Origin of the sequence: Pseudomonas sp. DWP3-1-3b3, assembly GCF_049896305.1 — a bacterium.
Taxonomy (GTDB): domain Bacteria; phylum Pseudomonadota; class Gammaproteobacteria; order Pseudomonadales; family Pseudomonadaceae; genus Aquipseudomonas; species Aquipseudomonas azotoformans_A.
Genome location: NZ_JAFCUA010000002.1, coordinates 392569 through 505231, shown reverse-complemented (window position 1 = coordinate 505231; position 112663 = coordinate 392569). Strand labels below are relative to the sequence as shown.

Here is a 112663-nt window from a genome sequence, read left to right as displayed (position 1 = left end):
CATGCTCTGGATTCCTTGAGGTGGTGGCGTGATCGGCGTAATGCCGGGCCAGGATTAGGTCGTTGGCGTCATGCTCGGGCTTGCCGAGCCAGGTGTTGAAGCCCAGGCGGAACTGACCATTGAGCTGCAGCGCCGGCACTTCGGGTTGTTGCAGAACCAGGTTGAGGTCCCAGTCCAGTTCATGGCCCAGGTACTCGGCCACCCACGCCACCAACTCGTTGAACGGCGGGTGGCCAGGCAGCATGCCCATGTAGTCGTCCAGCTTGAGCGGGCCCAGGCGGATGCGGAATTTGTGCTGGCGGTCCCACACGAAACTGCCCAGGCAAAAGTCCACGCCCAGGCGGTTGGCGCTCACGCTGACGCGGCTGCGCTCGGGCAACTCCAGCCATTGGCCGATGTATTCTTCAATCTCCACCGGCAGGCCGAAGTATTCGCTGAGAATGGCTTTAAGGCCGTCTGGATAGCGGGTTTGCGCCGACAGGTGGCCGCTGTAATGCAGCTTCGCGGTGTCCGGGATGAGCCCCTGATTCAACAGGCTCGGCATGCCCCGTCCGCTCAAAGCAGCGAGGCGCGCGGACCAGTAATCATCGTCCGGGCGGTCGTGGCTGACCGTCGGCCGCGCCTCGGCCCAGGCCCGGTAAAACAGGCTGAGCAAGCGATGGTGGAACACATCCAGGAACTGTTTGCTGGTGCTGTCGGCGTTGTTGCGCTGGCGCTCGCGCACGTATTCGGTGATGTGCAGCGGCAGCGGGCCATTGGGGCCGCCAAGGCCAAAGAAGAATTGTTCCAGCCGCGCCGGCTTGCCGTCGCCACCGGGATCGACCGAGGCCAGGGTGGCCGGGGCGAAGGTGCAATCGGCCTGTTGCCCCAGGCGCAGCGGATCGTCCGCCAGGCGCAGGGAATGGCCCAGGCGCGGCAGCTCCGGCGATTCGCACTCGATACGCCGCAGCGCCTGGAAGAAATCGTATTCCCAGGGCTCCTGATGCATCGCATCCAGTGTGTTCACAGGGTCGGACGCCGTCCGGGCTTGGCTTTCCATCGCATGATCTCGCCGCGTTCGGTGGTACGGATCACCGTCTCGGTAAAACTGTTGATCGACACGTAGCGTGCCAGGAAGCGTTCCAGCACTGCACCGAGCAGGAACACGCCGGTGCCGCGAAACGCGTTTTCATCGAATTCCAAGGTGATTTCCAGGCCACGGCCAAACACGATCGGGCCGGGCATCGGCAAGCGTCGGGTTACCGCTTTGCTGCTGACCTCGCGCAGGCCTTCGATCTGCAATTGCAGGGCGGCGTCGTTGCTGTCGCCGTACAGGCGCAGCAGTTCGCGCAAGGCTGCCGCGCCTTGTCCCTGTTCGCTCAGGGACAGGTAGTTCAGCGACAACTGGCTGATCAAACGCCAGGCCTTGGCGTCATGGGCATGGCTGGCGCGCGGACGGCTCGGGCCAGCCACGCAACGCACGGACAGCACCGGGGCGCTGTCGGCCAGGGTGAAGTCGGTCTTGCCGTTGCCGATGCTCATGAACAGGGGCAAATCGCGGTTGGTGCACAGCGCCGTCACGCCGAGTTGGCGCAAGTCATGGCCGTAGGGCGCTTGGCGGCTGTCCACCAGGCTGACAAAGGTCTCGCTGCCCACATAGGTGGAGCGTGGGCCGTTGCGGCGCTGGTCGCTGGACAGCACGCGGGGCTCGCGGCGCACCGTGTAATAGGCCTGGTCGCGGCCGTAGCGCGACGGATCGCGCACCGCATAGAACGGCAAAAACGGTTGCTCCGGCCCTGTGCCGTGGCCGGTGATACCACTCAACGAGTGAATTTCGAAATCCATCGGCCGCGTGCGGTCGGCGATCACATGGTGTTCGTTGACCCGGTCGGACAAGTGGATACGGTCGACGCGCTTGGGGAACAGGTTGATTGCCGGCGTGCAGAACGGCAGGAACTGCGCCGCGCCGACGCTGCCTTCCAGGCTTGGCTCATGACGGTCGAACAACACGATCAGCTCCAGCTCCTGGCCGTCGCAGCGTTTGACCGCACGGCTCAGTTCAGCGAACTCGACGAACAGGTAACGGTGGGGCAGGGCGAAGTATTCCTGCAACAAGCGATAGCCCTGGAACGCGCGTGCGACCACCGGCATTGCGGCGTCGGCATCGTCAAAACCACGGGAGCGCAGTGCATCCTGCGGCAGGCGCTCGACCCAATCGCCACCCGGCTTGCGTGCAAACACCGCGCAGGCGTTGCCCAGCAGTTGCTCGTAGAGGCGGAACGGTTGCTCGTCGGCACCGCTGAGGTAGAGCGGCAGGTTATCCAGGTCGAGGCTGTTGAAGGGCAATTCGGCGCCGGTGCGCAGGGTCAGGCGCAGACCGGCCTTGGCCTTCGGCTCACTGGCGGCCAGGCGCCCCAACACGGCGGCAGGGTTGCCGAAGTATTCGGCGTTGCTCACCTGCAACGGCCACAGCGTCACCGGGTGCGCGGTGCGGTACTCGCAGCAGGTCTGGGTTTCGCGGCCCAGCGCAGCCCGCAAAACGGTGTCGCGGGGCAGCGGGAAACCACTGGCCAGCGAACCTTCATCCGCGTCGGTCTGCAATTGCACCACGGTCATCGACGGCGTGGGTGCCAGGTAATGCGGGTAGGCAATTTCCAGCAGGTTGTGGGTGAAGGTCGGGTACTCGGCGTCGAGCTTGAGCTGCACGCGGGCGGTGAGGTAGGCAAAGCCCTCAAGCAAACGTTCGACATACGGGTCGGCGCAGTCCATACCGGACAGGGTCAGCCGACTGGCGATCTTCGGGTATTCCTTGGCGAACTCGGCGGCGCTTTCACGCACGTGGTGCAGTTCCTGGTTGTACAGCTCCAGCAGGCGCGGATTCATGGGCGTCTCCGCTGGTCGGCATTCACTACACGCACGTGGCCGGATTCCAGGTCGAGGTCGGTTTGCAGCAGCAGGCGCAACGGCACCGGCTGTGCCCACAGGTCGCCTTCGATCTCGAAACTCAGCGCGTTATGGTTCATCTCGCCATGGCCGACGCGGGCTTTGACGCGCAGGGTGTGGCGCAGAATGCGCGGTTCAAAGGTGGCGATAGCCTGGTAGATCAAGGCTTCCAGGGCCTTGATATCCACACTGGAAACACTGTTGCCCGCCAGCGCCGGCAAGCCGTAGTTAACCACCGACGTACCGGCCGGGGTGTGCAACGTGGCATCGGCGTCGAGCAACGACGTGGTGTTGAGCAGCCACGCCAGGTCGCGCAGCACCGAGGCTTTCAATTGGGTCAGGGACAGCACGCGTTTGTCGGCGCTTTCCTTGGGATTGGTTGGATCGTCGTCGGTCAGCCGGTCCAGCAGGGACGGTTGCAGACGGTCGCGGGAAGCGATTTCAGTGACCACCAAAGCGGCTCCACGGACGGGGTGTGAGAGGGACAAGTGGGCTGTGGCCGTGGCGCGAAGCCACGGCCTCAAGGGCTATCAGCGCTTGGTGTTGGAACGGATGTTCCAGCCAAACTTGATCGCGCCGCCGTCTTTGGTGCCGTCGGCTTTCTGCGGCTGGTAGTCGACCATCACTTGGGCGAAGTTCAGGGTGACGTTCTCGGTCAGGCGGTCATCGGTGCCCGAACCGCCGGTGCTCAGGGAGGTCACCAGCACTTCTTCCAGGTTGATCACCATGTACTCGACCTGGCTTTCGCCACCGGCCTTGCGCACAGTCAGCTTGACCTTGTCGATGTGCTTGCCGCTGGCGCAGTGCATCATCAGGTTCGGCGACGCCTTGTCGACGTATTTGGTCAGCGACAGGTCCTGGATATTCACCTTGCCCGCGCCGCCGCCACCGCCCACGTGCATGTTGCCGGACTGGGCCATGCCCCAGCTCCAGTTCAGCACGTCGATTTCGTCCTTGTGGGCCTTGTCCATGGACTCGCCCTTGATGTCGCCGATCTTGATGAAAATATCAACAGCCATGTTTTCTCCCTGTGTGGCGTGGGCCACTGAATTTGATTAACGCCAAATGGGCAGCGCTTTTCTGTGGGAGCTGGCTTGCCTGCGATAGCATCACTGAGGTGTGACTGACACACCTCGGTGCCTGCATCGCGGGCAAGCCCGGCTCCCACAGAAGCGCTAGCTCATCCGTGGTTTAGGCGGATTTCGCCGAAGGCAGCTTCGATACCAGGCGCAGCGACACGGTCAGCCCTTCAAGCTGGTAGTGCGGGCGCAGGTAGAACTTGGAGTTGTAGTAACCCGGGTTGCCTTCGACTTCTTCCACGATCACTTCGGCAGCCGCCAATGGGTGCTGGGCTTTGGTGGTTTCAGTGGAGTGCGCAGGGTCACCGTCCACGTAGTTGAGGATCCAGTCCTGCAACCAGCGCTGCATCTCGTCCTTCTCTTTGAAGGAACCGATCTTGTCGCGCACGATGCACTTCAAGTAGTGGGCGAAACGGCAGGTGGCGAACAGGTATGGCAGGCGCGCGGCCAGGTTGGCGTTGGCGGTGGCGTCCGGGTCATCGTATTCGGCCGGTTTCTGCAGCGACTGGGCGCCAATGAACGCAGCGAAGTCAGTGTTTTTCTTGTGCAACAGCGGCATGAAACCGTTCTTCGCCAGCTCCGCTTCACGGCGGTCGCTGATGGCGATTTCGGTCGGGCACTTCATGTCCACGCCACCGTCATCGGTCGGGAAGGTGTGCGCCGGCAGGTTTTCCACTTCACCGCCAGACTCGATGCCACGGATGCGCGAGCACCAGCCGTAGTGTTTGAACGAACGGTTGATGTTCACTGCCATCGCGTACGCGGCGTTGGCCCAGGTGTACTTGGAGCTGTCGGCACCGTCGGTGTTTTCTTCGAAGGCGAAGGCTTCCACCGGGTCGGTCTTGGCACCGTACGGCAGGCGTGCCAGGAAACGCGGCATGGTCAGGCCGATGTAGCGCGAGTCTTCCGATTCACGCAGGGAACGCCAGCCGGCGTATTCCGGGGTGGTGAAGATCTTGGTCAGGTCGCGCGGGTTCGACAGTTCTTGCCACGAGCCCATGCCCATCACGGTCGGCGAGGCCGCAGCGATGAACGGGGAGTGCATGGCGGCGCAGACTTTCGACAGCTCGCCCAGCAATTCCACGTCCGGTGGCGACTGGTCGAAGTAGTAGTCGCCCACCAGGCAGCCGTAAGGTTCGCCGCCGAACTGGCCGTATTCTTCTTCGTACATCTTCTTGAAGATCGGGCTCTGGTCCCATGCCGTGCCCTTGAATTTCTTCAGGGTCTTGTGCAGGTCCGGCTTGGAGATGTTGAGCACGCGGATCTTCAGCTGCTCATCGCTCTCGGTGTTGTTGACCAGGTAGTGCAGGCCACGCCAGGCGCTTTCCAGCTGCTGGAAATCCTGGTGATGGATGATCTGGTTGACCTGGGCGGTCAGCTTGGCGTCGATGGCGGCGATGATCGATTCGATCGACTTGATCGCGTCATTGGACACCAGGTCGGTCTGCGCCAGAGCCTGTTCGGCCAAGGTGCGCACGGCGGTTTCCACGGCTTCGCGGGCACGTTCGGTCTTGGGCTTGAACTCTTGCAGCAGCAGGTTGGCGAACTCGCTGGCTTCTTCGGTGGCACCCAGGATCTGGCTGCCTTCGCGGGCGGTATTGTCGGTCATGATTACTGATCCCCTGCAGGCTTCGGCGCGCTGGCAAGTGCCTGGAGCAGTGCCGGGTCCTTGATCGCCTTCATGATGATTTCTTCAGCGCCGGTCTTGCCGTCCATGTAGGTCAGCAGGTTGGCCAGCTGGGTGCGGGCTTCGAGCAGTTGGTTCAGCGAGTCGACCTTGCGGGCCACGGCGGCCGGGCTGAAGTCGTCCATGCTTTCGAAGGTGATGTCCAGGCTCAGGTTGCCTTCGCCGGTCAGCTCGTTCGGTACGTGGAACGCCACGCGCGGCTGCATGGCCTTGAGGCGTGAGTCGAAATTGTCGACGTCCACTTCAAGGAACTTGCGGTCGGCCACCGGCGCCAGAGGCTCGGCGGGCTTGCCGGCGAGGTCGGCCATCACGCCCATCACGAAGGGCAGCTGGACCTTTTTCTCGGCGCCGTAAAGCTCGACGTCGTACTCGATCTGCACTCGAGGCGCGCGGTTGCGCGCGATGAATTTCTGAGAACTTTGCTTCGCCACGTTGCTGCTCCTGGTCGCTTGAGCGACGGTGTTGTTACTGCACTGTCGGGCGGCTTACTCGCCGTCCGGGCCGCGCAGGTTTTCAAATTGGGACATGCCGTCGGGAATCAGATTGCGCACGATGGCCGCGAAGTCGGCGTGCACCAGATGCTTGGCCCGGTTCAACAGCACCGGCAACGGGCTCGAAGGCTCGTACCGGGTGTAGTACGCAAGGATCTTGTCGAGGCTGCGCAGCACGTCGTCGCGGCTGGCGATATCGCCCACCGGGCGCGGTGCAGCGGGCGCAGCGGCGAAGTCGGCCGAGGGGGCATTGTCGTCACTGACGGCCTCGGGTTCGCTGCTGCTGTCGGTGCCGGGCACCGCTTGATTGAGTATTTGCAGCGCTTGCTTGAGCGGTTGCTTCAAGGCACTGAGGTCCACGCCTTGGGCGGAACCGACCTGATCATTGACCTGCCGTTCGATGGCTTCACACGCCCCACGCGCCGCCATCAGCGCGTCGCGGGTGGCTTGCAGGTGCTCGGGGTCGCTGTCGAGGAACGCGGCGTTGAGCTGCTGGGCGCCGAGTTGCTCGTCGGGGAAGCTCAACAGGCCACTGGCGTTGAGCGCCGCGCGCAGGCTCACAGGCCCGAAGGTGCGCGAGCGTGTGAGGATGCTTTCGCGCAGCAAGCGAATGTTGGTGTCGCAGGTCAGGCCGGTGAGGGCGTTGATGCGCACGGTGGGGTCGTTATCGTCGTCGGCATCCAGGCGCGGGTGCAGGTCGGCCCAGTAATCGCGCAGCAACGCGTCGATCAGCGTCAGTGCTTCGGCCAGGCCAGCGACGCCTTGGAGGGCGAGGGCGCTTTGCAGCAGGAAATGGGTGATGCGCAGGTCTTTGCTGCGCGCGAGCAAGTCGAGGCTTTGCTGCTGGATGCTGCGCCATTCCGGCGGTTCAGCGGGCAGGATGGAGTCACCCATGCTGCGCTCGGGTTGGCCCTTGGCATCACGCTCCAATTGCAGAAATTGCGCGTCATATTCCATGTCTTCGCCACACGGCGAAGTCGCGGAAACGGCGGTGAGCAGCAACGGCACATCCACTGAATTTGATCTCCCTATCAGCCCGTTAGATGGCGGGCAATTCATGCATTAGTTACGCGAGGAACTTTGCATGTTTTCTTGGTCATATAAGCAAGATGCCACTAATGTGCCATCACTGGTATTCAAGAAGTTGTGCATTTTTGGTGTAGTACTTACGCCTTGTCAAGGTAAGCTATTCGCCCTCTGTGACAGATGTGCGGTGCTTAACAACCTGCGCGACTGGTGGGTCGAACGACGCACCGGGACAGGATTTTTGTCATAGAGGCCAGTTAAGATCAGCGATCATGCTGGCATTGGCAGGTTTTAGACGGTCGATTGCTCGACCTGATGGCGATATCCCGGGAGGCGCTGTCCTGGGAATCGACCGCGCGCGAAGTATCAGCAAGGAGGCAAGATGTCGCTGTGTTTGACTATCACTAGTTATCACAAGATTACCCCTGGGCAGTGCTCCGAAAAGTCCATCAATCAGGGCTCGATGGCTATTGGCCGCAGTTCCGATAATGACTGGGTATTACCTGACCCAGAGCGCCTGGTCTCCTCGCAACATTGCGTTATTCAATACAAAGATGGCCGTTATTATCTAACGGATAACAGTACAAACGGAGTGGAGTTGGTTAACGCCGGTATTCGTTTGCGTAGAGGTAATAGCGAGCTGTTGCAAGATGGCGAGTTGATCCGCATCGGCGATTACGAGATCCAGGCGCGTATCGACTTCAACGTGCAGGCCGTCGACAGCCAGCCGTTTGCCGGCGACTCACCGAACAGCTTTGAAGCGCTGATGGGCGCCGTGGCGAACAAGCCCACGCCGGTGCCGGTGATCGCGCCGAAGTTCCAGGGCGCTTCGTCGATGGACACGCTGCCGGACCTGTTCGACTTCCTCAGCCCCACCGCTGTACCGCCGCCGACCGTGGCGGACCATGTACCTTCCGAGCAACACGACTTCCGGCCACCGACGCCGGTTGCGGTCGAGAAACCCGTGGTTTCAGGCTCGGTGATTCCCGAAGATTGGGACCTGTTTGGCGACACGCCCGCGCCCATCGCGCCACCGCCCGCGCCGGTCATTGCGCCGCCACCTGCGGTCGAGTCTGTGACAGACACTCAGCAACCCGACCTGCTGCAAGCCTTCCTGCGCGGCGCCGGCCTCGATCAACTGCGCCTGGACAAAGCCCAGGCCGAGGCCCAGATGGAAAACATCGGTCGCAGCTACCGCCTGATGGTCGAAGGCCTGATCGACGTGTTGCGTGCCCGCGCCAGCCTCAAGGGCGAGTTCCGCATGCAGCAGACCATGATCCAACCCGCCGAAAACAATCCGTTGAAATTCGCCCCGAATGCTGACGAAGCGTTACTGCTTTTGCTGCGCCACGGTAACCAGGCGTTTATGGCGCCGGATGCCGCCGTGCGTGACAGTTTCAACGATCTACGCGCCCACCAACTGGCGGTGATGGCCGGCGTGGAAGCGGCGATCAAACACTTGCTCACGCGCTTTGAACCGGCGCAACTGGAAGAGCGCATGGGCAAACCCGGCGGGCTCTCGAGTCTTTTCAACGGCTCACGCCAGGCCCAGTACTGGCAGCAGTTCACCGAGCTCTACAGCAATATTTCCCGCGAGGCCCAGGAAGATTTCCAGGACCTGTTCGGCCGTGAATTCAGCCGGGCCTACGAAGAACACAGCGCACGACAGCGTCGGTAAACCCGCGCCGCAATACATGGATTAACGGATAGCTAAGTACGTCATTGAGGACGCAGGATGATTCCCAGGTTTTTACTCGCAGCCGCCACCTTGCTGCTGCTGACGGCGTGTGCCAAAGACGCCGCCAAACCCGAAACCAGTGCTGAGGCCGAAGCGGAGACGGCCGCCGTCGAGCTGCACTTTCATGCGATCAACGGGCTCAACCCCGGCGCCAACGGCCAGGCCGCGCCGGTGCGGGTGCGCATCTTCGAGCTGAAAAACGCCGCCACCTTTGCCCGCTCCGATTACTTCGCCCTGGCCGACCGCGCCCAATCGACCCTTGGCCTGGACCTGCTGGACCAGGACGAAGTGATGGTGCAGCCCGGCGAGCAACTGAGCATCCAGCGCGACCTCGACCCGTCCACACGACAGATCGGCTTGCTGGTGGGCTATCGCGAGCTGGACCGCGCGCAATGGCGCGCGGTGATCAACGTGCCCGCGCGCCAATACACCGAATACCAGATCAGCCTCGATGTGCGTGCCGTGCGCGCCGACGTCGTGGTCACCCCATCCAGCCCTGCCCAATAAGAAGCAATCGGAGCCCCCATGTCCTGGAACAATCGCGTGGTCTGGTCGGAAGGCATGTTCATCGGAACGCAGCACTTCCAGCAGCATGACCGTTACCTGGAAAACCTGATCGATGCCCGCAGCCGCCCGTTGTCTGCCGGGGCCTGGGGCTTTTCCGAACTGCTGATCGACCAGGGCCTGCTGGCCCAGGGCAAGCTGGCGATTGTCTCGGCGCGTGGCCTGTTGCCCGACGGCACACCGTTCAATATCCCCCAGGACGACCTGGCGCCGAGCCCGCTGAACATCGATGACAACCTGCGCGACGGCCTGGTGTACCTGGCGCTGCCGCTCAAGCGTGCCGGCGCCCGCGATACCGTGGAGGAAGGCGAAGCCCTGGAAGCGGCGCGTTATGTAAGCCAGGTTCGCGAGGTGCGTGATGACAACGCACCCTTCGAAAACCGCGCCCCGGTTGCCGTCGGCGCCCGCGCCCTGCGCTTGCTGACCGCCCAGGACGGCATCAGCGATTACGCCGCCATCGGCCTGGTGCGCATCAAGGAAAAACGCGCCGACCGCGCGCTGGTCATCGACGACACCTACATCCCGCCCGTGCTGGACGTGGCGGCGAGCAAACCGCTGACGGCATTTCGCAGCGAGCTGCTTGGCCTGCTGCATCAGCGCGGCGAAGCCCTGGCGGGGCGCGTGGTCGCTTCGGGCGCCGGTGGCGCGTCGGAGATTGCCGATTTCATGCTGCTGCAACTGGTCAACCGCGCCCAACCGCTGATCCAGCATTTGAGCCAGCTGAGCCCGCTGCACCCGGAACGCTTCTTCAGCGAATTGGTCAGCCTGGCCGGTGAGTTCTCGACCTTCTCGACCTCGGGCCGGCGTCCCCAGGAATACCCGCAGTACCAGCACGACGACCTGGCGCTGAGCTTTGCGCCGGTGATGGCCGCCCTGCGTGAAGCGCTGTCGATGCTGATCGACAGCAAGGCCACGCCGATCCCGATTGTCGAGAAAGCCTACGGCGTCCACGTGGCGATGCTGGCCGACAAGACCCTGCTCGACAACGCCAGCTTCATCCTCGTGGTGCGTGCCGATGTTCCCGGCGAAACCCTGCGCGCGCGCTTCGGCCAGCAGAGCAAAGTCGGTTCGGTGGAACACATCCGCGACCTGGTCAACCTGCAACTGCCGGGCATCACCCTGTTGCCTCTGCCCGTGGCGCCGCGCCAATTGCCGTACCACGCAGGTTCCACCTACTACGAGCTGGATCGCGGCAGCGAGGCCTGGCAACAGCTGGGCAACTCCGGTGGTTTTGCCTTCCACATCGCCGGGCAGTTCCCGGGCTTGAACCTGGCCTTCTGGGCGATCCGAGGATAATCCGCGATGCATCCCAATGATGATGACCGCACCCAGTTCATGCCGCGTCCGGGGGGCCGGGCGCCGGAACCTGCGCGTGCCGAACCTTCGCCGTTGGCCATGCCAGCCGCGCCGATGCTCACCGGCAAGAGCCAGGGCCTCAACCCGCTGGAAAGCGCCGCCGGCCCGTTGTTGGCCCTGCTGACGCGCCTGCGTAACACCATTGCCCACCCAGCGCCGGCCAGCCTGCGCGCGCAGTTGCTGGCGTATCTGCGTCAGTTTGAAGAGCGCGCCGAAGCGGCCGGCATCGCCCGCAACGAAGTACTGCTGGCCCGTTACGCGCTGTGCACTGCGCTGGATGAAGCGGTGTTGAGCACGCCTTGGGGCAGCACCAGTGATTGGGGCAAGCAAAGCCTGTTGATCACCGTGCACAACGAAGCCTGGGGCGGCGAAAAAGTCTTTCAGTTGCTCGACCACTGCCTGCAAAGCCCACGGGAACGCCTGTACCTGCTGGAGCTGTTGTACCTGTGCATGTGCCTGGGTTTCGAAGGCCGCTATCGCGTGATGAATGACGGTCGCAGCCAGTTGGAAACCCTGCGCGAGCGCACGGCCGCCGCCATTCGCAGCGCCCGTGGCGAACACGAACGTGAACTGTCGCCACACTGGCGCGGCGTGACCGTGGCGCGGGATCGCCTGGCGCAATTCATGCCGCCGTGGATCGCCGTGGCCATCGGCCTGGCGTTGCTGCTGGCGCTGCTGTTTGGTTTGCGCATGAAGCTGGCGTCGGATGCCGAGCCGGTGTTCAAGAACATTCACGCGTTGGGCGAAATCCCGGTGCAGGCCATCGACCGCCCGGTGGCACAACCCAAAGTCATCGAGCGTCCACGCCTGGCCGGTTTCCTGGTGGAAGACATCAAGGCCGGGCGCGTTGCCGTGGAAGATGCGGTCGACCGTTCGGTGGTGACCATCCGTGGCGACGAGCTGTTTGCGTCCGCCAGCTCCAGCATTGTCGATGATTACCAACCGCTGATGCTGCGCATCGCCGACGCCATCCGCAAAGTCAAAGGCCAGGTGCGCGTGACCGGGCACAGCGACAACCGCCCGATTGCCACGCTGCGTTTCCCGTCCAACTGGGCGCTGTCCGAGGCGCGGGCCAAGTCGGTGCTGGACATCCTCGCGGCCAAGACCGGTCAGGCGGATCGCTTCAGCGCAGAAGGGCGCAGCGACACCGAGCCGGTGGCGACCAACGCCACCGCAGAAGGCCGCGCCCGCAATCGTCGGGTTGAAATCACCGTATTGGCGGAGGGCGTCGAGTGAAGGCGTTTTTCAGTTTCATGATTCGCTGGGTGATTCCCGTGCTGGGCCTGATCGCCCTGAGCCTGATCATCTGGTTTGTCGGGCCGTTGCTCGACGTGCTGGTGCCGGAAGGGCGCCGCTGGGCGCTGATTATCCTGGTGTTCGCGGTGTGGATGGCCTACCGCGTGTTCCGCATCATCCAGGCGCGGCGCCAGGCCGCCGAAGTGATGCGCAGCCTGGCCGCCGAAACCCCGGCAGACCCGAACAGCGTCGCCACCGCCGAAGAACTCACCACCCTGCGCCAGCGCATGGACGAGGCCCTGGCGCTGCTGAAAAAGGCCAAGCTGGGCGGTGACGAACGTCGCAACCTCTACGAGCTGCCGTGGTACGTGATCATCGGCCCGCCGGGCTCGGGCAAGACCACGGCGCTGGTCAACTCCGGCCTGCACTTCCCGCTGGCCGCGCAGTTGGGCGCCGGTGCCGTGCGGGGTGTTGGCGGCACGCGCAATTGCGACTGGTGGTTTACCGATCAGGCGGTGTTGCTCGACACCGCCGGCCGCTACACCACCCAGGACAGCAACTCCACGGTGGATAAAGCCGCCTGGCTGGGCTTCCTCGACCTGCTGAAAAAGCAGCGCTCGCGCCGCCCAATCGATGGCGCCTTCATCGCCATCAGCCTGTCGGACCTGTTGCTCGGCACCGACGCCGAGCGCGCCGCCCATGCCGCCGCCATCCGCCTGCGTATCCAGGAGCTGTACACCCAGTTGGGCGTGCGTTTCCCGATCTACCTGATGCTGACCAAGCTCGATTTGGTGCCGGGCTTCATGGAGTTTTTCGACAATCTGAGCAAGGAAGAACGCGCCCAGGTCTGGGGCATGACCTTTGCCCTGGACGACGGTAAAAACAGCGACAGCCCGTTGGCGCACCTGCAAAGCGAATTCGCCGGGCTGGAACAGCGCCTCAACGAACGTCTGGTCGAACGCCTGCAACAGGAACGCGACCCGGCACGCCGCGACCTGATCTACGGCTTCCCGCAGCAGTTCGGCGCATTGAAGGATTGCCTGCAAAGCTTCCTCGAAGGTGTGTTCAAGCCCAATGCCTTTGAAGAACGCGTGCTGTTGCGCGGTGTGTATTTCACCAGCGGCACCCAGGAAGGCAGCCCGATCGACCGCCTGATCGGTGCGATGGCCCAGAGCATGAATCTGGACCGCCAGCACCTGGCGCGCCAGAGCGGCACAGGGCGCAGTTACTTCATCGAAAAACTCTTCACCGCCGTGGCGTTTGCCGAGCGCGGCTTGGTTGGGGTGAACCCCAAGGTCGAGCGCCGACGCAAGTGGATTGCACGCGGCGTGCTGGCCGCCACCGTGGCGGCTGTCGTGGTGGTCAGCGGTTTGTGGTGGGTGAGTTACCGCGCCAACCAGGCGTATATCGCTCAGGTCGACCAGAAGGTTGCACCGCTGGGCCAGACCGTGCAGAACCTGAGCCCGGCGCAGCGTGACATCCTCGCGGTATTGCCATTGCTCAACGCGGTGAAGAACCTGGCCGGCGACTCGCCGAGCTGGTCCGAAGGCCTGGGGTTGTACCAGGGCGACATGCTTGAAGCCGAGTCCGCCAGTGTCTACCGCAAGCTGTTGATCGCCGTGTTCGCGCCACGCCTGGTGACGCGCATCGAAGAGCAACTGCACGGCGGCGGCAATTCCGACTTCCTCTACGAAGGCCTCAAGGCCTACCTGATGCTCGCCGATGCCGAGCATTACGACCCGGACTTCATCAAGGCCTGGATCGCCCTCGACTGGGACCGCAACCTGCCGCGCGACCTGCCGGCCGATCAACGCCAGGCACTGGCCGGGCACTTGCAGTCGTTGTTCGAACGTCATCCGCCCAATGCGCGCCTGGATCCACGACTGATCGACGACCTGCGTCGTCAGCTGCAACAGCTGCCGGTGGCCCAGCGCGTGTATGACCGGGTCAAGCGCCAGAAACTGCCTGAAGGCATCCCGGACTTCCGCCTCAACGAAGCCGCCGGCCGTGATGCGGCGCTGGTGTTCAGCCGCAAAAGTGGCAAGCCGCTGGGCGAGCCGTTGAGTGGGTTCTTCACCGCCAAGGGTTATCGCCAAGCGTTTTTGCTGAGCAGCCTGAACCAGACCGGCACCCTGGCCGAAGAGCAATGGGTGCTGGGCCATGAACAGGCCGACCAGCAGAATGTGGTGAGCCTGGCCGCCGACGTACGCCGCCTGTATTTCCAGGATTACCAGCGCCAGTGGGACGCCTTGCTGGCGGATATCGACTTTGTGCCGATCACCAGCGTGGCCCAGGCGGCCGACGTATTGCGGGTGATATCCGGCCCTGCTTCCCCGCTGAAAAAACTGCTGGTGGCGGTGGCCAAGGAAACCGATCTGCAAGCCGAAGAGCGCCAATTGGCCGCTAAAGGCGTGCCGGTGGAAGGTGGCGTCGACAAACTCAAGGAGCGCCTGGGCAGCCTGCTTGGCCAGGAGCAACCGAGCGCCAATGCACCTGCTGCGGCGGATGATCCGGCGACCGCGCACTTTGCCGAACTCAACCGCATCGTCAGCAAGAACGAAGGCGAACCGGCGGCCATCGATGGCCTGCTTACCGACATGAACGCGCTGTATGTGCAGGTCAGCGCCATGGTTGGCGCCAGCGGTGATGCCTTGCTCGGCGAGGCGAAGAACCAGGCGGCGGCTGCGGCCACGCGGGTCAGCCTGAATGCCGAACGCCAGCCGCCGCTGGTGCAGGGCATGGTCAAGTCGGTGGTCAATTCCACCACCAACAGCATGATGGGCGGGGTGCGCACTCAACTGAACGCGGCCTGGGCCAGTGAAGTGGTCAACGTGTATCGCCAGTCCCTGGCCGGCCGCTACCCGATGTCGCCAGGCAGTGCGCGGGACGCGACCCTGGATGACTTCGGCCAGTTCTTCGGCGTGGGCGGGGTGATGGACAACTACTTCCGCAAGTACCTGCAGCCTTACGTGGACACGTCCGCGCAGACCTGGCGCTGGCAGCCGGGCGCGGCGCAGAAGCTGGGGATTGCACCGGGCGTGCTGCAAACCTTCCAGCGCGCAGCGACGATCCGCGATGCGTTCTTCCGCTCGGGAGGCACTCAGCCCATCGTGCGTTTCGAACTCAAACCGGTGTCGATGGACCCGACCATCACCCAGTTCCTGCTGGACCTGGACGGTCAGCAACTGAGCTACGACCACGGCCCCAGTCGCCCGGTGGCGATGCAATGGCCAAACCCCGGCAGCATTGGCGTGGTGCGCATCTCCATCATGCCACCCGCCGCCAGTGGCCGTTCCGGCGTGACCCTGGACGGGCCGTGGGCCTGGTTCCGCTTGCTGGAGCAGTCGGACCTCACCGCCGGAAACTCGCCGGACCGCTTCAACCTGCGCCTGCGCGTGGACGGTGCGAGCATCGCCTACGAGTTGCGCGCCAACAGCGCGTTCAACCCGTTCAAGAGCCGCGTACTCAGTGGCTTCAGCCTGCCGGAGCGGCTATGACGACCTTGGGTTTCTACGGCAAGTTGGCCAGCCGTGGCGACTTCGTCAGCCGCGCGTTGCCCCAGAGTTTCATTGGCCCGTGGGACAGCTGGTTGGCGGCGGGTCTGCTCGCCAGTCAGAACAGCCTCGGCGGCGATTGGCTCAACACCTACCTGGTCAGCCCGTTGTGGCGCTTTGTGCTGGCGCCGGGGGTGTGCGGGCCGGACGCGGCGGCAGGAGTGGTGATGCCGAGCATCGACCGGGTCGGGCGTTACTTCCCTCTGGCGGTGGTGACCTTGCTCGACCACGACACCAATCCTGCGTCCCTGGTCGGTGGGCCGGACACCTGGTTCGAGCAGGCCGAAGCGTTGCTGCTCAGCACCCTGGATGCCGGTGCCACCTTCGAAAGTTTTAATGACGGCCTCGACAGCCTGGGCTTTCCGGCGAGCGAGCCGCGCGCGGTGGGTGGCCGTTTCGCCGGCCTGCAACGGGTGGCCGCCACCGTGCCTCACGGGCGCATCAACGCCCTGGCCGAACAGGCCTGCGAAGGCGCGAGCCTGTGGTGGGGCCGTGGCTCGCAGACGATTTCCCCTGGTTTGTTGCGGTGTCAGGGCCTGCCTGCCGCCGGCGATTTTGCGCAGTTTTTGCTCGGACAAGAAGGTGTGGTGTAGATGGGGTCGACGTACAAATCCGCGAGCAAAAGCCACGTGGGCATGGTTCGCCAGGTCAACGAAGACGCCTGCCTGGACCTGCCGGAAAACCGCCTGTGGGTGGTGGCCGACGGCATGGGCGGGCATGCGGCGGGGGACTATGTGAGCAGCCTGATCGTCGACAGCCTGCGCAGCGTGCCGGTGGGACGCTCGCTGGATGAATACACGGCGGCGCTGCGCAACGACCTGCTGCGCATCAACGCCGCCGTGCGCGAAGAAACCGCCCACCGTGGCGTGACCATGATGGGCAGCACCGTGGTGCTGTTGGCCGCCCGTGGCCTGCGCGGTGTTTGCCTGTGGGCTGGCGACAGCCGCTTGTACCGCCTGCGCGACGGTGTACTCGAAGGCATCTCCCGCGACCACAGCTACGTGCAAGACCTGCAAGACAGCGGCCTGCTCAGCGAAGCCGACGCCCGCACCCATCCACGCGCCAATATCGTCACCCGAGCGATTGGCGTGGAAGCGCACTTGGAACTGGCGGTGGTCGACCTGCTGATCGCCCCCGGCGATAGCTATTTGCTGTGCAGCGATGGCCTGAACAAGACCGTCGAAGACCATGAGATCCGCGAAGTCCTCGGCCACGACACGCCGGATGAAATCGTGCGCAGCCTGGTGCACCTGGGGCTCAACCGAGGTGCGCCGGACAACATCACCGCCATCGTTGTGAAGGTATCGGCATGAACATCGTCATTCCCGGTTATGACATCGAAGGCGAGATCGGCGAAGGCGCGATGGCCAGCGTGTACCTGGCGACCCAGCGCTCCCTGGAGCGCAAGGTGGCGTTGAAGGTGATGGCGGCGGCATTGGCGGCTGACCCGAGTTTTTGCGAGCGCTTCCTGCGTGAGGGCAAGACCCTGGCGCGCTTGTCGCACCCGCACACGGTGACCATCCATGACATCGGCAATGTCGGTGAGCTGTATTACATGGCCATGGAATACCTGCCCAACGGCACGCTCAAGGAGCGCATCGCCGCCGGCATGACGCCGGAGCAGGGCGTGACGCTGATCCGCCAGATCGCCTCGGCGCTGGGCTATGCCCATGCCCAGGGCCTGGTGCACCGCGATGTGAAACCGGCGAACATTCTGTTCCGCGCCGACGGCACGGCGGTGCTGTCGGACTTCGGTATCGCCAAGTCGCTGGATGATCGCACCCAGTTCACCCAGGCCGGGTTTGCCGTAGGCACACCGAGCTACATGAGCCCAGAGCAGGCGCGGGGCCAGGAGATTGATGGTCGCGCCGACCTGTATGCGCTGGGCGTGGTGCTGTACGAGATTCTCGTCGGCAAGCTGCCTTATACCGGCACCGATGCGCTCTCCACGGCGCTCGCACACCTGACTGAACCGCTGCCCGAATTGCCGGTGCACCACGGCCGGTATCAGGAGGTGCTGCGCAAGCTGTTGGCCAAGGATCCGGCGGAGCGCTTCGCGGATGCGGCGGCGTTGTTGCGGGCGTTGGATAACCTGCCGTCTGAGTCACCAGAGGCTACGTTGGTGCGGCCGTTGCCGATCCCGATGAATTTTGATCTGGCGGGTATCACTCCGGAATCCATCGAGATCCCCACCGAGAAACCCCAGCCGGTGCGCCAACCGGTGGTGCCGCCGACCCAGCACAGCGAGCAGCGCCGTGGGCCGGTGTTGGCACTCGCCGCGGTTGCGGTGGCGGTTGCGTTGGCGATTGGCGGTGCCAGTTATTGGTGGTTGAGCGGCAGCGATGAACCGGTGGCCAAACCCCCGGCTGCGGTGGTTGTGCCGCCAGTGGCGCCGCCTGTGGCAGAAGTGGATGGCGGCCAGCGTCCGTTGCTGATGGCGGGCAAGAAAACCCTGTTCCAGCGCGTCCTCAGCAAACCCGGCGCCAAGCTTTCAACCGACGCCGGCAGTGCGCCGGGCAAGGCCTTGCCGGCGTTTTCCGTGCTTTACGTCTACCAGCGCAAAGACGTTGACGGCAGCCCCTGGGTGCGCGTCGGCGCCGCCACCGATGGCCGCAGTGATGGTTGGTTGCCTGCGTCCCAGGTCAGCGACTGGAAGCAGAGCCTGGTCTTGAAGTTCACCGAGCGTTCGGGTCGGGCGCCGGTGATGTTCCTGCGCCAATCCGCTGAAGTGGAAAAACTGCTGGCTGACCCGGCCGCCGCCAAAGGCGTACTGGCCAAGGCGCAGAAAAACAGTGAGGACAACAGCCAGATCCTGGCCCTGGAACCGACCGCCAGTGCGGTGCCGCAAAACCAGTTCTACCTGCTGCCGATCTTCGACTCCAAAGAGACCTTCGACGAAAACGGCCAGCCGGTGCAGTTGCTCAATGTGGCCTCCATCGATCCCGGCAGCAGCGCGGCCGCCAAGCCCTCGACGCCGGTGATCAAGGCCAATGCCGACGCCTTTCGCACGGCGGTGGTGCTGGTGGTCGATACCACCGTTTCCATGCAGCCCTATATCGACCAGATCCGCGACGTGGTGCACGAACTGCAAACCCGCATCGGCGAGCGTGGCGAGTTGGACAGCGTGAGCTTCGGCATGGTCGGCTTTCGCAGCAGCATCAAGAAAACCCCTGGCTTGGAATACGTCGCCAAGACCCTGATCACCCTCGACCAAGGCCGCGACCCGCAACGTTTCCTCGACATGGCGCGGCAGGTCAAGGCGTCCACCGTGTCCAGCCATTCGTTCAACGAAGATGCGTTCGCCGGGGTGATGCAGGCGGTGGACGGCATGGATTGGTCGGGCTATGGCGGGCGCATCATCCTGCTGGTCACCGATGCCGGCGCGCTGCGCAAGAATGATCCGTTCGCCGCCACTCAGATGAACGAAGCCGAGGTGCGCCAGGCTGCGCTGGGCAAGCAGATCAAGATCTACGCCCTGCACCTGCGCACCGACGCCGGTAAGAAAACCCATGCCGGTGCCGAGAGCCAGTACCGCATCCTTACCGCCGACGCCAACCCGCAGATCGGTGACCTGTACACGGCGGTGCCCGGTGGCGATGTGCGCAAACTCGGTGAACGTGTGGATGAGATCGGTACGGTGTTCGCCAACCTCGTGCATCAAGTGCGCAGCAACACGCCACAGCCGGTGCCGTTGCTGAACAGCGCACCGAGTCTGGCGGATAAGTCCGCTGCCGTCGGTTATGCCATGCACATGGATTTCCTCGGGCGTAAAACCGCAAGCCAGGCGCCGCAACTGGTTAGCGCCTGGACCGCCGACCGTGACCTGACCAACCCGGCGCTGCCGGCGTTCCAGGTGTGCGTGATGCTGACCAAGTTGCAGCTCAATGACCTGCAGCAGTCGCTGAAACTGATCGTCGATGCAGCGCGCAAAACCCAGACTTCACCCAAGGATTTCTTCCAGGAAATCGCCAGCGCCTCCGCCTATATGAGCCGCGACCCACAGGCCCTGCGCAAGGGCGGCAACCTGGCCGACGGCGGCATCCTCGGCGAATACCTGGAAGGCCTACCGTACCGCAGCAAGTCGCTGAACATGACCCAGGACCTGTGGTTGTCGTTGAGCGTGGCCGAGCAGGAAGACTTCATCGACGAGCTGGACTCGAAGATCCGCCTCTACGAAACCTTCCACAATGACCTGGCCAACTGGGTCCGTTTCGGCGATGCCGAGCCGGGCGATGCGTTGTACCGCGTGCCGTTGTCGACCTTGCCGTAATGCTGAACCTGAACGCGGTGCACAAGAGCCGGGGCGTCGGCAGCCAGCGCTACAGTCTGGTGATTCCGGCGCTGACGCTGCGTGCGGGTGAGCAATTGGCGATTGTCGGGCCCAGCGGTAGCGGCAAGAGCACCTTGTTGGATCTGCTGGCGTTGGTATTGGCGCCGGATCAGGTCGGGCAGTTTGAATTTCATCAGCAGGACATTGCCGGGTTGTGGCGCACCGATCAGCAATCCACGCTGGCCGCGCTGCGTAGCCAGCATCTGGGCTATGTGCTGCAAACCGGCGGCTTGCTGGGGTTTCTTGATGTGCGCGGCAATATCGCCTTGTCCCGGCAACTGCTGGGCTTGAAGGACGATGGCAGCGTGGCGCGTCTGGCCGAGCAATTGGAGATCAGCGACCAGTTGGCCAAGAAGCCGGCGGCGCTCTCGGTGGGTCAACGCCAGCGCGTCAGCTGTGCCCGCGCCTTGGCCCATGCGCCGCAACTGGTGCTGGCGGACGAGCCGACGGCGTCCCTCGACCCCTTGAATGCCGAGCGCGTGATGCAGGCGCTGCTGGCCCAGGCGCGCGAACACCGTGCCGCCTGTGTGATCGCCACCCATGACGAGCCCCTGGCCCGCGCCAGCGGCTTGCAGGTGCGGCGCATCAGTTGCCGTCGCGACACCGACGGTGGCGTCACCGCGACCCTCGGGGAGGTGTGCTGATGCGCATGGGTCTGGTGGCGTCGCTGGCCTGGCAGGACTATCGCAACGATGCCTGGTTGTCGGCCTGTTCGGTGCTGGCGCTGGTCGCCGTCATTGCACCATTGCTGGTGTTATTCGGCCTGAAATTTGGACTGGTTAGCAGTTTGACCGAACGTTTGCAGACCGACCCCGCCACCCGTGAAATTATTCCGTTGGGTGGTGGTCGATTCAGCAGCGCCTTTATCGAGCAACTCGGCCAGCGCAGCGATGTGGCGTTTGCATTGCCGCGCACGCGACAAATTGCGGCGACCGCGCAGGTGGGCGCCTTGGCCCTGGAAATGCTGCCGAGCGCTTGGGGTGATCCCTTGCTGGCGGATCTGCCGGTGCCCAAGGGCCTGGACCAGATCGTGCTGAGCCACACCGCCGCCGAGAAGCTGGCGGCGCGGCCGGGGGATTGGCTGGAAGCCAGTTTTGCGCGGCAAGTAGCAGGGCGCTTCGAGGCCCAGCGCACGCGCTTGCAGGTGCTGGCGGTATTGCCGCTGGAAGCTTTTGCCCGTGACGGGCTGTTTGCCGATTTGAAATTGCTGGAGGCCGCAGAAGATTACCGTGATGGCCGTGCAGTACCGGCCTTGGGCTGGGAGGGTGACGCGGTCGGTGTGAGTGAACAACGCGTGTACCCGGCATTCCGCCTGTATGCGCGCAACCTCACTGATGTGGAGCCGCTGCGGGTGTTTTTCGCCGGGCAGAACCTGCTGGTGTCGACCCAGGCGCAGACCATCGCGCAGGTGCAGTCGTTGAGCCGCAACCTGTCGATCGTGTTCTGGGTGATCTGCGGGTTGGCGTTGGCGGGAGGGTTTGCAGCGATCTTTGCAGGGGCGTTGGCCGCCGTGGCGCGCAAGCGTCGGGAATTGTCGGTGTTGCGCCTGTTGGGGTTTTCCACCGGTGGGCTGTTGTTGTTTGTGGTGGTGCAGGCGCTGTACAGCGCAGGTTTCGCCGCCGTCCTCAGTGCCGGCCTGTATGGCGTGGCCGAGGCGGCATTGAACAGGTTATTTGTGCAGGTGCCGGGCGAACACGCCAGTCACCTGTTGGCGCGTCATTACGGCCTGGCCCTTGCCGCAGTCATGGGCGTCAGCGCCGTGGCGGCGGCCTGTGGCGGTTGGCGAGTGGCGCGGATCCAGGCTTCTGAAGGAATCAGAGATGTATAAGTTACTGGGCGCCTGTGTGGCGCTGACCTTGGCCTCCATGGCCTGGGCCGATGAAGCGAGTGACAAACTCGATAACCCCAAGCCACTGGAAGGCGACGTCAGCCTGCCGCTGCCGTGCGAAGGCAACATGGTGTTCCGCTACGCCTACGTGCTGGCCCAGGGCACCCTGGATGACCGCGAGATCAGCCTCGGCTACCCCTTTGCCGAAGGCGAGGCGGGCTATCAGCAGTCATTCATTTCCGGCTACCGCCGCGACTTCATCAATGGCCAGTTCACCCTCAAGGACCTGCCCAAAGACTGGAACAAAGTCATCGCGCCCTTGATGCCGAAGACCGACGCCAAGACCCCGCTCAAGCCCATGCTCTACTTCATCGGCAAGTACGAAGTGACCGCACGCCAGTACGCCCAGGTGATGTCCCAGGCGCAGTCCCTGGCCAGCGGCGAACCGGCACCGGCGTGCGATGCGCCCACTGGCATGGCCGGGCGCTTGCCCAAGGTAAAGCTGTCGCGCTTTGAGGCCGAGCGTTTCTCGGCGGTGTACAGCGCCTGGTTGATGAAATACCACCGTGAGTTGCTGCCGGTCAGTGGTCGCGGCTCTTCGGCGGACGACGGCGGCCTCGGTTTTGTGCGCCTGCCCACCGAAGTGGAGTGGGAGTTCGCCGCGCGCGGCGGTCATGCCGTCAGCCGCCAGGACCTGGAAGGGCGCCTGTTCCCGCGCCGCACTGAAGGCAGCGACAGCGACGGCCCGCTCGGCGATTACGCCGTGTTCAACCAAGTCGCCGGCGGCACCGGCCAGGCCGCGCGCCTGATGCCCATCGGCACCAAATTGCCTAACCCAATCGGTCTGTTCGACGTGATCGGCAACGCGGCGGAAATGGTCCAGGAATCCTTCCAACTGGTGCACGCCGGGCGTCGCCAGGGCACCTACGGCGGCTTTGTGGTCAAGGGTGGCAACTACCTGGAAGGCGAGGGCACGCTGTTCACCGGCATGCGCCGCGAGTACCCGCTGTTCGCCGCTGACGGCACCGAGCAAAGCAACGAGACCACCGGATTCCGCGTGGCGATTGGCGCATTGTCGGCGCCGCGCTCGCGCTACAAGGAGCTGTTCGCCCAGTGGCAGAAAGAAGGTCGCCTGGCCGCGCTCACCGATGCCATCGACGACGCCCAGGACCCGACCAAACGCCTGGACAGCATCATCGCCGCCAGCGCCGACCCCAAGCTGCAAGCCGAGCTGGGGCTGGTCAACGAAGAGCTCAAGCGCAACGTCTCGCTGATCGCCCAGCAACGCGAAGAGGCGGCGGGCAACCTGATCCAGTCGGCCGCGTTGGTGGCCGAGACCATCGCCAACTACAACATCCGCCTGGCCAACCTGCAGAAGAGCCGCCAACAGTCCCTGGATAACAAGGACGAGGCCAGCGCGCAGCTGTTCGACATGGCGATTGCCAATGGTCGCAGCGCCCTCGATGGCGCGGTGGCGATCTATATCGACAACCTGGCCACCGGCACGCGTTACACCGATGCGGTGATCCAGGCGCAGTTTCAACGGATCAAGGAAGAGTTGGATCGCAAGCCAGTGCTCGGCAAGAGCCTGGTGACGCGCGCAACACTGTTCGTTCGCCATGTCGGCAATTACCGCAAGCAACAGCGGGCCGACCCGGCAACGATCTTGAAGGAATTGCTCGCAGCGAGCGGTCAGCGATGAGCGCTGGCTGTATGGCGAGCTTGGAAGGGACTCAGGCGGCGGTGGGCCGTGCTGGGCAAGTCAAACTTAAACGAGAACACACCTATGCTTTTTTCCCGTAAGGCGGTTTCCAAGCGTCACTTGCTGCTGATCGCGGCCGGTTTCAGCACTGTGTTGACTGGTTGCGCCACGTCGCCGGCCTCCAAGGTCGCGTCGAGCACCAAGGTCGAGTACTACCCGAACTGCTACGAGCCGGTGCAGCACCTGCGCGCGACCGATTCGGACATGACCAAGTCGGTCGTGACCGGCGCGGCCATTGGCGCCGCTGGCGGTGCCCTGCTGGGCGCCCTGACCGGCGACTCCGACAAGCGTGGCCGTAACGCCGCCATCGGCGCAGCGGGTGGCGCATTGGCCGGCGGCGCGGCGGGTTACTACACTGAGCGTCAGAAGCAAATCAGTGATGACAACCAGCGCATCGCCTCTTACTCCACCGACTTCAACAAAAGCGCCTCCGACATCGACCGCAGCACCGCCTACGCCAAAGCGTCGCAGCAGTGCTACCAGAGCGCATTCACCAAGCTGGTGGCTGACCGCAAGGCCAAGACCGTCAACGACACCGAAGGCCGCAAGCGCCTGGCGGAAATCGTGTCCGGCCTGAAGGAATCCAATGACCTGATCGTCGCGGTCAACGGCAAAGCCAGCGAAGACCTGAACAACTACACCCAGGCCTACGAAAAAGACCTGCAACAAGTGGGTGTGCAGCGTAATGACGTGGTGATCGTCGCCCAGGCAGACGTAGCCCCTGCGGTCGTTCCGGCCAAGAAGGGTGGCAAGACTCCACCGAAAGTCGCGAAGAAGAAGGACCTGCCGGTTGTGCCGAAAGAAGCGGTGACCACCGAGAAGAGCATCCAGACCGTCCAGGCCAAGCAAGCTGAAAGCAAGCAGGTTGCCAGCGCCGGTAAGGCACAGATCGAAGGCACCTGCCGCGATCCTAACCTGGCCGACTGGGCGCCCGTGCCGTGCCCGAACGTTTAAGCAACATGCTGCTATAAGCGTCAAACGCCAGCCGATCTTCCGCTAATGCGCAAGATCGGTGGCGTTCTTTTTGCAAATCGTTAAACTGCTGCGGCCACTCAATAATTACACCGAGGCCGTGTGCATGAAATTTCGTCTTCTCCTGTGGGTGCTGGGCCTGATGATGGGCAAAGCCAGCCGCACCAATCCTGCCTTCCAGCAACAGTTGGGCGATAAAGACCTGGCGTTCCAGTTGCAGACCCTCGACGGCAAGGTTGCCCGTCACTTCATCGTCAAAGACCAACGCATCACCAGCCGCTCGGGTGTTCACCCGTCGCCGGCGTTCGCCATCGCCTTCAAAGATGCCGCCTACGGCTTCGCCACGATGCAGGCGAAGAACAAGCAACTGGCGTTCATGACGGGGATTCAGGACAAGTCGATCCAGATCAAGGGCAACCCGGCGCTGGTGATCTGGTTCCAGGGGTTGACCAAGTATTTGAAGCCGAAGAAAAAGAAGTAGTCTTACAGGTAGACCGAGGTGGACTCTTCGCGAGCAAGCCCGCTCCCACATTCGACCGCATTCTCATGTTGGAACTCGGTTAAATGTGGGGGCGGGCTTGCTCGCGAAAGCGGTTTAACAGGCTACAGAATCAGGCCTGACTGAACTGCGAGGCCAGCTCACGCAACAACACCTCGGCATCCAGCACTTTGCCCACCACTTCCTCAGCCTTGTCCCGCGTCAGCCCCAGACGCTCAAGCAGCGCATCCGGAATTGCTTCATCCGGCCCGGAGCCAATCCCACGGCTGCGCAACAAGCGCACCGCCAGGCACACCAGGTTCGGATACTCCGCGTACTGACCATCGTAGGTCGGGTCATGCTGGAAGCGCAGCGCTGTGGATAACTCATCCGGCATGTCCCAGTAGCGCATCAGCCAGGCGCCAATCTGCTCGCGGCTGATACCCAGCAAGTGTTGCTCGACATAGCTGTGGCACAGGTGCGGGTTGACCTCCAGGTGACGGCAGATCAGCGAGAAGTGCGGCGGGAACACGTGGGCCAGCAGCAGGTAACCGAAATTGTGCAGCAGGCCGGCGAGGTAGGTCAGGCCGGCTTCCGGGCGCTGGGCGCGCGGCATGGCGCGGGTCAGGCCTTCGATCACGGCGGCAGTGTAGATTGACTGGTGCCAGTACGGCGTGGACTGGTGCGGATGGTCCTTGGGCAGGCTCAAGGTCTTGCCCAGGGCCAGGCCCAGCGCCAGGTTGATCACCAGGTCGAAGCCCAGCACGCGCACGATGGCGTCTTCCACGGAGCGGATCTTGCCTGGCGATGCGTAGTAGGGCGACGCGGCCCAGCTCACGACTTGCGCAGCCAGGGCGGGGTCGGTTTCGACCACGCCGGTGATGTCATCAATGGTGGCATTCGGGTCGACACGCAGCTTGATGATCTTCTGTGCCGTGTCGGCCAGCGGTGGAATCTCGATGGTCGCTTCCAGGCGTTGCTGGATGCGGCGGGCGGTGAACGCCTGCATCGCCTGGGTGATTTCCTCACGGTCATCATTGGGACGGTCGAGGTTGGGGCGGATGTTGCTCAACGGCTCGCCGAAGTGGCCGGCGCTGGCCTTGGTGAGCATCGTCTTGAAGGCGTCGCTGGAGATCTCCAGCAACAGGCCTGCCTCACCCGAGTGCACCAGCAGGCTTGGCTCGTTGAGCAGGCTGCCTTCATACAGGCACGGGGAACTGGTGAGCGGCGGCAGGCCCGGCAGCAGGCTGAGTTCGTGCTTGCCCAGCATGCGTTCGACGCGGTCCGGTGACACCGCCGTGAGGCGTCGACCGGTGAGTTCGGCGAGGCGGTTGAGGTCGAGCAACTGGTTCTGCGGGAACAGCACCATCAGTGCGCCCACCGCGTCTTCCAACAGCACGGCCTGGACCTTTCGCGCAGGATTCAGGCCCGGTAGGTCGGTGACTTCCGTGTAGGGGATGGCGAGTTTTGCGAGCAGAGCCCGAATGACCGGCGGGGCGGTCAGTGGGGCTGTGGCGAGGGCAACTTCTGACATGGCCTGATCCAATTTCTTACAGTCCACGAAGTATAACCAGCTTGATACAACTGTTGGTCGACTAAGTGAGTCAGGCGTCACACTTGGCCGTATTGCTGCCCATGGCGTAGCCAGCGATCCAGCAACGGGCTGACATGATCCGGCCAACGTTCGAGCAACGCTTGCGCTGCATCGCGCACGGCCGGCAGCAGGTCAGCGTCGCGCATCAGGTCAGCGACCTTGAATTGCAGCAGGCCGGTCTGGCGAGTGCCGAGCATTTCACCGGGGCCACGCAGCTCCAGGTCTTTTTCGGCGATGACAAACCCGTCGTTGGTTTCGCGCATGATGCCCAGGCGCTGGCGGCCGATCTGCGACAGTGGCGGATGGTAGAGCAGCACGCAATGGCTGGCGGCACTGCCCCGGCCGACACGGCCGCGCAACTGGTGCAGTTGCGCCAGGCCCAGGCGCTCAGGGTTTTCGATGATCATCAGGCTGGCGTTGGGCACGTCCACGCCGACTTCGATCACCGTGGTTGCCACCAACAGTTGCAGGTTGCCGGCCTTGAATTCGGCCATCACGGCGGCTTTTTCAGCCGGCTTCATGCGGCCATGGATCAAGCCGACCTTGAGCTCGCCCAAGGCGCTGGTGAGGTCCTCAAAGGTGGTTTCGGCCGCTTGGCACGTCAGCTCTTCGGACTCTTCAATCAGCGTGCACACCCAGTACGCCTGGCGCCCTTCGGCGCAGGCGCCGCGCACGCGCTCGATCACTTCGACACGTCGGGTGTCGGTGACCAGCACGGTGTTGACCGGTGTCCGGCCGGGTGGCAGTTCGTCGAGGATCGAGGTGTCGAGGTCGGCGTAGGCGCTCATGGCCAGGGTGCGCGGGATCGGCGTGGCGGTCATGATCAGTTGGTGCGGGTTCATGCGCCCGCCCACGCCTTTCTGTCGCAGGGCGAGGCGTTGTTGCACGCCGAAACGGTGCTGTTCGTCAATGATCACCAGCGCAAGGTTCTTGAACCGCACTTCATCCTGAAACAGCGCGTGGGTGCCGACGACCATCGGCGCGCCGCCGGCAATCTGTTCGAGTGCCGCTGCGCGCACCTTGCCCTTGAGCTTGCCGGCCAGCCACGCCACCTCCAGGCCCAGCGGTTCAAGCCAGCGCTTGAAGGTGATGAAGTGCTGCTCGGCAAGAATCTCGGTGGGCGCCATCAACGCCACTTGGTAACCGGCTTCCAGCGCTTGCAGGGCGGCGAGGGCGGCGACCACGGTCTTGCCTGCGCCAACATCGCCCTGGATCAGGCGCAGCATGGGTTCCTGTTGGCTTAAGTCGTAGGCGATTTCGTTGCCGACGCGTTGCTGGGCACCGGTCGGCGCAAAGCCGAGGTTGGCCAGGTACTGCGCAGGCAACCGCGTGGCCTTGGGCATGGCCGGTGCACGCAGGGAGCGCATGCTTTCGCGCAGGCGCTGCTGGGACAGTTGGTGGGTCAGCAGTTCTTCAAAGGCCAAGCGATGCTGTGCCCAGTGGTGACCCAGCGCCAGCTCGTCGACATCAGCATCGGCAGGCGGGTGATGCAAGTAGCGAATCGCGTCGTCCAGCGACGCCAGCTGATAGTCGCGGGCCAGCTCCAGCGGCAGCCAGTCGGGCAGGCTTTTCGGTCCGAGCATCGTCAGTGTCTGCATGCACAACTGGCGCAGGCGTTGTTGGGTCAGGCCTTCGGTGAGCGGGTAGATTGGTGTGAGCGTGGTGTCGACTGGCGGCGGTTCATCGCCGGTGATGGCGCGGTATTCCGGGTGATAGATCTCAAGACCCGAGGCGCCGGGCCGTGCTTCGCCGTAGCAGCGCACGCGGGTGCCGCGCTTGAGCCCTTCCTTCTGCGCGTTGCTGAAATGGTAGAAGCGCAGGCTCAGGCCACCGGTGCCGTCCTGCAGGCGCACCACCAGGCTGCGGCGCTTGCCCATCACCACATCGGCACCGCTCACGGTGCCTTCGATCACCGCATCTTGCCCAGGGCGCAACTGGCCGATGGGCACGACGCGGGTGCGGTCCTGATAGCGCAGGGGCAGGTGGAACAACACGTCCTGGAGGTTTTCCAGGCCGACCTTGGCCAACTTCTCGGCCATGGCTTCACCGACACCCTTGAGTGCCGTCACCGACACCTGCGACAGCTCAGTCATACCGTTGCTTAGCTCGCAGCCGTCGGCTTGGCCACCGAGCACAGGCGGATCGAATCGGCGAGGATCTCAATCGCTTTCGGCCGTGGGAAGCTGGCGCGCCAGGCGATCGCCACGGTGCGGAATGGCACTGGCGGTGTCAGTGGGCGCACTTCGATCACGCCGGGGGCGTAGTGATGGCTGTCCACTGCCGACAGCGGCAGGATCGAAATACCCAGGCCGGACGCGACCATGTGGCGAATGGTTTCCAGGGAGCTGGATTCCACGGTGGTGTGCTTGGCGCCGTCGTTGCCCTTGGTCAGGGTCGGGCAGGCTTCCAGGACCTGGTCGCGGAAGCAGTGGCCTTCGCCGAGCAGCAGCAGGCTCTTGTCGTTGAGCAGGGCGGCGTCAATGGTGTCTTTTTTGGTCCACGGGTGGTCGGCCGGCATCAGCACCTGGAACGGCTCGTCGTAGAGCGGCAGTGTCAGCACGTCCGCCTCGTTGAACGGCAGGGCGATGATGATCGCGTCCAGCTCGCCGTTGCGCAGTTTGTCGCGCAGTACGTGGGTGAAATTTTCTTCGATATACAGCGGCATCTGCGGCGCGACGCGGTGCAACTGCGGGATCAGGTGCGGGAAGAGGTACGGGCCTACGGTGTAGATGGCGCCGACTTTGAGCGGTGCAGTCAGCTGGTTCTTGCCGGCCTGGGCCAGTTCGCGAATGCTCTGCGCTTGCTCCAGTACCTTCTGGGCCTGGGCCACAATGCCTTCGCCCACAGGCGTCAGGCGCACGGCGCTCTTGCTGCGCTCGAAAATCAGCACACCGAGTTCGTCTTCAAGCTTTTTCACGCCCACCGACAGCGTCGGCTGGCTGACATGGCAACGCTCGGCCGCGTGGCCGAAGTGCTGCTCTTGGGCGAGGGTAACGATGTAGCGTAATTCTGTAAGAGTCATAGCGGGCGTCCATGAGGTTGCGGGCCAAGCATACCGGCTGCAATCGATAGACGCACGTTATCAGAACTTTGCTGGGGATTGAGTGGGGAGTTACGCAGATTTTGCTGAAGGTGGTGAGGATTGCCCCTCACCACCGTTATTTTCAGCGACGACGCTTCTCGATGTTGTACACGAACGGTGCAACGATCTCGATGCTGCCGCCTTTGAGCATGTCTGCCGGCGGCTTGGGCAGCGGCTGGGCACGACGGATCATGTCCAGTGTGGCGCGGTCCAGGTCGGCGTTGCCGGAGCGGCCCACCAACTCGTAGGACAGCACGTTGCCTTCGGCATCCACCACGAACTTCAGGCGGTTCAAGCCTTCCTTGCCACGGGCCTGGGCGCCTGGCGGGTACTTCTTGTACTTCTGCAAGTGCGCCAGCAGGGTGCCTTCCCAGGAAGCCTTCGCTGCGATCTGCTGCGGAGAAGGGCCTGGTACAGGTTGGGCCGATTTCTCAGCCGGTGCCTGGGTCGGCGGAGCGTCGCTCGGCGGATCCTCGGAGGGTTTCTCCTTGGGCGGCTCGATCTTCTTCTCCACAGGCTTGGGCGGCTGCGGTTTAGGCTTGGGCTTGACCGGCTTGGGCACCTGGATCGTTGGCTTGGGCGCCTCGGCCAGTTTCGGCAGGGGCAGCTCTTCCACCGGTGCAGGCGGTTGCGGCGGCGTTACCACCTTGGGCGGCGCTGGCGGTGGCGGGGCTGGCATCGGTGCCAGGTCGATGACCATGGCAGCCGGTGGCAACTGCACCGTGCGCGGCGCGGACCAATGTAGCGCGATAGCGATCGCGACGGCATGCACGCCCAGTACGACGGCGAGGCTGGTGCCATAACGCGTCAGTTTGTGGCGCGTCGTGATCATTTCTTGGCTGCCGTCTCAAGTCCGACCAGGCCGACCTTGAGGTAGCCGGCTGCCCGCAGGGCATCCATCACGCTCATCAGGTCGCCGTAGTCCACGCCCTTGTCAGCCTGGAAGAAGATCGTCGTGTCTTTCTTGCCTTGGGTCTTGGCGTCGAGCACCGGCCCCAGGGTTTCAGCTTTGACTTCTTCTTCGCCCAGGAACAGGCGTTGGTCCGCCTTGACGCTGAGGAAGATCGGTTTCTCTGGCCGTGGCGCAGGTTTTGCGCTGGACGCGGGCAGGTCAACCTTGATGTCCACGGTCGCCAACGGTGCCGCCACCATGAAGATGATCAGCAGCACCAGCATCACGTCGATAAACGGCGTGACGTTGATTTCGTGGTTCTCGACGAGTTCGTCGTCGCCTTGATTCAAATGCAGGCCCATGGCCGATTACCCCACTTTCACCATGTGCGGTTGCGAGCTGCGCTCGGTAGGCAGGTGATCGAGGTCGCGGCTGACCAGCAGCAGGACTTCTGCCGACGCGTCCGATACCTGGGCCTTGTAGCCGGCAATCGAACGGGCGAAGACGTTGTAGATCACCACCGCAGGAATCGCGGCAACCAGGCCCAGGGCCGTTGCCAGCAGGGCTTCGGCGATGCCAGGGGCAACGACGGCAAGGTTGGTGGTCTGGGTTTTGGCGATGCCGATGAAGCTGTTCATGATGCCCCACACGGTACCGAACAAGCCGACGAACGGCGCGGTGGAACCGATGGTTGCCAGCACGCCGGTACCGCTGCTCATGTTACGGCCGCAGGCCGCCACCAGGCGCTCCAGGCGGAAGGCAACACGTTCCTTGATGCCTTCTTTTTCGCGGGTGTTGGCGGATAGGCGCATTTCTTCCAGCGCGTCGTGCACCAGGGTATTGGCCAGGGTGCCCTTCTTGGTCGCGCTTTCGCTGGCTTCCTTGAGGGTGGTGGCCTTTTTCAGGTGGACGATTTCAGTGCGCAGACGACGTTTGGCGCCCAGCAGCTCGAAGCCCTTGGCGATCCAGATGGTCCAGGTGATGATCGAGGCGATGGCCAGGCCGATCATCACGGCTTTCACCACCACGTCAGCATTCTGGTACATGCCCCACGGCGACAGGTCATGGGCCATGCCCAGGGTGTTGTCTTCTTCCAGCACCACACCGGTGTCGTCGGCGGCGGCTGGGTCAGCTGCCAGGGCCGGGTCGGTGGCGGCGGGCGCTGCGGCCGGTGCCGCGGCGTTTTGCTCGGCGGCAGCCGGGGTAGCGGGTGCGGTGGCATCAGCGAATGCGGCGGTCGGTGCCAGCAGTACGCTGAACAGCAGCGCAGCAATCGCGCGCCAGGCGCGGGATGGGCTGTGAAGCTTGGTTGGCGAAGCGGGGGTTGTATTACGTGTCATGCTGGCCGGACCTGAGAGAAAAAATGAGTGATCGTCCTTCCAGACCCAGAGGGTCGAGGACAAATGGGCGGTTATTATTGCAAGTAATTCTTGTTAACAGAAGTAATACAGTAACTTTATTTGTGCTTTTTCTGGCCGTCTGTCATCTGCGAAGGCTAACCTAGACCTTTCAGTACGGAGTTTTGTGATGTCTGCGCCTTCTGTTGTGATTGCCGGATGTGGCGATGTGGGGAGCCGGCTGGCCAGCCAGTTGCTCGCCTCGGAATGGGAGGTCCATGGCCTGCGTCGCGATATTTCGCGGCTGCCCGACGGGGTGATCGGCATCGCCGGTGACCTGTTCAACAAGGACTGCCCCGACACCTGGCCGATCGGCGGGGTGGATTACCTGGTGTACTGCGCGGCTGCGACGGACCATGACGAAGCCGGCTATCGCGCTGCTTATGTAGAAGGGCTGAAACATGTGCTGGAGTGGCTGGGCGATTACGGCCAGGAGCCGAAACACCTGCTGTTTGTGTCCAGCAGCAGCGTCTACGGGCAGCAGAATGGCGAATGGGTCGACGAAACGTCGGAGACGCAGGCGAAGGGTTATTCTGGGCAGGTGATGCTGGAAGCCGAGCAAGTCGCACTCGACAGCGGTATTCCGGCGAGCATTGTGCGTCTTACGGGTATCTATGGCCCGGGTCGCGAATGGCTGCTGACTCAGGTTCGCCAAGGCTACCGCGTGGCCATCGACCCACCTTTATATGGCAACCGCATTCACGCGGAAGACGCGGCGGGTTTGCTGGCGTTTTTGTTGCGGCATGTGGAAAAGGGCGGTTTGCTGGACAAGGTCTACATCGGCGTCGACGATGCGCCGGCGCCGTTGGCCGAGGTGGTGGATTGGTTGCGTGAGTACTTGGGCGTGACCGAATGGGCTGATGACGCGAGTGTGCGGCGTGCTGGCAGCAAGCAATGCAGCAATGCCCGAGCCAAGGCGTTAGGCTGGACGCCGACGTATCCGAGTTATCGGGAAGGCTATGCAGCGATCCTCGAAGGCCAGCGTTAAATGAAAAAGGAGCCCAAGGGCTCCTTTTTTATCACTGTTTTTCCAGCAGCCACTGGCGAGGCCCTGGCGTAAACGAAGGCACCTCATCCGCCTGCGCGGTATTGATCGCCTGGAAGATCTCCAGTTGCTTACCCTTGCGCACAAAAATCCAAGGGTTGCCCTGGCCGTTCAATTGCAGCCAGATACTGTCATAGCCACCGCTCATGGACGCGCAATCGCCCGCCAGGCATAGCGAGTACTGATCGACATTCGGCAGGCCGGCGACCTTGCCGTTGGCCTGGAATTGCACGATGGCGCCGCTGCCGAAGCCGTCGAGGATCTTCCAGTCGCCCCCCATATAAGCGGCGTACAGTGCGCGCTCGAAGTTTGCGCCCAGTGGCGCGCCTTCCGGTGCGGGCTCTTTGGGGCGGGTAAACAGCTGCTCAGGCTCGTTGTCGTTGGCCACTTGCAGCAGTTGTTTGCCTTTGCGCTTGAGTTCGGTGGCGGAGCTGCCGTAGAAGTCCACACTCCAGGCGCCAGATTTTTCACCCAGCAACTTGCCTTCCGCTACTTCAAAACCGTTGTAGTAGCGTGCCTGCGAGGCCTTGGTATTGACCTCCCATTCGAGGTTCGGGCCAAAGCTCTGCAAGGCTTCACGCAAAGGGCCGCCCTTGGCTGCCGCATCGATGGCGACCTGGTTGATCCAGGTGCCGCTCACATCCCGGTCGGCAGGGTTGCTGGCGCAGCCGCCGAGCAACAGGGCGAGCAGTGATGAGGCTACAAGCGCTTTGCGCATCATGAAATCCTTTTAAAACGAAGTCGGCGCAGCCTATGGGGGCTGCGCCGGGTGTTTTACTCGATGACCAGAATCGCGTCCATCTCAACCTGCGCACCCTTTGGCAGGGCCGCAACGCCGATGGCGGCGCGGGCTGGGTACGGCTGTTCGAAGTACTTGCCCATGATCTCGTTGACCTTGGCGAAGTGGCTCAGGTCGGTGAGGAAGATGTTCAGCTTGACGATGTCTTTGAACGAACCGCCGGCAGCCTCGGCCACCGACTTGAGGTTTTCGAAGACCTGCACGGTCTGTGCTTCGAAGCCTTCAACCAGTTCCATGGTCTTTGGGTCCAGTGGAATCTGGCCGGACATGTAGACGGTGTTGCCAGCCTTGATCGCCTGGGAGTAGGTGCCGATGGCGGCCGGGGCTTTATCGCTGGTGATAACAGTCTTGGTCATGAATGACTCCTTGTAATGTGGCTTAGGCGCGCATGCGAGTGATACGGATCACACCCGTCAAGGCACGCAGTTTCTTGATCACGCGGGCCAAGTGCACGCGGTCGTGAACGCTGACCACCAACTGGACCACGCTGATGCGGCCATCGCGCTCGTCCATGCTGATTTTCTCGATATTGCCGTCGGCCGCGTTGACGCTGCTGGCGAGCAGGGCGATCAGGCCGCGCTGGTGTTCCAGCTCCACCCGCAGCTCGACGTTGAATTCGCCGGTGACATCCTTGGCCCACGAGAGCTGGATGCATTTTTCCGGGTTGTGGCGGATCTCGGTGATGTTGCGGCAGTTGTCCAGGTGCACCACCATGCCTTTGCCTGCCGACAAGTGGCCGACAATCGGGTCGCCCGGGATCGGCGTGCAGCACTTGGCGTAGCTGAGCACCAGGCCCTCGGTGCCACGAATCGCCAGCGGACCTTCCGGGCTTGGCAACTGTTCGCCTTCGCCGAGCAGGCGGCGGGCGACGACGTAGGCCATGCGGTTGCCCAAGCCGATGTCTTCCAGCAGGTCTTCGATGGTTTCCTGGCGATATTCGTGGAGCATCGCCTGCACGCGCTCTGTAGGAATCTTGTCCAAGGCGCTGTCGAAACCGTTGAGCACCTTGTTCAGCAGGCGTTCACCCAGGCTGATGGATTCGGAGCGGCGCTGCAGTTTCAGCGCGTGACGGATGTGCGTGCGCGCCTTGCCGGTGACCACAAAGTTCAGCCATGCCGGATTCGGGCGTGCGCCCGGTGCGCTGACGATCTCGACCGTGGAGCCACTTTGCAGCGGCTCTGACAGCGGTGCGAGACGGCGATTGATCCGACAGGCGATGCAGCTGTTGCCCACGTCGGTGTGCACGGCGTAGGCAAAGTCGACCGCTGTGGAGCCTTTGGGCAGCTCCATGATCCGGCCTTTGGGCGTGAACACATAGACCTCGTCCGGGAACAGGTCGATCTTCACGCTTTCGATAAATTCGAGGGAGTTGCCGGCACGTTGCTGCATTTCCAGCACGCCTTTGACCCACTGGCGGGCGCGGGCATGGGTGCCTTTTGGCTGTTCGTCGCCACTGGATTTGTACAGCCAATGGGCGGCGATGCCGTTGTTGGCCATCTCTTCCATTTCGCGGGTACGGATCTGGATCTCGATCGGCACCCCGTGCATACCAAACAACGTGGTATGCAACGACTGATAGCCGTTGGCCTTGGGAATCGCGATGTAATCCTTGAAGCGCCCCGGCAGCGGTTTGTACAAATTATGTACAGCGCCCAGCACGCGGTAGCAGGTGTCGACCTTGTCGACGATGATCCGGAACGCATACACGTCCATGATCTCGTTGAAGGCCCGACGCTTGCCGCGCATCTTCTTGTAGATGCCGTAGATGTGCTTCTGCCGGCCGCTGACCTCGCCTTCGATCTCGTCGATCGCCAGGCAATGGCTCAGCGACTCTTCGATCTTGTTGACGATTTCCTTGCGATTGCCCCGGGCGCGCTTGACCGCCTGGTAGATGCGCGCCGAACGCATCGGGTGCATGGCCTTGAAGCCGAGGTCTTCGAATTCGATACGAATGGCGTGCATGCCCAGCCGGTTGGCGATGGGCGCGTAGATTTCCAGGGTTTCCTTGGCGATGCGCCGGCGTTTTTCGCCGGACAGCACTTCCAGCGTGCGCATGTTGTGCAGCCGGTCGGCCAGCTTGACCAGGATCACGCGGATATCGCGGGCCATGGCCATGGCCATCTTCTGGAAGTTTTCCGCCTGGGCTTCGGCCTTGGTCTCGAAGTTCATCTGGGTCAGTTTGCTGACCCCGTCGACCAGTTCGGCCACGGTTTCGCCAAATTGCGCGCTGAGCGCTTCCTTGGCGATGCCGGTGTCTTCGATCACGTCATGCAGCATCGCGGCCATCAGGCTCTGATGGTCCATGTGCATGTCGGCAAGAATGTTAGCCACCGCAAGAGGATGGGTGACATACGCCTCGCCACTGCGGCGGCGTTGGCCGTCGTGGGCTTGTTCGGCGTAGAAGTACGCTCGGCGGACCAGGTTGACCTGGTCTGGGCCGAGGTAGGCCGATAAGCGATCGGCGAGGGCGTCTATGCTCGGCAAAGTGTGAACTCCTGCCGTTGGCTGTGACCCCGCGCCGTGCTACGTCGACCAGGCATAGGCTTAGACGGCCTCGTTGGACTCGTCCTCGAACGCTGCAAACAGCGGTTCGTCTTCAACGATTTCGGCGTTGGCGATGAACTCGTAGCTCATCAGGCCTTCAGCGATTTCACGCAGGGCTACAACGGTAGGCTTGTCGTTTTCCCACTGGACCAGGGGCTCTTTGCCGCCAGTGGCCAATTGACGGGCACGCTTGGTAGAGAGCATGACCAGCTCAAAGCGGTTATCCACGTGTTCTAGGCAGTCTTCAACGGTTACGCGGGCCATGGTATTCCTCGGAGCGAATGCAAGATGCGCGCTGCCCGGTTGGGCGAGCGGACTAAACAGTTTAAAAAATCACCAGCGTTTAGGGAAGCGCTGATTTTTCGCAGACCCTCGCAAAACCGCTACAAGTGCCAATGTAAAGCCCTTGCAGCGGTTTTGGGAAGAGCCAATCAACCGAGCAGTTCGGCCAGTAATTTGCCGAAACGCTGCTGTTGACGCTTTTGCTGGAGCTGATTGGTGCGGAAAATCGCCTTCAAATCGTCCAGTGCGTGGGCAAAATCGTCGTTGATGATCAGGTAGTCGTAGTCGACGTAGTGGCTCATTTCGCTGACGGCTTCACGCATGCGGCCTTCGATGATCTCGTCACTGTCCTGGCCACGGTTGGTCAGGCGCTGGTGCAAAGCTTCCAGCGAAGGCGGCAGGATGAAGATCGAGCGCGCCTGCGGCATCAGCTTGCGGACTTGCTCGGCGCCCTGCCAGTCGATTTCCAGGATCAGGTCGTGGCCTTCATCCAGGGTCTGCTGCAAGTGGCTTTGCGAGGTGCCGTAGAGGTTGCCGAACACTTCGGCACGCTCCAGGAAGTCGCCGTGTTCGATCATCTTGACGAACTCGGTGCGCTCGACGAAGTGATAGTGCTCGCCGTTCACCTCACCCGGACGCATGGCGCGGGTGGTGTGGGAGACCGAAATGCGGATCTGCTCGTCAGCGTCGGTCAGGGCCTTGACCAAGCTGCTTTTGCCCGCGCCCGAAGGGGCGGAAATGATGTACAGGGTGCCGGTGCTGTGGGTCATGGAGGTTGCCTTACTCAATATTCTGTACTTGTTCGCGCATCTGCTCGATCAACACTTTGAGGTTGACCGCAGCCGTGGTGCTGCGCGGGTCGAACGCCTTGGAGCCGAGTGTATTGGCTTCGCGGTTGAGTTCCTGCATCAGGAAGTCCAAACGCCGACCGGCGGCACCGCCGGACTTGAGCACGCGGCGTACTTCGAGGATGTGGGTGCTCAGGCGATCGAGTTCTTCGGCAACGTCGCTCTTCTGCGCGAGCAGGACCATTTCCTGTTCCAGGCGCGTCGGGTCGAGGTCGGCCTTCATGTCGGCGAAGCGGTCGAGCACCTTCTGGCGCTGGGTGGCGAGCATCTGCGGCACCAGTTCACGCAGGGTGACCACGTCTTCTTCGATGGCGGTCAGGCGCTCGCTGATCAAGCGCGCCAGCTCGGCGCCCTCGCGCTCGCGGCCGGCTTTCAGCTCTTTGAGGCCTTGGTTGAACAGGGCGAGGGCTTCGGCGTTGAGGGCTTGCGGGTCGGTAGCATCGGCCACCAGCACGCCGGGCCAGGCCAGCACTTCCAGCGGGTTGAGCGCGGCCGGCTGCTTGATCAGCCCGGCGATGGTTTCGGCGGCGGCGACCAGTTGCGCGGCGCGATCGCGGTCAATCTGCAAGGCTTTGCCGGTGGTTTCTTCGGTAAACCGCAGGGTGCATTCCAGCTTGCCGCGGGAAATGCCCTGGCGCAGCGCTTCACGCACGGCGCCTTCGAGGTCGCGAAACGATTCCGGCAGGCGCAGGTGCGGCTCCAGGTAACGGCTGTTGACCGAGCGCAATTCCCAGCTCAGGGTGCCTTGGACGCCGGCTTTTTCGACGCGGGCGAAGGCGGTCATGCTGTGCACCATGGAGGTACCTCGCGTTGCAGCCCGCAAACACGGGCTGATGATTAAGAAGGCGCAGGATTGTAGCGCAGTGGGGCGGACACGCCCAAACCCGAGCATTCGTAACCGGATTTTTTAGCAGTGCCCCGAATCGGCTCGCGGCTCTATAATGCTCGGCAGTTTTTCGTCCTCAGTACAGGTGTCTCCCTATGAAACGTCCAAGTGGTCGCGCTGCCGATCAGCTCCGCTCGATCCGCATCACCCGCAACTACACCAAACACGCCGAGGGTTCTGTACTGGTCGAGTTTGGCGATACCAAGGTCATCTGCACCGTCAGCGTCGAAAACGGCGTGCCGCGTTTCCTCAAAGGCCAGGGCCAGGGTTGGTTGACCGCCGAGTACGGCATGCTGCCGCGCGCCACCGGCGAGCGTAACCAGCGTGAAGCCAGCCGTGGCAAGCAGGGCGGCCGTACCCTGGAAATCCAGCGCCTGATCGGTCGCTCCCTGCGTGCAGCCCTGGACATGTCCAAGCTGGGCGACGTGACCCTGTACGTCGACTGCGACGTGATCCAGGCCGACGGCGGCACCCGCACCGCGTCCATCACCGGCGCCATGGTGGCCCTGGTTGATGCACTCAAAGTGATCAAGAAACGTGGCGGCCTGAAAGGCGGTGACCCGCTCAAGCAAATGATCGCTGCCGTATCGGTAGGCATGTACCAGGGCGAACCTGTGCTGGACCTGGACTACCTGGAAGACTCGGCTGCCGAGACCGACCTGAACGTGGTCATGACCAGCACCGGTGGTTTCATCGAAGTACAGGGCACCGCCGAGGGCGCGCCATTCCAGCCGGCCGACTTGAACGCCATGCTGACCCTGGCCCAGAAAGGCATGACTGAAATCTTCGAGCTGCAGAACGCCGCCCTGGCTGACTGAGCCCGCCTCAAGGAGAAGCGCCATGAATGACAACCAGGAACTTGTGCCGATGCCTTCCTATGAAGTGCGGCAGGGGGCGATGTTGTGCCATCTCGCGGCGTTTCTCGGGTTTGTGTTCCCTTTTGGCAGTGTCGTGGGGCCGCTGATCCTGTGGCAGATGAAGAAAGAAAAGGACGCGTTCATTGATGATCAGGGCAAGGAAGCCTTGAACTTCCAGATCACCGTGGCCATCGCCTGGATAGCCTGCATCGTACTGGCGTTCACGATAGTTGGGTTTTTCCTGATGTTTGCCCTGGCGATCGCCACGATCGTGCTGACCATCATCGGCAGCATCAAGGCCAACAAAGGGATCGCCTATCGCTACCCGTTGACCTGGCGTGTGATCAAATAATGAGCGCCCACAAAAAAACCGACAGCGATGTCGGTTTTTTTGTGCCTGGAAAAAGACCTCAGATGGTCAATGTCCAGTCGTAGTCCACGATCAGCGGCGCGTGCTGCGAGAAGCGTGGCTGACGCGGCAGGCGTGCACTGCGCACGAACCGGCGCAGACCTGGAGTCAGCAACTGGTAGTCGAAACGCCAGCCCAGGTTGAGCATCTCAGCCTGTTCGTTGTCCGGCCACCAGCTGTACTGGTCGCCTTCGCGGCTGACTTCGCGCAGGGCATCCACATAGCCCATATTGCCGACAATCTCGTCCATCCAGGCGCGTTCCGGCGCCAGGAAACCCGGGGATTGCTGGCTGTCGCGCCAGTTCTTGATATCCAGCTTCTGTTGCGCCACGTACAGCGAGCCACAATAAATGTACTCGCGACGTTTGCGTCGCTGTTTATCCAGGTAACGGGCGAAATCGTCCATTAGCTTGAACTTCTGGTTCAAGTCTTCATCGCCGTTCTGCCCCGAAGGAAGCAGCAAGGTCGCGATGCTGACCTTATCGAAATCGGCTTGCAGGTAGCGCCCGTAGCGGTCGGCTGTCTCGAAGCCGAGGCCGCTGATGACCGCCTTGGGTTGCAACCGCGAATACAAAGCCACGCCACCTTGGGTGGGCACTTCGGCATCGCAGGCATAAAGGAAGTAGCCATCCAGTTGGAAGGCTGGGTCGTCCAGTTCAAAGGCGGAGGCGCGGGTATCCTGCAGGCAGATGACGTCGGCATTCTGGGCTTGCAGCCAACTGAGCAAACCACGCTCGACTGCAGCCTGAATACCATTAACGTTCACACTGATGATCCGCATAAATGGCCCCAAAAATCGCGTGCGTGTATGATACACGCCGTCTACCTATTTAGCTAAATCCGTGGTATCTGAGGCTTTTTTCATGCAGGCGTATCAACGCGATTTCATTCGTTTTGCCATCGATCGCGGCGTTTTGCGCTTCGGTGAGTTCACTTTGAAGTCCGGGCGAACCAGCCCGTACTTCTTCAATGCAGGCTTGTTCAACTCGGGTTCGGCCCTGGCTCAGCTGGGTCGTTTCTATGCGGCGGCCATCGTTGAAAGCGGTATTTCCTTCGATGTGCTGTTCGGCCCAGCCTACAAGGGTATCCCCCTGGCGGCCGCGACGGCCGTGGCTCTGGCTGAACATCATGGCCAGGACCTGCCATGGTGCTTCAACCGCAAGGAAGCCAAGGCCCATGGCGAAGGCGGCAGCCTGGTCGGGGCTCCGCTCAAGGGCGACGTGCTGATCATCGATGACGTGATCACCGCCGGTACTGCGATTCGCGAAGTGATGCAGATCATCGCCTCCCAGGACGGTGCCAAGGCTGCCGGCGTGCTGATTGCGCTGAACCGCCAGGAACGTGGCAATGGTGAATTGTCGGCCATCCAGGAAGTGGAGCGCGATTTCGGCATTCCCGTGGTGAGCATCGTGTCGCTAAACCAGGTCCTGCAGTTCCTGGAAGATGATCCGCAGCTCAAGCAACACCTGCCGGCGGTGAAGGCGTATCGCGAGCAGTTCGGCGTCTGACACCGATCCCCTGTGGGAGCGGGCTTGCCCGCGATAGCGGTGTATCAGGCGATAGAATTGTTGAATGTGCCGCCGTCATCGCAGGCAAGCCAGCTCCCACATTTGGACCGAGTACAAACAAAAAGGCCCCGCTCAATCAGGTTGAGCGGGGCCTTTTGTGTTCTGACGCTTAAGGACGCTTGCGGTTACTGATCAGCGTGCCCATGCCGGTATCCGTGAAGATCTCCAGCAATACCGCATTCGGTACCCGGCCATCAATGATCAACGAGCTGCCCACGCCGCCTTGCACCGCTTCCAGCGCGCAACGGATCTTCGGCAACATGCCGCCGTAGATGGTGCCGTCGGCGATCAGCTCGTCCACTTGTTGCGTGGTCAAGCCGGTCAACACCTTGCCTTCCTTGTCCATCAGGCCGGCGATGTTGGTGAGCAGCATCAGCTTTTCAGCTTTCAGCGCTTCGGCCACTTTACCGGCCACCAGGTCGGCGTTGATGTTGTAGGACTCGCCATTGGCGCCCACGCCGATCGGCGCGATCACCGGAATGAAGTCGCCTTTCACCAACAGGTTCAGCAGGTCGGTGTTGATGCCGATCACTTCACCCACCTGGCCAATGTCGATGATTTCCGGTTGGGTCATTTCCGGCGTCTGACGTGTCACGGTCAGTTTTTTCGCGCGGATCAGCTCCGCGTCCTTGCCGGTCAGGCCGATGGCGCTGCCGCCGTGGCGGTTGATCAGGTTGACGATGTCCTTGTTGACCTGGCCGCCAAGGACCATCTCCACCACGTCCATGGTCTGCGCGTCAGTAACGCGCATCCCATCGATGAAGTGACTCTCGATCGACAAGCGCTTGAGCAGGTCGCCGATTTGCGGGCCGCCGCCGTGCACCACCACCGGGTTGATCCCCACGGCTTTCATCAACACGATGTCGCGGGCAAAGCCGGTTTTCAGCTCGTCGCTTTCCATGGCATTGCCGCCGTACTTGATCACCAGCGTCTTGCCGACATAGCGTCGGATGTAAGGCAGCGCTTCGGACAGGACCTTGGCAGTGTTGGCAGCGGCTTCGCGTTCGAGGGTCATTCAGGGCTCCGGTAAAAAATCAGAACGGTAATTGGAGATCAGGGGCAACACGTTTCAACTGGGCGTGGAACACGTCCTTGATGCGCTGCAACTCAGCCTCGGTATCCGCCTCGAAACGCAGGACCAGCACCGGTGTGGTGTTGGACGCGCGAACCAGGCCCCAGCCTTTGGCGTAATCGACTCGCACACCATCAATGGTGGTCAGGTTGGCGCCTTCGCCCCATTGCGCATCGTGCAGTGCGTCAATGATGCTGAATTTGCTCTCCTCGGTCACATGGATATTGATCTCTGGCGTAGAAATATCGTTCGGGAAGGTCTGGAACAGCTCTTCAGCCGTGGATTTTTCCTTGCTGAGGATCTCCAGCAACCGCGCGGCGCTGTAAATACCGTCGTCAAAGCCGAACCAGCGCTCCTTGAAGAACACGTGGCCGCTCATTTCGCCGGCCAACAGCGCGCCGGTTTCCTTCATTTTCTTTTTGATCAACGAGTGACCGGTCTTCCACATTAGCGGGCGACCGCCATATTCCTTGATCAGTGGCGTGAGGCGGCGGGTGCACTTCACGTCGAAGATGATCTCGGCGTTGGCGTTGCGCGCCACCACGTCGCGGGCAAACAGCATCAGCAGGCGATCAGGGAACACGATCTCGCCGGTCTCAGTCACCACGCCGACGCGGTCGCCATCACCGTCAAAGGCCAAGCCGACGTCAGCCCCGGTTTCCTTGACCTTGGCGATCAGGTCCACCAGGTTTTCCGGCTTGCCTGGGTCCGGGTGGTGGTTGGGGAAGTGGCCGTCGACCTCGCAGAACAAAGGGATCACTTCACAGTTCAGGGCTTCGAGCAGCTGCGGGGCGATTACGCCGGCCGCGCCGTTACCGCAATCCACCACCACTTTGAGGCGGCGCGCGAGTTTGACGTCACGGGTGATTTCATCAGAGTAGCGTTGCAGGATGTCGACTTGGGTGATGGTGCCCTTGCCGCTGGTCAGATCGTTGTTTTTCAGGCGGTCGTGCAAGGCCTGGATCTGTTCATTGGCCAGGGTGTCGCCAGCGATGACGATCTTGAAGCCGTTGTAATCCGACGGGTTATGGCTGCCGGTCAGCATCACCCCGGACTTGCCGGCCAGGACGTTGGCGGCGTAATACAGCGCGGGCGTCGGCACCAGGCCCACATCGCTGACATGGCAACCGCTGTCAGCCAGGCCCTGGATCAGTTGCTCCACCAACTCCGGGCCGGACAGGCGACCGTCGCGGCCGACCGAAACGTTGGGCTCGCCCTGGGCCAGGCTCTGGGAGCCGATGGCACGGCCAATCCAATAGGCAGTTTCGGCAGTCAGGGTCTTGGGCACCACGCCACGGATGTCATAGGCGCGAAAGATGCTGTCGGGGAATGTCGGGGCTACGCGGGCTGCGGTACTCATCGCGGGGGGAAACTCCATCTGAAAGGGGCAAGGCTGGCCTTAATGTGGCTGACCGGCAGGCTCAAACTGAAGGGTATGACGGTGTTTTCGGCAGAGAGTTCGTGGTGCAAAAATGCCATCGGAGCGCTGGCTCCGTCTTGATGTCTGCGTAATGCTTTGATTTCTATGGAGAAATCTCGCTGATAAACTCCGCGCATTCTTCGTCCTGAAAAGCCCAGCGGTGGCGTCTGGCCAGGCAACGGCGCCCGGCCAGGTTCAGCTTAGTCAGTGACTGCCGGAATGCCCAAAACCGCCTGCGCCGCGTTGGGTTTCATCGAATTCTTCTACCAGTTCGAAGTGCGCCTGCACCACTGGCACCAGTACCAGTTGGGCAATACGCTCGCCGACGGCGATGTTGAAGGCGGTCTGGCCACGGTTCCAGCATGACACCATCAGTTCGCCCTGGTAGTCCGAGTCGATCAGGCCGACCAGGTTGCCCAGCACGATGCCGTGTTTGTGGCCCAGGCCGGAGCGCGGCAGGATCAGCGCCGCCAGGCCAGGGTCGCCCACGTAGATCGACAGGCCGGTCGGAATCAGGAGGGTCTGGCCCGGTTCAAGGACGGTGTCTTCCTTGAGCATGGCGCGCAGGTCCAGGCCGGCGGAGCCGGGCGTGGCGTAGGCCGGCAGTGGGAATTCGTTGCCGATGCGTGGGTCGAGGATCTTGGCTTGCAAAGCGTGCATGGAAATTAAACCTGGTTCAGCCGTTGGGCGATAAAAGAGATCAGTTGGCGGGCAATCTTGCCCTTGCTGGTCTGGGCGAAAAGGGTGGCGTGCAGCTCGCGGTCGATCACGCTGCAGGCGTTTTCCTCGCTGTTGAAGCCGATGCTCGGGTTGGCGACATCGTTGGCAACGATCAGGTCGAGGTTTTTGTCTTTCAATTTGCGTGCGGCGTAGTCCAGCAAATGCTCGGTCTCGGCGGCGAAGCCGACACTGAACGGACGGTCCGGGCGCGTGGCGATGGTGGCCAGGATGTCTGGGTTGCGCACCATTTGCAGGAGCAGGCCGTCGCCGCTTGTAGGGTCTTTCTTAAGCTTTTGCGGGGCAACCACTTCCGGGCGGTAGTCCGCAACCGCTGCCGAGGCGATGAACAGGTCGCACGGAATGGCCGCCTCACAGGCCGCCAGCATGTCGCGGGCGCTGACTACGTCGATTCGCGTGACCCGATCCGGGGTCGGCAAATGCACCGGGCCGGTGATCAGGGTGACGCGCGCGCCTGCCTCGACCGCCGCTTCAGCCAGGGCAAAGCCCATTTTTCCTGAGCTATGGTTGGTGATGTAGCGCACCGGGTCGATGTTTTCCTGGGTCGGGCCAGCGGTGATCAACACGTGCTTGCCGGTCAGGGCCAAGTGTTGGAAGCAGTCCGCCGCACAGAGTGCGAGGTCGGTGGCTTCAAGCATGCGGCCCATGCCGACGTCGCCGCAGGCCTGGCTGCCGGACGCCGGGCCGAACACCTTGAGGCCACGGCTTTGCAGGAGCTGGGTGTTGGCCTGGGTGGCCGGGTCGCGCCACATGGCCTGGTTCATGGCCGGGGCGATGGCGACGGTGGCGTCGGTGGCCAGTACCAGGGTGGTCAGCAGGTCATCGGCGATGCCTTGGGCCAAGCGGGCGATCAGGTCGGCGGTGGCCGGGGCGATCAGTACCAGGTCGGCCCATTTGGCCAGCTCGATATGGCCCATGGCGGCTTCGGCTGCCGGGTCCAGCAGGTCCAGGCGAACCGGGTGGCCGGAGAGCGCTTGCATGGTCAGTGGGGTGATGAACTCACTGCCACCGCGGGTCATGACCACGCGCACTTCGGCGCCTTGGTCCAGGAGCCTGCGAACCAGTTCTGCGCTCTTGTAGGCGGCAATGCCGCCGCCAACGCCGAGAACGATGCGTTTCCGATACAGACGCTGCATTGGTTTGCCTTTCCAGTTCAGTGATGCCAGTTCAGTGACGCCTGCGATGCCCCCTCCCCAGGGGAAATCACACGCAAAAAAGAGGGCCTACGATAACACAGCGTCTGCGAGGCAACAGCGGCGTACATGCCACGGCGCGTATGGAGAGGGAGGTGGGATGAGTATTCGCGATTGGCCGGTGGCAGAGCGGCCCCGGGAAAAGCTTTTGGAATGGGGCGCAGCGAGCCTGTCGGATGCCGAGTTGCTGGCGATCTTCCTGCGTACGGGGGTTTCCGGTCGCAGCGCGGTGGACTTGGCGCGCCATCTGTTGGCGCAATTTGGCGGTTTGCGCCCGTTGCTGGAGGCCAGTCAGGCGCTGTTCAGCCAGCAATTGGGGCTGGGGCCGGCAAAGTTCGCCCAGTTGCAGGCGGTGCTGGAAATGGCCCGGCGCCACATGGCCGAACGCCTGCGCCAGGATTCGGTGCTGGAAAGCCCGGTGGCCGTGCGGGATTACCTCAAGGCACTGTTGCGCCATGAGCCGCATGAGACCTTCGGCTGCCTGTTTCTCGACTCAAAACACCGGGTGCTGGGTTTCGAGGCGTTGTCCCAGGGCACCATCGATACGGCGATGGTCTATCCCCGGCAAGTGGTCAAGCGTGCCCTGGCGTACAACGCAGCGGCTTTGATCCTGTGTCACAACCATCCTTCCGGCAGCCTTGAGCCGAGTGCGGCTGATCGAAAATTGACCAAGCTGCTGCAAAAAGCCTTGGAGGTGGTGGATGTGCGGGTGCTGGATCACATCATCGTGGGGGATGGCGATCCACTGTCGATGGCGGAGTATGGGTGGATGTAAGCCCGCCCCATGGGAGCGGGCCTGGTTGTCAGGGCTTGACGCTGACCTTTGAGAAATCCTGGCGCCCGAATGGGCTCACCTGGTAGCCCTCGACATTCTTGCGCGCCAGGGCAAACGCGGTCGGGTGCGCGAGCGGCAACCACAGTGCCTGTTGCTGGATCTGCGCCTGGGCCTGCTGGTAGAGCTTGCTGCGTACGCCTTGCTCGCTGGTGGTCTTGCCGGCGCTGATCAGCTTGTCCAGCGCGGGGTCGCAGTAGCGGGCGAAGTTGGTGCCGGATTTCACCGCCGCGCAGGAGAACTGCGGGGTCAGGAAGTTATCCGGGTCGCCGTTGTCACCGGCCCAGCCCATGAACAGCAGGTCGTGTTCGCCGGCCTTGGCGCGGCGGATCAGCTCGCCCCATTCGATCACGCGGATCTCGGCCTGGATGCCGACCTTGGCCAGGTCAGCCTGTAACAGCTGTGCGCCGAGGTTCGGGTTGGGGTTCAGCAGGCTGCCGGTGGGGCGGGTCCAGATAGTGGTCTTGAAGCCATCCTTGAGCCCGGCGCGGTCCAGCAGTGCCTCGGCCTTGGCGAGATCCTGTGGATAACCTGGCAGGTCCTTGGCGTAGCTCCAGGTGTTAGGCGGGTAGGGGCCGTTGGCGGCTTCGGCGGTGCCTTCAAATACGGCCTTGAGGTAGCTGTCCTTGTCGAAGGCCAGGTTGATCGCCTGGCGCACTTCGGGCTTGTCCAAAGGCGGGTGCTGGCTGTTGATGGCCACGAAGGCGGTCATGAAGGCGGCGGTTTTCTCCACCTTGAGTGCTGGGTCTTTTTCGGCTTCACCCACATCCAGCGGCTTGGGAGACAGGGCGATCTGGCATTCGTCGCGATGCAGTTTTTGCAGGCGAACGTTGGCGTCCGGGGTGATGGCGAAGATCAAGTTATCCACAGCCGGTTTGCCGGCGAAGTAGTCCGGGTTGGCCTTGTAACGCACCACGGCATCTTTCTGGAAACGACTGAAGATGAACGGCCCGGTACCGATCGGCTGGCTGTTGAGCTTCTCCGGTGTGCCGGCCTTGAGCAGTTTGTCGGCGTATTCCGCCGGGTAGATCGAGGCAAAACCCATGCTCAGGGCCGCGAGGAAGGTAGAGTCGGCGTGGTCCAGGGTGAAGCGCACGGTCAGCGGGTCGAGGGCGTCGATTTTCTTGACCAGCGTTGGCAGTTGCAGCGATTGCGCGTGGGGGAAGCCACTCTGGGCGATCTTGTGCCAGGGGTTGGCCGGGTCGAGCATGCGCTCGAAGCTGAAGCGCACGTCTTCGGCGGTCAGGGTGCGGCTGGGGGTGAAGTATTCGGTGCGGTGGAATTTCACATCCGGGTGCAGCTTGAAGGTATAGGTCAGGCCATCCGGCGAGACTTCCCAGCTGTCCGCCAGGCTGGGCACCAGTTTGCCGCTGGCCGCGTCGTAGTCCACCAGGCGGTTCATCAGCACATCGGCCGAGGCGTTGGTGGTGGTCAGCGAGTTGTATTGCACCACATCGAAACCTTCGGGGCTGGCCTCGGTGCAGACGCTCAGGTTGCTGGCGGCAGAGGCCAGCGGCGCGATAAAAAGAGGGGCGAGCAATAGCGGTAGGGCAGCGAGGCGCATGTTCGGTTTCCTTTGCAGATCGAAGGCCCATCTGCGAGTGCAGTCTGGAAAAGTCCTACCGTAGTGGTCTGATTGGTAAATGACTAGCCCATTTTTGCCTGTGCTTTTGCGCCAAATGCTGTTTTGATGGCACCTCAGCGCGTTTTGCCGAGCACTTCATCGTGCGCGCGGGCGCTGTAAATCATTCTGTGCGACGAGCGGTCGGCTGTGACAGCGGCCCCTCCTGGCAACGGTTCAGGCGTCTGTCGCCAAGATTTACGCCAGTAAAAACACTCGGGCTGTTGTTGCACCTGGGTCTTTCTGGTATAAAGCAGCGCTCTTTTCTAGGGGCCCGGTTCCTTCGCTTGTAGGTGTAGCCGGTAAGACCCTAAAGAAACGCGGCGCCTGGCGCCAAATGACTGAGAGATTAAGCGGCCAACCCATGCCGGGTTGGGCATGTGGTTTTAGAGGGCTGAGGCATGTCGAGAGTCTGTCAAGTTACCGGTAAGGGTCCGGTGACTGGGAATAACATTTCCCACGCAAATAACAAAACCCGTCGTCGTTTCCTGCCGAACCTGCAGCATCACCGCTTCTGGGTTGAAGAAGAGAAACGTTTCGTCCGTCTGCGCGTATCTGCTAAAGGCATGCGCATCATCGACAAGCGTGGCATCACTGTCGTGCTGGCTGAATTGCGCCGCGCTGGCACAATCTAAGGAGCTATATCATGCGTGAATTGATTCGAATGATCTCTAGCGCCGGTACTGGTCACTTCTACACTACCGACAAGAACAAGCGTACTACCCCGGACAAGCTCGAAAAGAAAATGTTCGACCCGCGCGTTCGCAAGCACGTGATCTACAAAGAAGGCAAAATCAAGTAATTGATTTTCCTCCTTGTGAAAAAAAGCCCGTATCTCACGATCCGGGCTTTTTTTTGCCTGCGATTTGCCGGTCAGGCTTTCTGTTCAAACACTACGTAGATCTTGCGGCAGGGTTCCAGCACTTCCCAGGTGCCGCTGAACCCGGCGGGGATCACGAAACGGTCACCGGCGCGCAAGGTCTTGGCGTTGCCATCGGCATCACGCAGTACTGAAACACCCTGCACAATTTCGCAGTACTCATGCTCGGTGTAGTTGACCTTCCACTGCCCGACTTCACCTTCCCACACGCCCGCGCTCATCTGGCCGCAGGGGCTGTTGTAGTGGTTGTAGATCGTCTGCTCGGGATCACCCTTGAGGATTTTTTCGGCGGCGGGGCGGTAGCGCTCGGCGGCGGTCTTGGCTTGGCTGAAGTCGACGATGTCCTGGATGCTCATGTGCGTGTCCCGTCTGGCCTGCGGTTGGAGAGCCCAAAGTCTATGTTTATTAAAATGAACATCGCAAGGGCGTTTACCGGCGTTATGTCAAATATATTGAAACATCCCCGGCCGCTGGTTTAGGGTGGCAGCTGCCTTGCGCCGAACCATTGGCTGGCGGGCAAGAATTCTTTGAGGCTGCCGTGGGACATCCCCTGGCCCTTGTATTCAATAAGAGGAGGACACTCGCATGACCACCCTGACCCGTGCCGACTGGGAACAACGCGCCAAGGATCTGAAGATCGAAGGCCGCGCCTACATCAATGGCGAATACACCGCCGCCGTTTCCGGTGACACCTTCGAATGCATCAGCCCGGTCGACGGCCGCCTGCTGGCTACCGTTGCCAGTTGTGACGCCGCCGACGCCCAGCGCGCCGTCGAAAACGCCCGCGCCACCTTCAATTCCGGTGTGTGGTCGCGCCTGGCACCCGCCAAGCGTAAGTCCGCCATGCTGCGTTTCGCAGCCTTGCTCAAGGCCAATGCCGAAGAGCTGGCGCTGCTCGAAACCCTGGACATGGGCAAGCCGATCAGCGACTCCCTGAACATCGACGTACCCGGCGCAGCCAATGCCCTGAGCTGGAGCGGCGAGGCCATCGACAAGATCTACGACGAAGTCGCCGCCACCCCGCACGACCAGCTGGGTCTGGTGACCCGTGAGCCGGTTGGTGTGGTTGGCGCGATCGTGCCGTGGAACTTCCCGCTGATGATGGCTTGCTGGAAGCTCGGCCCGGCGCTGTCCACCGGTAACTCGGTGATCCTCAAGCCGTCCGAAAAATCCCCGCTGACCGCCATCCGCATCGCGGCCCTGGCCGTTGAAGCCGGTATTCCAAAAGGCGTGTTCAACGTGCTGCCCGGCTACGGTCACACCGTCGGCAACGCGCTGGCGCTGCACATGGACGTCGACACCCTGGTGTTCACCGGTTCGACCAAAATCGCCAAGCAGCTGTTGATCCGCTCCGGCGAATCGAACATGAAGCGCGTGTGGCTGGAAGCGGGCGGCAAGAGCCCGAACATCGTGTTTGCCGATGCACCGGACCTGCAAGCTGCTGCCGAATCCGCCGCTGGCGCCATTGCCTTCAACCAGGGCGAAGTCTGCACCGCCGGTTCGCGCCTGCTGGTCGAGCGTTCCATCAAGGACACATTCCTGCCGCTGGTGATCGAAGCCCTCAAGGGCTGGAAGCCTGGCAACCCACTGGACCCAGCCACCAACGTCGGCGCACTGGTGGACACCCAGCAGATGAACACCGTGCTGTCCTATATCGAGGCCGGCCATACCGATGGCGCCAAGTTGGTCGCCGGTGGCAAGCGCACGCTGGAAGAAACCGGCGGCACTTATGTGGAGCCGACGATTTTCGACGGCGTGACCAACGCCATGAAGATCGCCAAGGAAGAGATCTTTGGCCCGGTCCTGTCGGTGATCACCTTCGACAGCGCCGAAGAAGCGGTTGCCATCGCCAACGACACCATCTACGGCCTGGCCGCAGCCGTGTGGACAGCCGATATCTCCAAGGCGCACCTCACCGCCAAAGCCCTGCGCGCCGGTAGCGTGTGGGTCAACCAGTACGACGGCGGCGACATGACCGCGCCGTTCGGTGGCTTCAAGCAGTCGGGCAACGGTCGCGACAAGTCGCTGCATGCGTTCGACAAGTACACCGAGCTGAAGGCGACCTGGATCAAGCTCTAAGCCACACCGCAGGCCAAATGTGGGAGCGGGCTTGCTCGCGAAATGCGGTATGACAGTCACGCATGTATTGACTGGTACGCCGCTTTCGCGAGCAAGCCCGCTCCCACATTGTTTCGTGTGATCTTAAAAATTATCCACAGGAGCGTGGAAATGCGTTGGGCGACTTATTTCGCCGTCCTGGCCTCGGTACTCAGCGTCGGCCTGGCCCTCGGCGTCAGCATGCCGCTGGTGTCCTTGCGCCTCGAAAGCTGGGGCTACGGCAGTTTCGCCATCGGCGTGATGGCGGCGATGCCGGCCTTTGGCGTACTGCTCGGCGCGAAGGTCTCCAGTCGCATGGCCTCATGGCTGGGCACCGCCAACCTCATGCGCCTGTGCCTGTGGGCGGGCGCGGTGTCCATCGGCTTGCTGGCAATCCTGCCCAGTTACCCGGTCTGGCTGGTGCTGCGTCTGATGATCGGGGTGATCCTGACCATCGTGTTTATCCTCGGCGAAAGCTGGATCAACCAATTGGTGGTGGAGCAGTGGCGCGGCCGGCTGGTGGCGCTGTATGGCTGCAGTTATGCCTTGAGCCAACTGTCAGGCCCGTTGCTGCTGGGCTTGATCGGCACCGACCATGATTACGGGTTCTGGGTGGGTGTGGGCTTGTTGGTGGTGGCGCCATTCCTGTTGCTGGGGCGATCCGGCGCGCCGACCGCCGAGTCCTTCAGCGTGACCTTCGCCGACCTGTGGCGCTTCTGCCTGAGCCTGCCGGCGATTGCCTGGGCGGTGGCTTTATTCGCCGCCTTCGAGGCGATGATTCTGACGTTGTTGCCGGTGTATTGCCTGCAACAAGGCTTCACCGCCGAGATCGCCCTGGCCATGGTCAGCACGGTGGTGGTCGGCGATGCGCTGCTGCAGTTGCCCATCGGCGCGCTGGCCGACTACCTGCCGCGACGCACGCTGTTCCTGAGCTGTGCGGTGTTGTTGCTGGCATCGAGCCTGGCGATTCCACCGCTGATGCACACCGTGTTGATCTGGCCGATCTGGGTGTTGTTCGGCGCCAGTGCCGGAGGCTTGTTCACCCTGTCGTTGATCCTGATCGGCGAGCGTTACCGCGACGACGCACTGGTGCGCGCCAATGCCCATGTGGCGCAGTTGTGGGGGATCGGTTGCCTGATCGGCCCGCTGGTGGCCGGCGCCGGCAGCCAGTGGATCAGCGGGCATGCATTGCCGTTGCTGATGGCGGCCGGTGCGTTGGGGTTGGTGGTGTTGTTGCTGCGCCAAGGTGCATTTGGCGCGGCGCAGCCGGCCTAGAGCATGCGCTCCAGGCCGACGCTGGTAGCAAACCAGGCATTGAAGCGTCGCCACCAACTGCCCGGTTCGCGGGTCAGGGTGTGCAGTTGGCCGTTATCTTCGGTCACCCACACCACTTGGCCATCCTGTAGCTTCGCCTCATAGCTCAAGGGCGGCGCCATGCCTTGCAGTGCCAGGTTGCGCACATGTTCGGCCAGCTCTGGGCTATCGACCAGCACCCCGACTTCGGTGTTCCACAGCACCGAGCGTGGGTCGAAGTTGAATGAGCCGATAAACGACTTCTCCCGATCAAAGATCATCGCCTTGCTGTGCAGGCTCGAATCCGAACCGCGGAAGGTGCCGCGACGAAACAGGTGCGGGCCGCTGCCGCCGCTGGGGTCGCCCGGTTGGCGGCGTAGCTCATACAGCTTCACGCCGTGCTCCAGCAGGGCCTTGCGATACGGCGCATAACCGCCGTGCACGGCAGGCACGTCGGTGGCTTCCAGGGAATTGGTCAGCAGGCTCACCGACACACCTGCATCGGCGCGCCCGGTCAAGTACACCAGCCCCGGTTGCCCTGGCACGAAGTACGCCGAAATCATCATCAACTCGTGATTGACGCCCTCCAGCTCCGGCGCCAGTTGGGTGGTGAGCAACAGCCGAGGATCCGGGTCGGCCTTGGCCAGTACCTTGCTCGGCGCGTCCCACAGCGCCTGGTTCCAGGCCCAGATCAGCTCGCGACGCCAGGTGTCCATGCGCGGTTGGGTCTGATAGGTGCGCAAGCGGTTGTACAGCGCGTGGTTCTGCTGGCGTGATTCGGCCAGGGACGCTTCCAGGCGCACGCGTGCGGCGGCCAGGTCGCCTTTGGAGGGTGTATTGGAGACAAAGTCATCAATCGGCTTGCTCAGGGCGCTGTTCCAATACTGGTCGAAACTGTGGCCCAACTGCTCGGCCACCGGGCCCACGCTGAGCATGTCGATATCAGTGAAGTTCAGGTTGGGCTCGGCGTCGAAATACTCATCCCCCAGGTTGCGCCCGCCGACGATGGCCACGCTGTTGTCCGCCAGCCACAGCTTGTTGTGCATGCGCCGATGTTGCAGCGACAGGTTGAACAGCCGGCCCATGGCCCGCGTAACCCCCGTGCTGCGTCCTAGGTGCAAAGGGTTGAACAGGCGGATCTCGATCTTGGGGTGGGCGGCGAGGGTGGCGATGATCTGATCGAGGCCGTCGCTGGTGGTGTCGTCCAGCAGGATGCGCACACGCACGCCACGGTCGGCGGCCTTGAGCAGTTCGTCCACCAACATGCGCGTGCTGATGCCGTCGTGCACGATGTAGTACTGCAGGTCGAGGCTGGTCTGGGCGTTGCGGATCAGCTCGGCGCGGGCCATGAACGCCTCGCTGCTGTTGGGCAGCAGGCGAAAGCCGGAGCGGCCTTGATACGGCGCGGCCTGGGCCTGGATCGAGCGGCCGAACGACGATTGCGCGGCGGGCAGGGCGTCGCTGGGGATGCGCGGCGTGCTCACCGTCGCGCAGCCGCCCAGGGCCAGGGCTCCCAACAGGAAAAACGGTAATAGCCGTTGAATCATCAAGGGAGTTGCTTCCAGATCAGGGCGGTTGTCGACATATGACGGCAAATTCCCGCGAAAGGTCAGTCGGCGGCCTCGGCCAGCAGCTTGATGGCAGCAGCACCCACCTTGCGCACGGCTTCTTCAATCTGTGGCGTGGGCTTGGCCCCGTAGTTCATGCGCAGGCAGTTCCGGTACTTGCCCGACGCCGAAAAGATGCTGCCGACGGCCACCTGCACGCCTTGTTCAATCAGGATGCGGTTGAGTTTCAGCGTATCGAAGCCTTCCGGCAGTTCGACCCAGAGCATGAAGCTGCCTTGAGGGCGGCTGGCACGGGTGCCTGCCGGGAAGTAGCGGCTGACCCAGTCGATCATCAAGTCGCGATTGCGCTGGTATTGGGTGCGCATCCGCCGCAAATGCGGTTCGAAGTGGCCACCTTTGAGGAATTCGGCAATGGCGATCTGCGGTTGTGTCGCGGTGCAGCCGGTGCTGATGTACTTCATGTGCAGCACCCGTTCCAGGTAGCGACCGGGCGCGACCCAACCGATGCGCAAACCCGGCGCCAGGGTTTTCGAAAACGAGCTGCACAACAATACACGGCCGTCCTCATCGAAGGACTTGATGGTGCGCGGGCGTGGGTAGCTGTAGGCCAGTTCGCCATACACATCGTCCTCGATGATCGCCACGTCAAAGCGCTGGGCCAGGGTCAGCAGCGCCTTTTTGCGCGCCTCGGGCATGATGTAACCCAGGGGATTGTTGCAGTTGGGGGTCAGCTGGATAACCTTGATCGGCCACTGTTCCAGCGCCAGTTCCAGGGCTTCCAGGCTGATGCCGGTGATCGGGTCGGTGGGGATTTCCAGGGCCTTCATGCCCAGGCCCTTGAGGGTCTGCATGGCGCCGTGGAAGCTCGGCGAGTCCACCGCGACGATGTCGCCAGGCTCGCAGATCGCATGGATGCTCGCGGACAGCGCCTCATGGCAACCGGTGGTGATCACGATGTCCTCGGCCGTCAGTTGGCAGCCGGAATCCAGTGACAGTCGCGCGATCTGTTCGCGCAATTCCATACAGCCGAGAATATTGTCGTAATACAGCCCCGGCAGATCCTGGCGTCGGCTCACGCGGGCCAGGCTGCGCAGCAGCGGCTTCATGGTGGGCGACAATACATCCGGCATGCCGCGCCCCATCTGTATGACATCTTTGCGCGGTACTGCGCGAATCAACTCCAGTACCTGGTCCCACTGCGATATCTCTACGGGCCGTTGCGCCGGACGACCGACTTCAGGCAGGGCCGGCAACTCGCGGCCGACGGGTACGAAGTAACCGGATTTCGGCTTGGGCATTGCCAGGCCGTTGTCTTCCAGCAAGCGATAGGCTTGTTGCACGGTACTCAGGCTGACCCCGTGTTCTACGCTCAAAGCCCGTACAGAAGGCAGCCTGTCTCCAGGGCGATAGAAGCCCTGTTCGATGCGGGTGCCCAGTAATTCGGCGAGGTTCATGTACAGGGTCATGGCATTCGCTCCCGAGAAACCATTACAGATAGCCAGAAAATACAGGATTCAGCCGCCCATAGGCAGTATCTGTATGGATTTAATAAAAACGGGTTGAATCTGTAATGGTTTTTGCCCGGCGCCCATGCTTGTCACTCAAGGCAACAAGGCAAATGAGGGGCGGCAAAATGAACGGCATGAGCGATGTGCGGCTGGCGCTACAGGGTCAGGAACTGCAGGCAGGGCAAGAGCGGGCGACGGCGCCGCGCGATATCAGCCGCTGGGGTCTGTTCTGGCACCGTCGTCACACGCGTAAGGCGTTGCTGCATCTGACCCGTGAACAATTGCGCGATGTCGGGTTGACCGCCGAACAGGCGCGCCAGGAAGGTCTGAAACCCTTCTGGCGCGACTGAATCACACCAGCTCTTTGAGGCGATGCCACAGCATCCCCAGGGCCAACAGCGGCGAGCGCAAGTGCTTGCCGCCGGGGAAGGTGATGTGTGGCACCTGGGCGAACAGGTCGAAGCGCCCCTGTTGCTGGCCACTGATGGCCTCGGCCAGCAACTTGCCCGCCAGATGGGTGGCGTTGAGGCCATGGCCGGCGTAGGCCTGGGCGTAATACACGTTGGGTTGATCGGCCAGGCGGCCAATCTGCGGCAAGCGATTGGCACCGATGCCGATCATGCCGCCCCATTGAAAATCGATGTTCACCTCGGCCAATTGCGGGAAGACCTGGAGCATTTTCGGGCGCATGTAGGCGCCGATGTCCTTGGGATCACGACCGGAGTAGTGACAGGCGCCGCCGAACAGCAGGCGACGGTCGGCGGACAGCCGGAAGTAATCCACGGTGACACGCTGGTCGCACACCGCCATGTTTTGCGGCAGCAGTTGGGCGGCCTGGGCTTCGCTCAACGGTTCGGTGGCGATGATGTAGCTACCGGCGGGCAATACTTTGCCGCTCAGGTGTGGATTGAGGCCATTGAGGTAGGCATTGCAGGCCAACACCAAGGTCTTTGCGCGCACGTTGCCCAGGGCGGTGTGCACGCTGACTTCGGGGCCGTAGTCGATACGGGTGACTTCAGACTGCTCGAACAGCTTTACGCCCAGCTGCTGCGCGGCGGCGGCTTCGCCGAGGGCCAGGTTCAGCGGGTGCAGGTGGCCGGAGCCCATGTCGATCATGCCGCCCACGTAGCGATCCGAACCGATCACGCTGCTCATCTCGTTGGCCTGCAGCAAGCGCACTTCGTGGCGATAACCCAGGCCGCGAAGTTCTTCGGCGTCTTCTGCCAGGCCTTGCAGGTCGCGGGGCTTGTTGGCGAGGTCGCAGTAACCCCAGTTCAGGTCACAGGGAATCTGGAAGCGTTCGACGCGCTCACGCACGATCTCCACGGCTTCAAGGCCCATCAGCTTCATCTGGCGCACGCCATCGGTGCCGATCACATTGGAGAACTGGTCCAGGCCATGGCCGACGCCACGGATCAACTGGCCGCCGTTGCGTCCACTGGCGCCCCAGGCGATCTTGCGCGCTTCCAGCAACACCACGCGCAAACCCCGCTCCGCCAGCTCCAACGCGGTGTTCAGCCCGGAAAAACCGCCGCCCACTACGCAGACATCGGCCGTCACTTCGCCCGTCAGCACCGGGTAATCGGGTTGCGGCACGCTGCTGGCGGCGTAATAGGAAGTGGTGTGCCGGGCGCTGGCAGTCATGGGTAGCCTCCCTGTTTGGAAAATTTGACGCAGGATACAGCGGTCGGATGAAGCTGTCTGCGCAGGGCGTTTTGCGGCAGAATCCACGCCTATTCGCCGTTCGGTATGTGTTTCGATGAGTTGCAACAGTCAGAAAATCAGCGCGCTGCGTCGGCAGATTCCTTCGTTCGAGTGCGTCCCGGGTTGCCACGACTGCTGTGGGCCGGTGACCACCTCGCCCGAGGAAATGTCGCGCCTGCCGCGCAAGACCGCCGCCGAGCAGGATGCGGCCATGGATGAACTGAACTGTGTTCACCTGGGCCCCAACGGTTGCACGGTGTACGACGAGCGGCCGTTGATCTGCCGGCTGTTCGGCACGACCAAGACCCTGCCGTGCCCGAATGGGCGACGCCCGGTGGAGCTGATTCATCCGCGGGTGGAGAAACAGATCCATGAGTATATGGCGAGCACCCGGCAGGTCTTGGTTTAGCCGCTATTCAGTCCGGAATCGGTAGGTTCAGGCTCTCTTTCACCTCTTCCATCACGATATAGCTCTTGGACTCCCGCACGTGGGGCAGCTTGAGCAGGATATCGCCCAACAGTTTGCGGTACGACGCCATCTCGGAAATCCGTGCCTTTACCAGGTAATCGAAGTCGCCTGATACCAAGTGGCACTCCAGCACATGGGGCAGTTTCAGCACCGCGCGCCGGAACTCCTCAAAGGTGTCGCCGGATTTGTAATCGAGGCTGATCTCGACAAATACCAGCAAACTGCCTTTCAAGTGCTGTGGGTTGAGCCGCGCGTTGTAGCCCATGATGATCCCTTCGCGCTCCAGCCGACGCACACGCTCGGTACAGGGCGTGGTCGACAGCCCGACTTTTTCCCCCAGCTCCGTGAACGAAATACGCCCATCGGTTTGCAGGATGCGCAGGATGTTGCGGTCGATCTTGTCCAGCTCCCGCTTGGTCTGGGTGTTGGTACGCATAGGGGATACGCCTCTGTGAAAAGGGTTTTTGCCGAGAATTGTCGCCAAATATAGGCAGTTATATAGTGAAATGCACTGGCAATTGTTTTTTAAACTGCGCTCATCATTGCTCGAATAACACACGTCAGCGGCCATGCCCGCGATGAGGATATAAAAATGCGCGTTCTGGTCTTGGGTAGCGGCGTCATTGGTGTGACCAGTGCCTACTATTTGGCGCGGGCCGGCTTTGAAGTGGTGGTCGTCGACCGTCAGCCCGCCGCTGCCATGGAAACCAGTTTCGCCAACGCCGGCCAGGTGTCCCCAGGTTATGCGTCGCCATGGGCCGCGCCGGGCGTGCCACTCAAGGCCATCAAGTGGCTGCTGCAACGCCACGCACCACTGGCCATCAAGGCCACCGCCGATATCGACCAATACTTGTGGATGGCGCAGATGCTGCGCAACTGCACCGCCAACCGTTATGCGGTGAACAAGGAGCGCATGGTGCGCCTGTCCGAGTACAGCCGCGACTGCCTCGACGAACTGCGCGCAGAAACCGGCATTGCCTACGAAGGCCGTAGCCTGGGGACGACCCAACTGTTCCGCACCCAGGCGCAGCTGGATGGCGCAGCCAAGGACATCGCTGTGTTGAAAGAGTCCGGCGTGCCGTTCGAAGTGCTCGACCGCGCCGGCATTGCCCGCGTTGAGCCGGCCCTGGCCAGCGTCACCGATATCCTCGCCGGTGCCTTGCGCCTGCCGAACGACCAGACCGGCGACTGCCAGATGTTCACCACCCGCCTGGTCGACATGTGCAAGCAACTCGGTGTGGAGTTCCGCTTCGAACAAGACATCCAGCGCCTCGACTACGCCGGTGACCGCATCAACGGCGTGTGGATCGACGGCAAGCTGGAAACCGCCGACCGCTACGTACTGGCCCTGGGCAGTTACTCGCCGAAATTGCTCAAGCCGCTGGGGATCAAGGCGCCGGTGTACCCGCTCAAGGGTTACTCGCTGACCGTGCCGATCACCAACCCGGCGATGGCGCCGACTTCGACCATCCTCGACGAGACCTACAAGGTCGCGATCACCCGTTTCGACAACCGCATCCGCGTCGGTGGCATGGCTGAAATAGCCGGTTTTGACCTGTCGCTGAATCCGCGTCGGCGCGAAACCCTGGAGATGATCGTCAACGACCTTTATCCTCAGGGCGGTGATTTGACCGAAGCCAGTTTCTGGACCGGCCTACGCCCGACCACCCCCGACGGTACGCCGATTGTCGGTGCCACCCCGTTCAAGAACCTGTTCCTGAATACCGGCCACGGCACCCTCGGTTGGACCATGGCCTGTGGTTCCGGTCGTTTGCTGGCCGACCTGATGGCGAAGAAAACCCCGCAGATCAGCGCCGAAGGCCTCGATATTTCCCGTTATGGCAACCACCAGGAGTCCGCAAAACATGTCAATCCAGCGCCAGCTCACCAATGAGCGCATGAGCCAGATCGTTGTCCACAGCGGTACCGTGTATCTGGCCGGGCAAGTCGGCGACGACATGAACGCCGGGATTGAACAGCAGACCCGTGAAACCCTGGCCAATATCGAGCGTTTGCTCGACCTGGCCGGCACTGACAAGAGCAAGCTGCTGTCGGTGACGATCTACCTGAAGGACATCGACGCAGATTTCGCCGGCATGAACGCGGTGTGGGACAAGTGGCTGCCCAAAGGTGTCGCGCCCGCCCGTGCCACGGTGGAAGCCAAGCTGTGCGAACCGGAAATCCTGGTAGAGCTGTCCGTCGTGGCGGCGCTGCCTTAACAACAATCCCTCTCCCGGTGCCGGCGTTGTCGGTCGGTGCCGGTTTTTCTTCACTCTGCCGCCTAGAAGCCTGCCGCCATGCGTCCTGCCCGTGCCCTGATCGATCTCCAAGCCCTGCGCCACAACTACCAATTGGCCCGTGAAGTCACGGGGGCCAAGGCCCTTGCCGTGATCAAGGCCGATGCCTACGGGCATGGCGCCGTGCTCGTGGCCCAGGCGCTGGAAGCCGAGGCCGATGGGTTTGCCGTGGCGTGTATCGAGGAAGCCCTGGAGCTGCGCGCCGCCGGGATTCGTGCGCCAGTGCTGCTGCTGGAAGGTTTTTTCGAGGCCGACGAGCTGCCGCTGATCATCGAGCATGACTTCTGGTGCGTGGTGCATTCGCTGTGGCAGTTGGATGCGATTGAGCAGGCCAAGCTGAGCAAACCGCTGACCATCTGGCTCAAGCTGGATTCCGGCATGCACCGCGTTGGCCTGCATCCCAAGGACTATCACGAGGCTTACCAGCGCCTGCTAGCCAGTGGCAAAGTCGCCAAGATCGTTTTGATGAGCCACTTCGCCCGCGCCGATGAACTTGACTGCGTGCGCAGCGATGAACAGGTGGCGGTGTTTGAAGCCGCGCGCCAGGGCTTGTCGGCCGAGGTCAGCTTGCGCAATTCGCCGTCGGTGATGGGCTGGCCGAATGTGCCAAGCGACTGGGTGCGCCCCGGCATCATGCTGTACGGCGCCACGCCGTTTGGCGAAGACCAGGCCGTGGCCGCGCGTTTGCAGCCGGTTATGACTCTGGAGTCCAAGGTGATTTGTGTAAGGGAACTGCCAGCCGGTGAACCGGTGGGGTACGGCGCCAAGTTCATTACGCCCAAGCCGATGCGCATCGGCGTCGTCGCCATGGGTTATGCCGATGGCTACCCGCGTCACGCGCCAACCGGTACGCCGGTATGGGTGGCGGGGCAGCGCAGCCAATTGCTGGGTCGTGTGTCGATGGACATGCTGTGCATCGACCTGACGGACGTACCCCAGGCCGGACTCGGTTCCACCGTGGAACTGTGGGGTAAAAACATCCTTGCCAGTGATGTCGCGGTCGCCGCCGAGACCATTCCCTACCAACTGTTCTGCAACCTGCGCCGCGTGCCAAGGCTCTATTCCGGCGCTTGATCGCTCGGTACGAACACAACCGTCCGGGATTTAGGCCCAAGTGTTGTAAATACTGAACGCTGTCGCCATGATAACGCTCAATTACAACAAAGCCTGAATCCTAGGAGGCTCCTGCATTGGACGTCGGCGAACGACTGCAATCCATCCGTAAACTGAAGGGTCTTTCCCAGCGCGAGCTCGCCAAGCGCGCGGGTGTCACCAACAGCACCATTTCGATGATCGAAAAAAACAGCGTCAGCCCCTCGATCAGCTCCTTGCGCAAGGTGCTGGGCGGCATCCCCATGTCCATGGTCGAGTTCTTTTCCGAGGAGATCCTCCAGGAAATACCGACGCAGATCGTCTATAAAGCCAATGAGCTGATCGACATCTCTGACGGCGCCGTCACCATGAAACTGGTAGGCCGGGCTCACCCCAGCCGGGCGATTGCGTTTCTCAACGAAATCTACCCACCGGGCGCCGACACGGGCGAAGAAATGCTCACCCACGAAGGCGAAGAAACCGGGATTCTGGTGGAAGGTCGCCTGGAGTTGGTGGTCGGTCTTGAAACTTTTGTGCTCGAAGCCGGCGATAGCTACTACTTTGAAAGCACCAAGCCTCATCGTTTTCGCAATCCGTTCGACGTGCCGGCGCGACTAATCAGCGCAGCCACACCCGCGAACTTCTAAGAAAAGAGGCGTCCTGCCAGCGTTGCAGAGACTCCCGTAGCTGTATCCGTGAAGCCGAATCTCCCTTTATTTAATAGGGTTGTTTCGGCCAGGCGGGCTAACCGTTATACTTTCGCCGCCTGCGAAACCGTGGCCGCAGGCGTGAATAGCCACCATTGAGGGTGAACGCGTGAACCTAATTATGAAAATGCTGGCTGCACCAGCAACCGTACTGGCCCTATGGGCTGTCAGCGCTCAAGCTGCGACCAATGATGACATTGCCAAACGCCTGGAGCCGGTCGGCCAAGTGTGCGTCCAGGGCCAGGAGTGCAAGGGGATGGAAGTGGCGGTGGCCGCAGGCGGCGGCGCTGCGAAGACGCCGGATGAGATCATCGCCAAGCACTGCAACGCTTGCCACGGCACCGGCCTGTTGGGCGCGCCGAAAATTGGCGACACCGCCGCCTGGAAAGAACGCGCCGATCATCAAGGCGGCCTGGATGGCATCCTGGCCAAGGCGATCACCGGCATCAATGCCATGCCACCCAAAGGCACCTGCTCCGATTGCTCGGATGATGACCTCAAAGGTGCGATCGAGAAGATGTCCGGCTTGAAATAAACCGATCTTCGCCAAAAAGCCGCTTACGAGCGGCTTTTTTGTACACCTGATTTATGTTTCAGCGCTGTTCTTTGCAGCAAAGACCCGGCAAGCTCGGTCCAACCCCTAATCATGGAATGTTCAGGAGGGTCGGATGGTGCAGTTGTGTTCAATCGAGCAAGCAGTTGACGACGTATTGGCGCGCTTGCCAGCGCATATCCACATGGGCATGCCGCTTGGCCTGGGCAAGCCGAATCTGTTCGTCAACGCGCTGTACCGGCGTGTCGCCAAATTGCCCGAGCGCTCACTGACGATCTACACCGCGCTGGCCCTGGGGCGACCGCCCTTCGGTGATGGGTTGCAAAAGCGCTTTCTGGAACCCTTTATCGAGCGGGTGTTTGGCGATTATCCCGAGCTGGATTTCCTGGCCGACCTGCATAAAGACAGCCTCCCGAAAAATATCCATGTGCAGCAGTTCTTCATGCAGCCCGGCAGCTTGCTGCACAGCGAATCGGCGCAGCAGGACTACGTGAGCAGCAACTACAGCCACGCGGCCCGCGACATCAACGCCGCAGGGTTGAATCTGGTGGCGCAATTGGTCGCCAGCAGCAGCGAACACCCTGATCGCCTGAGCCTGAGCTGCAACCCGGATATCACCCTCGACCTGTTGCCGATGATCGCCAAGCGCCGCGATGCCGGTGAAACCGTGCTGATCGTCGGCCAAGTCCACAGCGATTTGCCCTATATGCCCGGCGATGCCGAGCTGGGCATGGACGCCTTCGATTACCTGATCGATGAAAAAGACAGCACCACGCTGTTCTCCACACCGAACATGCCGGTGGGTTTCCAGGATCATTTTATCGGCCTGCATGCCAGCACCTTGGTACGCGACGGCGGCACCTTGCAGATCGGCATCGGCTCCATGGGCGATGCGCTGACGGCCGCGCTGTTGGCGCGCCAGGCGGATAACGAGGCCTACCGGCTGTTGCTGACGGACCTGGACGTCTACCAATGGGCGCCGTTGATCAGCCATGAAGGCGGCGTCGATCCGTTCGCCCGTGGCCTCTACGGTTGCAGCGAAATGTTCGTCAACGGCCTGCTGGTGCTGGCGGACGCAGGGATTATCCGCCGCAAGGTCTACCCCGACGTGACGACGCAGGAGCAGGCCAATGCCGGCGTGCTGGATGACGCCGCACAGCCGGATGGCATCTCGATCCACGGCGGTTTCTTCCTCGGCCCGCGCAGCTTCTACCAGCGCCTGCAGGAAATGACCCACGCCAAACGCCTTGAATTCAACATGACCCGCATCAGCTACATCAACGAGCTGTACGGCCAGGAAGAACTCAAGCGCCTGCAACGCCTGGATGCGCGGTTTATCAATAGCGCGATCATGTTGACGTTGCTCGGCGCGGGCGTGGCCGATCAGTTGGAGGATGGCCGTGTACTCAGCGGTGTGGGCGGGCAGTACAACTTCGTTGCCCAAGGGCATGCGCTGGAAGGTGCGCGTTCGATCCTGATTTTGCGCAGCTGGCGCGAGTCGGCGGGGGAGGTCAGTTCCAATATCGTCTGGGATTACGGCCACTGCACGATTCCCCGGCACCTGCGGGACATCGTCATCACCGAGTATGGAATTGCCGATTTGCGCGGTCAGACGGATGCCAAGGTGATCGAGGCGTTGCTCAACGTTACCGACTCACGCTTCCAGGACGATTTGATTGAACAGGCGCAGAAGGCCGGCAAGTTGCCGAAGGATTTCCGCTTGGATCCGCGTTTTGCCGACAACACGCCGGAGCGGCTCAAAGGTATTCAGGCACGCCATCATCGGCTGTTCCCGGAGTACCCGCTGGGCAGCGACTTTACAGATGAAGAGCGGGATTTGTTGCGTGCATTGAACTGGCTCAAGAGCAAATTCAAGCTGACGGAAATTCTGGAGCTGGGCAAGGCGGCATTGGATGCGCCGGAGCCGGAGGCGTTTCCCAAGCATCTGGAGCGGATGCGGTTGGATAAGCCGGAGGGCCTTAAAGAGGACTTGTATCAGCGGCTGTTGCTCACTGGCCTACAGGCCACCGCACACTAACAACCACCACAAAACCAACTGTGGGAGCTGGCTTGCCTGCGATAGCGGAGTGTCAGGCGACATCAATGTCGCTGTACCACCGCTATCGCAGGCAAGCCAGCTCCCACATTTTTTAACCGTGCCCGCTCAGGAGTAGTGCTTACTCGATGAACGTCACGACGCCGCCTTCCAGCGATTTGACCCGCGCCAGCGACTCAACGCGATAACCCTGCGCATCCAGCTCCGCACGGCCGCCCTGGAACGACTTCTCGATCACGATCCCCAAACCGGCAACGGTCGCGCCGGCCTGCTTGATAATCGAGATCAGCGCCTGGGACGCCTTGCCGTTGGCCAGGAAGTCATCGATCACCAGCACGCGGTCGCTGCTGGTCAGGTGACGCGGGGAGATCGCCACGGTGCTTTCGACCTTCTTGGTGAAGGAATACACCGTCGCCGACAGCAGGTTTTCCGTGAGGGTCAGGGATTGCTGCTTGCGTGCGAAGATCACCGGTACGCCCAGGTTCAGGCCGGTCATGATCGCCGGGGCGATGCCGGAGGCTTCGATGGTGACGATCTTGGTGATGCCCGAATCCTTGAACAGTGCGGCGAATTCGTCGCCGATCAGTTTCATCAGTGCCGGGTCGATCTGGTGGTTCAGAAAGGCGTCGACCTTGAGTACCTGATCGGAAAGCACGATGCCTTCTTCGCGAATTTTCTTGTGCAGTGCTTCCACGGAAAGCTTCCTCTAATGGCGCGGTGTGCGCCGAAAGTAGATTAAAAAGTAGTCGATTCTAGCGCTTTAACATCGCGCGTATATCCGCCAAGGCGGTGTTGCCGCGAACGGCCTTCACCTCGGTCGGGGTGTCGTCATTGCCTTCCCAGGCCAGGTCGTCCGGCGGCAGTTCGTCCAGGAACCGGCTGGGGGCACAATCGATGATTTCGCCGTATTGCTTGCGCTTGGCGGCAAAGGTGAAGGCCAGCGTCTGACGTGCGCGGGTAATGCCCACGTAGGCCAGGCGGCGTTCTTCTTCGATGGTGTCGGCTTCGATACTGGAGCGGTGCGGGAGGATTTCCTCTTCCATGCCCATGATGAACACGTAGGGGAATTCCAGGCCCTTGGACGCATGCAAGGTCATCATCTGCACGCCTTCGGCGCCGTCTTCCTCTTCCTGCTGGCGCTCGAGCATGTCGCGCAGCACCAGCTTGCCGATGGCGTCTTCGACGGTCATTTCGCCGTCTTCGTCTTTTTCCAGGGTGTTCTTCAGCGCTTCGATCAGGAACCAGACGTTGCTCATGCGGTAATCCGCCGCCTTGTCGCTGGAACTGTTGGTGCGCAGCCAGTTCTCGTAGTCGATGTCCATGACCATGCTGCGCAGGGCGCTGATCGGGTCTTCGCCAGCGCATTGCTCGCGCACCTTGTCCATGAAGCGCTTGAAGCGCGACAGGCGATCGGTGAAGCGTGTATCCAGGTGTTCGCCCAGGCCGATTTCATCGGTGGCGGCGTACATCGAGATCTTGCGTTCGGTGGCGTAGTTACCGAGCTTTTCCAAAGTGGTGGAACCGATCTCGCGGCGCGGCACGTTGATCACGCGCAGGAAGGCGTTGTCGTCGTCCGGGTTCACGATCAAACGGAAGTAGGCCATCAGGTCTTTTACTTCCTGGCGTCCGAAAAAGCTGTTGCCGCCCGACAGGCGATACGGCACCTGGTGATGCTGCAATTTCAGCTCGATCAGCTTGGCCTGGTAGTTGCCGCGATAGAGGATCGCGAAATCGCTATACGGCCGGTCGGTGCGCAAGTGCAGGCTGAGGATTTCGACGGCCACGCGTTCGGCTTCGGCGTCTTCGTTGCGGCAGCGGATCACGCGGATCTCGTCGCCGTGGCCCATCTCGCTCCACAGCTGTTTTTCAAACTCGTGGGGGTTGTTCGAGATCAACACGTTGGCGCAGCGCAGGATGCGGCTGGTGGAGCGGTAGTTCTGCTCCAGCATCACCACTTTCAGGGACGGGTAATCGTCCTTGAGCAGCATCAGGTTTTCCGGACGGGCGCCGCGCCAGGCGTAGATCGACTGGTCGTCGTCGCCGACCACGGTGAACTGGTTGCGCTTGCCGATCAGCATTTTTACCAGCAGGTATTGGCTGGCGTTGGTGTCCTGGTATTCGTCCACCAGCAGGTAGCGCACCTTGTTCTGCCATTTTTCGAGGATGTCGGCGTGTTCCTCGAACAGCTTCACCGGCAGCAGGATCAGGTCGTCGAAGTCCACCGCGTTGAACGCCTTGAGCGTGCGTTGGTAGTGGGTGTAGACGATGGCGGCGGTCTGTTCCTTGGGATTGCGTGCGTTTTCCAGGGCCTGGGCGGGCAGGATCAGGTCGTTTTTCCAGGCGCCGATCATGTTCTTGATCTCGTCCACGCCGTCGTCGCCTGCGTACTCTTTTTGCATGATGTCGGTCATCAGCGACTTCACGTCGGTCTCGTCAAAGATCGAGAAGCCCGGCTTGTAGCCCAGCCGCACATGCTCCTTGCGGATAATGTTCAGCCCCAGGTTGTGGAAGGTACACACGGTGAGACCACGGCCTTCGCCACCCTTGAGCAGGGTGCCGACGCGCTCTTTCATTTCCCGCGCCGCCTTGTTGGTAAACGTCATGGCGACGATGTACTGGGCGCGGATGCCGCACTGCTGGATCAGGTGCGCGATCTTGCGGGTGATCACGCTGGTCTTGCCGGAGCCTGCACCGGCGAGCACCAATAGAGGGCCGCCGACGTAGTTCACGGCTTCTTGCTGCCGGGGATTGAGTCGGGACATACAGAATTTCAGGAGTCGTTGTTCAAAAGGGCGGGCATTTTAACAGGCTCGCAGGATTCTGCTCTGTCAGAACGACAGTGTGACGTACCACTCGATCTAAATTTGCCGGTTTTGATACTTTGCCGCAGGATGTCGGGGTTGTTTGCGACTAATGTTTACAGTTCGCGTGTTTGATAACCCCTATCATTGGTGATTATCCGGCCGCACGTCATAATGCCCGCCGCCACGAAATTTTGCAGAGTCTAGGGAGCTAGCTTGTCTACGCCTGTCGAACCCTTGCGTTTGCTGCTGCTGGCCGATGAGCCCGCGTGGGCAGCGTTGTTGCGCGAGTGCCTGGCGCCGATGGGCGATGGGGCTGTGCTGATCAGCGCACCAAATTGGGAGTCCGTGAGCCGTCTGTTCGATGACGACCACAGCGCCGTGCTGTTGACCACGCCCAGCCTGCAACCCGGTCCTGGCCGTTGCAGCCTGCCGTGCGTGTTGTTGCTGGAGCAGGAACCGTTGGTTTCGCCACTTGGCGTCAGCGATTGGCTGGTGCGTGATGTATTGGATGCCGATACAGTGCGCCGCTGCCTGCGCCATGTCCGCGAGCGCGGTGTGCTGGAAAACACCCTGCAACGCCTCGCCGAACAGGACCCGCTCACGGGCATTGCTAACCGCCAGGGCTTTCAGACCTTGCTCGCCGCGCGACTGGCCGAGAACGAAGGCCGTGGCCTGGCCCTCGGTCACCTGGACCTCGACAATTTTCGCCACGCCAACGACGCCCTCGGCCACCAGGCCGGCGACCGGTTGATCCTGCAAGTGGTCTCGCGGCTCAAAAGCCAGCTTGAGGTCGGGGACCAGTTGGCGCGGCTGGGCAGTGACGAATTCGCCTTATTGATCGACACCCGTCGTGCGCCGCAGCGTGCCGAGTGGATGGCCGAGCGCATCACCGAAGTCATGGCCGAACCCTACTGGGTGGATGGCGAGAGCCTGCTGATCGGCTGCAGCCTGGGCGTGGCCCATGCCCGCGCCCGTGCTGGCGCCGACCCGCTGATGTGGCACGCGCATATTGCCATGCAACAGGCCAAGAGCACCCAGGGCTGCACTTTTCATATTTTCAACGAACGCATCAACCGTAACGCACGCAGCCTGGCCGACCTGGAAAGCGAGCTGCGCCGCGCCCTGCGACGTGACGAACTGGAGCTGCATTACCAACCGCGCCTGGACCTGGACGACGGGCACATCGTCGGCCTTGAAGCCCTGGTGCGCTGGCGGCATGGCGAGCGCGGCCTGTTGCCGCCCAGTGAGTTCGTGCCCCTGGCCGAGCAAAGCGGCCTGATCGTGCCGTTGGGCTACTGGGTGATTTCCCGTGCCCTGCGCGACATGCAGGACCTGCGCGAACGTGGCCTACCGCCGCTGCACATGGCGGTCAACCTGTCGTTCCGCCAGTTCCAGGACAGCCAGTTGCTCTCCACCCTCAGTCGGCTGATTGCCGAGCGGGGCGTTGAGGCGCAGTGGCTGGAGTTCGAGCTCACCGAAACCGCCGTGATGCGCCGCAGCGACCTGGTCAAGCAGACCATGGACGCCCTTGGCCGCCTGGGTGTGCGGTTTTCCCTGGATGACTTTGGCACTGGCTTCTCATCGTTCGTGCACCTCAACAGCCTGCCGATTGCCTTGTTGAAGATCGACAAGAGCTTTGTCGGCGGCATGGAAGAGCGCGAAGAGAACCGCAAGCTGGTGCACGCCATGATCAACCTGGCGCACAACCTCAATCTCGAAGTGGTCGCTGAAGGCGTGGAAACGCCGGAGCAACTTGCGTTGTTGAGGTTGTTCGGCTGCGATCAGGCCCAGGGATACCTGATCAGCAAGCCGCTGCCGTTGTCGGAGTTGGTGGAGTACCTGACCTTCGGCAATGGCCAGCAAGCCCGCGTGGGCGAAGGGCTTTAATCTGGCTGTGCAGCCTGGAACCCACCACGGGTTTCGGGCTCGGCGCCTTCCTGCCGAATCATCCGCTTCATCTTCGCTTCAAACGCCCAGGTCAGGCTGACTGCCGCGCACGCCAGGCCCAGCGCCAAGCCCCACCACACACCGGTTGGTCCCCAGCCCAGGGTGAAGGCCATCAGCCAGGCCGACGGTGCGCCAATCAACCAATAGCATCCCGCACCGATCAGAAAGGTGGTCTTGGCGTCCTTGAGCCCGCGAATGCAGCCCATGGCGATGGTTTGCACGCCGTCGAACAACTCGAACCAGGCGGCCACAGCGAGCAGGCTGACGGCCAGGACGATCACGTCGTGGAACGCGGGGTCGTTGTGGTCGATGAGCAGTCCGATCAACGGGTCGGAATAAAGCCACAGCACGGCGGCAAATCCCAACATCACCGCTGCGCCAAATCCTATACCGACACGCCCGGCCAGGCGTGCCTGCAGCAACTGCCCGGCGCCGTAATGCTGGCCGATGCGCATGGTCACTGCGTAGGACATCCCCGCCGGCACCATGAACGCCACCGATACAATCTGCAACGCGATCTGGTGCGCCGCCAACTGCGTGCTGCCCATGGTGCCCATGCACAGCGCGGCGAAGGCAAACAACCCGACCTCCACCGCGTAGGTGCCGCCAATCGGCAGGCCCAGGCGCCACAACTCGCGCAGGTACTGGGTGTTCAGGCGCAGCAGGCCGGCGCTCAGCGGGTAGGCCGCATAGGTGCGGTTGCTGCGGATGTACCACATCAGCGTCAGCGCCATGCCGTTGGCGACGATGGCAGTGACCAGGCCGATGCCCATCAGGCCGAGCTTGGGCAGGCCGAACATGCCTTCGATCAGTGCGTGGTTGAGCAGGTAATTCAGTACTGTGCCGCCGACGCTGATGACCATCACCGGAGTGGCTTTGCCGATGGCGCTGGTAAAGCCGCGCAAGGCCATGAAGCTCAAGTAGCCGGGCAGGGCGAACGGCAATATCGTCAGGAATTGCCCGGCCGACTGCACGTTGGTTTCGGTCTGGCCGAACATCAGCAACAGCGGCTTGAGGTTCCACAGCAGTAAGCCAGCCGCCAAGGCCATCAGCCAGGCCAGCCACAGTCCGGCCTGGGTCAACCGGGTGGCGCCTTCGATATCCCCGGCGCCGTGACGGATGGCGACAAGCGTGCCCACGGCGGCAATCACGCCGATGCAGAAGATCGACACGAACGAATAGCTCGCCGCGCCCAGCCCGCCACCGGCCAGGGCTTCGGGGCTCAGGCGCGCCATCATCAGGGTGTCGGTCAGCACCATCAGCATGTGCGCCAACTGTGAGGCAATCAACGGCCCTGACAGCCGCAGAATGGCCCAGAGTTCGGTACGTGCTGGATGCTGCATGATCATCACACTCGAAAAATCGGAGGGTTGGGGAAGGGTTGATTCTCGGCGCTCTCGGCCGATTGCACAAAGGGATAAATGCGATCATTCACATGACTAAAACTCATGCCTGATGAATCTGGTACGTTACGGCATCGCTTGTAGGAGTTCTCCAGATGTCACGTCGCCTTCCTCCCCTTTATGCCCTTCGTGCGTTTGAGGCGGCATCGCGACACAACTCCTTCACCCGCGCGGCGGAGGAGTTGTCGATTACGCAAAGTGCGGTGAGCCGACATATCCGCACGCTTGAAGAACACTTCGCCTGCCGACTGTTCCAGCGCAGTGGCCGCACCTTGCAGCTCACCGAAGCGGCGCGCCTGTTGTTGCCCGGCGTACGTGAAGGTTTCGCCGCGCTGGAGCGGGCCTGCCATACCTTGAATGCCGAGGACGACATCCTGCGCATGAAGGCGCCGTCGACCCTGACCATGCGTTGGTTGTTGGCGCGACTCAGCCGCTTCCGCGCATTGCAGCCGGGCAATGAGGTGCAACTGACCAGCGCCTGGATGAGCGTGGACGAGGTGGACTTCAACCAGGAGCCGTTCGATTGCGCGGTGCTGCTGAGTTACGGGCATTTTCCGGCCGATTGGGAGGCCAGTTATTTGTTTCCGGAATTGTTGATCCCGGTCGGCGCGCCGAACCTGTTGGAGGACGGACCCTGGGATGCCGCGCGCCTGGCCACCGCCGAACTGCTGCACCCCACGCCTGACCGTCGTGATTGGCGCAACTGGCTGGAGCGCATGGGCTTGTCATCCCAGGTGTCGCTCAGAGGCGGGCAGGTGTTCGACACGCTCGAACTGGGCATGATCGCCGCCGCGCGAGGTTACGGCGTATCCATGGGCGACTTGCTGATGGTGGCCGAAGACGTGGCCCAGGGGCGGCTCAGCCTACCCTGGCCAACGGCCGTAGCCAGTCGTGAAAATTACTATTTGGTGTGGCCGAAAACCCGCCCCGGTGGCGAGCGGTTGCGGCGTTTGGCGGAATTTCTGCAGGCAGAGGTCAAGGCCATGGAATTGCCCCAGGTCGAACGCCTTGATTGAGCGGCGACAGACCGTTAGTGCAATCGTTTGCGTGATACCCCTGTGATTCGCTCAAGTATTGCCTCGGCCCGCCGAAGTAGGTGTGTTGGAACCATCGTGCACCAACGCTACCCACTAGATAATTTGCCGAGCAGCGCTATGAGATCAGGATGATCCTGGCCTCGGCCAGGAGCTGTCATGTCTCAACCTCGCGCCCGGATCGCCTCCCAGTTAGGCCTCGCGTTAGCCCTGATTCTGGCTGTCGTCATCAGCGGCAGTACCGTGTTTGCCTTGCGTTCCCTCGACTCCGCCAACCTCGCCACCCGTGAGGAACACCTGGCCAGCGAGGCGCGCTTGCTCGCCGACCAACTCAATACCTTCCACAGCACCTTGCGCGAAAGTACCCAGCGTTTGAGCGGGCTGTTTGAAAAGCGCTTCGGCGCGGGCTTGAGTGTGCATGCAGACCAGCCGGTGACCGTGGCCGGGGTACAGACCCCAAGCCTGTCCCTGGGCAGTGAAGTGCTGAACAACAACTTCGATGAAGTGGATGAGTTCAAGCAGATGTCCGGCGGCGTGGCCACGGTGTTTGTGCGCAGCGGCGAAGACTTCATTCGCATCAGCACCTCGTTGACCAAACAGGATGGCAACCGTGCCATCGGTACGGTGCTGGATCGCCAGGGCCCAGCCTATCAGCGCGTGCTCAGCGGCCAGACCTACATCGGCCGTGCGGTGTTGTTCGACCGCTCCTACATGACCCAGTACAGCCCGGTGCGTGACAGCAGCGGCCAAGTCATCGCCGTGCTGTTCATCGGTTTTGACTACACCGACGCCCAGAACGCCCAGTTCGAGAACCTCAAGCGCTTCCGCATCGGCCAGACCGGCTCCCTGGCCTTGCTCGATGAGCAGAAGCGTTGGCTGGTGCCGCCGGCGGGCGTGCAGGCGCTGGACCAGGCGATCCCAGTGATGCTGGACCTGGCCAAGACGCCAGGCGCGGGCCGCTTCTGGGCGGACAAGAGCGAAGATTTCTACAGCGTCTCGGTGCCCTTCGAAGGCGGGCCGTGGGCGGTGGTTGCGAGCATGCCCAAGGCCGAGATTCGCTCGGTGACCTGGGACGTCGGCATCCGCCTGGTAATCGGCAGCGTCTTGGCCATGCTGCTGGCAGTCGGTGCAACCGTGTGGCTGCTGCGCAGCAAGTTGGCGCCGCTGGGCGACCTGGTGCGCCAAGCCGAAGCCTTGGGCGCGGGCGACTTGAGCGCACGCCTGAATGTGTCCAGCCATGACGAAATCGGCCAGTTGGCGCGCAGTTTCAACCAGATGGGTGAAGCGCTGTCGACCATGGTTTCGCATATCCGCAAGGCGGCCGAAGAGGTCAACAGCCGCGCCCAGGCGTTGTCCGGGTTGTCCGGTGGTGCGTATGAAGGCATGGAGCAGCAGTCCGGCGAGATCACCAGCATGGCCGGCGCCGTGGAAGAGTTCAGCGCCACCTCGTTGAACATCGCCGACAACATGGGCAGCACCGAACGCCTGGCCCAGGAAAACGCCCAGCAAACCCGTATCGGGCGTAACTCGATGCAAGAGGCGTCGTCGTCCTTGGAGCACATCGCCACAGCCCTGAACAGCACGGCCATGGTGATCAACACCCTTGGCCAGCGCTCCCAGGAAATCGGCGGGATCGTCGGCGTGATCACCTCGATTGCCGAACAGACCAACCTGCTGGCGCTCAACGCTGCCATCGAAGCTGCGCGCGCGGGTGAGCAAGGCCGTGGCTTTGCCGTGGTCGCCGATGAGGTGCGCAACCTGGCGTCGCGCACCCGAGAGGCCACCGACGAGATCTCCGGGATGATCCAGAGCATCCAGCAGGAAACCGGCAACGCCATCAGCACCATGGAGCGCGGCAACGTGTTGATGCAGGAAGGCCTGTCGCGCAACGCCGACGTGGCGTCGGCCCTTGCGCGTATCGACGAGCAAAGCCGTTCGGCCGGCCAGCAGTTCGCGGCGATTACCACTGCCACCCAGGAGCAGAGCAGCACCGCGACCTTGCTCAGCAGCAACCTGCAAAGCATTGCGTTGGCCAACAGCGAGCAGCGCGAAGTGGTGTCGAACCTGGCGATTACCGCCAAGGAATTGGAGACGCTGGCGGCGGGCTTGCGGCATGAGGTGGATCGCTTCCGCTGAGGCTCAGGTGATGGAGGCTGGGCGATATTGCAAGGCCTCCTTCAGATGTTCACGAGTGATGTCATTCACCTGTTCCAGGTCCGCCAAGGTGCGCGCCACCTTGAGCAGGCGGTGGGCGGCGCGCAGGGACAGGGTCAGCCGCTCGCAAGCGGTTTCCAGCCAGCCCTCATCGACCTTCGCCAGCGTGCAGTGCTTGCGCAGCCCAGGCAGGTCCAGAAAGGCATTCGCACAACCCTGACGCCGTAACTGGCGCTCCCGGGCCTCGGCTACCTCGGCCGAGGCCGTCGCGGTGTTATCGCCAGCCTGTTGGGCTGGGTTCAATGCCGTGGTTTCCCGCGCGACGGTCAGGTGCAGGTCGATCCGGTCCATCAACGGTCCGGAGAGTTTGTTGCGATAGCGCTGGATCTGCTCCGGTGTACAGCGACAGCGCCCGCTGGGTTCGCCCAAATAACCACACGGGCAGGGGTTCATGGCGGCCACCAGTTGAAAGCGGGCCGGGAAACTCACCCGGTCACGGGCGCGGGAAATCACGATGTGTCCTGACTCCAGTGGTTCGCGCAGCACCTCCAGTACCTTGCGGTCGAACTCCGGCAACTCATCCAGGAACAATACTCCGTGATGGGCGAGAGTGATTTCGCCGGGCTGTGGTTTCGAGCCGCCGCCCACCAATGCAGGGCCTGATGCCGAATGATGCGGCTGGCGAAACGGCCGGTGCGGCCAATGACTCAGCGGCGCCAGGCTGACCACCGACTGAATCGCCGCCACCTCCAAGGCCTCCTGCTCACTCAACGGTGGCAACAACCCCGGCAGGCGGCTGGCGAGCAATGTCTTGCCGGTGCCGGGCGGGCCGCTGAACAGCAGGTTATGCGCCCCCGCCGCCGCAATCAGCAGTGCGCGCTTGGCGGCGAGCTGGCCCTGTACCTCGCTCAAGTCCGGGTAAGGCTTGTTCAGATACAGCAAGCCGTCGGACTTGTAGGGCTCGATTGGCTGATGCCCGTTCAGGTGCGCCACCACCTGAAGCAGGTGGTCCACGGCGATCACTTTCAATCCCGATGCCAGGCAGGCTTCCTCTGCATTCGCCCGTGGCACTATCACGGTGCGCCCGGCCTTGCGCGCCGCCAATGCTGCTGGCAACACGCCTTTCACTGCGCGCACTTCGCCGGACAGTGCCAGTTCCCCCAGGCATTCCACGTCATCAAGCATCAAAGCCGGCACCTGCACGCTGGCCGCCAGGATTCCCAGAGCTATCGCCAAGTCAAAACGCCCGCCGTCCTTGGGCAGGTCGGCGGGCGCGAGGTTGAGGGTGATACGACGGGCAGGGTATTGCAGCGCGCTATTGAGAATGGCGCTGCGCACCCGGTCCTTGCTTTCCTTGACCGCCGTTTCCGGCAAGCCCACCAGTGTCAGGGACGGCAGACCATTGGCCATATGCACTTCGACGGTGACGGCAGGGGCTTCGACGCCAATTTGGGCGCGGCTGTGGACGATGGCGAGGGACATGCTCGTTCCTTGAAAAAGGGACCGCTTCCTGCGGTTTTTTCAAGGGTAGACGAGGGGTGACGCTATCGAAGGTGGGAGGTTTTACAGAACGTATCCAGCTCCCACATTGACCGCGTTTATTCAGCAGGCGGTGTGAGCTTGGCTTCCAGTTCGGCGACTTTCGCTTCCAGGCTCTCCAACCGCGCACGCGTGCGGGCCAGCACCACCATCTGGCTATCAAACTCTTCCCGGCTCACCAGGTCGAGCTTGCTGAAACCGCTTTGCAGCAATGCCTTGAATTGGCTTTCGATTTCATTGCGGGGCAATGGGGTGTCGCCGCTGAACAGGCGAGAGGCGTGGCCGCTCAGGGCGTCGAGGAGGTCTTTGGGCGCGAGCATGGGAAATATTCCGGAAAACTGTTGGCCGGCAGTGTATCACGCAGCGTCTATAGTCTTTTTCACGGAGGCAAGCGCACGCTTTTCGCGCAGAGGGTCGGGCCGCGACGCACTGTTTTTGTGCGCATTGCCGCCATCAAAAAGCCCCGTAGGTGGGCATAAGTGGGCAAAGGACTGATTTCAGTGATTTTTACGGAGCTGGCAAGGTTTCTGCTTAGACGATCATGACCCATGCACTGATGCAGTCGCTGTGACGAATGCAGTGCGCCGACGGATCCGGGGTACAGGTTTCGTCACCAGTGGTTCGCTGGCGTCGCAAAGGCAAATGCCGAGGCGACGACGCGTTACAAAGCCAGGCACTGCGCTTAGACTTGAGACGGGTTTGTTTTCCTGGGGCAAGTCCACCAATTCGGGAGAGAGTTTTCATGAAGCTAGTCACTGCCATCATCAAGCCGTTCAAGTTGGACGATGTACGCGAGTCGTTGTCCGAGATCGGCGTGCAGGGCATTACCGTTACTGAGGTCAAAGGCTTCGGTCGGCAGAAGGGTCACACCGAGCTGTATCGCGGCGCGGAATACGTGGTCGATTTCCTGCCGAAGGTGAAGATTGATGTCGCCATTGACGACAAGGATCTTGACCGGGTTATCGAGGCGATAACCAAGGCCGCCAACACCGGCAAGATCGGTGACGGCAAGATCTTCGTGGTCAATCTGGAACAGGCTATTCGCATCCGTACCGGCGAAACCGATACCGACGCAATCTAAGCCGCCAAACCCCAACGCCCCAGGAGAAAACAATATGACTCTGCGTAAATTCGCAGGGCTCGGAGCCCTGTTGTCCATCGTAATGCCAAGCCTGGCCATGGCGGCAGACGAAGTGGCTGCTCCAGTCCTCAATTCCGGCGACACCGCCTGGATGCTGACCGCCACCGCTTTGGTGCTGTTCATGACCATCCCTGGCCTGGCGCTGTTCTACGGCGGCATGGTCCGCTCCAAGAATATTCTGTCGGTGATGATGCAGTGTTTCGCGATCACCGGCCTGATCAGCATCCTCTGGGTCGTCTACGGCTACAGCATCGCGTTCGATACCACCGGTATGGAACAGGGTGTGGTCAACTTCAACTCCTTCTTCGGCGGCATGGGCAAGGCGTTCCTGGCGGGCGTGACCCCGGCCAGCATCACCGGCCCTGCGGCATTGTTCCCGGAAGCCGTGTTCATCACCTTCCAGATGACGTTCGCCATCATCACCCCGGCGCTGATCGTCGGTGCCTTCGCTGAGCGTATGAAGTTCTCCGCGATGCTGATCTTCATGGCGATCTGGTTCACCCTGGTCTATGCGCCGATCGCGCACATGGTCTGGAGCGGTAACGGTGGCCTGCTGTGGGACTGGGGCGTACTGGACTTCGCTGGCGGCACCGTGGTGCACATCAACGCCGGTGTGGCTGGCCTGGTGGCGTGCATCGTGCTCGGCAAGCGTAAAGGCTTCCCGACCACCCCGATGGCCCCGCACAACCTGGGTTACACCCTGATCGGCGCGGCGATGCTGTGGATCGGCTGGTTCGGCTTCAACGCCGGTTCCGCCGCTGCGGCCAACGGCACCGCCGGCATGGCGATGCTGGTTACACAGATCGCGACCGCTGCTGCGGCGCTGGGCTGGATGTTCGCCGAGTGGATCACCCACGGTAAGCCAAGCGCACTGGGCATTGCCTCGGGCGTGGTCGCGGGCCTGGTTGCAGTCACCCCAGCCGCAGGCACCGTGGGCCCGATGGGCGCTCTGGTAATCGGCCTGGTTGCCGGTGTGATCTGCTTCTTCTGCGCCACCAGCCTCAAGCGCAAGCTGGGCTACGACGACTCCCTGGACGCTTTCGGCGTGCACGGTATCGGCGGTATCGTGGGGGCGATCCTCACGGGTGTATTTGCAGCGCCTGCTCTGGGTGGTTTCGGTACGGTGACTGACATCGCTGCGCAAGTCTGGATCCAGTGCAAAGGTGTTGGCTTCACGGTGATCTACACGGCGATCGTGACCTACATCATCCTCAAGGTGTTGGACATGGTCATGGGCCTGCGGGTGACCGAAGAGGAAGAGGCCGTCGGCCTCGACCTGGCGCAACACAACGAACGCGGCTACAACTTGTAAGTACGCGAAAAAAAGATGCCCGGCTTGCCGGGCATTTTTTTGTCTGGTGTTTGTCAGTCGTAATACGCTGTAGCGGTTTTTACGCCTTGTTTGTGATGGGATGCACACGGCACTTTTCAGCGTGCCAATGTCTTACAGGCATGTAGGCGTATTCGGCACTTTGTTTTTTCCCAGAGCGCGCTAGAATGCGCGCCGATGGGCGCAAAACTGTATTTATCTGGGCGAGCACCGTGATCATGGCGGTGCTCGTAAAGTCCTCGCCACCTTGCACGGTGATGGGGCATAAGCCACTGGTTATCCGGTGGATGTTGATTTTTCCTCGGCAGCCTCGACAGAGGATGAAGCTGGGCTATAACTAATCTGCTTTTCGCAAGTCATGAGGTAGAACATGAGCGACGATGATCTGGAAAACGACGAACTCGAAGTAGGTGACGAAGACGACACCGAAGAAGGTCTTGAAGCGGCGGCGGAAGACGTTGCTGATGACGACGGTGGCGATGATGCACCTGCCCCGGCTGCCAAAGGCAAAGCCAAGGCTGCTGTGTCGGTAGATGAATTGCCGAGCGTTGAAGCCAAGAATAAAGAGCGCGATGCCCTGGCCCGTGCGATGGAAGAGTTCCTCGCTAAAGGCGGCAAAGTGCAGGAAGTCGAGGCCAACGTGGTGGCAGACCCACCTAAGAAGCCGGATAACAAGTACGGCAGCCGACCTATCTGAGGTCAGCACCCGTTTGTAAGAAAAAGCCCGCCGTCGCTGCGGGCTTTTTCATGGGTGTTATTTCCAGCCAGCCAGCAAGGGCGCTAATTCGGCCAGGCTGCGAATCTCCGCATCCGGGCGCTTGTCGGCTTCCCACACCTTACCCGTCGGGTTGAACCATACCGCCCGAAGCCCCGCCTGCTGTGCTCCGGCAATGTCATCCCCCGGATGATCGCCAATGTGCACCGCCGCACTGGCGTCCACGCCACCGCGCTGCAACGCTTCTTGAAACAAACGCGCATCCGGCTTGGCGATGCCAATGTCTTCAGCGCGCAGGGCAAAGTGGAAGTAGTCCGCCAGGCCCACGCGCTGCACGTCGGCATTGCCGTTGGTAATCACCCCCAGCAGGAAGTGCTGGCGCAGCGCCCGGAGCATGGGCTCCGCTTCGGGGAAGGGCGTGAGTTGGTGCCGCGCATGAATGAACGTCTCGTAGCAGACATCCGCCATTTCCGTGGCTTCAGGCTGTGGATAACCGGCTTCTTCAAACGCATGCATCAACACCCGGTGGCGCAAAATGCTGATCCGGTGTTTCAGCTCCGGATGGCGCTCCAGCACCTGCTGGCGAAGACTGGCGAAGTGCTCCAGCGGCAAATCGCCGACTTTGGCGGCGTTAAGTGCCAGCCATTCGCGCATCGACGCTTCGGCGCTGATGATGACGGGTACGTTGTCCCAGAGTGTGTCGTCCAGGTCGAAGGTGATCAGCTTGATACTCATGAGTCGCCGCCCTTGATGCGTTTGGCCCGTGGATGGGCGCTGTCGTACACCGTTGCCAGGTGTTGGAAATCCAGATGGGTGTAGATCTGCGTGGTCTTGATGTCGGAGTGGCCGAGCAGCTCTTGAACCGCGCGCAGGTCCTGGGACGATTCCAGCAGGTGGCTGGCAAAAGAGTGTCGCAGCATGTGTGGGTGCAGGTTCTGCCCCAGCTCGCGCTCGCCGGCCGCCTTGACCCGTATTTGAATCGCCCGTGGCCCCAGGCGTCGGCCTTGTTGGCTGACAAACACTGCATCATCCGCCGGGTTGGTCAAAAGGCGCAGCGGCAGCCACAGTTGCAAGGCTTCGCGGGCTTTGCGGCCCACCGGCAACACGCGGGTCTTACTGCCTTTACCGAGTACCTGAACCAGGCCGTCCGCCAGGTCCAGCTGGTCGAGGTTCAAGCCAGTCAGCTCCGACAGGCGCAGGCCTGATGAATAGAACAGCTCAAGAATGGCCTGGTCGCGATGGGCCAGGAAGTCATCCTCGACGGCGCCATCCAGCAATTGCAACGCGCGGTCGGTGTCCAGGGTCTTGGGCAGGCGCCGTTCGCCCTTGGGCGGCGACAGGCCGTTGGCCGGGTCGTGATCGCACAGGCCTTCGCGGTTCAAATAGTGATAGAGCCCGCGTACCGCCGAGAGCAGGCGCGACAGGCTGCGTGAGGATTGGCCCGACTGGTGCAGGCGCGCGATCAGGCTGCGCAGGCTCTGGATATCCAGGGCCTTCCAGCTGCCGACCTGGTGTTTTTCGCAGTAGGCCAGGACCTTGTTCAAGTCCCGCCGGTAGGCTTCCAGGGTATGGGGCGACACCTGGCGCTCGTTGCGCAGGTGAGCGCAATAAGCGTCCAGTTGCCGTTCCATGGCTAGCGCACCGCGCGCAGGGCGGTGGTGAAGCGCGGCAGGACGCGGCCCAGGACTTCGGCGATGTAGGTCAGGAACAGCGTGCCCACGGAACTCTTGTAGTGCTGGGGATCGCGGCTGGCGATGGCCAGCACACCGTGCAGGCCTTGATGGCTGAGCGCGACCACCGCCGTGGAGCCGATCTGCTTGCGCTGTTCGGCACCAAACAGGAAGTCCAGCTCATGCTCACGCAAGGTGCCGCTGATGGTCTTGCCTTCGGACAACAGGCCGCCGATGGCGGTGTGTGCGTCGCTGCCGCTGACCCAGCGACCCACCGGCATCGGGTTGTCGCTGAACAGGATCAGGCTCACGAACGGCACCTGGAAGTCCTGGCGCAGGCTGTCTTCCACGGCGATCACCGTTTCTTCCAGGCTGGTGGCGTCCATCAGGGTCAGGATCAGGCGACGGGTCTTCTCGAACAGGCGGTCGTTGTCGCGGGCGACGTCCATCAGGTGCGAGAGCTTGTGGCGCATCTCGATATTGCGCTCGCGCAGGATCTTCATCTGCCGCTCCACCAGCGACACGGTATCGCCGCGTTGATGGGGGATGCGCAGGGCCGGCAGCAGTTCTTCGTGCTCGACGAAGAAATCCGGATTAGCCTCAAGGTACGCCGCGACGGCAGCGGCCTCCAGACTTTCGCTCGGGGATGCTTGTGCGGGTACTTGAGGCTTATCGGTCATTGGATTGGCTCACTCATAGACGGACCTGTCCTTCGTATACGCGCGAGGCCGGCCCGGTCATCATCACCGGGTGGCCAGGGCCTGCCCACTCGATGGACAAGCGTCCGCCGGGCAGGTCGATCAGCAGCGGCGAATCCATCCACCCCTGGCTGATCGCGGCCACGGCAGCGGCGCAAGCGCCGGTGCCGCAGGCCTGGGTTTCGCCGGCGCCGCGTTCCCAGACGCGCAATTGCGCGCGGGTACGGTCGATCACCTGCAGGAAGCCCACGTTGACCCGTGCCGGAAAGCGCGGGTGGTGTTCGATCTTCGGCCCCAATTCATGCACGGGTGCGTTGTTGATGTCGTTGACCCGCAGTACCGCATGGGGGTTGCCCATGGACACTGCAGCGATGTCGACGGTCTTGCCGTCAACGTCCAGCGCATAGCTGGCGGCCTGCTCGGTGGCCTGGAACGGAATATCCGCCGGCACCAGGCGTGGCGCGCCCATGTTGACGCTGATCTGGCCGTCACTGCGGATATCCAGTTCGATCACGCCGCTCTTGGTCTCGACGCGGATCTGGCGCTTGGCGGTCAGGCGTTTGTCCAGCACAAAGCGGGCGAAGCAGCGTGCACCGTTGCCGCACTGTTCCACTTCGGAGCCGTCGGAGTTGAAGATCCGGTAACGGAAATCCACCTCCGGGTTGCTTGGCGCCTCGACGATCAGCAACTGGTCGAAACCAATGCCGGTGTGACGGTCGCCCCACTGTTTAGCGTGCTTGGGCAGGATATGCGCGTGCTGGCTGACCAGGTCGAGGACCATGAAATCATTGCCCAGCCCGTGCATCTTGGTAAAACGCAGCAGCATGGCTTACTCCGGCAGCAGGCTTTCGCCAGCATACAACTCGGCTACCGTCTCGCGGCGACGCACTTCAAACGCTTGATCACCGTCCACCAGCACCTCGGCGGTACGGCCGCGGGTGTTGTAGTTGGAACTCATGACAAACCCGTAGGCACCGGCCGAATGCACGGCCAGCAAATCGCCTTCTTCCAGGGCCAACTGACGATCCTTGGCCAGGAAGTCGCCGGTCTCGCAGATCGGGCCGACGATGTCGTAGGCGCGCGCTTCGCTGTCGCGAGGCGTCACGGCGGTGACATTCATCCAGGCCTGGTACAGCGCCGGGCGGATCAGGTCGTTCATCGCCGCATCGACGATGGCGAAATCCTTGTGCTCGGTGTGCTTGAGGTACTCGACCTGGGTCAGCAGCACGCCGGCGTTGGCGACGATATAGCGGCCAGGCTCGAACATCAGCGTCAGGTCGCGGCCTTCGATGCGCTCGCGCACCGCCTGGATGTAATCGGCGATCAGCGGCGGCTCTTCGTCGCGATAACGCACGCCCACGCCACCACCGAGGTCGATGTGGTGCAGGTAGATGCCGCATTCACCCAGGCGGTCGATCAACGCCAGCAGGCGGTCGAGCGCATCCAGGAACGGCGGCAGCGTGGTCAGTTGCGAACCGATATGGCAGTCGACACCCAGCACTTCCAGGTTCGGCAGTTGCGCGGCGCGGATGTACACGTCCTCGGCGTCGGCAATGGCGATGCCGAACTTGTTCTCTTTGAGACCGGTGGAAATGTACGGGTGGGTGCCAGCATCGACGTCCGGGTTGACGCGCAGGGAGATCGGCGCGCGAACGCCCATCTCGGCGGCCACGACCTGCAGGCGCTCCAGCTCGTCGGTGGATTCGATATTGAAGCAATGCACGCCGACTTCCAGGGCGCGACGCATGTCTTCGCGGGTCTTGCCGACGCCGGAGAACACGATCTTGTCAGCCTTGCCGCCAGCGGCCAGTACACGTTCCAGCTCGCCACGGGAGACGATGTCGAAACCAGCGCCCAATCGCGCCAGGACATTCAGTACGCCGAGGTTGGAGTTGGCCTTGACCGCGTAGCACACCAGGTGCGGTACGCCATCGAGCGCGTCGGTGAATGAGCGGTACTGGGCTTCGATATGCGCACGGGAATACACATAGGTTGGGGTGCCAAAGCGCTGGGCAATCGCGGACAACGCCACGCCTTCCGCGAACAGCTCGCCGTCCCGGTAGTTAAAAGCGTCCATGGGATTCCCTTATTCGTAGGTGTCGTGCTTATGCGCTTTGGAAGGCTTTTGCGACGATTGCGCCTGTTCATTCGGGTCTTTGCTGTCATCGGGCAGGTACAGCGGGCCTTTTTGACCACAGGCACTAACGAGGCAAGCGACCGCGACGAGCGCAGCAAGGGAAGAGATCAGGCGCTTCATGGCGAAATCCTTGAATATGCATTAATTGCGCCCGAGTATACCGACCACCCGCCAGCTTGCCTATGCGCTGGAATACCCGTCCGGCGGGGGTTTGCCGACACAGCCGAGAAGCGTACTACGCTGCTTGAGGATTTTTCACACCGTCAATCGTGTTGAGATCGGTATCCTTTGCAATCGGCGGGGCTCGCCCGTATCGTGCGGCGCTTGAGCAAAACCAGACACTTTTGAGGTTGCCACAATGAGTTTGACCGAAGCCCGTTTTCACGACCTGGTGGATTCGACCCAGCAGGCGCTGGAAGATATTTTCGACGACAGCGGCCTGGACGTGGACCTGGAAAACTCGGCCGGCGTGCTGACCGTCAAGTTCGACAGTGGCCAACAACTGATCTTCAGCCGCCAGGAGCCGTTGCGTCAGCTGTGGCTGGCGGCGCGTTCCGGCGGCGTTCACTTCGACTACGACGAAGAAAGCGGCAAATGGCAGTGCGACAAGAGTGAAGAACTGCTGAGTGAAATGCTCGCGCGCCTGGTCAGCGAGTACACCGGCGCCGACCTGGATTTCGACGAGATCTGATGGTGACCCAGCCTGAACCTGTCCGCCCGCCGAAGCCGCTGTTCAGTAATGTCAGCCCGGCGGTGCCGTCACCTTGTATCAGTTTGTGTCGCCTGGACGAGCAAAAAGTCTGCCTCGGCTGCTTCCGCCACGTGGAAGACATCCGTGAATGGCGCTCTGCCGACGATGCGCGGCGCCGCGTGATCTGCGCCGAGGCCGAGCAGCGCAGGGCGCGCGCCTGAGGTCGTCTTGTTTATTTGTGACGCTGTGGTAGTGTCCGGATACGCCTCAACTCATCGAGGCCCGTGAGAACCCCGCCTTTTCCTGGCGGGGTTTTGCTTTTTTGTGCAGAAAAAAGGAGTCTGCCTGAATCATGACCACCGCACCGTCCATCATCCTCACCCGTCTTGACGTGCAGCGTCTGGAGCAACTGATCGACCGCTTGGGCGACGAATCTCCCGGCGTCGAAGCGTTGCAAGCCGAACTCGACCGCGCCGAAGACGTGGTTGGCCACGATGAAGTGCCTGCGGGTGTCGTGACCATGAACTCCAGCGTGCATTGCCGTGAGCAGAGCAGCGGCAAGGACTACCACCTGACGCTGGTCTACCCGAAAGACGCCAATGCGGACGAAGGCAAGATCTCGATCCTGGCTCCCGTGGGCAGCGCCTTGCTCGGTTTGCAGGTTGGCCAGCACATCGACTGGCCCGCACCGGGCGGCAAGACCCTCAAGCTGGAGCTGCTCAGTGTTGAAGGCCAGCCTAAAGACGGCGGCGCCTTCCCCCTTTAAATTTCGCTCAATGCCACATTGAGCGACAGTTCCAGCTCGGCCTTGTAGCGCAGGTACAGGTTGCTCGGGCTTTGCACATCGCCGAGCAGGCCGGACAGATCCAGGTCGGTGATGTAGCAGCGGTAACGCTCGGCCTCCCGGCGTTGCCCGACGATTTCCTGAGCGACCACTGCAAACAGTTGGTCGCCAAACTCCAGTTCGGAAAACTCCCGCTGATTGCAGTACAAGGTAATGCCCACCTGGCCCGGTGCGGCCTTGCCGATAATCGCCTGCACGTCGTAAAACGGTTTGTTCGCCGGGTTCAGCGGTGCGGGTCGAGGTTCGATGCCGCGCGCGCGACCGCTGCCTGACGGCAATAGCTGGTAATACAAGACCTGCACCGCGCCCAGCGGCTCCTGCTGGTCCATTGGCGACAGCGCGTCCCGGCGATAAATGATCGACTGCAAGAAACGCTGCAACGGCGCCAACAGACTCTGTTCATCGTGAAACGGCAGGCGCTGCTGCCAGAGCGCGTTGAATTCATCCAGCACATACAGCTCGGCGAAGCCTTCGTTGACCCGGTAGAACACCTGCACGCAATCGGCCATGCCCATCGGCAGCAGCAGCGCCAGGTCGTGGTCTTCCAGGGCCATGGCATCCAAGTGCAGCGGGCTGTAGCTGGCCAATTCTTCGCTGAGGTAGGCGATCAGCGCATCCTGGGTCGCCAGCGATACATGGTTGGCCTGGCCCGGCATCAACTCCATGACGTGATAGTGCTGCTGCACCTGGAGCAAATAGCGGTGATTGCCCTGGCCGAGCAGCAGGTTCTGCGCGGTGTCGAAGATTTCTTCCACGCGCTGGGCAATGAATTGCGCACGGTTGTGACAGAAACAGCGCACCCGCAGGCGTGGCAGGTGGTCCGACGGCAACTGGTTGAGGTAGTCGCGCAGGCAGTCGAGCAGCGCGTGCGGGCCGTCGTAGCGGCTGACCATCACCTCGTTCCAGCTGTTGAGCGTGACTTGGTCCAGGGTCAGCACCAGGTTGTCGCGTACACCGGCATAGCTCAGAGAGTCGGTGCGCTCGGTGGTCATCAGGATATTCAGGTCGCGGTGATGCTTGAGCGGGTCGACGCCCACGTTGATCAGCAGCAACACTTCCTCCGGCACGGCCGAGCGCAACAGGCGCTCTTCATCAACACTGGCCAGGGGCAGGGCGATGGTTTGTTGCAGGCTGCCCAGCAGGTTGAACAGCTCGAATTCGGTCATGTCGCTGGTGCCGGGGTGCAAGGCCAGGCGGGTGCTGCTGTCGATCACGCCGTTGCGATGGCACCAGGTCAGCATTTCCAACAGGTCGCGGCTGCGTTTGATCGGCGCGAAGTGTTCCCATTCCAGCGCTGTAAGGTTGCCGTTGTACAGGCCCCAGTGGTGCTGGCCCGGTTCCTTGCGGTTGGGCGATTGCACCAGGGTCAGGGTGTCTTCGGCCAGGTCCGGGGCAATGCCGGGGTTGATGAACTCGACCTTGCCGGCCTTGCGTTCAAAGGCGGCGTACAGGCGCCGACCCAGCACATTGAGGTCGCGTTTGTTGATCAGGCTGACGGTCTGTTCGGTGCGGGCGAATTGGGTCAGGAAGCGGTAACTGTAATTGAGCTCGCTCACCAAGGCGCGGCGCTCGGAGGCGACCTGACGCACTTTCCACTGGCTGCGGCTGTCGAGCAACGCCAATTGGCGCTGGTCCCAGCCCCATTCATGGGCCAGGCGCTCCAGCAGTAGGCGCTGCCAGCTGGTGGTACGCTGGCCGGCGCTGAGCTTGCGGTTGACCTTCAGGTACAGCGCGCGCCGTACCAGTTCCAGGCGCTCGGGCTCGTTGCGGGCCTTGAGGTATTCCTCGATGCGCCGGTACACCACGATGTACGGGTCCAGCTCATCCAGGTCCATCTGGTTGGCGAACACCGCGCGCTTGAAGCGCAGGCTCAAGCAATGCACGTTCGGGTGTTCGCTGGCGTAGACCTCGGTCAGCAACAGCTTTAGCACGGATTTGTAGGGCGATTCGATGCCCTTGAACAGTTGCCATAGCCCGGCACCAATGAATTCGCCGGGGGGAATACGCGCCAGGTGGCCCAGGTCGAGGGTTTCGTCGGCGCGGATAAACCGTTTGGAAATCAGTGTGTGGGTGAACTCGGCATAACGGGTTTCTTCATACACCGGCACCAGCCACCAGATCGGCGTGCGCCCGGCCAGCCAGATGGCGGTGCGGTAGAACTCATCCAGCAACAGGTAATGCTGGGTGGTGCCGCAGTCGTCGGAGCTCAGTTGGGTGTCGCGCTCTCCGAGCACAAAGCGTGTCGGCTCGATCAGAAAGAAGTGCGCCTCGGCGCCCATGGTCAGGGCCCACGCTTCCAGCAGCTGGCACTTTTTGCGCAGCTCGGCCAACTCGGTCTCACTCAGGTCTGGGGCGTGACACACCCACACATCCATATCGCTCTGATCGGCCTGGGCCAGGGTGCCCAGGCTGCCCATCAGGAACAGGCCGTGGATTGGTCGCGGCGGGTTGCCGTGGCGCGGTTTGTAGGAGAACGAGCGCGTCAGGCGCTGGGCTTCGGTGAGGGCTTGGGCGTCCGGTTCGTAATTCGACAGGCCTGCTGGCGTACTGCCCGACACATAACCCGGCAGCAACGGATGGTTGACGTGAAAAAACAGCGGCAACAGGTTCAGCACGCTTTGCTGGCGCGGCGTCAGCCCCTCTATGGCACGGGCCATACGGCCTTCATTGAGGGCCATGAACCGCGCGCGCAACTGGGCCAGCACCTTGCGGTCGATGCCTTCGTCGAGGTCGGGGCGGATTTCATGGGTGCGGGTCATGTCGAACTCGGTGGCTCGCAGGGCCCGACGTGGGCGGCCGTGTAGGAGTTTACAGCCAGTAGCGTAGGAGGTTTAGAGGGAAATGGTTTTTGACGTCAGAATTTTTGCACGTGCACAGCAACGCCCTCGGAATCCGCAAAGGGCGGACTCCATGGGCGGTATCCGGTATCAGGCGGCTTCTTTGGTGGTGGCAGTGGTCAAGATAGTCAGCAGGGTCTGGGCCTGCTCTGCGGCGTCCCGGCCAAGGCTGGTCAGGTAGCCCCCGTCCGGCTGGTCGATAAGCCCTTTCGCGTGGAGGCGTTTGGCGGCGGCGATGGCAGTAGGTGCAGCGGTCTGGTGGACTTTCAGACCTTCTTTGGTGCTGTCCAAGGGGAAGAGTACAAGGATTTCCAGTTCGGCAACCAACTCAGGGGTATACGACATAAGGACTCCAGACTTTCTAAGAATTTATTAGAGGCTAGCAGGCCATAAGGTGAACGCACTTTGCCGAACTGTCCAGTGTGTTGCCGCGTGTTGGATTTATTGCTTTTCAGGCGGCAATTCCGGCAGGGCGCGCAGTGCAGTTTCATACCATTCGGTATTAAAGGCGCGGTCCTCTTCCAGCAGCGCGTCGATCTCGACCGCGAGCACGTGAGCCATCAGTTGCAGGATCTCTTCACGCTCGTAGCCCACCAGGGTCAGCTTGTTGAACGTGGCCTTGGCGGCCGCTGGGTTTTCGCTCTCGATCTGGTTCTCGATCGCTTCGATCAGGGTGGTTTCGGCAAATGCTTCTTCGTCGTTGTCGATATCGGTCGGCTCGCTCATGGCAGGCTCCTCAAGGAAAGGGCGCCAGTCTACCCCCATTCAGGCAGGTGATGCTGCTGGTCAGGGCGGGCGTCGGGATCTATAACAGTTGCAGCCAACCCCATTCCCGGCCTGGAGGCACCTGCAATGCTCAAACTCTACGGATTTTCGGTCAGCAACTACTACAACATGGTCAAGCTGGCGCTGCTGGAGAAAGGGCTGCCTTTCGAAGAGGTGCCTTTTTACGCGGGCCAAACTCCGGAGGCCCTGGCGGTGAGCCCGCGAGGCAAGGTGCCGGTGCTGGGGGTGAAACAGGGTTTTATCAACGAAACCAGTGTGATCCTTGAATACATCGAGCATACCCAGGAAGGGCCCGCGCTGCTCCCGGCCGAGCCATTCCAGCGTGCACAGGTGCTGGCGCTGTGTCGGGAAATCGAGCTGTACATCGAGTTGCCCGCTCGCGCGTGTTTTGCCGAAGCGTTTTTCGGCATGCCGGTGCCGGAGGCGATCAAGGAGAAGTCCAAGGCCGAATTGTTGTTGGGTTTTGGTTCATTGGGCAGGCACGGCAAGTTCGCGCCTTATGTGGCGGGGGAGAGCTTCACGATTGCCGATTTGTATTTCATGTACAGCGTGAACCTCGCCTGCGCGGTGGGCGAGAAGCTGTTTGGGCTGGATTGGCTGGCTGAGATGCCGGCGGCCAAGGCGTTGCTGGAAAGGTTGCACGCCATGCCCAACGCTCAGAAAGTGGCGGCGGACAGAGAGGCGGCGATGCCGGCGTTTATGGCGATGATCGCGGCCAAGAAATAGATTTTTGGCGTCTGGCAGGACGCTATCGCGGGCAAGCCCGGCTCCCACATTGGAATGCGATTTCCTGTGGGAGCTGGCTTGCCTGCGATGCTTTTAGCGGCTGGCGAGCAATTCCTGGCCGCGCAACACAGCTGCCTTCACCTGCGTCGGCGCAGTCCCGCCCACGTGGTTACGGGCATTCACCGAGCCTTCCAGGGTCAGCACGGCAAACACGTCCTGCTCGATCTGGTCGCTGAACTGACGCAGTTCTTCCAGGCTCATTTCCGCCAGGTCCTTGCCGGTGTCCACGCCGTACTTCACAGCGTGGCCGACGATTTCGTGGCAGTCACGGAACGGCAGGCCACGGCGCACCAGATAGTCCGCCAGGTCGGTTGCGGTAGAGAACCCACGCAGCGCCGCTTCACGCATGATTGTGTGCTTGGGTTTGATCGCCGGGATCATGTCGGCAAACGCGCGCAGCGAGTCGCGCAGGGTGTCGGCGGCGTCGAACAACGGCTCTTTATCTTCCTGGTTGTCCTTGTTGTAAGCCAGAGGCTGGCCTTTCATCAGGGTCAGCAGGCCCATCAAGGCGCCGAACACGCGGCCGCTCTTGCCACGCACCAACTCGGGCACGTCGGGGTTTTTCTTTTGCGGCATGATCGAGCTGCCGGTGCAGAAACGGTCCGGCAGGTCGATGAACTGGAATTGCGCGCTGGTCCACAGCACCAGCTCCTCGGAGAAACGCGACAGGTGCATCATCGCGATGCTCGCGGCGGCGCAGAATTCGATGGCGAAGTCACGGTCCGACACGCCATCCAGGGAGTTGCCGCCCACGGCGTCGAAGCCCAGCAATTGCGCGGTGTATTCGCGATCGATCGGGTAGGTGGTGCCGGCCAGCGCAGCGCTGCCCAGAGGCATGCGGTTGGCGCGCTTGCGGCAGTCCACCAGACGCTCGTAGTCGCGGCTGAGCATTTCGAACCAGGCCAGCAGGTGGTGGCCGAAGGTCACAGGCTGTGCGGTCTGCAGGTGAGTGAAGCCCGGCATGATGGTGTCCGACTCGCGCTCGGCTTGCTCAAGCAGGCCTTTTTGCAGGCGGGTGATCTCGGACAGGATCAGGTCGATTTCGTCACGCAGCCACAGGCGGATATCAGTGGCCACCTGGTCGTTACGGCTACGGCCGGTGTGCAGCTTCTTGCCGGTCACACCGATGCGGTCGGTGAGGCGGGCCTCGATGTTCATGTGCACGTCTTCCAGATCGACACGCCAGTCGAACGTGCCGGCTTCGATCTCGCCACGGATGGTGGTCAGGCCGTCGATGATGCTGTTGCGCTCGGCGTCGGTCAGCACGCCGACCTTGGCCAGCATCGTCGCGTGGGCGATGGAGCCCATGATGTCGTGGCGGTACAGGCGCTGGTCGAAGGTGACGGAGGCGGTGAAGCGGGCGACGAAGGCGTCGACGGGTTCACTGAAGCGGCCGCCCCAGGACTGGTTGGTCTTGTCGGTGCTCATGGATTCGCTCGTGATCTGCTTAATAAAGAGGCATGGAAGTGTGCCGGCGATAATAACAGGGTTGCCCGTGGACGCGGTGCTGCGGGTCGTCGGCATTTTTATTTGTGCAAAGGATGGCTAAGTGCCTTGCCGCCGAACGCGTCCAGGACGAGACTGGGTACAGAGGTTTATTGAAACGATATTTGACGATTGAGCAATGTCGTCTCAGTGAGCGTCTACAGTTGGACTGATAGTGTGTGAATGCACCAAAGTCGGGTGATGCGGTCAGAGCCCAGACTATCCATTTAAAAAGGGGGGTATTCGGATTGTGTATCAGCAAACCCTACGACGATGCCCGAAGGCAGCAGGTTTTGGGCGCTATTGAACAGGTCCGGGTAAATATGGGTGCCACTCTCAGGGCACTTTTTGCCGCTCGCGCTAGTCTTAGCGTGGATCGCTGTGACGCAAGTCACCGCACCTGTCTACGCTATCCTTGTGCGAGACTCACGCAGGAATCCAGCGCAATATGAATGTCCTGATCGTTGATGACGAACCCCAAGCCCGCGAGCGACTGAGCCGTTTGGTCAGTGATCTCGAGGGTTACGCAGTACTCGAACCGAGCGCCACCACGGGCGAAGAGGCGTTGACGCTGATCGACAGCCTCAAGCCGGATGTGGTGTTGCTCGATATCCGTATGCCGGGCCTCGATGGCCTGCAAGTTGCCGCCCGACTGAGCGAGCGAGAGTCGCCACCCGCCGTGGTGTTTTGCGCAGCAGGCGATGAGTTTTCCGCGGAGACGCTGGAAGCCAGTGGAGTCAGCTTCCTCACCAAGCCGGTGGCTGGCGAAGCATTGCTCAAGGCCCTGAAAAAGGCCGAGCGCCCAACCCGCGTCCAACTCGCCGCCTTGACCCAGCCAGCAGCCCAGAGTGGTAATGGGCCGCGCAGCCATATCAGTGCCCGCACCCGCAAAGGTATCGAGCTGATCCCCTTGGGCGAGGTGGTCTATTTTATCGCCGATCACAAGTACGTGACCCTGCGCCACCAGGGCGGCGAAGTGTTGCTCGATGAGCCACTCAAGGCGCTTGAGGATGAGTTCGGCGACCGCTTCGTGCGTATCCACCGCAATGCGCTGGTGGCCCGCGAGCGCATCGAACGCCTGCAGCGTACGCCGCTGGGGCACTTTCAGCTATTCCTGAAAGGCCTGAATGGCGACGCACTGATCGTCAGCCGACGGCATGTGGCCGGTGTGCGCAAGATGATGCAGCAGCTTTAGCCCGAGGGCTGTGGCGAGGCCTGCATTCATATCCCGGTGCGACGCGGCCAGGGAGGCCCCGCACTTGCTGATTCAAATCAAAGCGTATTTGCCTGAGCTGTTATTATCTGCCGTATCTATTCAGTACGGATTGATCCATGTCCTCTCGCGAAATCCGCATCGCCACCCGTAAAAGCGCCCTGGCCTTGTGGCAGGCCGAATACGTCAAATCACGCCTGGAACAGGCCCATCCTGGCCTGACCGTGTCCCTGGTGCCCATGGTCAGTCGCGGCGACAAGCTGCTCGACTCGCCACTGTCGAAGATCGGCGGCAAGGGACTGTTCGTCAAGGAACTGGAAACCGCGTTGCTGGAAAACGAAGCCGACATCGCCGTGCATTCGATGAAAGACGTGCCCATGGACTTCCCCGAAGGCCTGGGCCTGTTTTGCATCTGCGAGCGCGAAGACCCGCGTGATGCCTTTGTTTCCAACTCCTACGCGTCCCTGGACGAATTGCCTTTGGGCAGCATTGTCGGCACGTCCAGCCTGCGTCGCCAGGCACAACTGCTGACCCGTCGTCCGGACTTGCAGATCCGCTTTCTGCGCGGCAACGTCAACACTCGCTTGGCCAAGCTGGACGCTGGTGAATATGACGCGATCATCCTTGCCGCGGCCGGCCTGATTCGCCTGGGCTTTGAAGACCGCATCACCTCGGCCATCAGCGTCGAGGACAGCCTGCCAGCCGGCGGGCAGGGCGCGGTTGGCATTGAGTGCCGCACCGCCGACAGTGAGATCCACGCCCTGCTCAAGCCTCTTGATCACCACGACACTGAAGTCCGTGTCACGGCCGAGCGTGCCCTGAACAAACACCTCAACGGTGGCTGCCAGGTGCCGATCGCCTGCTACGCCGTGCTTGAAGGCGAAAACCTGTGGCTGCGTGGCCTGGTGGGTGATCCGGACGGCGGCACGCTGCTGACCGCCGAGGTGCGTGGCCCGCAGCGTGACGCTACTGCCCTGGGTATTCAGGTAGCCGAAGAGCTGCTGGACAAAGGCGCCGGTGCCATCCTGCAAAAAGTCTACGGCGAGGCCGGCCCGCAGTGACCGAATGGCGCGTGCTGCTGACGCGGCCTGCCGAGGAGTCGATGGCCCTGGCGGCCGCGTTGTCCGACGCGGGCATTTTCAGCAGCAGCCTGCCGTTGCTGGATATTGAGCCGCTCTCCGTAACACCTGAACAGCAAGCCGTCTTCCATGATCTGGGGCGTTACTGTGCGGTGATTGTCGTCAGCAAGCCTGCGGCACGCCTTGCCGTGGCGCAGCTGGATCGCGCATGGCCGCAGCTGATGTGGTTCAGTGTCGGCGCTGCCACGGCGCAGGTACTGGCCGAACAGGGCCTGAATGTTAAGTATCCGCCTACTGGCGACGACAGCGAGGCTTTGCTTCAATTGCCCGCGTTGCGCGAGGCTATCGCCCGCCCGGATGCACAGGTCTTGATCCTGCGCGGTGAGGGCGGTCGCGAGCTGCTGGCGGAGCGTTTGCGTGAACAAGGTGCTAGTGTCGACTATCTGGAGTTGTATCGCCGTTTCTTGCCGGCCTATGAGGCCGGTGCACTGATGCAACGCATCCAGTTGGAACGCTTGAACGGCCTGGTGGTCAGCAGTGGGCAGGGTTTTTTACACCTGCAAGCCCTGGCCGGAGCCGATTGGCCCCAGGTGGCACAGCTGCCGTTGTTCGTGCCAAGCCCGCGAGTCCTAGAGATGGCGCGGGCCGCTGGCGCAGAAAAAGTTGTGGATTGTCGCGGTGCGAGTGCCGCGGCTTTGTTAGTGGCGATACGGAGCTATCCCGTTCCCACTCTCTGAAACGCAAAGGACGGATACGTGAGCGAAACAGCCTTGCCTAAAGATGAAACCCAACCCGCACTTGATGCGCCGGTTGAGTCACCGGTCACCGCGCCGCGCCGTGGCAATGGCCTGGCAATTGTCGCCCTGCTGCTCGGCGCTGCGGGTGTTGCCGCCGGCGGTTGGGGGATCTGGCAGGTCCGCGCGTTGCAAGCCAGCAGCCAGCAGCAGTTGGGCCAGGTGCAGACCCTCGATGATCAATCCCAGTCCCTCAAGCAAAGCCAGCAACAACTGGCGGCGCGGCTGGCGCAGTTGCCGGGTGCGGATGAGTTGGAGGAGCGCCGTCGACTGGTAACCCAATTGCAGGGTGATCAGCAGCGCCTGAGCCAACGTCTGGAAACCGTGTTGGGGTCCAGCCGCAAAGACTGGCGCCTGGCCGAGGCGGAGCACTTGATTCGGCTGGCGAGCCTGCGCCTTTCTGCCCTGCAGGATATCAACAGCGCGCAGGCTTTGGTCCAGGGCGCCGACGAGATTCTTCGTGAACAAAGCGATCCCGGCTCTTACGCCGCCCGCGAGCAATTGGCCAAGAGCCTTGCCGCGCTGCGCAGCACCGAGCAGCCGGACCGCACCGGGTTGTACCTGCAATTGGCGGCCTTGCGTGATCAGGTAGTGCAGCTGGCGGCTATCGCTCCCGAATATCAGCTCACCGAGCCGGCTTCCGGCGGGCGTCCGACCACCGATACGGAAAGCCGTTGGAGCCAATGGTGGGAGCAGATTTCCCGTTACTTCCGCATCGACTTCAACCCGGATGACAACATCCGTCCGTTGCTGGCCGGCCAAGGTTTGAACCAAGTGCGCCTGGCCCTGAGCCTGGCGCTGGAGCAGGCGCAATGGGCAGCGCTCAACGGTGAATCGGCAGTCTACAGCCGCTCGTTGGGCGAGGCGCGCAGCGTGTTGCAGGACAACTTCAACCAGGACAACCCGCAGAGCAAGGCGATGCTGGCGCGTATCGCCGAGCTTGAGCCCAAGGCGGTGTCGGTGGTGACGCCGGATCTGGCCGCAAGCCTCGCTGCCGTACAGGCATACCTTGAGCGTCGTCACTTGTCTGCCGACGAAGCCAAGGCGGCGGCCACGCCGGCGAAGCAGGAGTAGAGCCGATGAAACGCTTCTATGTGATCCTGGTGCTGGCGATTGCAGTCGCGCTGGCGCTGGCAGTGGGTATTTCGAAACACACCGGCTACGTGCTGATTACCTACCCTCATGTGCTGCATTACGAATCGAGCCTGTGGGCGACTCTGGTGGCGGTGTTTGCCATCGGCCTGGCGATCTACCTGGTCCGTGTGTTGTTGAGCCTGGTCACCACCTCCGGTGGCGTGGTCAATCCGTGGTCGCGGCGTAACCGCAGCCGGCGTGTGCAGGTTGCCATCGAGCAGGGCCAGATGGACCTCGCCGAAGGCCGCTGGGCCAGTGCCGAGCGCCACTTGCATCGTGCCGCCGAAGCCGAGCGTCAGCCACTGCTGTATTACCTTGGCGCAGCCCGTGCGGCGAATGAGCAGGGGCGTTACGAAGAGTCCGATGGTTTGCTGGAGCGTGCCCTGGAGCGTCAGCCCCAGGCCGAGCTGGCGGTCGCCCTGAGTCATGCGCAACTGCAACTGGACCGCGGCGATACCGACGGCGCACTGACCACCTTGCAGGCCATGCACGAACGTCACCCCCACAACGCTCAGGTCCTGCGTCAATTGCAGCGCCTGCATCAGCAGCGGGGCGACTGGTCGTCGGTGATCCGCCTGCTGCCGGAACTGCGCAAGGATAAAGTGCTGCCCGCCAGTGAACTGGCCGAGCTTGAGCGTCGCGCCTGGGGCGAGAACCTGAGTCTCGCGGCCCAGCGTGAAGAGCAGGGCGAGGCCGGCTTGCAGTCCCTTGAGCGAGCCTGGCAGCAACTCACTTCCGCCCAGCGCCAGGAGCCGCAACTGGTCCTGGCTTATGCCGAGCAACTGCGTCAGTTGGGTGCCGATGCCAAGGCCGAGGAAGCGCTGCGTGGCGCGATCAAGCGCGGTTACGACAGCCATCTGATTCGACTCTACGGCTTGTTGCGTGGCAGTGATCCAGCCAAGCAATTGAAGTTTGCCGAAGGTTGGCTCAAGGATCATTCAGGTGATGCCAGCCTGTTGCTGACGCTGGGCCGCCTGTGCCTGCAAAACAGCCTGTGGGGCAAAGCGCGGGATTATCTGGAAAGCAGCCTGCAGGTGCAGCGTAATCCCGAGGCCTGTGCCGAGTTGGCGCGTTTGTTGGCGCAACTGGGTGACACTGAACGCAGCAACCAGCTGTTCCAAGAGGGCCTTGGGTTGCTGGACAACCGTTTGCTGGCGTCACCGCTGCCTGTGCCGGTCCGAGTTTGATGTAGGAAAGGGGTGAGGAGCGGCCCGGAGATAACTGGCCGCCACCCCCTCACTCCATGGGAAAAACGGGCTGTAGAGCGTTTGTGGGCAATGTCTGACGCTCAACAGCCCAACGTCTTCCATCTTCTGGCGGGAAGTCCTTACCCTCTCGCGGAATCGTCTGCTCTGGCATGTATTGAAAGGGGTCAGTCCTTTCCTCTACCGTAGCGACCTATCTTTCGCGATGCGGATAAAGCATGCCTTTGGCCCCTTCACGCTCCTTGTTTTTCCTTGCGTTCCTGGCCGGTGCGCTGACATTGGGCGCGTCCTTTTACCTTGAATTCGGCGTCTCCTTGCGCCCTTGCTTCCTGTGTCAGGTGCAAAGGGGGTTCCTGGCTGCTTTCACATTGGCCAATCTGGTTGCGGCGATCCATAACCCCAAGCGCTCTGTGAGCTGTCTGTATGGGCTGGCAAGCATGGGCTTCGCGTTGCTTGGCGCCATGACCGCCGTGCGCCAGGTATTGCTACAAAACGCCGCACCGGAGCAGGTGGCTGACTGCTGGCCAAGCCTGCACTACATGATCGAAAACCTGTCGTTTTGGCAGGCTTTGCAATTGACTGTCAAAGGCACTGTCGATTGTGTGGAGATCAATTGGACACTGTTTGACTTGAGCCTGCCGGAGTGGAGCCTGCTGTTCTTCGTCGGGATGTTGATCCTGGGCGCCATGCAGTTTTCACGGCTGTTGTTGAGCCAGCGTTTGCGTCCGGCGAGGCGCTGAATGCCGGTCGCAGTTTGTAGGACGGGATTAAACACTTGTATGAACTTTCTCTCCTGCGTACCTTGAAGCCACAGTCATGCGGGCATAATCTGGCCCGCACGTGTTATTGAAACCGTTTGTCAGATGCGGCCTTGTCCGGTTGCTGCTTTATCCTTGAAGTGTTGCGCGGGCACCAGGCGGCAGCGCCCCTATAGGGAAGAGAGATCATCATGCTGGAAAGTTGTCAGAATGCTCAGGAACGCTGGGGTGGGGTGCACAAGCTGATCGACAGCTGGCTGAAGGCACGTCACGAACTGGTTCGGGCCTTTGATGCGCTCGGCGCCAAGCCCGAGGCGCTGGCGCAGAACCGCGAACCGTTGCAGGATTTCTGCGGTGTGTTGGTGGACTACGTGTCAGCCGGTCATTTCGGCGTCTACGAACAACTGACCAAGGAGGCGGAAGCCTTCGACGATCAGCGTGGCCTTGATTTGGCTGAGACCCTTTACCCGCGCATCGATGTCATCACCGAAAAGCTGCTTGAGTTCACCGACCTGTGTGATGCCGGTAACTGCGTGGCAGATAAATTCAAAGAATTGGGCGCGTTGCTGCACGAACGATTCGAGCTGGAAGACTGCTTGATCGAAGTGCTGCACAACGCTCACAAGGAAGAGTCTGCTACCCAGGCTTGACCCTCGATAGCGATATACAAAAAACGGTGCGCATGACGCACCGTTTTTTATTGTCTCAAGGGCGCGTACCGAGCAATTCGATCTCGAACACCAGTGGCGTGTAAGGCGCAATCAATTCGCCGGCGCCATCTGCGCCATAGGCTTGGGCCGATGGAATCACCAGGCGCCATTTTGCTCCCACCGGCATCTGTTGCAAGGCGCTGCTCCAACCGCTGATCACACTGTTCAGACGAAACCATTGTGCTTGTGTGCTCTGGTCGAACACCGTCCCATCGGGTAGCCGCCCCACGTATTTCACTTGGACCTGGTCGCTGGCTTTGGGTTTTTCACCGGTGCCGGGAGTGAGTTCAGTCAGCAGGATCCCATCCGCCAATTCGCGTACGCCTTTTGCTGCTTTTTCTTTGCTCAGGAATTGTTGTTCGGCCGCGAGTGCTTTTTCGCTTTGAGGCGCCTGCGCGTCGGCGTCGTTTTGTGCTTCGTGCTGGGCGAGAATCTGTTCGATGCGGGCGTTGTCCAGCGCCAAGGGTTTGCCTTGATACGCTTGCTTGAGACCATCGATCAGCGCCTGGATTTGCAGGTCGGGAACCTCCTGGCGCAGGCGTTCGCCGAGGCTGGCGCCCAGGCTGTAGGCGAGGTCATGCTGATTCTGGTCAACGGTTTTCGCCGACGATTGATCGCTCGCATTGGCCACCGAAATTGCCAAGCCCAGCACAAGAAAAAGGTAACGCGACATGGGCATTCTCCCGCCGAAAGTGCGACGGATTATGCCAGTGTGAAAGGGTAAAAAGTGCCGCGTATTTTCGTTATATCGATAAGAATTTTCACACGGTGCAACGCAAGGCAAACGATACTGTCAACATGCCCTAGCGGCGGTAAGAGCAGAGGGCTAGTATGAGCCGCACCCACGTCAGCCAGGAGGTAAACCATGTCGGCCAAACAGAAGCCTGTTAATACCCCGTTGCATTTACTCCAACAACTTTCGGGCAGCTTGCTCGAACATCTGGAAAGCGCTTGTTCCCAAGCTCTGGCCGATGCAGAAAAACTGCTCGCCAAGCTGGAAAAACAACGCGGTAAAGCGCAAGAGAAGCTGCACAAATCCCGCACCAAACTGCAAGACGCCGCCACTGCCGGCAAGGCCAAGGCACAAGCCAAAGCCAAAGACGCTGTCAAAGAACTTGAGGACCTGCTGGACGCCCTCAAGGATCGCCAAGCTGAAACCCGCGCCTACATTTCCCAACTGAAAAAAGATGCCCAGGAAAGCCTGAAGCTGGCCCAGGGCGTTGGTCGTGTGAAAGAAGCTGTGGCTAAAGTGCTGGGTGCTCGTACCCCTGCAAAAGCGGTTGCAGCGAGCGCGGCGAAAAAGCCAGCGAGCAAAGCTGTTGCTGCAAAGGCACCTGCTAAAGCTGCGGCAAAACCTGCTGCCAAAACTGCTGCTGCGAAACCAGCCGCTAAACCTGCTGCTGCAAAACCGGCCGCCAAGCCAGCTGCTAAAACCGCTGCTGCGAAACCAGCCGCTAAGCCAGCTGCTAAAACCGCTGCTGCAAAACCAGCCGCCAAGCCAGCTGCTAAATCCGCTGCTGCAAAACCGGCCGCCAAGCCAGCTGCTAAAACCGCTGCTGCAAAACCAGCCGCCAAGCCAGCCGCTAAAACCGCTGCTGCGAAACCAGCCGCCAAGCCAGCTGCTAAACCTGCTGCTGCAAAACCAGCCGCCAAGCCAGCTGCTAAAACCGCTGCTGCAAAACCAGCCGCCAAGCCAGCTGCTAAAACCGCTGCTGCAAAACCAGCCGCCAAGCCAGTTGCTAAAACCGCTGCTGCAAAACCAGCCGCCAAGCCAGCTGCTAAAACCGCTGCTGCAAAACCAGCCGCCAAGCCAGCTGCAAAACCTGCTGCTGCGAAACCGGCCGCCAAGCCAGCTGCAAAACCTGCTGCTGCAAAACCAGCTGCCAAACCAGCCGCAGCGAAGCCCGCTGCCGCAAAACCAGCACCGGCCAAGCCAGCAACACCGGCTGCCCCGGTAGCGTCCACCGCTCCAACTGCACCGGCCAGCAGCACGACTGCCCCGGTAGCGCCAAGCACCACCCCAACCAGCGCTTCCTAAGTGTTGGTGGCCACGACGCGCAGCTGTTGCAGCGCGTCGTGGTCAAGGTTGGCGGCATCCTCAGCCGCCAGTCCTTCCAGCCATCGTTGCTGACCCATCGCATCACCCATCTGCCACAGTTGCGCCAACGCTTCCAGACGTGCCAGCAACTGCTGTTCGGCGTCCAGCTCCAGGGCCTTGACCCGTTCGCGTAATCCCGCCAAATCCTTATCTTGCTGTGCCATGGCGCGCCATTGAGTGCGTAGGTGTCTTAACGGTTCGATCACGCCTGTCTGCCAAGGCCTGGCGACCTGTCTCAGCGCCTGTATACGCTCGGCGGTCACTGTCACCGCACGCTGCTCCAGCCACGCGCCACACAGCAACAGGCACACGTCTGCCCCTTGTGCCTGCAAACGCAGGCAAGCGGCCTCCACGCCCGGGCGGGTGTAAGTCGAGAGGGCAAAGCTCCACAGGTCAGCGCGCATATTCACACCCAAGCCAGCGGCGAACGAAGCTGGTAGACTCCGCCGCCATTATGATCCGACTTCAAAGCCTAACATTACAGCGTGGCCCGCAACGTCTTCTCGAAGACGCCGAGCTGACCCTGCACGCCGGTCACAAAGCCGGCCTGATCGGTGCCAACGGCGCCGGCAAATCCACGTTGTTCGCCCTGTTGCTGGGTGAGCTGACCCCGGATTCCGGGGACTGCTTGCTGCCGGCCGACTGGCGCATCGCCCATATGCGCCAGGAGATCGACACCCTGGACCGCATCGCGGTCGACTACGTGCTCGATGGCGACCTGCGCCTGCGCCAGGTGCAACACGACCTGGCCGAGGCCGAGAAAGCCCAGGACGGCGCCGCCCAGGCCCGCCTGCACTCGGAGCTCGACAGCGCCGACGGCTACACCGCCGATGCCCGCGCCCGCAAGATGCTCGCCGGCCTTGGCTTTACCAACGAGCAGATGGACCGTCCGGTCGCGGACTTCTCCGGCGGCTGGCGCATGCGCCTGAACCTGGCCCAGGCCCTGATGTGCCCGTCGGACCTGTTGCTGCTCGACGAACCGACCAACCACTTGGACCTCGATGCGATCCTGTGGCTGGAAGACTTCCTCAAGAGTTACCAGGGCACCTTGCTGCTGATTTCCCACGACCGGGATTTCCTCGACGCCGTGGTCGACAACATCGCCCACGTCGAACAGAAGAAAATCACGCTGTACCGTGGCGGCTACACTGCGTTCGAACGTGCTCGTGCCGAACGCCTGGCCCAGCAGCAACAGGCGTTCGAGAAGCAACAGGCGCAACGTGCGCACATGGAAAGTTACATTGCCCGCTTCAAGGCCCAGGCCACCAAGGCCCGCCAGGCCCAAAGCCGGATCAAGGCACTGGAGCGCATGGAGGAGCTGTCGGCGGCCCACGTCGATTCGCCGTTCGACTTCGTGTTTCGCGAGTCGGTAAAGATCTCCAGCCCGTTGCTGGATCTCTCCGATGCACGCCTGGGTTACGGCGACAAAACCATCCTGGAAAAAGTGAAGCTGCAACTCACGCCGGGTGCGCGCATTGGTTTGCTCGGCCCTAACGGTGCGGGTAAGTCGACGCTGATCAAGAACCTGTCGGGTGAGCTGTCGCCATTGGCTGGCCGCCTGACTCGTGGCGAGAACACGGTGGTGGGCTACTTCGCCCAGCATCAGCTGGACTCTCTCGATTCCAAGGCCAGCCCGTTGCTGCACCTGCAGCGCCTGGCGCCGACCGAGCGCGAACAAACCCTGCGCGATTTCCTCGGTGGTTTCGACTTCCGTGGTGCGCGCATCGACGAGCCGGTGCTGAACTTCTCCGGCGGCGAAAAAGCCCGTCTGGCCCTGGCATTGATCGCCTGGGACCGTCCGAACCTGCTGCTGCTCGACGAACCGACCAACCACCTGGACCTGGAAATGCGCCTGGCGCTGACCATGGCCCTGCAGGAGTTCAGCGGCGCGGTACTGGTGGTGTCTCACGATCGCCATTTGCTCAAGAGCACCACGGATAACTTCCTGCTGGTGGCGGACGGCAAAGTCGAGGAATTCGACGGCGACCTGGACGACTACGCGCGCTGGCTGACGGACTACCGCCTGCGCAACGCGCCCGTCAGCAACACCCCGGTCAACCCGGACAAGACCGACAAAAAGGCCCAGCGCCAAGCCGCCGCCGCGTTGCGTCAGCAACTGGCGCCGCACAAGCGTGAGGCTGACAAGCTGGAAGCCGAGTTGGGCAAGGTGCATGAGCGCCTGGCCAAGATCGAAGCCAGCCTGGGCGACAGCGCCGTCTACGAGGCCGCCCGCAAGGATGAGTTGCGCGACCTGCTGGCCGAACAGGCCAAGCTCAAGGTGCGTGAAGGGCAATTGGAGGAGACCTGGATGGAGGCCCTCGAATTGCTCGAAACCCTGCAAGCGGAGCTGGAGGCGCTGTCCTGATGGAAGCGTTGCAGCTGCCGATACCGACACAGTGGGTCGAGCCCGTCTGGGTTGGCGTGCAAATCCTGCTCATCCTGCTGGCGGGTTACCTTGCCCAGCGCTTTGTCGCCAAAGGCCTGACTCGCCTGGGTGAGCGCTACCCATTCCCGCCGCAGCTGCTGATGCCGCTGCGCGGTGGCTTGCGCTGGCTGATCATGGGCAGTGCGCTGATCTTCGTGCTGGGCCGCCTGGGTGTGTCCGCCACGGTGCTGTGGACGGCGTTGTCCGGGTTTGTCGCGGTCGCCGCCGTGGCGTTCTTCGCCATGTGGTCGGTGCTGTCCAACCTGCTGTGCGCCATTCTGATCTTCACGGTCGGGCCGTTTCGCCTGGGCGATATCGTCGAATTGGTGGATACCGTCGACAAACCAGGGGTGAAGGGCCGGGTCGTGGCGATCAATCTGCTCTACACCACATTGATCGAAGTGGCAGAAGCGGGGACTGACAGCGCGATGGTGCAAGTGCCCAACAGCCTGTTTTTCCAGCGTTCGGTGCGGCGTTGGCCAGGTACCCATGTGTTTCCGGGCGATCGCTAGTATTCACATCTTGTAAAAATCTATAGCCAGCCTTTGGTCGGCGGAGTTAGCTTAAGGTACAACAGCAAACTCCCTCTTGAGGTGTGTAATGGCACTCGATACGTGGCTGGCCTTTTTCCTGGCCAGTTGGATCATCTCCCTTTCCCCTGGCGCTGGCGCCATCGCCTCGATGTCCAGCGGCCTGCAATATGGTTTCCTGCGCGGTTACTGGAACGCGATTGGCCTGCAACTGGGCCTGGCGATGCAGATTGCCGTCGTGGCATGCGGCCTGGGTGCCATCCTGGCGACATCCTCCACCGCGTTCTATGCAATCAAATGGTTTGGCGTGGCGTACCTGGTGTATCTGGCCATCAAGCAATGGCGTGCGTTGCCCATGGACATGACCGATGACGCGGCCGTGCGCCCGATCGGCAAGCCGATGGCGATGATGCTCCGTGGTTTCCTGGTGAATGCCAGCAACCCCAAGGCCTTGGTGTTCATGCTGGCGGTGCTGCCGCAGTTCGTGAACCCGCAGGCGCCGCTGCTGATCCAGTACCTGATCCTGGGTGCGACGATGATCTGCGTCGATATGGTGGTGATGGCGGGGTATACGGGGCTGGCGTCGAAGGTCTTGCGCCTGTTGCGTACGCCTAAACAACAGAAACGTATGAACCGTACGTTTGCCGGGTTGTTTGTCGGCGCTGCCGGCTTTCTCGCCAGCCTTCATCGCGCCACGGCATAACTGAAGAAACCGAATCAAAAATGTGGGAGCTGGCTTGCCTGCGATGGCGGTGTATCTGATACACGGCTATCGCAGGCAAGCCAGCTCCCACATTGGTTTGTGTCGCTTGTGAAATCGGGTTTCAGCGCAGGATCTTCGGCGCTTCATCCCTCGGTAGGTTGTTGCGCAGCGCCGGCTTGCCCGGGTCTTGATACCCGCCCCCCAATTGCTCCGCCAACTGCCGCGCCACATCCTCACCCAGTGCTTTCGACACGTCCTTCACCACACGCGGCCGGTTCAGGCTCACGCGCACGTCACGGCTGTTCACCAGCTTGGTGTCCTGGCCTTCGCCCATCGCCGTAAACGCCGAGGTGATCTCGTAGGTGCGCGTGTTGATCAGGCTGAAATCCGCCACCAGCGTCAGGCCCAACACGGCTGAGTAGCTGTTGGTGTGGTCCAGGGCGTTGATGTCCTGGGTGAAGTCGATATCCGACAGCGTACCGAACAGCACGTAGTCGGCACCCTTGAAATTGCCGGCCTTGATGCGCTTGATCACGTCGTAGACGTCACCCTTGGCATCGGCGGTGTAGGGCGTGCCCTGTACCAGCTGGAACTGGCGCGACTTGAGAATCTCGCCCTTGATATCGCCGCTGAATTTACGCAGCTCGGTCTGTTCGATGTAGCGGGTACGGCTTTCGTACTCGCTGTAGTTCGACGCACCGCTGGCGTGGTAGGCGCTTGCCTGGAAGTTGTTGCTGGCCGACACCTGGTGGATATATTCCTCGACCCGCGCCTCGTAGGCCAGGTCGGTCACCGCGATCTTCGGGGCGGCCGAGGCGCCAAAGGCGCACAGCAGGCCGATCATGCCGATCCATGCACGCATTGCTTAGCGCTCCGTGGTCTTGCGGATTTCTTTTTCGTCCATCCATTCGGCCAGGCCGCTCTCGACGTCGACCAGTTGCAGGCTGAATTTGTAGAACACGTCCTTGTAGTCCGAGCTGCGCTTGACGATAGAGCTGATGGAGCCTTCCAGGCGGTACTTGGCGGCGACCATGTTGCCGGTCTTGCTGACAGTCGACTTCTTGTACAGGCCGCTCTGGTTCTGCAGTTTGAGCTGGTCGACCTGGCTCTGCATGTCGGTGTTGTCGCTGGCGAAGCGGGCGGTGCCGGTTTTCATCAGTTGTGTCTTGATCGACGTGGTGATCTCGCGGGTATCGATGTACTCGCTGGTTTTGTTCTTCACGTCATACACCTGCACCACCGGGCGGCCCTGCAGGATGCCGGACTGGGCGAGGGAGCGGGTCATGCTTTCGGCGATCATCTGCAGGTCGGTGGAGCCGAACTCGTTGGTGATCGTTTCCACGGCCTTGGTGTCGCCGTAGTTGATGTTCTTGCTGCCCAGTACAGACGAGGTGTTGGAGCAACCGCTGGCCAGCAGGGCAACCACGGCGAAGATCGAGAAGCGTGCAAGCATGGGGAATTCTCTCTGAAACGTAGAAGGGGAACGGCTCAAGGCGTCTTCACTTCAAGGCGGAAGTCCGCCGCTTGAGGCAAGTTGGCGATGGCCGGCAGGAAGGTCGCCTGGTTGGCGTACAGGTTCAGCACTTTCCAGGTTTCTTCGTCGCCCACCGGGAAGCCGTCGGCTCCCAGCCAGGCGAAGCGGTAATACATCGTCTGGTTACTGCTGGTGATGTTGCTCAACTGCACCTTGGCAGTCAGGAAGCCGTTCTCGCGTGCAACGCGGATGGCACCGACGGTGATGCCCTTGAACTTGCCCATCACCACGATTTTGCTGGCGGCGCTGCCAGGCTCCGGTGGTGGCGGGGTGGCGCAGCCGGCCAGCAGGACCAGTGCCAGGGCGCCGAGGATGAAATGACGCATAGCGTGCTCCTTAAGGTTGTTTGAGGGCGATGGCCTGGGTGGCGGTGCTCGGCACCACATGGGCGGCCAGGCCACCGGCGAATACCTGGTTGCCCACCACGCGCAGGGTGATCACCTGATAACGCTGGTCAGCCTTGACCGTCACCAGCGTGCCGCCCAGAGCGTTGGGCAGGCTGACCTGGTGCTCGCCGTGCTTGAGGCGCAGGCGCGTCACCTGGGTCATGTCCGGCAGGGTGCGCCAGGTGCGGGTGTCGGCACCTTCGGTGACCGCCGAGGCGATACCCAGCACCAGGCCTGCCATGGGGTTTGTCTTGTTCAGGTTGTTTTGCGCCACACCACGGGTGACTGCACGCACCGTGGTGCGCAGGATGATCCCTGGCATGTCATCGCGCAGGGCACGGCGGGACATGGCCGTGGTGCTGTTGAGCGCGGTGAGGTTCTGTTGCTGGCCGTCGACGCCGATCTGGGCGAAAGTCGCGGTGGACGTATCGGCCTTGATCACCGGGAACGACAGCGGGGTGATCACCAGGTTGCCGTTGATCGGGATCGGAATCGGCAGGCGAATCGAGTCGCGGGCCGGCGCCAGGCCACTTTGCACCACGATCAGCACGTCGGTTTCATCGACGCCGACCTTGGATTTGTCCAGATCCAGCAGGGCCTGTTCCAGCAAGGGGGTATTGGGGCGCAACTCGGCCGCCTTGCGATAGCCAGGCGCGGCCAGGTCCTTCTCGCCCAGGGCTTCGTAGACGAAACCGGCCAGGTAATGGCTGAACGCACTCTGGTAGCTGTTTTTCAGACCGACCACTTCCGGCGCGTCCAGCGCTTCCACCGGGTAGCCGCGCAGATCTTTCATCTGGGTGGTCACGCCTGCGCGCTCGGCTTCATCCTCACGCTTGAGGTATTCCTTGTCCCGCAGGTCCGCGATCACCGCTTCGCGTTCGTGGGTCTTCTTGATCTCGGTGCGTGCGCCATCGAAGTCGTTCAAGGCCAGCAGGTTCAGCGCCATCTGCGTGGTCAGCATGACTTTTTCGTAGTCATAGCCTTCGTAGCGCCGCACCTTGTCGTTGGCAAGGAAACTGCCGAACTGGGCCAGGTACTTGGCGCTGTCGAACTTGACCGCCTCTTCCCACTTGTAGACTTGCAGATCAGCACTGCGCCAGGCGGTCTGGCTCCCCGTCAAATCACCCTTGGCCCGCAGCAACTCACCCTTCTCGAAGAAATAGAGCAAGTCCTTGTCTTCACCGGTGTTGTTTTTCTCCAGCAGCGTCAACGCCGCGTCGACATTCCCGCTGGCCAACTGCTGATTGGTCGCCTGCAACTCGGTGTCATAGCTGCGAAACATCGAACAGCCCGACAACAACGTCACCGCCGAGAGCGCAAGCAAAGGTAAAGCGCGAAATATCATGCAAACTTCTTCCCTGATAGTGTCAACCGATGTGCTCATTCCTCATAAAAACGAGAAACGAAATTCCCTTTCGCACTAACAGGGCGCGGCATTATAAGCACCCTTACTGGCAAAACAATGGCTATTTGCCCTCCAAAAACGCCAAAGCGCCACTAGCCCGCTTCTAAAAATGCCTCGCCGTCACCAACACCAAATCACTTTCGCCTTGAGTCAAACCCTTTAAGCCTTAACAATGTGTTACTTCGTATTTCCATTTGAGATTCGTTCATGACTGCCCCCTTCCGCTTTCTCGTCTGGCTACTGCTGCCGGCGTTGATGTCGTGCAGCTTCAACCTGTTGGCCGCAACTGCCGAGGGAGCCCCGCAAGCCCTGCATTTGCTCGACTACATTGGCGCTGACTATCCACCGACGGTGGAGGCGGGCAAGGTTATCGATGAATCCGAATACCGCGAACAGGTGGAGTTTCTCGGCGTGTTGCAAGGGCTGGTGGCAGAGTTGCCTCAGCGCCCGGAGCGCGCGGCGTTGGTTAAAGGTGTCGATGAACTGTTAGCGGCTGTAACTGCCCATCAGGACGGCGCAACGGTTGCCCGGCAAGCCCGGCAATTAGGTGCCCAACTGGCCGTGGCCTATGAAGTCAGCCAGGCGCCGGCAATCACCCCTGATCCAACCCGCGGCGCACCGCTCTACGCCCAGCATTGCTCGGTGTGTCACGGCACCGCGGGCGCCGGTGATGGCCCGGCCAGCGTCGGCATGACGCCGCCACCGGCCAATCTGCGCGACCCTGTGCGCTTGGACCGCTTGAGCCTCTATGCGATCTACAACACCCTCGGCCTTGGCGTCGAAGGCACCGACATGCCGTCCTTCGCCGACCAACTGGACGATCGTCAGCGCTGGGACCTGGCTACCTATATCGCCGGTTTCACCGCAGACCCGGCCGCCGCGAAAAGCGAGCAACCGTTCAACCTTGCCGACCTGGCCCGCCAGACGCCGAACGAAGTCCTGGCCGCCAACGGTGAAGCTGCCGCCACGACATTCCGTGCCCAGCGTGCGCAACCGCCGCAGGTCAAGCGTGGCCCGGCGCAGCTGCTCGACTACACCGCCACCACCCTGGACAAGAGCCTGGCCGCATTCCGTAACGGCGACCACGAGCAGGCCTACGACCTGTCGGTAGCCGCGTACCTGGAAGGCTTTGAGCTGGTGGAAAGCTCTTTGGATAACGTCGACGCCAACGTGCGCAAGGACACCGAGAAGGCCCTGATGGCCTACCGGCAGTCGTTGCAGGACGGTTTGCCGGTCGAGCAAGTGCAGCAACGACTGGATCTGGCCAAAGGCAAGCTCACCGAATCCGCTGGCTTGCTGGGCAGTGATGGCCTGAGCTGGTCACTGAGTTACATCTCCGGCTTGCTGATCCTGCTGCGTGAAGGCCTGGAAGCCATCTTGGTGCTTGCCGCGATCCTCGCGTTCCTGCGTAACACAGGCCAGCAGTCGGCAGTGCGCAGCGTCAACGTGGGTTGGGGCCTGGCGTTGCTGGCGGGTCTGGCGACCTGGGCGTTGGCCGCGTATGTGATTGACGTAAGTGGTGCGCAGCGCGAACTGCTGGAAGGCTGCACGGCGCTGTTCGCCAGTGTGATGGTGCTGTGGCTCGGCGTGTGGATGCATGACCGCCGCCACGCGGCCGCCTGGCAGGACTACATCAAGAGCAGCCTGGTAGGCGGCGGAGGACGTTTTGGTTTCGCGATGCTGGCGTTCTTCTCGGTGTACCGCGAGCTGTTCGAAGTGATCCTGTTCTACGAAACCCTGTGGCTGCAAGCCGGCCCGGCCGGGCACAACGCCGTGCTGGCGGGTGGTGCGACGGCGTTGGTGCTGTTGGTGGGCCTGGCATGGGTGATCCTGCGCGGTTCGGCGAAGCTGCCGCTGGCGTTGTTCTTCGGGATCAACGCGGCGTTGCTGTGCGCGCTGTCGGTGGTGTTCGCCGGGCATGGCGTGAAGGCGTTGCAGGAAGCCGGCATCTTCGGCACGCGGCCGGTGGCGTTCTTTGACTTCGACTGGTTGGGCATCCACGCCGATGCGTACTCACTGAGTGCACAGGCCGTGGCGATCCTGGCAATTGTGGTGCTGTATGGCCGCAGCCGCCTGGCCGAGAAGCGCCGAGTGGCAGCCTGACATGCGCGTGTGGATCGATGCCGACGCTTGCCCACGGGCAGCCAAGGACCAGGTGGTGAAGTTCGCCCTCAAGCGTCAGTTCCAGGTGGTGCTGGTGGCCGGGCAGAGCCAGATCAAGCCGAGCTTCGCGTGTGTGAAGCTGATCGTGGTGCCCAGCGGCCCGGATGCGGCGGACGACTACCTGGTGGAGCACGCGGTGCCGGGCGAGTTGGTGATCTGCAGCGATGTGCCGTTGGCCGATCGTCTGGTGAAAAAGGGCGTCACCGCCCTCGATCCACGGGGCAAGGAGTTCAGCCCGGCGAACATGAGCGAACGCCTGGCGGTGCGTAACCTGTTCACGGATCTGCGGGAGCAAGGCCAGATGGGCGGCGGGCCACCGCCCCATGGCGAGAAGGAAAAGCAGGCGTTTGCGAATGCCCTGGATCGCATTCTCACTCGCTTGATGCGCCAACCCTGACCCTGCGGCGAAGAGTTTTTGTGGCGAGCGGGGGCAATCAGTCGTTTTCGTGGGTGAGTTCCAACACCCGGTCCACCAGCTTGTTGATCCCCGAAGCGACCTCGCTGATGTTCTTGCCAAGCATATAGGCCGGCGTGCTCACCAACTTGCGCGCCTTATCCTCGACAATATCTTCCACCGTGCATTCCTGGTGAGTGGCGCCCATCTTGTCCAGCGCGGCGGCGGTGCCGGCACAGTTGCCGATGGTGCAGGTCACGCCTGGGCCATAGATCTTCGCCGCCAGGGCCGGTGAGATGCAGATCAGCCCCACCGGCTTGCTCGCTTCGGCAAAGGCTTCGGCCAGTTCCAGCACCTGTGGGTTGACGCTGCAGCCGGCGCCTTCCACGGCAAAGTTCGACAGGTTCTTCGCCGCGCCAAACCCGCCGGGCACGATCAGCGCATCGAAGTCTTCGGCATTGGCTTCGCGGATGTCTTTGACATCACTGCGGGCAATTCGGGCCGACTCGACCAGCACATTGCGCGACTCGGGCATTTCTTCGCCGGTGAGATGGTTGATCACATGCAACTGCGCGATGTTCGGGGCAAAACATTGGACCTGAGCGCCGCGCTGGTCCAGGCGCAGCAAGGTGATCACGCTTTCGTGGATCTCTGCGCCGTCGTACACGCCGCAGCCGGAAAGGATCACTGCAATCTTTTTGCTCATGGGCATTTCTCCTGGGGTCTTGGCGTTAAATGTCTACTAATTTGTCATCTGTTGCCAATGGGATCTCGCGTCGCTGCACCTAATCTTGATGTAACAAAAATAGACCGGACCAGACCATGGACTTCGTGCCTTACGCGGTACCGTTTTTCATTGCCTTGATCGTGATAGAGCTGCTCGCCGACCGCTGGCGCGGCGAGCGCAACTACCGGGTGGCGGATGCCATCAACAGCCTCAGCACCGGTGTGCTGTCCACCACCACAGGGCTGTTGACCAAGGGTGTAGGGATTTTGACCTACGCGTTCGCCCTCAAACATCTTGCATTGATTGATCTCCCGGCCCAAAGCATCTGGACCTGGGTGTTCGCCTTTGTGTTCTACGACTTCTGCTACTACTGGCTGCACCGTATGGGCCATGAACGCAACATCCTGTGGGCCGCGCACTCGGTGCATCACCAGAGCGAGGACTACAACCTCAGCACGGCCCTGCGCCAGACCAGCACCGGCTTCCTGCTGAGCTGGATCTTCTACCTGCCCCTGGCGGTCCTTGGCGTGCCATTGGTGGTGTTTATCAGCGTGGCGTCGCTCAACCTGCTTTATCAATTCTGGGTGCATACCCGGCACGTGCCGAAGCTTGGCTGGTATGAATGGTTTTTCGTCACGCCGTCCAATCATCGGGCTCACCATGCGCAGAACGCTCTCTACATGGATCGCAACTACGGCGGGGTGTTCATTATTTGGGACCGGCTGTTCGGCACCTTCCAAGAGGAAGATGACAACGAACCAGTGATTTTCGGCGTGACCACGCCCTTGGCCAGCTGGAATCCGCTATGGGCCAATCTGCAGTTTTATGCGCAGTTGTGGAGTGATGCGCGGCGTACCGAGCGCTGGTGGGACAAGTTGCGCATCTGGTTCATGCGCACCGGCTGGCGTCCGGCAGACGTAAAGGCCAAGTACCCGCTGGCCAAGCATGACCTGACCCAGTTCCGTAAATTCGAAGTGCCACTGGATGGTCGTCAGCAGGTCTACATCGCCCTGCAATTTGCGGCGTACGTGGGTTTTGGCAGTTATTTGATGAATTTCGGTGAAGGCTTGCCCACGGCGGCGCTGATCCTGGGCTGGAGTGCCATGGCGCTGGGGTTGTTTACCTTGGGGGTGGCCCTGGAGAATCGCCCGTGGGCGCTGAAGGCCGAGCTTTCGCGGCTGGTGCTGAATGTGCCGCTGGTGTGGCTGGCGCCGTTGGTGGGGCTATGGCCCGCCAGCAACCTGGGCTGGCTGGGCCTGCTGAGCTACAGCCTGCTCAGCGTGATCGGCCTCTACTGCTGTAGAAGCCGGTTTACTCGACTGGTGTCTTAGGCGTTTCGACCGGGACCGGCTCGGCTGCCAGCCGGGCCTTGGCCTCGGCACAGGCCTCGCGGGCGATGCGTGCATTCTTGATGCGGCGGCGCAGCCACAGGCCGAAGCCCAGTAGCAGCAACGCGCCCAACACCCACAGCTCGTATTTCTTGATGCTGCCCAACATACCTTCCAGCACCGCGCCGAAGTGATAGGCCGCCGCGCCCAGGGCCAACGCCCAGATCGCCGCACCAATGCCGTTGAGGATCAGGTAGCGCAACGGCGGGTAGCCGGACAGGCCGATCGCCACCGGCATGACCGTGCGCAAGCCGTAGACGAAGCGGAAGCTCAACACCCAGATATCCGGGTGCTTGCGGATATGCTCCAGGGCCTTGTCACCCATCAGTTGCCAGCGCGGCTTGCGTGCCAACAGCTTGCGGCCGTGCTTGCGGCCCATGTAATACCAAAGCTGGTCGCCGGCGTAGCTGCCGAAAAAGGCAACGACCACCACCAGGTTGATATCCATGTAGCCACGGAACGCCAGGAAGCCTGCGAGGACCAGGATGGTCTCGCCTTCAAAGAAGGTGCCCAGGAAGAGCGCAAAGTAGCCGAAGTCATGCAGAAATTGTTGAAGCATGGTCTGGGGTGCTGGCGAAATGAACGCGCAGCCTACGCCTTCACGAAGATTCATGAAAGTATCGAGATGTGTCACGAAGTGAACAATTCCTACGTGGATGACGAATGCGACTACAGGTCGCATGCTTAAGCACAACTGTCATACCTTCGTCATAATGGCCGCTTATAACTGCAACGCTCGCCCGTGAACCCGGGCTCAGGAGTCTGTCGTGAGCTTTACCCCTGCCAATCGTCTGTTCCCTGCCACCCGTCTGCGTCGCAATCGCCGTGATGATTTTTCTCGCCGCCTGGTGCGTGAAAACGTACTGACGACCAACGATCTGATCCTGCCGGTGTTTGTGCTGGACGGGGAAAATCGTCGGGAAGCGGTGGCTTCGATGCCCGGTGTGGAGCGTTTGACCATTGATCTGCTGCTTGAAGAAGCTGCAGGTTGGGTTGAGCTGGGGATTCCAGCGTTGGCACTGTTCCCGGTCACACCGTCTGAACTCAAGTCCCTGGATGCTGCCGAAGCCTGGAACCCGGACGGCATCGCCCAGCGCGCCACCCGTGCCCTGCGCGAGCGCTTCCCGGAGCTTGGGGTGATCACCGACGTGGCACTGGACCCGTTCACCACCCACGGCCAAGATGGCATTCTGGACGAAGACGGCTATGTTCAAAACGACATCACCGTCGATGCGCTGGTCAAGCAAGCCTTGTCCCACGCCGCCGCTGGCGCCCAGGTGGTTGCACCGTCGGACATGATGGACGGGCGCATCCAGGCGATTCGCGAAGCCCTGGAGCTGGCCGGTCACGTCAATGTGCGGATCATGGCCTATTCGGCCAAGTACGCCAGCGCCTACTACGGCCCGTTCCGCGATGCGGTGGGCTCGGCGTTGAACCTGGGCAAGGCCAACAAGGCTTCGTACCAGATGGACCCGGCCAACAGCCATGAAGCCCTGCACGAAGTGGCGGCCGACCTGGCCGAAGGCGCTGACATGGTGATGGTCAAGCCAGGGATGCCGTACCTGGACATCCTTTACCGGGTCAAAGAAGAATTCAAAGTGCCGACGTTTGTCTATCAGGTCAGCGGCGAGTACGCGATGCACATGGCTGCAATACAGAATGGATGGCTGAGTGAAGGGGTGATCCTAGA

Annotated in this window: 108 protein-coding genes and 2 pseudogenes (3 of these 110 only partly in view); 56 read left to right on the top strand and 54 right to left on the bottom strand. The window is 61.8% G+C overall.

Annotation, left to right across the window (positions count from 1 at the left end):
- Window positions 1-3 carry the 5' end (the start) of a type VI secretion system ATPase TssH gene (tssH, locus tag ACP7BX_RS08740; protein WP_426127061.1) on the bottom strand. The gene continues 2661 nt to the left of window position 1, outside the view, so 3 of the gene's 2664 nt are visible here — the first part of the coding sequence; its start codon is at window positions 1-3; its stop codon lies beyond the left edge, outside the window.
- Window positions 1-1039, bottom strand: the 5' portion of a protein-coding gene (gene tssG / locus ACP7BX_RS08735; RefSeq protein ID WP_426127063.1) for a type VI secretion system baseplate subunit TssG. Its footprint begins 5 nt before the window's first position; only the first 1039 of its 1044 coding nucleotides appear in the window; its start codon is at window positions 1037-1039; its stop codon lies beyond the left edge, outside the window. Before tssG ends, tssH begins: the two co-directional genes overlap by 8 nt.
- On the bottom strand, window positions 1003-2862 hold the full coding sequence (gene tssF / locus ACP7BX_RS08730) for a type VI secretion system baseplate subunit TssF (protein WP_426127065.1): 1860 nt from the start codon (window positions 2860-2862) through the stop codon (window positions 1003-1005). The genes tssG and tssF overlap by 37 nt, the downstream gene beginning before the upstream one ends.
- The gene (gene tssE, locus ACP7BX_RS08725) at window positions 2859-3374 is read right to left on the bottom strand and encodes a type VI secretion system baseplate subunit TssE (RefSeq protein WP_005792513.1); all 516 of its coding nucleotides are present in this window, start codon (window positions 3372-3374) and stop codon (window positions 2859-2861) included. Before tssE ends, tssF begins: the two co-directional genes overlap by 4 nt.
- A gap of 78 nt (window positions 3375-3452) precedes the next feature.
- The gene (locus ACP7BX_RS08720; RefSeq protein ID WP_005792512.1) at window positions 3453-3941 is read right to left on the bottom strand and encodes an Hcp family type VI secretion system effector; all 489 of its coding nucleotides are present in this window, start codon (window positions 3939-3941) and stop codon (window positions 3453-3455) included.
- A gap of 172 nt (window positions 3942-4113) precedes the next feature.
- A complete protein-coding gene (tssC, locus tag ACP7BX_RS08715; protein ID WP_010207548.1) occupies window positions 4114-5610 on the bottom strand; it encodes a type VI secretion system contractile sheath large subunit in 1497 nt (498 codons plus the stop codon).
- Window positions 5611-5612: 2 nt separating this feature from the next.
- Entirely contained in the window at window positions 5613-6119 is a 507-nt protein-coding gene (gene tssB / locus ACP7BX_RS08710; protein WP_010207547.1) for a type VI secretion system contractile sheath small subunit, read from the bottom strand.
- A 54-nt stretch (window positions 6120-6173) separates the two neighbouring features.
- Complete coding sequence (tssA, locus tag ACP7BX_RS08705) at window positions 6174-7193, bottom strand: type VI secretion system protein TssA (RefSeq protein WP_314526974.1); 1020 nt, start codon at window positions 7191-7193, stop codon at window positions 6174-6176.
- A gap of 394 nt (window positions 7194-7587) precedes the next feature.
- Here tssA and tagH point away from each other — a divergent pair, with 394 nt between their 5' ends.
- From tagH to ACP7BX_RS08640, 13 genes are all read left to right on the top strand, one after another.
- Window positions 7588-8883 carry a type VI secretion system-associated FHA domain protein TagH gene (gene tagH, locus ACP7BX_RS08700; protein ID WP_426127068.1) on the top strand — a complete coding sequence of 432 codons (1296 nt, stop codon included), beginning with the start codon at window positions 7588-7590 and terminating at the stop codon, window positions 8881-8883.
- Between the two features lie 57 nt (window positions 8884-8940).
- Window positions 8941-9450 carry a type VI secretion system lipoprotein TssJ gene (gene tssJ, locus ACP7BX_RS08695; protein ID WP_426127070.1) on the top strand — a complete coding sequence of 170 codons (510 nt, stop codon included), beginning with the start codon at window positions 8941-8943 and terminating at the stop codon, window positions 9448-9450.
- Window positions 9451-9468: 18 nt separating this feature from the next.
- Window positions 9469-10803, top strand: coding sequence for a type VI secretion system baseplate subunit TssK (gene tssK / locus ACP7BX_RS08690; protein ID WP_038843489.1), 1335 nt, complete (start codon window positions 9469-9471; stop codon window positions 10801-10803).
- 6 nt (window positions 10804-10809) lie between these two features.
- A complete protein-coding gene (locus ACP7BX_RS08685; RefSeq protein ID WP_314526967.1) occupies window positions 10810-12099 on the top strand; it encodes a DotU family type VI secretion system protein in 1290 nt (429 codons plus the stop codon).
- Entirely contained in the window at window positions 12096-15596 is a 3501-nt protein-coding gene (tssM, locus tag ACP7BX_RS08680; protein WP_426127073.1) for a type VI secretion system membrane subunit TssM, read from the top strand. The genes ACP7BX_RS08685 and tssM overlap by 4 nt, the downstream gene beginning before the upstream one ends.
- Window positions 15593-16246: a type VI secretion system-associated protein TagF gene (gene tagF, locus ACP7BX_RS08675; RefSeq protein WP_426127075.1), complete on the top strand. Its 654-nt coding sequence runs from the start codon at window positions 15593-15595 to the stop codon at window positions 16244-16246. The genes tssM and tagF overlap by 4 nt, the downstream gene beginning before the upstream one ends.
- Entirely contained in the window at window positions 16247-16966 is a 720-nt protein-coding gene (locus ACP7BX_RS08670; RefSeq protein WP_028618488.1) for a PP2C family protein-serine/threonine phosphatase, read from the top strand.
- On the top strand, window positions 16963-19923 hold the full coding sequence (locus tag ACP7BX_RS08665; RefSeq protein ID WP_426127077.1) for a serine/threonine-protein kinase: 2961 nt from the start codon (window positions 16963-16965) through the stop codon (window positions 19921-19923). Before ACP7BX_RS08670 ends, ACP7BX_RS08665 begins: the two co-directional genes overlap by 4 nt.
- Window positions 19923-20627: an ABC transporter ATP-binding protein gene (locus ACP7BX_RS08660; protein WP_038843498.1), complete on the top strand. Its 705-nt coding sequence runs from the start codon at window positions 19923-19925 to the stop codon at window positions 20625-20627. Before ACP7BX_RS08665 ends, ACP7BX_RS08660 begins: the two co-directional genes overlap by 1 nt.
- Window positions 20627-21811 (top strand): ABC transporter permease, encoded by a 1185-nt coding sequence (locus tag ACP7BX_RS08655; RefSeq protein WP_426127080.1) that lies wholly within the window; start codon window positions 20627-20629, stop codon window positions 21809-21811. Before ACP7BX_RS08660 ends, ACP7BX_RS08655 begins: the two co-directional genes overlap by 1 nt.
- The gene (locus ACP7BX_RS08650) at window positions 21804-23513 is read left to right on the top strand and encodes a formylglycine-generating enzyme family protein (RefSeq protein WP_426127082.1); all 1710 of its coding nucleotides are present in this window, start codon (window positions 21804-21806) and stop codon (window positions 23511-23513) included. The genes ACP7BX_RS08655 and ACP7BX_RS08650 overlap by 8 nt, the downstream gene beginning before the upstream one ends.
- 84 nt (window positions 23514-23597) lie before the next feature.
- Window positions 23598-24527, top strand: coding sequence for a type VI secretion system-associated lipoprotein TagQ (gene tagQ, locus ACP7BX_RS08645; protein WP_426127084.1), 930 nt, complete (start codon window positions 23598-23600; stop codon window positions 24525-24527).
- Between the two features lie 124 nt (window positions 24528-24651).
- On the top strand, window positions 24652-25026 hold the full coding sequence (locus ACP7BX_RS08640; protein WP_010207528.1) for a hypothetical protein: 375 nt from the start codon (window positions 24652-24654) through the stop codon (window positions 25024-25026).
- A gap of 130 nt (window positions 25027-25156) precedes the next feature.
- Here ACP7BX_RS08640 and ACP7BX_RS08635 read toward each other — a convergent pair whose 3' ends face one another.
- The 6 genes from ACP7BX_RS08635 to exbB all read right to left on the bottom strand — a co-directional run bounded on the left by ACP7BX_RS08635 (window position 25157) and on the right by exbB (window position 31931).
- The gene (locus ACP7BX_RS08635; protein ID WP_426127086.1) at window positions 25157-26557 is read right to left on the bottom strand and encodes an aminoacyl-tRNA deacylase and HDOD domain-containing protein; all 1401 of its coding nucleotides are present in this window, start codon (window positions 26555-26557) and stop codon (window positions 25157-25159) included.
- Window positions 26558-26634: 77 nt separating this feature from the next.
- The gene (gene recG, locus ACP7BX_RS08630) at window positions 26635-28710 is read right to left on the bottom strand and encodes an ATP-dependent DNA helicase RecG (RefSeq protein ID WP_426127088.1); all 2076 of its coding nucleotides are present in this window, start codon (window positions 28708-28710) and stop codon (window positions 26635-26637) included.
- 8 nt (window positions 28711-28718) lie between these two features.
- Window positions 28719-29639 carry a hydrogen peroxide-inducible genes activator gene (locus tag ACP7BX_RS08625; protein WP_010207523.1) on the bottom strand — a complete coding sequence of 307 codons (921 nt, stop codon included), beginning with the start codon at window positions 29637-29639 and terminating at the stop codon, window positions 28719-28721.
- A gap of 142 nt (window positions 29640-29781) precedes the next feature.
- On the bottom strand, window positions 29782-30531 hold the full coding sequence (locus tag ACP7BX_RS08620) for a TonB family protein (RefSeq protein ID WP_016975935.1): 750 nt from the start codon (window positions 30529-30531) through the stop codon (window positions 29782-29784).
- Window positions 30528-30953: a TonB system transport protein ExbD gene (exbD, locus tag ACP7BX_RS08615; protein WP_003195519.1), complete on the bottom strand. Its 426-nt coding sequence runs from the start codon at window positions 30951-30953 to the stop codon at window positions 30528-30530. Before exbD ends, ACP7BX_RS08620 begins: the two co-directional genes overlap by 4 nt.
- A 6-nt stretch (window positions 30954-30959) precedes the next feature.
- A complete protein-coding gene (exbB, locus tag ACP7BX_RS08610; protein ID WP_177110794.1) occupies window positions 30960-31931 on the bottom strand; it encodes a tonB-system energizer ExbB in 972 nt (323 codons plus the stop codon).
- Between the two features lie 187 nt (window positions 31932-32118).
- Here exbB and ACP7BX_RS08605 point away from each other — a divergent pair, with 187 nt between their 5' ends.
- Window positions 32119-32976: an SDR family oxidoreductase gene (locus ACP7BX_RS08605; RefSeq protein ID WP_426127091.1), complete on the top strand. Its 858-nt coding sequence runs from the start codon at window positions 32119-32121 to the stop codon at window positions 32974-32976.
- Between the two features lie 31 nt (window positions 32977-33007).
- Here ACP7BX_RS08605 and ACP7BX_RS08600 read toward each other — a convergent pair whose 3' ends face one another.
- The 6 genes from ACP7BX_RS08600 to ACP7BX_RS08575 all read right to left on the bottom strand — a co-directional run bounded on the left by ACP7BX_RS08600 (window position 33008) and on the right by ACP7BX_RS08575 (window position 38302).
- Window positions 33008-33751, bottom strand: coding sequence for a hypothetical protein (locus ACP7BX_RS08600; RefSeq protein WP_269132317.1), 744 nt, complete (start codon window positions 33749-33751; stop codon window positions 33008-33010).
- 56 nt (window positions 33752-33807) lie between these two features.
- Window positions 33808-34188 (bottom strand): RidA family protein, encoded by a 381-nt coding sequence (locus ACP7BX_RS08595; RefSeq protein WP_003176922.1) that lies wholly within the window; start codon window positions 34186-34188, stop codon window positions 33808-33810.
- Between the two features lie 22 nt (window positions 34189-34210).
- The gene (gene spoT / locus ACP7BX_RS08590) at window positions 34211-36316 is read right to left on the bottom strand and encodes a bifunctional GTP diphosphokinase/guanosine-3',5'-bis pyrophosphate 3'-pyrophosphohydrolase (protein ID WP_016975931.1); all 2106 of its coding nucleotides are present in this window, start codon (window positions 36314-36316) and stop codon (window positions 34211-34213) included.
- A gap of 60 nt (window positions 36317-36376) precedes the next feature.
- Window positions 36377-36640, bottom strand: coding sequence for a DNA-directed RNA polymerase subunit omega (rpoZ, locus tag ACP7BX_RS08585; protein ID WP_003176920.1), 264 nt, complete (start codon window positions 36638-36640; stop codon window positions 36377-36379).
- Window positions 36641-36807: 167 nt separating this feature from the next.
- Entirely contained in the window at window positions 36808-37428 is a 621-nt protein-coding gene (gene gmk, locus ACP7BX_RS08580) for a guanylate kinase (protein WP_033901130.1), read from the bottom strand.
- A 10-nt stretch (window positions 37429-37438) separates the two neighbouring features.
- Window positions 37439-38302: a YicC/YloC family endoribonuclease gene (locus ACP7BX_RS08575; RefSeq protein WP_426127093.1), complete on the bottom strand. Its 864-nt coding sequence runs from the start codon at window positions 38300-38302 to the stop codon at window positions 37439-37441.
- Between the two features lie 185 nt (window positions 38303-38487).
- On the opposite strand from ACP7BX_RS08575, the gene rph reads away from it, so the two are divergent.
- On the top strand, window positions 38488-39210 hold the full coding sequence (rph, locus tag ACP7BX_RS08570) for a ribonuclease PH (protein ID WP_426127095.1): 723 nt from the start codon (window positions 38488-38490) through the stop codon (window positions 39208-39210).
- Window positions 39211-39232: 22 nt separating this feature from the next.
- On the top strand, window positions 39233-39601 hold the full coding sequence (locus ACP7BX_RS08565; protein ID WP_033901131.1) for a DUF4870 domain-containing protein: 369 nt from the start codon (window positions 39233-39235) through the stop codon (window positions 39599-39601).
- Window positions 39602-39659: 58 nt separating this feature from the next.
- Here the strand turns inward: ACP7BX_RS08565 and ACP7BX_RS08560 are convergent, their stop codons facing one another.
- Window positions 39660-40439, bottom strand: a complete 780-nt coding sequence (locus tag ACP7BX_RS08560) for an exodeoxyribonuclease III (protein WP_003195493.1) — start codon at window positions 40437-40439, stop codon at window positions 39660-39662.
- Between the two features lie 82 nt (window positions 40440-40521).
- On the opposite strand from ACP7BX_RS08560, the gene pyrE reads away from it, so the two are divergent.
- Window positions 40522-41166 carry an orotate phosphoribosyltransferase gene (gene pyrE, locus ACP7BX_RS08555; RefSeq protein ID WP_010168197.1) on the top strand — a complete coding sequence of 215 codons (645 nt, stop codon included), beginning with the start codon at window positions 40522-40524 and terminating at the stop codon, window positions 41164-41166.
- A 169-nt stretch (window positions 41167-41335) separates the two neighbouring features.
- Here pyrE and argB read toward each other — a convergent pair whose 3' ends face one another.
- From argB to coaBC, 4 genes and pseudogenes are all read right to left on the bottom strand, one after another.
- Window positions 41336-42241, bottom strand: a complete 906-nt coding sequence (gene argB / locus ACP7BX_RS08550) for an acetylglutamate kinase (RefSeq protein WP_034110286.1) — start codon at window positions 42239-42241, stop codon at window positions 41336-41338.
- Window positions 42242-42260: 19 nt separating this feature from the next.
- Window positions 42261-43676 (bottom strand): annotated as a pseudogene (locus tag ACP7BX_RS08545) (phosphomannomutase/phosphoglucomutase); the annotation flags it as partial.
- 246 nt (window positions 43677-43922) lie between these two features.
- Entirely contained in the window at window positions 43923-44378 is a 456-nt protein-coding gene (gene dut / locus ACP7BX_RS08540) for a dUTP diphosphatase (RefSeq protein ID WP_010207501.1), read from the bottom strand.
- A gap of 5 nt (window positions 44379-44383) precedes the next feature.
- On the bottom strand, window positions 44384-45592 hold the full coding sequence (coaBC, locus tag ACP7BX_RS08535; RefSeq protein ID WP_426127099.1) for a bifunctional phosphopantothenoylcysteine decarboxylase/phosphopantothenate--cysteine ligase CoaBC: 1209 nt from the start codon (window positions 45590-45592) through the stop codon (window positions 44384-44386).
- A gap of 157 nt (window positions 45593-45749) precedes the next feature.
- Here coaBC and radC point away from each other — a divergent pair, with 157 nt between their 5' ends.
- Window positions 45750-46424: a RadC family protein gene (radC, locus tag ACP7BX_RS08530; protein ID WP_033901951.1), complete on the top strand. Its 675-nt coding sequence runs from the start codon at window positions 45750-45752 to the stop codon at window positions 46422-46424.
- Between the two features lie 28 nt (window positions 46425-46452).
- Here radC and ACP7BX_RS08525 read toward each other — a convergent pair whose 3' ends face one another.
- Window positions 46453-48045, bottom strand: a complete 1593-nt coding sequence (locus ACP7BX_RS08525) for an ABC transporter substrate-binding protein (RefSeq protein ID WP_426127101.1) — start codon at window positions 48043-48045, stop codon at window positions 46453-46455.
- Between the two features lie 458 nt (window positions 48046-48503).
- Here ACP7BX_RS08525 and rpmB point away from each other — a divergent pair, with 458 nt between their 5' ends.
- Window positions 48504-48737 (top strand): 50S ribosomal protein L28, encoded by a 234-nt coding sequence (gene rpmB / locus ACP7BX_RS08520; RefSeq protein WP_010207494.1) that lies wholly within the window; start codon window positions 48504-48506, stop codon window positions 48735-48737.
- An 11-nt stretch (window positions 48738-48748) separates the two neighbouring features.
- Window positions 48749-48904, top strand: coding sequence for a 50S ribosomal protein L33 (gene rpmG, locus ACP7BX_RS08515; protein ID WP_003176906.1), 156 nt, complete (start codon window positions 48749-48751; stop codon window positions 48902-48904).
- A 71-nt stretch (window positions 48905-48975) separates the two neighbouring features.
- Here the strand turns inward: rpmG and ACP7BX_RS08510 are convergent, their stop codons facing one another.
- Entirely contained in the window at window positions 48976-49338 is a 363-nt protein-coding gene (locus tag ACP7BX_RS08510) for a cupin domain-containing protein (protein ID WP_016975921.1), read from the bottom strand.
- Between the two features lie 229 nt (window positions 49339-49567).
- Between ACP7BX_RS08510 and ACP7BX_RS08505 the strand changes: the two genes are divergently transcribed.
- The gene (locus ACP7BX_RS08505; RefSeq protein WP_314526901.1) at window positions 49568-51061 is read left to right on the top strand and encodes an aldehyde dehydrogenase; all 1494 of its coding nucleotides are present in this window, start codon (window positions 49568-49570) and stop codon (window positions 51059-51061) included.
- 150 nt (window positions 51062-51211) lie between these two features.
- Window positions 51212-52354: an MFS transporter gene (locus ACP7BX_RS08500; protein WP_038843526.1), complete on the top strand. Its 1143-nt coding sequence runs from the start codon at window positions 51212-51214 to the stop codon at window positions 52352-52354.
- On the opposite strand, the gene ACP7BX_RS08495 is transcribed toward ACP7BX_RS08500, so the two are convergent.
- Window positions 52351-53919, bottom strand: a complete 1569-nt coding sequence (locus ACP7BX_RS08495) for a phospholipase D family protein (RefSeq protein WP_033901954.1) — start codon at window positions 53917-53919, stop codon at window positions 52351-52353. The two genes, ACP7BX_RS08500 and ACP7BX_RS08495, sit on opposite strands and share 4 nt — an antisense overlap.
- 62 nt (window positions 53920-53981) lie before the next feature.
- Window positions 53982-55406 carry a PLP-dependent aminotransferase family protein gene (locus ACP7BX_RS08490; RefSeq protein WP_133075555.1) on the bottom strand — a complete coding sequence of 475 codons (1425 nt, stop codon included), beginning with the start codon at window positions 55404-55406 and terminating at the stop codon, window positions 53982-53984.
- A gap of 167 nt (window positions 55407-55573) precedes the next feature.
- On the opposite strand from ACP7BX_RS08490, the gene ACP7BX_RS08485 reads away from it, so the two are divergent.
- Entirely contained in the window at window positions 55574-55798 is a 225-nt protein-coding gene (locus tag ACP7BX_RS08485; RefSeq protein WP_426127104.1) for a DUF1127 domain-containing protein, read from the top strand.
- 1 nt (window position 55799) lies between these two features.
- Here the strand turns inward: ACP7BX_RS08485 and ACP7BX_RS08480 are convergent, their stop codons facing one another.
- Complete coding sequence (locus tag ACP7BX_RS08480) at window positions 55800-57092, bottom strand: NAD(P)/FAD-dependent oxidoreductase (RefSeq protein WP_426127106.1); 1293 nt, start codon at window positions 57090-57092, stop codon at window positions 55800-55802.
- A 115-nt stretch (window positions 57093-57207) separates the two neighbouring features.
- Here ACP7BX_RS08480 and ACP7BX_RS08475 point away from each other — a divergent pair, with 115 nt between their 5' ends.
- A complete protein-coding gene (locus tag ACP7BX_RS08475) occupies window positions 57208-57561 on the top strand; it encodes a YkgJ family cysteine cluster protein (protein ID WP_016975913.1) in 354 nt (117 codons plus the stop codon).
- 7 nt (window positions 57562-57568) lie between these two features.
- Here the strand turns inward: ACP7BX_RS08475 and ACP7BX_RS08470 are convergent, their stop codons facing one another.
- The gene (locus ACP7BX_RS08470; protein ID WP_003176896.1) at window positions 57569-58057 is read right to left on the bottom strand and encodes an Lrp/AsnC ligand binding domain-containing protein; all 489 of its coding nucleotides are present in this window, start codon (window positions 58055-58057) and stop codon (window positions 57569-57571) included.
- Between the two features lie 156 nt (window positions 58058-58213).
- Here ACP7BX_RS08470 and dadA point away from each other — a divergent pair, with 156 nt between their 5' ends.
- The 6 genes from dadA (at window position 58214) to ACP7BX_RS08440 (ending at window position 64308) form a co-directional block, all read left to right on the top strand.
- Window positions 58214-59515, top strand: coding sequence for a D-amino acid dehydrogenase (gene dadA, locus ACP7BX_RS08465; protein WP_426127108.1), 1302 nt, complete (start codon window positions 58214-58216; stop codon window positions 59513-59515).
- Window positions 59487-59840: a RidA family protein gene (locus tag ACP7BX_RS08460; RefSeq protein ID WP_028618462.1), complete on the top strand. Its 354-nt coding sequence runs from the start codon at window positions 59487-59489 to the stop codon at window positions 59838-59840. Before dadA ends, ACP7BX_RS08460 begins: the two co-directional genes overlap by 29 nt.
- A gap of 78 nt (window positions 59841-59918) precedes the next feature.
- The gene (gene alr / locus ACP7BX_RS08455) at window positions 59919-60992 is read left to right on the top strand and encodes an alanine racemase (RefSeq protein WP_426127110.1); all 1074 of its coding nucleotides are present in this window, start codon (window positions 59919-59921) and stop codon (window positions 60990-60992) included.
- 116 nt (window positions 60993-61108) lie between these two features.
- Window positions 61109-61657, top strand: a complete 549-nt coding sequence (locus ACP7BX_RS08450; protein WP_003176893.1) for a cupin domain-containing protein — start codon at window positions 61109-61111, stop codon at window positions 61655-61657.
- A gap of 181 nt (window positions 61658-61838) precedes the next feature.
- A complete protein-coding gene (locus tag ACP7BX_RS08445) occupies window positions 61839-62252 on the top strand; it encodes a c-type cytochrome (RefSeq protein ID WP_016975909.1) in 414 nt (137 codons plus the stop codon).
- 133 nt (window positions 62253-62385) lie between these two features.
- Window positions 62386-64308, top strand: coding sequence for an acetyl-CoA hydrolase/transferase C-terminal domain-containing protein (locus ACP7BX_RS08440; protein WP_426127112.1), 1923 nt, complete (start codon window positions 62386-62388; stop codon window positions 64306-64308).
- Between the two features lie 139 nt (window positions 64309-64447).
- Here the strand turns inward: ACP7BX_RS08440 and ACP7BX_RS08435 are convergent, their stop codons facing one another.
- Together ACP7BX_RS08435 and rep are read right to left on the bottom strand one after the other, a co-directional pair.
- Window positions 64448-65020 carry a xanthine phosphoribosyltransferase gene (locus ACP7BX_RS08435; RefSeq protein ID WP_025856334.1) on the bottom strand — a complete coding sequence of 191 codons (573 nt, stop codon included), beginning with the start codon at window positions 65018-65020 and terminating at the stop codon, window positions 64448-64450.
- A 58-nt stretch (window positions 65021-65078) separates the two neighbouring features.
- Window positions 65079-67088, bottom strand: a complete 2010-nt coding sequence (gene rep / locus ACP7BX_RS08430; protein WP_028618459.1) for a DNA helicase Rep — start codon at window positions 67086-67088, stop codon at window positions 65079-65081.
- A 255-nt stretch (window positions 67089-67343) separates the two neighbouring features.
- Here rep and ACP7BX_RS08425 point away from each other — a divergent pair, with 255 nt between their 5' ends.
- The gene (locus tag ACP7BX_RS08425; RefSeq protein ID WP_314526873.1) at window positions 67344-69017 is read left to right on the top strand and encodes a bifunctional diguanylate cyclase/phosphodiesterase; all 1674 of its coding nucleotides are present in this window, start codon (window positions 67344-67346) and stop codon (window positions 69015-69017) included.
- On the opposite strand, the gene ACP7BX_RS08420 is transcribed toward ACP7BX_RS08425, so the two are convergent.
- On the bottom strand, window positions 69014-70426 hold the full coding sequence (locus tag ACP7BX_RS08420) for a NorM family multidrug efflux MATE transporter (RefSeq protein ID WP_314526870.1): 1413 nt from the start codon (window positions 70424-70426) through the stop codon (window positions 69014-69016). The genes ACP7BX_RS08425 and ACP7BX_RS08420 overlap by 4 nt on opposite strands.
- A 149-nt stretch (window positions 70427-70575) precedes the next feature.
- Here ACP7BX_RS08420 and ACP7BX_RS08415 point away from each other — a divergent pair, with 149 nt between their 5' ends.
- Together ACP7BX_RS08415 and ACP7BX_RS08410 are read left to right on the top strand one after the other, a co-directional pair.
- Window positions 70576-71496, top strand: coding sequence for a LysR substrate-binding domain-containing protein (locus tag ACP7BX_RS08415; RefSeq protein ID WP_426127114.1), 921 nt, complete (start codon window positions 70576-70578; stop codon window positions 71494-71496).
- 177 nt (window positions 71497-71673) lie between these two features.
- On the top strand, window positions 71674-73650 hold the full coding sequence (locus tag ACP7BX_RS08410) for a Cache 3/Cache 2 fusion domain-containing protein (protein ID WP_133075549.1): 1977 nt from the start codon (window positions 71674-71676) through the stop codon (window positions 73648-73650).
- 3 nt (window positions 73651-73653) lie between these two features.
- Here ACP7BX_RS08410 and ACP7BX_RS08405 read toward each other — a convergent pair whose 3' ends face one another.
- Both ACP7BX_RS08405 and ACP7BX_RS08400 read right to left on the bottom strand, forming a co-directional pair.
- Complete coding sequence (locus ACP7BX_RS08405) at window positions 73654-75150, bottom strand: YifB family Mg chelatase-like AAA ATPase (RefSeq protein ID WP_061434581.1); 1497 nt, start codon at window positions 75148-75150, stop codon at window positions 73654-73656.
- Between the two features lie 116 nt (window positions 75151-75266).
- Complete coding sequence (locus tag ACP7BX_RS08400; RefSeq protein WP_038843546.1) at window positions 75267-75527, bottom strand: accessory factor UbiK family protein; 261 nt, start codon at window positions 75525-75527, stop codon at window positions 75267-75269.
- Window positions 75528-75949: 422 nt separating this feature from the next.
- Here ACP7BX_RS08400 and glnK point away from each other — a divergent pair, with 422 nt between their 5' ends.
- The 4 genes and pseudogenes from glnK (at window position 75950) to sutA (ending at window position 78375) form a co-directional block, all read left to right on the top strand.
- Window positions 75950-76288: a P-II family nitrogen regulator gene (gene glnK / locus ACP7BX_RS08395; protein ID WP_002555808.1), complete on the top strand. Its 339-nt coding sequence runs from the start codon at window positions 75950-75952 to the stop codon at window positions 76286-76288.
- A 34-nt stretch (window positions 76289-76322) separates the two neighbouring features.
- The gene (locus ACP7BX_RS08390) at window positions 76323-77660 is read left to right on the top strand and encodes an ammonium transporter (protein ID WP_033897495.1); all 1338 of its coding nucleotides are present in this window, start codon (window positions 76323-76325) and stop codon (window positions 77658-77660) included.
- A 211-nt stretch (window positions 77661-77871) separates the two neighbouring features.
- A pseudogene (locus tag ACP7BX_RS08385) lies at window positions 77872-77946 on the top strand (secondary thiamine-phosphate synthase enzyme YjbQ); the annotation flags it as partial.
- A gap of 102 nt (window positions 77947-78048) precedes the next feature.
- Complete coding sequence (sutA, locus tag ACP7BX_RS08380; protein ID WP_016975879.1) at window positions 78049-78375, top strand: transcriptional regulator SutA; 327 nt, start codon at window positions 78049-78051, stop codon at window positions 78373-78375.
- A gap of 57 nt (window positions 78376-78432) precedes the next feature.
- Here sutA and ACP7BX_RS08375 read toward each other — a convergent pair whose 3' ends face one another.
- Genes ACP7BX_RS08375 through lptM form a run of 6 tightly spaced genes read right to left on the bottom strand, consistent with a single transcriptional unit; the run spans window position 78433 to window position 83018 of the window.
- Window positions 78433-79128, bottom strand: a complete 696-nt coding sequence (locus ACP7BX_RS08375; RefSeq protein ID WP_061434579.1) for an HAD family hydrolase — start codon at window positions 79126-79128, stop codon at window positions 78433-78435.
- A complete protein-coding gene (gene xerC / locus ACP7BX_RS08370) occupies window positions 79125-80024 on the bottom strand; it encodes a tyrosine recombinase XerC (protein WP_426127119.1) in 900 nt (299 codons plus the stop codon). Before xerC ends, ACP7BX_RS08375 begins: the two co-directional genes overlap by 4 nt.
- A gap of 2 nt (window positions 80025-80026) precedes the next feature.
- Window positions 80027-80743: a DUF484 family protein gene (locus tag ACP7BX_RS08365; RefSeq protein WP_033897498.1), complete on the bottom strand. Its 717-nt coding sequence runs from the start codon at window positions 80741-80743 to the stop codon at window positions 80027-80029.
- A 13-nt stretch (window positions 80744-80756) separates the two neighbouring features.
- Complete coding sequence (dapF, locus tag ACP7BX_RS08360) at window positions 80757-81587, bottom strand: diaminopimelate epimerase (RefSeq protein WP_178951024.1); 831 nt, start codon at window positions 81585-81587, stop codon at window positions 80757-80759.
- Between the two features lie 3 nt (window positions 81588-81590).
- Window positions 81591-82838, bottom strand: a complete 1248-nt coding sequence (gene lysA, locus ACP7BX_RS08355; protein ID WP_033897500.1) for a diaminopimelate decarboxylase — start codon at window positions 82836-82838, stop codon at window positions 81591-81593.
- Window positions 82839-82847: 9 nt separating this feature from the next.
- Window positions 82848-83018, bottom strand: coding sequence for an LPS translocon maturation chaperone LptM (lptM, locus tag ACP7BX_RS08350; protein ID WP_010207449.1), 171 nt, complete (start codon window positions 83016-83018; stop codon window positions 82848-82850).
- A 238-nt stretch (window positions 83019-83256) separates the two neighbouring features.
- On the opposite strand from lptM, the gene cyaY reads away from it, so the two are divergent.
- The 3 genes from cyaY to rnk all read left to right on the top strand — a co-directional run bounded on the left by cyaY (window position 83257) and on the right by rnk (window position 84355).
- Window positions 83257-83589 (top strand): iron donor protein CyaY, encoded by a 333-nt coding sequence (gene cyaY / locus ACP7BX_RS08345; RefSeq protein ID WP_033897501.1) that lies wholly within the window; start codon window positions 83257-83259, stop codon window positions 83587-83589.
- Between the two features lie 2 nt (window positions 83590-83591).
- On the top strand, window positions 83592-83810 hold the full coding sequence (locus ACP7BX_RS08340) for a DUF1289 domain-containing protein (protein ID WP_426127359.1): 219 nt from the start codon (window positions 83592-83594) through the stop codon (window positions 83808-83810).
- Between the two features lie 131 nt (window positions 83811-83941).
- Window positions 83942-84355: a nucleoside diphosphate kinase regulator gene (gene rnk / locus ACP7BX_RS08335; RefSeq protein WP_033897502.1), complete on the top strand. Its 414-nt coding sequence runs from the start codon at window positions 83942-83944 to the stop codon at window positions 84353-84355.
- On the opposite strand, the gene ACP7BX_RS08330 is transcribed toward rnk, so the two are convergent.
- The 3 genes from ACP7BX_RS08330 to ACP7BX_RS08320 all read right to left on the bottom strand — a co-directional run bounded on the left by ACP7BX_RS08330 (window position 84352) and on the right by ACP7BX_RS08320 (window position 87996).
- Entirely contained in the window at window positions 84352-87192 is a 2841-nt protein-coding gene (locus ACP7BX_RS08330; RefSeq protein WP_426127123.1) for a class I adenylate cyclase, read from the bottom strand. The genes rnk and ACP7BX_RS08330 overlap by 4 nt on opposite strands.
- A 168-nt stretch (window positions 87193-87360) precedes the next feature.
- Window positions 87361-87615 (bottom strand): TIGR02647 family protein, encoded by a 255-nt coding sequence (locus ACP7BX_RS08325; RefSeq protein WP_010207442.1) that lies wholly within the window; start codon window positions 87613-87615, stop codon window positions 87361-87363.
- 96 nt (window positions 87616-87711) lie between these two features.
- Entirely contained in the window at window positions 87712-87996 is a 285-nt protein-coding gene (locus ACP7BX_RS08320) for a hypothetical protein (protein ID WP_426127125.1), read from the bottom strand.
- 126 nt (window positions 87997-88122) lie between these two features.
- Here ACP7BX_RS08320 and ACP7BX_RS08315 point away from each other — a divergent pair, with 126 nt between their 5' ends.
- A complete protein-coding gene (locus ACP7BX_RS08315) occupies window positions 88123-88782 on the top strand; it encodes a glutathione S-transferase family protein (RefSeq protein WP_177052611.1) in 660 nt (219 codons plus the stop codon).
- A gap of 93 nt (window positions 88783-88875) precedes the next feature.
- Here the strand turns inward: ACP7BX_RS08315 and argH are convergent, their stop codons facing one another.
- On the bottom strand, window positions 88876-90270 hold the full coding sequence (gene argH, locus ACP7BX_RS08310; protein ID WP_426127128.1) for an argininosuccinate lyase: 1395 nt from the start codon (window positions 90268-90270) through the stop codon (window positions 88876-88878).
- 505 nt (window positions 90271-90775) lie between these two features.
- Between argH and ACP7BX_RS08305 the strand changes: the two genes are divergently transcribed.
- From ACP7BX_RS08305 to ACP7BX_RS08275, 7 genes are all read left to right on the top strand, one after another.
- Window positions 90776-91522 (top strand): LytR/AlgR family response regulator transcription factor, encoded by a 747-nt coding sequence (locus ACP7BX_RS08305; RefSeq protein ID WP_028618438.1) that lies wholly within the window; start codon window positions 90776-90778, stop codon window positions 91520-91522.
- A 137-nt stretch (window positions 91523-91659) separates the two neighbouring features.
- A complete protein-coding gene (gene hemC, locus ACP7BX_RS08300) occupies window positions 91660-92601 on the top strand; it encodes a hydroxymethylbilane synthase (protein WP_314526820.1) in 942 nt (313 codons plus the stop codon).
- Entirely contained in the window at window positions 92598-93356 is a 759-nt protein-coding gene (locus ACP7BX_RS08295) for a uroporphyrinogen-III synthase (RefSeq protein ID WP_314526818.1), read from the top strand. Before hemC ends, ACP7BX_RS08295 begins: the two co-directional genes overlap by 4 nt.
- 18 nt (window positions 93357-93374) lie before the next feature.
- The gene (locus ACP7BX_RS08290) at window positions 93375-94487 is read left to right on the top strand and encodes a uroporphyrinogen-III C-methyltransferase (protein ID WP_314526815.1); all 1113 of its coding nucleotides are present in this window, start codon (window positions 93375-93377) and stop codon (window positions 94485-94487) included.
- Window positions 94488-94492: 5 nt separating this feature from the next.
- Window positions 94493-95734: a heme biosynthesis protein HemY gene (locus ACP7BX_RS08285; protein WP_426127131.1), complete on the top strand. Its 1242-nt coding sequence runs from the start codon at window positions 94493-94495 to the stop codon at window positions 95732-95734.
- 236 nt (window positions 95735-95970) lie between these two features.
- Complete coding sequence (locus ACP7BX_RS08280; RefSeq protein WP_314526812.1) at window positions 95971-96492, top strand: disulfide bond formation protein B; 522 nt, start codon at window positions 95971-95973, stop codon at window positions 96490-96492.
- Window positions 96493-96701: 209 nt separating this feature from the next.
- Complete coding sequence (locus ACP7BX_RS08275) at window positions 96702-97160, top strand: Rsd/AlgQ family anti-sigma factor (protein WP_016975860.1); 459 nt, start codon at window positions 96702-96704, stop codon at window positions 97158-97160.
- A gap of 55 nt (window positions 97161-97215) precedes the next feature.
- On the opposite strand, the gene ACP7BX_RS08270 is transcribed toward ACP7BX_RS08275, so the two are convergent.
- The gene (locus ACP7BX_RS08270) at window positions 97216-97893 is read right to left on the bottom strand and encodes an FKBP-type peptidyl-prolyl cis-trans isomerase (RefSeq protein WP_314526808.1); all 678 of its coding nucleotides are present in this window, start codon (window positions 97891-97893) and stop codon (window positions 97216-97218) included.
- 192 nt (window positions 97894-98085) lie between these two features.
- Here ACP7BX_RS08270 and ACP7BX_RS08265 point away from each other — a divergent pair, with 192 nt between their 5' ends.
- Entirely contained in the window at window positions 98086-99258 is a 1173-nt protein-coding gene (locus ACP7BX_RS08265) for an AlgP family protein (RefSeq protein ID WP_426127134.1), read from the top strand.
- Here ACP7BX_RS08265 and ACP7BX_RS08260 read toward each other — a convergent pair.
- Window positions 99255-99722: a TIGR02444 family protein gene (locus tag ACP7BX_RS08260; protein WP_426127136.1), complete on the bottom strand. Its 468-nt coding sequence runs from the start codon at window positions 99720-99722 to the stop codon at window positions 99255-99257. The genes ACP7BX_RS08265 and ACP7BX_RS08260 overlap by 4 nt on opposite strands.
- 50 nt (window positions 99723-99772) lie before the next feature.
- Between ACP7BX_RS08260 and ACP7BX_RS08255 the strand changes: the two genes are divergently transcribed.
- From ACP7BX_RS08255 to ACP7BX_RS08245, 3 genes are all read left to right on the top strand, one after another.
- Window positions 99773-101683, top strand: coding sequence for an ATP-binding cassette domain-containing protein (locus tag ACP7BX_RS08255; RefSeq protein WP_426127138.1), 1911 nt, complete (start codon window positions 99773-99775; stop codon window positions 101681-101683).
- Window positions 101683-102255: a mechanosensitive ion channel family protein gene (locus tag ACP7BX_RS08250; RefSeq protein ID WP_010207425.1), complete on the top strand. Its 573-nt coding sequence runs from the start codon at window positions 101683-101685 to the stop codon at window positions 102253-102255. Before ACP7BX_RS08255 ends, ACP7BX_RS08250 begins: the two co-directional genes overlap by 1 nt.
- Window positions 102256-102343: 88 nt before the next feature.
- Entirely contained in the window at window positions 102344-102976 is a 633-nt protein-coding gene (locus ACP7BX_RS08245; protein WP_426127140.1) for a LysE family transporter, read from the top strand.
- A gap of 121 nt (window positions 102977-103097) precedes the next feature.
- Here the strand turns inward: ACP7BX_RS08245 and ACP7BX_RS08240 are convergent, their stop codons facing one another.
- The 4 genes from ACP7BX_RS08240 to ACP7BX_RS08225 are packed head-to-tail and all read right to left on the bottom strand — an operon-like array spanning window position 103098 to window position 106241.
- Entirely contained in the window at window positions 103098-103838 is a 741-nt protein-coding gene (locus tag ACP7BX_RS08240; protein ID WP_314529706.1) for a penicillin-binding protein activator LpoB, read from the bottom strand.
- 3 nt (window positions 103839-103841) lie between these two features.
- On the bottom strand, window positions 103842-104429 hold the full coding sequence (gene lpoB, locus ACP7BX_RS08235; RefSeq protein ID WP_426127142.1) for a penicillin-binding protein activator LpoB: 588 nt from the start codon (window positions 104427-104429) through the stop codon (window positions 103842-103844).
- A 35-nt stretch (window positions 104430-104464) separates the two neighbouring features.
- Window positions 104465-104836 (bottom strand): YcfL family protein, encoded by a 372-nt coding sequence (locus tag ACP7BX_RS08230; protein ID WP_426127144.1) that lies wholly within the window; start codon window positions 104834-104836, stop codon window positions 104465-104467.
- Window positions 104837-104846: 10 nt separating this feature from the next.
- Entirely contained in the window at window positions 104847-106241 is a 1395-nt protein-coding gene (locus tag ACP7BX_RS08225) for a COG3014 family protein (protein ID WP_426127146.1), read from the bottom strand.
- Window positions 106242-106508: 267 nt separating this feature from the next.
- Here ACP7BX_RS08225 and ACP7BX_RS08220 point away from each other — a divergent pair, with 267 nt between their 5' ends.
- Both ACP7BX_RS08220 and ACP7BX_RS08215 read left to right on the top strand, forming a co-directional pair.
- Entirely contained in the window at window positions 106509-108404 is a 1896-nt protein-coding gene (locus ACP7BX_RS08220) for an FTR1 family protein (RefSeq protein ID WP_426127148.1), read from the top strand.
- A gap of 1 nt (window position 108405) precedes the next feature.
- Window positions 108406-108861 carry a YaiI/YqxD family protein gene (locus ACP7BX_RS08215; RefSeq protein ID WP_426127150.1) on the top strand — a complete coding sequence of 152 codons (456 nt, stop codon included), beginning with the start codon at window positions 108406-108408 and terminating at the stop codon, window positions 108859-108861.
- A gap of 37 nt (window positions 108862-108898) precedes the next feature.
- On the opposite strand, the gene elbB is transcribed toward ACP7BX_RS08215, so the two are convergent.
- The gene (gene elbB / locus ACP7BX_RS08210; protein ID WP_426127152.1) at window positions 108899-109564 is read right to left on the bottom strand and encodes an isoprenoid biosynthesis glyoxalase ElbB; all 666 of its coding nucleotides are present in this window, start codon (window positions 109562-109564) and stop codon (window positions 108899-108901) included.
- A gap of 116 nt (window positions 109565-109680) precedes the next feature.
- Between elbB and ACP7BX_RS08205 the strand changes: the two genes are divergently transcribed.
- Complete coding sequence (locus tag ACP7BX_RS08205; RefSeq protein ID WP_426127154.1) at window positions 109681-110916, top strand: sterol desaturase family protein; 1236 nt, start codon at window positions 109681-109683, stop codon at window positions 110914-110916.
- Here the strand turns inward: ACP7BX_RS08205 and ACP7BX_RS08200 are convergent.
- Window positions 110897-111532 (bottom strand): DedA family protein, encoded by a 636-nt coding sequence (locus ACP7BX_RS08200; RefSeq protein ID WP_033897595.1) that lies wholly within the window; start codon window positions 111530-111532, stop codon window positions 110897-110899. The genes ACP7BX_RS08205 and ACP7BX_RS08200 overlap by 20 nt on opposite strands.
- 208 nt (window positions 111533-111740) lie before the next feature.
- On the opposite strand from ACP7BX_RS08200, the gene hemB reads away from it, so the two are divergent.
- Window positions 111741-112663 carry the 5' portion of a porphobilinogen synthase gene (hemB, locus tag ACP7BX_RS08195; protein WP_426127156.1) on the top strand. Its footprint extends 91 nt past the window's final position, so the window shows 923 of its 1014 coding nt (coding positions 1-923); the start codon lies at window positions 111741-111743; its stop codon lies off the right edge, out of view.

Coding starts and splice junctions, on each gene's coding strand:
- tssJ (WP_426127070.1), top strand. CDS start 8,941: ATGATTCCCAGGTTTTTACTCGCAGCCGCCACCTTGCTGCTGCTGACG.
- ACP7BX_RS08655 (WP_426127080.1), top strand. CDS start 20,627: ATGCGCATGGGTCTGGTGGCGTCGCTGGCCTGGCAGGACTATCGCAAC.
- rpoZ (WP_003176920.1), bottom strand. CDS start 36,640: ATGGCCCGCGTAACCGTTGAAGACTGCCTAGAACACGTGGATAACCGC.
- ACP7BX_RS08460 (WP_028618462.1), top strand. CDS start 59,487: ATGTCAATCCAGCGCCAGCTCACCAATGAGCGCATGAGCCAGATCGTT.
- ACP7BX_RS08260 (WP_426127136.1), bottom strand. CDS start 99,722: ATGCGCGCTGACCTGTGGAGCTTTGCCCTCTCGACTTACACCCGCCCG.
- ACP7BX_RS08275 (WP_016975860.1), top strand. CDS start 96,702: ATGCTGGAAAGTTGTCAGAATGCTCAGGAACGCTGGGGTGGGGTGCAC.
- ACP7BX_RS08230 (WP_426127144.1), bottom strand. CDS start 104,836: ATGCGTCATTTCATCCTCGGCGCCCTGGCACTGGTCCTGCTGGCCGGC.
- ACP7BX_RS08505 (WP_314526901.1), top strand. CDS start 49,568: ATGACCACCCTGACCCGTGCCGACTGGGAACAACGCGCCAAGGATCTG.
- ACP7BX_RS08480 (WP_426127106.1), bottom strand. CDS start 57,092: ATGACTGCCAGCGCCCGGCACACCACTTCCTATTACGCCGCCAGCAGC.
- tssF (WP_426127065.1), bottom strand. CDS start 2,862: ATGAATCCGCGCCTGCTGGAGCTGTACAACCAGGAACTGCACCACGTG.
- ACP7BX_RS08245 (WP_426127140.1), top strand. CDS start 102,344: ATGGCACTCGATACGTGGCTGGCCTTTTTCCTGGCCAGTTGGATCATC.
- ACP7BX_RS08390 (WP_033897495.1), top strand. CDS start 76,323: ATGACTCTGCGTAAATTCGCAGGGCTCGGAGCCCTGTTGTCCATCGTA.
- elbB (WP_426127152.1), bottom strand. CDS start 109,564: ATGAGCAAAAAGATTGCAGTGATCCTTTCCGGCTGCGGCGTGTACGAC.
- dadA (WP_426127108.1), top strand. CDS start 58,214: ATGCGCGTTCTGGTCTTGGGTAGCGGCGTCATTGGTGTGACCAGTGCC.
- xerC (WP_426127119.1), bottom strand. CDS start 80,024: ATGGAACGGCAACTGGACGCTTATTGCGCTCACCTGCGCAACGAGCGC.
- lysA (WP_033897500.1), bottom strand. CDS start 82,838: ATGGACGCTTTTAACTACCGGGACGGCGAGCTGTTCGCGGAAGGCGTG.
- argB (WP_034110286.1), bottom strand. CDS start 42,241: ATGACCCTCGAACGCGAAGCCGCTGCCAACACTGCCAAGGTCCTGTCC.
- tagH (WP_426127068.1), top strand. CDS start 7,588: ATGTCGCTGTGTTTGACTATCACTAGTTATCACAAGATTACCCCTGGG.
- ACP7BX_RS08200 (WP_033897595.1), bottom strand. CDS start 111,532: ATGCTTCAACAATTTCTGCATGACTTCGGCTACTTTGCGCTCTTCCTG.
- ACP7BX_RS08265 (WP_426127134.1), top strand. CDS start 98,086: ATGTCGGCCAAACAGAAGCCTGTTAATACCCCGTTGCATTTACTCCAA.
- ACP7BX_RS08640 (WP_010207528.1), top strand. CDS start 24,652: ATGAAATTTCGTCTTCTCCTGTGGGTGCTGGGCCTGATGATGGGCAAA.
- pyrE (WP_010168197.1), top strand. CDS start 40,522: ATGCAGGCGTATCAACGCGATTTCATTCGTTTTGCCATCGATCGCGGC.
- ACP7BX_RS08225 (WP_426127146.1), bottom strand. CDS start 106,241: ATGATATTTCGCGCTTTACCTTTGCTTGCGCTCTCGGCGGTGACGTTG.
- ACP7BX_RS08280 (WP_314526812.1), top strand. CDS start 95,971: ATGCCTTTGGCCCCTTCACGCTCCTTGTTTTTCCTTGCGTTCCTGGCC.
- glnK (WP_002555808.1), top strand. CDS start 75,950: ATGAAGCTAGTCACTGCCATCATCAAGCCGTTCAAGTTGGACGATGTA.
- ACP7BX_RS08240 (WP_314529706.1), bottom strand. CDS start 103,838: ATGCGTGCATGGATCGGCATGATCGGCCTGCTGTGCGCCTTTGGCGCC.
- rpmG (WP_003176906.1), top strand. CDS start 48,749: ATGCGTGAATTGATTCGAATGATCTCTAGCGCCGGTACTGGTCACTTC.
- ACP7BX_RS08400 (WP_038843546.1), bottom strand. CDS start 75,527: ATGCTCGCGCCCAAAGACCTCCTCGACGCCCTGAGCGGCCACGCCTCT.
- ACP7BX_RS08490 (WP_133075555.1), bottom strand. CDS start 55,406: ATGACCCTGTACATGAACCTCGCCGAATTACTGGGCACCCGCATCGAA.
- argH (WP_426127128.1), bottom strand. CDS start 90,270: ATGAGCACCGACAAGACCAACCAGTCCTGGGGCGGCCGCTTCAGTGAA.
- ACP7BX_RS08600 (WP_269132317.1), bottom strand. CDS start 33,751: ATGCGCAAAGCGCTTGTAGCCTCATCACTGCTCGCCCTGTTGCTCGGC.
- exbD (WP_003195519.1), bottom strand. CDS start 30,953: ATGGGCCTGCATTTGAATCAAGGCGACGACGAACTCGTCGAGAACCAC.
- ACP7BX_RS08470 (WP_003176896.1), bottom strand. CDS start 58,057: ATGCGTACCAACACCCAGACCAAGCGGGAGCTGGACAAGATCGACCGC.
- ACP7BX_RS08220 (WP_426127148.1), top strand. CDS start 106,509: ATGACTGCCCCCTTCCGCTTTCTCGTCTGGCTACTGCTGCCGGCGTTG.
- ACP7BX_RS08665 (WP_426127077.1), top strand. CDS start 16,963: ATGAACATCGTCATTCCCGGTTATGACATCGAAGGCGAGATCGGCGAA.
- ACP7BX_RS08510 (WP_016975921.1), bottom strand. CDS start 49,338: ATGAGCATCCAGGACATCGTCGACTTCAGCCAAGCCAAGACCGCCGCC.
- ACP7BX_RS08475 (WP_016975913.1), top strand. CDS start 57,208: ATGAGTTGCAACAGTCAGAAAATCAGCGCGCTGCGTCGGCAGATTCCT.
- ACP7BX_RS08565 (WP_033901131.1), top strand. CDS start 39,233: ATGAATGACAACCAGGAACTTGTGCCGATGCCTTCCTATGAAGTGCGG.
- rnk (WP_033897502.1), top strand. CDS start 83,942: ATGACCACCGCACCGTCCATCATCCTCACCCGTCTTGACGTGCAGCGT.
- ACP7BX_RS08720 (WP_005792512.1), bottom strand. CDS start 3,941: ATGGCTGTTGATATTTTCATCAAGATCGGCGACATCAAGGGCGAGTCC.
- ACP7BX_RS08440 (WP_426127112.1), top strand. CDS start 62,386: ATGGTGCAGTTGTGTTCAATCGAGCAAGCAGTTGACGACGTATTGGCG.
- ACP7BX_RS08215 (WP_426127150.1), top strand. CDS start 108,406: ATGCGCGTGTGGATCGATGCCGACGCTTGCCCACGGGCAGCCAAGGAC.
- ACP7BX_RS08320 (WP_426127125.1), bottom strand. CDS start 87,996: ATGAGCGAGCCGACCGATATCGACAACGACGAAGAAGCATTTGCCGAA.
- ACP7BX_RS08365 (WP_033897498.1), bottom strand. CDS start 80,743: ATGACCGATAAGCCTCAAGTACCCGCACAAGCATCCCCGAGCGAAAGT.
- alr (WP_426127110.1), top strand. CDS start 59,919: ATGCGTCCTGCCCGTGCCCTGATCGATCTCCAAGCCCTGCGCCACAAC.
- exbB (WP_177110794.1), bottom strand. CDS start 31,931: ATGACACGTAATACAACCCCCGCTTCGCCAACCAAGCTTCACAGCCCA.
- ACP7BX_RS08660 (WP_038843498.1), top strand. CDS start 19,923: ATGCTGAACCTGAACGCGGTGCACAAGAGCCGGGGCGTCGGCAGCCAG.
- ACP7BX_RS08500 (WP_038843526.1), top strand. CDS start 51,212: ATGCGTTGGGCGACTTATTTCGCCGTCCTGGCCTCGGTACTCAGCGTC.
- ACP7BX_RS08410 (WP_133075549.1), top strand. CDS start 71,674: ATGTCTCAACCTCGCGCCCGGATCGCCTCCCAGTTAGGCCTCGCGTTA.
- ACP7BX_RS08485 (WP_426127104.1), top strand. CDS start 55,574: ATGAACGGCATGAGCGATGTGCGGCTGGCGCTACAGGGTCAGGAACTG.
- lpoB (WP_426127142.1), bottom strand. CDS start 104,429: ATGCTTGCACGCTTCTCGATCTTCGCCGTGGTTGCCCTGCTGGCCAGC.
- ACP7BX_RS08205 (WP_426127154.1), top strand. CDS start 109,681: ATGGACTTCGTGCCTTACGCGGTACCGTTTTTCATTGCCTTGATCGTG.
- ACP7BX_RS08305 (WP_028618438.1), top strand. CDS start 90,776: ATGAATGTCCTGATCGTTGATGACGAACCCCAAGCCCGCGAGCGACTG.
- tagQ (WP_426127084.1), top strand. CDS start 23,598: ATGCTTTTTTCCCGTAAGGCGGTTTCCAAGCGTCACTTGCTGCTGATC.
- rph (WP_426127095.1), top strand. CDS start 38,488: ATGAAACGTCCAAGTGGTCGCGCTGCCGATCAGCTCCGCTCGATCCGC.
- tssC (WP_010207548.1), bottom strand. CDS start 5,610: ATGACCGACAATACCGCCCGCGAAGGCAGCCAGATCCTGGGTGCCACC.
- ACP7BX_RS08635 (WP_426127086.1), bottom strand. CDS start 26,557: ATGTCAGAAGTTGCCCTCGCCACAGCCCCACTGACCGCCCCGCCGGTC.
- cyaY (WP_033897501.1), top strand. CDS start 83,257: ATGAGTTTGACCGAAGCCCGTTTTCACGACCTGGTGGATTCGACCCAG.
- hemC (WP_314526820.1), top strand. CDS start 91,660: ATGTCCTCTCGCGAAATCCGCATCGCCACCCGTAAAAGCGCCCTGGCC.
- ACP7BX_RS08250 (WP_010207425.1), top strand. CDS start 101,683: ATGGAAGCGTTGCAGCTGCCGATACCGACACAGTGGGTCGAGCCCGTC.
- ACP7BX_RS08285 (WP_426127131.1), top strand. CDS start 94,493: ATGAAACGCTTCTATGTGATCCTGGTGCTGGCGATTGCAGTCGCGCTG.
- coaBC (WP_426127099.1), bottom strand. CDS start 45,592: ATGCAGCGTCTGTATCGGAAACGCATCGTTCTCGGCGTTGGCGGCGGC.
- radC (WP_033901951.1), top strand. CDS start 45,750: ATGAGTATTCGCGATTGGCCGGTGGCAGAGCGGCCCCGGGAAAAGCTT.
- ACP7BX_RS08315 (WP_177052611.1), top strand. CDS start 88,123: ATGCTCAAACTCTACGGATTTTCGGTCAGCAACTACTACAACATGGTC.
- lptM (WP_010207449.1), bottom strand. CDS start 83,018: ATGAAGCGCCTGATCTCTTCCCTTGCTGCGCTCGTCGCGGTCGCTTGC.
- ACP7BX_RS08325 (WP_010207442.1), bottom strand. CDS start 87,615: ATGTCGTATACCCCTGAGTTGGTTGCCGAACTGGAAATCCTTGTACTC.
- ACP7BX_RS08560 (WP_003195493.1), bottom strand. CDS start 40,439: ATGCGGATCATCAGTGTGAACGTTAATGGTATTCAGGCTGCAGTCGAG.
- ACP7BX_RS08375 (WP_061434579.1), bottom strand. CDS start 79,128: ATGAGTATCAAGCTGATCACCTTCGACCTGGACGACACACTCTGGGAC.
- ACP7BX_RS08255 (WP_426127138.1), top strand. CDS start 99,773: ATGATCCGACTTCAAAGCCTAACATTACAGCGTGGCCCGCAACGTCTT.
- sutA (WP_016975879.1), top strand. CDS start 78,049: ATGAGCGACGATGATCTGGAAAACGACGAACTCGAAGTAGGTGACGAA.
- ACP7BX_RS08495 (WP_033901954.1), bottom strand. CDS start 53,919: ATGATTCAACGGCTATTACCGTTTTTCCTGTTGGGAGCCCTGGCCCTG.
- ACP7BX_RS08445 (WP_016975909.1), top strand. CDS start 61,839: ATGAAAATGCTGGCTGCACCAGCAACCGTACTGGCCCTATGGGCTGTC.
- dut (WP_010207501.1), bottom strand. CDS start 44,378: ATGCACGCTTTGCAAGCCAAGATCCTCGACCCACGCATCGGCAACGAA.
- tssK (WP_038843489.1), top strand. CDS start 9,469: ATGTCCTGGAACAATCGCGTGGTCTGGTCGGAAGGCATGTTCATCGGA.
- ACP7BX_RS08415 (WP_426127114.1), top strand. CDS start 70,576: ATGTCACGTCGCCTTCCTCCCCTTTATGCCCTTCGTGCGTTTGAGGCG.
- ACP7BX_RS08525 (WP_426127101.1), bottom strand. CDS start 48,045: ATGCGCCTCGCTGCCCTACCGCTATTGCTCGCCCCTCTTTTTATCGCG.
- ACP7BX_RS08670 (WP_028618488.1), top strand. CDS start 16,247: ATGGGGTCGACGTACAAATCCGCGAGCAAAAGCCACGTGGGCATGGTT.
- gmk (WP_033901130.1), bottom strand. CDS start 37,428: ATGACCCACAGCACCGGCACCCTGTACATCATTTCCGCCCCTTCGGGC.
- ACP7BX_RS08650 (WP_426127082.1), top strand. CDS start 21,804: ATGTATAAGTTACTGGGCGCCTGTGTGGCGCTGACCTTGGCCTCCATG.
- ACP7BX_RS08270 (WP_314526808.1), bottom strand. CDS start 97,893: ATGTCGCGTTACCTTTTTCTTGTGCTGGGCTTGGCAATTTCGGTGGCC.
- ACP7BX_RS08330 (WP_426127123.1), bottom strand. CDS start 87,192: ATGACCCGCACCCATGAAATCCGCCCCGACCTCGACGAAGGCATCGAC.
- ACP7BX_RS08625 (WP_010207523.1), bottom strand. CDS start 29,639: ATGACTCTTACAGAATTACGCTACATCGTTACCCTCGCCCAAGAGCAG.
- ACP7BX_RS08575 (WP_426127093.1), bottom strand. CDS start 38,302: ATGGTGCACAGCATGACCGCCTTCGCCCGCGTCGAAAAAGCCGGCGTC.
- ACP7BX_RS08405 (WP_061434581.1), bottom strand. CDS start 75,150: ATGTCCCTCGCCATCGTCCACAGCCGCGCCCAAATTGGCGTCGAAGCC.
- ACP7BX_RS08605 (WP_426127091.1), top strand. CDS start 32,119: ATGTCTGCGCCTTCTGTTGTGATTGCCGGATGTGGCGATGTGGGGAGC.
- ACP7BX_RS08685 (WP_314526967.1), top strand. CDS start 10,810: ATGCATCCCAATGATGATGACCGCACCCAGTTCATGCCGCGTCCGGGG.
- ACP7BX_RS08595 (WP_003176922.1), bottom strand. CDS start 34,188: ATGACCAAGACTGTTATCACCAGCGATAAAGCCCCGGCCGCCATCGGC.
- rpmB (WP_010207494.1), top strand. CDS start 48,504: ATGTCGAGAGTCTGTCAAGTTACCGGTAAGGGTCCGGTGACTGGGAAT.
- rep (WP_028618459.1), bottom strand. CDS start 67,088: ATGTCCCGACTCAATCCCCGGCAGCAAGAAGCCGTGAACTACGTCGGC.
- dapF (WP_178951024.1), bottom strand. CDS start 81,587: ATGCTGCTGCGTTTTACCAAGATGCACGGGCTGGGCAATGATTTCATG.
- tagF (WP_426127075.1), top strand. CDS start 15,593: ATGACGACCTTGGGTTTCTACGGCAAGTTGGCCAGCCGTGGCGACTTC.
- ACP7BX_RS08620 (WP_016975935.1), bottom strand. CDS start 30,531: ATGATCACGACGCGCCACAAACTGACGCGTTATGGCACCAGCCTCGCC.
- ACP7BX_RS08420 (WP_314526870.1), bottom strand. CDS start 70,426: ATGATCATGCAGCATCCAGCACGTACCGAACTCTGGGCCATTCTGCGG.
- recG (WP_426127088.1), bottom strand. CDS start 28,710: ATGACTGAGCTGTCGCAGGTGTCGGTGACGGCACTCAAGGGTGTCGGT.